The organism is Cerasicoccus sp. TK19100 (assembly GCF_027257155.1).
In the GTDB taxonomy this organism is placed as follows: Bacteria; Verrucomicrobiota; Verrucomicrobiia; order Opitutales; family Cerasicoccaceae; genus Cerasicoccus; species Cerasicoccus fimbriatus.
Genome location: NZ_JAPWDU010000007.1, coordinates 172,654 through 280,735, shown reverse-complemented (window position 1 = coordinate 280,735; position 108,082 = coordinate 172,654). Strand labels below are relative to the sequence as shown.

97 protein-coding genes and 1 tRNA gene are annotated in these 108,082 nt (G+C 54.4%); 30 read left to right on the top strand and 68 right to left on the bottom strand.

Annotation, left to right across the window (positions count from 1 at the left end; translation table 11 throughout):
• Positions 1-191: 191 nt before the first annotated feature.
• The 9 genes from O3S85_RS18635 to O3S85_RS18595 form a co-directional block, all read right to left on the bottom strand.
• Entirely contained in the window at positions 192-626 is a 435-nt protein-coding gene (locus tag O3S85_RS18635; RefSeq protein ID WP_269542380.1) for a hypothetical protein, read from the bottom strand.
• Positions 627-630: 4 nt separating this feature from the next.
• Positions 631-924: a hypothetical protein gene (locus tag O3S85_RS18630; protein ID WP_269542378.1), complete on the bottom strand. Its 294-nt coding sequence runs from the start codon at positions 922-924 to the stop codon at positions 631-633.
• A gap of 5 nt (positions 925-929) precedes the next feature.
• Positions 930-1,616: a sulfite exporter TauE/SafE family protein gene (locus O3S85_RS18625; RefSeq protein WP_269542376.1), complete on the bottom strand. Its 687-nt coding sequence runs from the start codon at positions 1,614-1,616 to the stop codon at positions 930-932.
• Between the two features lie 70 nt (positions 1,617-1,686).
• Positions 1,687-2,049: a hypothetical protein gene (locus O3S85_RS18620; protein WP_269542374.1), complete on the bottom strand. Its 363-nt coding sequence runs from the start codon at positions 2,047-2,049 to the stop codon at positions 1,687-1,689.
• A 152-nt stretch (positions 2,050-2,201) separates the two neighbouring features.
• Entirely contained in the window at positions 2,202-2,603 is a 402-nt protein-coding gene (locus O3S85_RS18615; protein ID WP_269542371.1) for a Fur family transcriptional regulator, read from the bottom strand.
• 31 nt (positions 2,604-2,634) lie between these two features.
• Entirely contained in the window at positions 2,635-3,480 is an 846-nt protein-coding gene (locus O3S85_RS18610) for an SMP-30/gluconolactonase/LRE family protein (RefSeq protein WP_269542369.1), read from the bottom strand.
• A gap of 154 nt (positions 3,481-3,634) precedes the next feature.
• Positions 3,635-5,545 carry a potassium transporter Kup gene (locus tag O3S85_RS18605; protein WP_269542368.1) on the bottom strand — a complete coding sequence of 637 codons (1,911 nt, stop codon included), beginning with the start codon at positions 5,543-5,545 and terminating at the stop codon, positions 3,635-3,637.
• Between the two features lie 358 nt (positions 5,546-5,903).
• Positions 5,904-6,542, bottom strand: coding sequence for a pyridoxamine 5'-phosphate oxidase (pdxH, locus tag O3S85_RS18600; protein ID WP_269542366.1), 639 nt, complete (start codon positions 6,540-6,542; stop codon positions 5,904-5,906).
• A 162-nt stretch (positions 6,543-6,704) separates the two neighbouring features.
• Positions 6,705-7,205, bottom strand: a complete 501-nt coding sequence (locus tag O3S85_RS18595; protein ID WP_269542365.1) for a cupin domain-containing protein — start codon at positions 7,203-7,205, stop codon at positions 6,705-6,707.
• Positions 7,206-7,328: 123 nt separating this feature from the next.
• Between O3S85_RS18595 and rpsP the strand changes: the two genes are divergently transcribed.
• The 6 genes from rpsP to O3S85_RS18565 all read left to right on the top strand — a co-directional run bounded on the left by rpsP (position 7,329) and on the right by O3S85_RS18565 (position 10,457).
• Positions 7,329-7,598 carry a 30S ribosomal protein S16 gene (rpsP, locus tag O3S85_RS18590; protein ID WP_269542363.1) on the top strand — a complete coding sequence of 90 codons (270 nt, stop codon included), beginning with the start codon at positions 7,329-7,331 and terminating at the stop codon, positions 7,596-7,598.
• A gap of 98 nt (positions 7,599-7,696) precedes the next feature.
• Positions 7,697-8,053: a DUF4926 domain-containing protein gene (locus tag O3S85_RS18585; protein WP_269542361.1), complete on the top strand. Its 357-nt coding sequence runs from the start codon at positions 7,697-7,699 to the stop codon at positions 8,051-8,053.
• A gap of 36 nt (positions 8,054-8,089) precedes the next feature.
• Positions 8,090-8,782: a tRNA (guanosine(37)-N1)-methyltransferase TrmD gene (gene trmD, locus O3S85_RS18580; protein WP_269542359.1), complete on the top strand. Its 693-nt coding sequence runs from the start codon at positions 8,090-8,092 to the stop codon at positions 8,780-8,782.
• 10 nt (positions 8,783-8,792) lie between these two features.
• A complete protein-coding gene (gene rplS / locus O3S85_RS18575) occupies positions 8,793-9,164 on the top strand; it encodes a 50S ribosomal protein L19 (protein WP_269542357.1) in 372 nt (123 codons plus the stop codon).
• A 21-nt stretch (positions 9,165-9,185) separates the two neighbouring features.
• Positions 9,186-9,692, top strand: coding sequence for a 50S ribosomal protein L9 (gene rplI, locus O3S85_RS18570; protein WP_269542355.1), 507 nt, complete (start codon positions 9,186-9,188; stop codon positions 9,690-9,692).
• A 153-nt stretch (positions 9,693-9,845) separates the two neighbouring features.
• On the top strand, positions 9,846-10,457 hold the full coding sequence (locus tag O3S85_RS18565; RefSeq protein WP_269542353.1) for a hypothetical protein: 612 nt from the start codon (positions 9,846-9,848) through the stop codon (positions 10,455-10,457).
• Positions 10,458-10,665: 208 nt separating this feature from the next.
• Here the strand turns inward: O3S85_RS18565 and O3S85_RS18560 are convergent, their stop codons facing one another.
• The 8 genes from O3S85_RS18560 to O3S85_RS18525 all read right to left on the bottom strand — a co-directional run bounded on the left by O3S85_RS18560 (position 10,666) and on the right by O3S85_RS18525 (position 19,987).
• Positions 10,666-12,876, bottom strand: coding sequence for a protein-disulfide reductase DsbD family protein (locus O3S85_RS18560; protein ID WP_269542350.1), 2,211 nt, complete (start codon positions 12,874-12,876; stop codon positions 10,666-10,668).
• A 114-nt stretch (positions 12,877-12,990) separates the two neighbouring features.
• Entirely contained in the window at positions 12,991-13,428 is a 438-nt protein-coding gene (locus O3S85_RS18555; protein ID WP_269542348.1) for a hypothetical protein, read from the bottom strand.
• Positions 13,429-13,437: 9 nt separating this feature from the next.
• Positions 13,438-13,707 (bottom strand): hypothetical protein, encoded by a 270-nt coding sequence (locus O3S85_RS18550; protein WP_269542345.1) that lies wholly within the window; start codon positions 13,705-13,707, stop codon positions 13,438-13,440.
• 121 nt (positions 13,708-13,828) lie between these two features.
• Entirely contained in the window at positions 13,829-14,767 is a 939-nt protein-coding gene (locus tag O3S85_RS18545; protein WP_269542343.1) for a UDP-glucuronic acid decarboxylase family protein, read from the bottom strand.
• Between the two features lie 29 nt (positions 14,768-14,796).
• Positions 14,797-15,786: a UDP-glucose 4-epimerase GalE gene (gene galE, locus O3S85_RS18540; protein WP_269542341.1), complete on the bottom strand. Its 990-nt coding sequence runs from the start codon at positions 15,784-15,786 to the stop codon at positions 14,797-14,799.
• Between the two features lie 89 nt (positions 15,787-15,875).
• Entirely contained in the window at positions 15,876-16,853 is a 978-nt protein-coding gene (locus O3S85_RS18535) for a sensor histidine kinase (protein WP_269542338.1), read from the bottom strand.
• Positions 16,854-16,907: 54 nt separating this feature from the next.
• Positions 16,908-18,806 (bottom strand): polysaccharide biosynthesis protein, encoded by a 1,899-nt coding sequence (locus O3S85_RS18530; RefSeq protein WP_269542335.1) that lies wholly within the window; start codon positions 18,804-18,806, stop codon positions 16,908-16,910.
• 59 nt (positions 18,807-18,865) lie between these two features.
• Positions 18,866-19,987 carry an aminotransferase class I/II-fold pyridoxal phosphate-dependent enzyme gene (locus O3S85_RS18525; RefSeq protein WP_269542333.1) on the bottom strand — a complete coding sequence of 374 codons (1,122 nt, stop codon included), beginning with the start codon at positions 19,985-19,987 and terminating at the stop codon, positions 18,866-18,868.
• A 103-nt stretch (positions 19,988-20,090) separates the two neighbouring features.
• Between O3S85_RS18525 and O3S85_RS18520 the strand changes: the two genes are divergently transcribed.
• Entirely contained in the window at positions 20,091-20,798 is a 708-nt protein-coding gene (locus O3S85_RS18520; RefSeq protein WP_269542331.1) for an exosortase-associated EpsI family protein, read from the top strand.
• A gap of 22 nt (positions 20,799-20,820) precedes the next feature.
• Complete coding sequence (locus O3S85_RS18515) at positions 20,821-21,381, top strand: DapH/DapD/GlmU-related protein (protein ID WP_269542329.1); 561 nt, start codon at positions 20,821-20,823, stop codon at positions 21,379-21,381.
• Here O3S85_RS18515 and O3S85_RS18510 read toward each other — a convergent pair.
• From O3S85_RS18510 to O3S85_RS18350, 33 genes are all read right to left on the bottom strand, one after another.
• Positions 21,378-23,867 carry a LuxE/PaaK family acyltransferase gene (locus tag O3S85_RS18510; RefSeq protein ID WP_269542328.1) on the bottom strand — a complete coding sequence of 830 codons (2,490 nt, stop codon included), beginning with the start codon at positions 23,865-23,867 and terminating at the stop codon, positions 21,378-21,380. The two genes, O3S85_RS18515 and O3S85_RS18510, sit on opposite strands and share 4 nt — an antisense overlap.
• Complete coding sequence (locus O3S85_RS18505) at positions 23,864-24,988, bottom strand: iron-containing alcohol dehydrogenase (RefSeq protein ID WP_269542327.1); 1,125 nt, start codon at positions 24,986-24,988, stop codon at positions 23,864-23,866. Before O3S85_RS18505 ends, O3S85_RS18510 begins: the two co-directional genes overlap by 4 nt.
• 31 nt (positions 24,989-25,019) lie before the next feature.
• The gene (locus O3S85_RS18500; protein WP_269542325.1) at positions 25,020-26,396 is read right to left on the bottom strand and encodes a class I adenylate-forming enzyme family protein; all 1,377 of its coding nucleotides are present in this window, start codon (positions 26,394-26,396) and stop codon (positions 25,020-25,022) included.
• 42 nt (positions 26,397-26,438) lie between these two features.
• A complete protein-coding gene (locus O3S85_RS18495) occupies positions 26,439-26,666 on the bottom strand; it encodes an acyl carrier protein (RefSeq protein ID WP_269542323.1) in 228 nt (75 codons plus the stop codon).
• Between the two features lie 52 nt (positions 26,667-26,718).
• Complete coding sequence (locus O3S85_RS18490; RefSeq protein ID WP_269542322.1) at positions 26,719-27,369, bottom strand: acetyltransferase; 651 nt, start codon at positions 27,367-27,369, stop codon at positions 26,719-26,721.
• A 30-nt stretch (positions 27,370-27,399) separates the two neighbouring features.
• Entirely contained in the window at positions 27,400-27,831 is a 432-nt protein-coding gene (locus O3S85_RS18485) for a VOC family protein (protein WP_269542321.1), read from the bottom strand.
• Entirely contained in the window at positions 27,821-28,423 is a 603-nt protein-coding gene (locus O3S85_RS18480) for a sugar transferase (RefSeq protein ID WP_269542320.1), read from the bottom strand. The genes O3S85_RS18485 and O3S85_RS18480 overlap by 11 nt, the downstream gene beginning before the upstream one ends.
• A gap of 33 nt (positions 28,424-28,456) precedes the next feature.
• The gene (locus O3S85_RS18475) at positions 28,457-29,764 is read right to left on the bottom strand and encodes a nucleotide sugar dehydrogenase (protein WP_269542319.1); all 1,308 of its coding nucleotides are present in this window, start codon (positions 29,762-29,764) and stop codon (positions 28,457-28,459) included.
• A 62-nt stretch (positions 29,765-29,826) separates the two neighbouring features.
• Positions 29,827-31,761 (bottom strand): hypothetical protein, encoded by a 1,935-nt coding sequence (locus O3S85_RS18470; RefSeq protein WP_269542318.1) that lies wholly within the window; start codon positions 31,759-31,761, stop codon positions 29,827-29,829.
• An 83-nt stretch (positions 31,762-31,844) separates the two neighbouring features.
• Positions 31,845-34,184 (bottom strand): DUF4838 domain-containing protein, encoded by a 2,340-nt coding sequence (locus O3S85_RS18465; RefSeq protein WP_269542317.1) that lies wholly within the window; start codon positions 34,182-34,184, stop codon positions 31,845-31,847.
• Positions 34,185-34,264: 80 nt separating this feature from the next.
• Entirely contained in the window at positions 34,265-35,479 is a 1,215-nt protein-coding gene (locus O3S85_RS18460; RefSeq protein ID WP_269542316.1) for a glycosyltransferase family 4 protein, read from the bottom strand.
• A gap of 122 nt (positions 35,480-35,601) precedes the next feature.
• Positions 35,602-36,588: a glycosyltransferase gene (locus O3S85_RS18455; protein WP_269542315.1), complete on the bottom strand. Its 987-nt coding sequence runs from the start codon at positions 36,586-36,588 to the stop codon at positions 35,602-35,604.
• 379 nt (positions 36,589-36,967) lie between these two features.
• Positions 36,968-38,179 carry a glycosyltransferase family 4 protein gene (locus O3S85_RS18450; protein WP_269542314.1) on the bottom strand — a complete coding sequence of 404 codons (1,212 nt, stop codon included), beginning with the start codon at positions 38,177-38,179 and terminating at the stop codon, positions 36,968-36,970.
• Positions 38,180-38,184: 5 nt separating this feature from the next.
• Entirely contained in the window at positions 38,185-39,018 is an 834-nt protein-coding gene (locus tag O3S85_RS18445; RefSeq protein ID WP_269542313.1) for a glycosyltransferase family 2 protein, read from the bottom strand.
• Positions 39,019-39,110: 92 nt separating this feature from the next.
• Positions 39,111-39,665, bottom strand: coding sequence for an LbetaH domain-containing protein (locus O3S85_RS18440; RefSeq protein WP_269542312.1), 555 nt, complete (start codon positions 39,663-39,665; stop codon positions 39,111-39,113).
• Positions 39,666-39,673: 8 nt separating this feature from the next.
• Entirely contained in the window at positions 39,674-40,924 is a 1,251-nt protein-coding gene (locus tag O3S85_RS18435; RefSeq protein ID WP_269542310.1) for a glycosyltransferase, read from the bottom strand.
• Entirely contained in the window at positions 40,917-42,074 is a 1,158-nt protein-coding gene (locus tag O3S85_RS18430) for a glycosyltransferase (protein WP_269542309.1), read from the bottom strand. The genes O3S85_RS18435 and O3S85_RS18430 overlap by 8 nt, the downstream gene beginning before the upstream one ends.
• Before the next feature lie 80 nt (positions 42,075-42,154).
• On the bottom strand, positions 42,155-42,847 hold the full coding sequence (locus O3S85_RS18425) for a hypothetical protein (protein WP_269542308.1): 693 nt from the start codon (positions 42,845-42,847) through the stop codon (positions 42,155-42,157).
• 42 nt (positions 42,848-42,889) lie between these two features.
• Positions 42,890-44,056, bottom strand: coding sequence for a glycosyltransferase family 4 protein (locus O3S85_RS18420; protein WP_269542307.1), 1,167 nt, complete (start codon positions 44,054-44,056; stop codon positions 42,890-42,892).
• Entirely contained in the window at positions 44,049-44,651 is a 603-nt protein-coding gene (locus O3S85_RS18415) for an acyltransferase (protein ID WP_269542306.1), read from the bottom strand. Before O3S85_RS18415 ends, O3S85_RS18420 begins: the two co-directional genes overlap by 8 nt.
• A gap of 38 nt (positions 44,652-44,689) precedes the next feature.
• Positions 44,690-45,964 carry a glycosyltransferase family 4 protein gene (locus O3S85_RS18410; RefSeq protein ID WP_269542304.1) on the bottom strand — a complete coding sequence of 425 codons (1,275 nt, stop codon included), beginning with the start codon at positions 45,962-45,964 and terminating at the stop codon, positions 44,690-44,692.
• Entirely contained in the window at positions 45,961-47,307 is a 1,347-nt protein-coding gene (locus tag O3S85_RS18405) for a hypothetical protein (RefSeq protein WP_269542303.1), read from the bottom strand. Before O3S85_RS18405 ends, O3S85_RS18410 begins: the two co-directional genes overlap by 4 nt.
• The gene (locus tag O3S85_RS18400) at positions 47,282-48,598 is read right to left on the bottom strand and encodes an oligosaccharide flippase family protein (protein ID WP_269542302.1); all 1,317 of its coding nucleotides are present in this window, start codon (positions 48,596-48,598) and stop codon (positions 47,282-47,284) included. Before O3S85_RS18400 ends, O3S85_RS18405 begins: the two co-directional genes overlap by 26 nt.
• Entirely contained in the window at positions 48,595-49,512 is a 918-nt protein-coding gene (locus O3S85_RS18395; RefSeq protein WP_269542301.1) for a glycosyltransferase family A protein, read from the bottom strand. Before O3S85_RS18395 ends, O3S85_RS18400 begins: the two co-directional genes overlap by 4 nt.
• Position 49,513: 1 nt before the next feature.
• A complete protein-coding gene (locus O3S85_RS18390) occupies positions 49,514-50,605 on the bottom strand; it encodes an acyltransferase family protein (RefSeq protein ID WP_269542300.1) in 1,092 nt (363 codons plus the stop codon).
• A 15-nt stretch (positions 50,606-50,620) separates the two neighbouring features.
• Positions 50,621-51,586 (bottom strand): sulfotransferase family protein, encoded by a 966-nt coding sequence (locus O3S85_RS18385; RefSeq protein WP_269542299.1) that lies wholly within the window; start codon positions 51,584-51,586, stop codon positions 50,621-50,623.
• 184 nt (positions 51,587-51,770) lie between these two features.
• Positions 51,771-53,273 (bottom strand): O-antigen ligase family protein, encoded by a 1,503-nt coding sequence (locus tag O3S85_RS18380; protein WP_269542298.1) that lies wholly within the window; start codon positions 53,271-53,273, stop codon positions 51,771-51,773.
• Between the two features lie 24 nt (positions 53,274-53,297).
• Positions 53,298-54,269, bottom strand: a complete 972-nt coding sequence (locus tag O3S85_RS18375; RefSeq protein WP_269542297.1) for a KpsF/GutQ family sugar-phosphate isomerase — start codon at positions 54,267-54,269, stop codon at positions 53,298-53,300.
• Between the two features lie 15 nt (positions 54,270-54,284).
• A complete protein-coding gene (gene kdsA / locus O3S85_RS18370) occupies positions 54,285-55,064 on the bottom strand; it encodes a 3-deoxy-8-phosphooctulonate synthase (protein ID WP_269542296.1) in 780 nt (259 codons plus the stop codon).
• A gap of 18 nt (positions 55,065-55,082) precedes the next feature.
• Complete coding sequence (locus O3S85_RS18365) at positions 55,083-56,060, bottom strand: SDR family NAD(P)-dependent oxidoreductase (protein WP_269542295.1); 978 nt, start codon at positions 56,058-56,060, stop codon at positions 55,083-55,085.
• An 11-nt stretch (positions 56,061-56,071) separates the two neighbouring features.
• Complete coding sequence (locus O3S85_RS18360) at positions 56,072-57,064, bottom strand: bifunctional heptose 7-phosphate kinase/heptose 1-phosphate adenyltransferase (protein WP_269542294.1); 993 nt, start codon at positions 57,062-57,064, stop codon at positions 56,072-56,074.
• Positions 57,064-57,630, bottom strand: a complete 567-nt coding sequence (gene gmhA, locus O3S85_RS18355; protein WP_269542293.1) for a D-sedoheptulose 7-phosphate isomerase — start codon at positions 57,628-57,630, stop codon at positions 57,064-57,066. The genes O3S85_RS18360 and gmhA overlap by 1 nt, the downstream gene beginning before the upstream one ends.
• 136 nt (positions 57,631-57,766) lie before the next feature.
• Positions 57,767-58,228 carry a GbsR/MarR family transcriptional regulator gene (locus O3S85_RS18350; RefSeq protein ID WP_269542292.1) on the bottom strand — a complete coding sequence of 154 codons (462 nt, stop codon included), beginning with the start codon at positions 58,226-58,228 and terminating at the stop codon, positions 57,767-57,769.
• A 4-nt stretch (positions 58,229-58,232) separates the two neighbouring features.
• On the opposite strand from O3S85_RS18350, the gene O3S85_RS18345 reads away from it, so the two are divergent.
• Positions 58,233-58,667 (top strand): hypothetical protein, encoded by a 435-nt coding sequence (locus O3S85_RS18345; protein WP_269542291.1) that lies wholly within the window; start codon positions 58,233-58,235, stop codon positions 58,665-58,667.
• Here O3S85_RS18345 and rfaD read toward each other — a convergent pair.
• The 5 genes from rfaD to polX form a co-directional block, all read right to left on the bottom strand.
• On the bottom strand, positions 58,664-59,647 hold the full coding sequence (rfaD, locus tag O3S85_RS18340; RefSeq protein ID WP_269542290.1) for an ADP-glyceromanno-heptose 6-epimerase: 984 nt from the start codon (positions 59,645-59,647) through the stop codon (positions 58,664-58,666). The genes O3S85_RS18345 and rfaD overlap by 4 nt on opposite strands.
• A 93-nt stretch (positions 59,648-59,740) precedes the next feature.
• The gene (gene glmS, locus O3S85_RS18335; protein ID WP_269542289.1) at positions 59,741-61,600 is read right to left on the bottom strand and encodes a glutamine--fructose-6-phosphate transaminase (isomerizing); all 1,860 of its coding nucleotides are present in this window, start codon (positions 61,598-61,600) and stop codon (positions 59,741-59,743) included.
• Positions 61,601-61,614: 14 nt separating this feature from the next.
• Entirely contained in the window at positions 61,615-62,991 is a 1,377-nt protein-coding gene (locus O3S85_RS18330) for a UDP-glucose 6-dehydrogenase (RefSeq protein WP_269542287.1), read from the bottom strand.
• A gap of 142 nt (positions 62,992-63,133) precedes the next feature.
• A complete protein-coding gene (locus O3S85_RS18325; protein WP_269542285.1) occupies positions 63,134-64,678 on the bottom strand; it encodes an MFS transporter in 1,545 nt (514 codons plus the stop codon).
• A gap of 141 nt (positions 64,679-64,819) precedes the next feature.
• A complete protein-coding gene (gene polX / locus O3S85_RS18320) occupies positions 64,820-66,562 on the bottom strand; it encodes a DNA polymerase/3'-5' exonuclease PolX (protein WP_269542283.1) in 1,743 nt (580 codons plus the stop codon).
• A gap of 152 nt (positions 66,563-66,714) precedes the next feature.
• On the opposite strand from polX, the gene gmd reads away from it, so the two are divergent.
• Positions 66,715-67,746: a GDP-mannose 4,6-dehydratase gene (gmd, locus tag O3S85_RS18315; RefSeq protein ID WP_269542282.1), complete on the top strand. Its 1,032-nt coding sequence runs from the start codon at positions 66,715-66,717 to the stop codon at positions 67,744-67,746.
• Between the two features lie 75 nt (positions 67,747-67,821).
• A complete protein-coding gene (locus O3S85_RS18310; protein WP_269542280.1) occupies positions 67,822-68,769 on the top strand; it encodes a GDP-L-fucose synthase family protein in 948 nt (315 codons plus the stop codon).
• Positions 68,770-68,956: 187 nt separating this feature from the next.
• Here O3S85_RS18310 and O3S85_RS18305 read toward each other — a convergent pair whose 3' ends face one another.
• The 3 genes from O3S85_RS18305 to O3S85_RS18295 all read right to left on the bottom strand — a co-directional run bounded on the left by O3S85_RS18305 (position 68,957) and on the right by O3S85_RS18295 (position 74,725).
• Entirely contained in the window at positions 68,957-70,291 is a 1,335-nt protein-coding gene (locus O3S85_RS18305; RefSeq protein ID WP_269542279.1) for an anaerobic sulfatase maturase, read from the bottom strand.
• Positions 70,291-73,419, bottom strand: coding sequence for an AsmA family protein (locus tag O3S85_RS18300; protein ID WP_269542278.1), 3,129 nt, complete (start codon positions 73,417-73,419; stop codon positions 70,291-70,293). The genes O3S85_RS18305 and O3S85_RS18300 overlap by 1 nt, the downstream gene beginning before the upstream one ends.
• A 79-nt stretch (positions 73,420-73,498) precedes the next feature.
• Positions 73,499-74,725: a DUF2851 family protein gene (locus tag O3S85_RS18295; protein ID WP_269542276.1), complete on the bottom strand. Its 1,227-nt coding sequence runs from the start codon at positions 74,723-74,725 to the stop codon at positions 73,499-73,501.
• 123 nt (positions 74,726-74,848) lie between these two features.
• On the opposite strand from O3S85_RS18295, the gene O3S85_RS18290 reads away from it, so the two are divergent.
• Positions 74,849-76,033, top strand: coding sequence for a mechanosensitive ion channel family protein (locus O3S85_RS18290; protein ID WP_269542274.1), 1,185 nt, complete (start codon positions 74,849-74,851; stop codon positions 76,031-76,033).
• On the opposite strand, the gene O3S85_RS18285 is transcribed toward O3S85_RS18290, so the two are convergent.
• Together O3S85_RS18285 and O3S85_RS18280 are read right to left on the bottom strand one after the other, a co-directional pair.
• Positions 76,025-76,546 carry a response regulator gene (locus O3S85_RS18285; protein WP_269542272.1) on the bottom strand — a complete coding sequence of 174 codons (522 nt, stop codon included), beginning with the start codon at positions 76,544-76,546 and terminating at the stop codon, positions 76,025-76,027. The two genes, O3S85_RS18290 and O3S85_RS18285, sit on opposite strands and share 9 nt — an antisense overlap.
• A 30-nt stretch (positions 76,547-76,576) precedes the next feature.
• Positions 76,577-77,731, bottom strand: coding sequence for a type II secretion system F family protein (locus tag O3S85_RS18280; protein ID WP_269542271.1), 1,155 nt, complete (start codon positions 77,729-77,731; stop codon positions 76,577-76,579).
• 124 nt (positions 77,732-77,855) lie between these two features.
• Here O3S85_RS18280 and O3S85_RS18275 point away from each other — a divergent pair.
• A tRNA-Gly gene (locus O3S85_RS18275) sits at positions 77,856-77,930 on the top strand.
• Between the two features lie 24 nt (positions 77,931-77,954).
• Here O3S85_RS18275 and O3S85_RS18270 read toward each other — a convergent pair.
• The gene (locus O3S85_RS18270) at positions 77,955-79,985 is read right to left on the bottom strand and encodes an aldo/keto reductase (protein WP_269542269.1); all 2,031 of its coding nucleotides are present in this window, start codon (positions 79,983-79,985) and stop codon (positions 77,955-77,957) included.
• Positions 79,986-80,057: 72 nt separating this feature from the next.
• On the opposite strand from O3S85_RS18270, the gene araC reads away from it, so the two are divergent.
• From araC to O3S85_RS18255, 3 genes are all read left to right on the top strand, one after another.
• Entirely contained in the window at positions 80,058-80,879 is an 822-nt protein-coding gene (araC, locus tag O3S85_RS18265; protein WP_269542267.1) for an arabinose operon transcriptional regulator AraC, read from the top strand.
• Between the two features lie 632 nt (positions 80,880-81,511).
• Positions 81,512-81,718 (top strand): zinc ribbon domain-containing protein, encoded by a 207-nt coding sequence (locus tag O3S85_RS18260; RefSeq protein WP_269542266.1) that lies wholly within the window; start codon positions 81,512-81,514, stop codon positions 81,716-81,718.
• 97 nt (positions 81,719-81,815) lie between these two features.
• On the top strand, positions 81,816-82,193 hold the full coding sequence (locus O3S85_RS18255; protein ID WP_269542265.1) for a hypothetical protein: 378 nt from the start codon (positions 81,816-81,818) through the stop codon (positions 82,191-82,193).
• A 157-nt stretch (positions 82,194-82,350) separates the two neighbouring features.
• Here the strand turns inward: O3S85_RS18255 and lpdA are convergent, their stop codons facing one another.
• The 3 genes from lpdA to O3S85_RS18240 all read right to left on the bottom strand — a co-directional run bounded on the left by lpdA (position 82,351) and on the right by O3S85_RS18240 (position 88,078).
• Positions 82,351-83,748 (bottom strand): dihydrolipoyl dehydrogenase, encoded by a 1,398-nt coding sequence (lpdA, locus tag O3S85_RS18250; RefSeq protein WP_269542264.1) that lies wholly within the window; start codon positions 83,746-83,748, stop codon positions 82,351-82,353.
• Positions 83,749-83,918: 170 nt separating this feature from the next.
• On the bottom strand, positions 83,919-85,160 hold the full coding sequence (gene odhB, locus O3S85_RS18245; protein WP_269542263.1) for a 2-oxoglutarate dehydrogenase complex dihydrolipoyllysine-residue succinyltransferase: 1,242 nt from the start codon (positions 85,158-85,160) through the stop codon (positions 83,919-83,921).
• A 134-nt stretch (positions 85,161-85,294) separates the two neighbouring features.
• Positions 85,295-88,078 carry a 2-oxoglutarate dehydrogenase E1 component gene (locus tag O3S85_RS18240; RefSeq protein ID WP_269542262.1) on the bottom strand — a complete coding sequence of 928 codons (2,784 nt, stop codon included), beginning with the start codon at positions 88,076-88,078 and terminating at the stop codon, positions 85,295-85,297.
• 169 nt (positions 88,079-88,247) lie between these two features.
• On the opposite strand from O3S85_RS18240, the gene O3S85_RS18235 reads away from it, so the two are divergent.
• The 13 genes from O3S85_RS18235 to O3S85_RS18175 all read left to right on the top strand — a co-directional run bounded on the left by O3S85_RS18235 (position 88,248) and on the right by O3S85_RS18175 (position 97,578).
• On the top strand, positions 88,248-88,472 hold the full coding sequence (locus O3S85_RS18235) for a hypothetical protein (protein WP_269542261.1): 225 nt from the start codon (positions 88,248-88,250) through the stop codon (positions 88,470-88,472).
• An 82-nt stretch (positions 88,473-88,554) separates the two neighbouring features.
• On the top strand, positions 88,555-89,265 hold the full coding sequence (locus O3S85_RS18230; protein WP_269542260.1) for a class I SAM-dependent DNA methyltransferase: 711 nt from the start codon (positions 88,555-88,557) through the stop codon (positions 89,263-89,265).
• Between the two features lie 174 nt (positions 89,266-89,439).
• Complete coding sequence (locus O3S85_RS18225) at positions 89,440-89,838, top strand: translation initiation factor (RefSeq protein WP_269542259.1); 399 nt, start codon at positions 89,440-89,442, stop codon at positions 89,836-89,838.
• Positions 89,839-89,908: 70 nt separating this feature from the next.
• Positions 89,909-90,724 (top strand): class I SAM-dependent methyltransferase, encoded by an 816-nt coding sequence (locus tag O3S85_RS18220; RefSeq protein WP_269542258.1) that lies wholly within the window; start codon positions 89,909-89,911, stop codon positions 90,722-90,724.
• Positions 90,725-90,844: 120 nt separating this feature from the next.
• Positions 90,845-91,606, top strand: coding sequence for a hypothetical protein (locus O3S85_RS18215; RefSeq protein ID WP_269542257.1), 762 nt, complete (start codon positions 90,845-90,847; stop codon positions 91,604-91,606).
• 12 nt (positions 91,607-91,618) lie between these two features.
• Positions 91,619-92,083 (top strand): nucleoside deaminase, encoded by a 465-nt coding sequence (locus O3S85_RS18210; RefSeq protein ID WP_269542256.1) that lies wholly within the window; start codon positions 91,619-91,621, stop codon positions 92,081-92,083.
• Positions 92,084-92,451: 368 nt separating this feature from the next.
• Positions 92,452-93,039, top strand: coding sequence for a nucleotide exchange factor GrpE (locus O3S85_RS18205; protein ID WP_269542255.1), 588 nt, complete (start codon positions 92,452-92,454; stop codon positions 93,037-93,039).
• Positions 93,040-93,042: 3 nt separating this feature from the next.
• Complete coding sequence (gene dnaJ, locus O3S85_RS18200; RefSeq protein WP_269542254.1) at positions 93,043-94,185, top strand: molecular chaperone DnaJ; 1,143 nt, start codon at positions 93,043-93,045, stop codon at positions 94,183-94,185.
• Positions 94,182-94,691, top strand: coding sequence for an adenylyltransferase/cytidyltransferase family protein (locus O3S85_RS18195; protein WP_269542253.1), 510 nt, complete (start codon positions 94,182-94,184; stop codon positions 94,689-94,691). Before dnaJ ends, O3S85_RS18195 begins: the two co-directional genes overlap by 4 nt.
• Before the next feature lie 5 nt (positions 94,692-94,696).
• Positions 94,697-95,293, top strand: coding sequence for a phosphoribosylglycinamide formyltransferase (purN, locus tag O3S85_RS18190; protein WP_269542252.1), 597 nt, complete (start codon positions 94,697-94,699; stop codon positions 95,291-95,293).
• Between the two features lie 36 nt (positions 95,294-95,329).
• The gene (locus O3S85_RS18185) at positions 95,330-96,211 is read left to right on the top strand and encodes a 50S ribosomal protein L11 methyltransferase (protein WP_269542251.1); all 882 of its coding nucleotides are present in this window, start codon (positions 95,330-95,332) and stop codon (positions 96,209-96,211) included.
• A gap of 71 nt (positions 96,212-96,282) precedes the next feature.
• Positions 96,283-97,101, top strand: a complete 819-nt coding sequence (locus tag O3S85_RS18180; protein ID WP_269542250.1) for a PPK2 family polyphosphate kinase — start codon at positions 96,283-96,285, stop codon at positions 97,099-97,101.
• 63 nt (positions 97,102-97,164) lie between these two features.
• Positions 97,165-97,578, top strand: a complete 414-nt coding sequence (locus O3S85_RS18175; RefSeq protein ID WP_269542249.1) for a hypothetical protein — start codon at positions 97,165-97,167, stop codon at positions 97,576-97,578.
• 33 nt (positions 97,579-97,611) lie between these two features.
• Here O3S85_RS18175 and O3S85_RS18170 read toward each other — a convergent pair whose 3' ends face one another.
• Positions 97,612-99,591: a cyclic nucleotide-binding domain-containing protein gene (locus O3S85_RS18170; RefSeq protein ID WP_269542248.1), complete on the bottom strand. Its 1,980-nt coding sequence runs from the start codon at positions 99,589-99,591 to the stop codon at positions 97,612-97,614.
• Between the two features lie 203 nt (positions 99,592-99,794).
• Between O3S85_RS18170 and O3S85_RS18165 the strand changes: the two genes are divergently transcribed.
• Positions 99,795-103,001: a tetratricopeptide repeat protein gene (locus O3S85_RS18165; protein WP_269542247.1), complete on the top strand. Its 3,207-nt coding sequence runs from the start codon at positions 99,795-99,797 to the stop codon at positions 102,999-103,001.
• A gap of 17 nt (positions 103,002-103,018) precedes the next feature.
• Here the strand turns inward: O3S85_RS18165 and O3S85_RS18160 are convergent, their stop codons facing one another.
• From O3S85_RS18160 to O3S85_RS18150, 3 genes are all read right to left on the bottom strand, one after another.
• Positions 103,019-103,792 carry a hypothetical protein gene (locus O3S85_RS18160; RefSeq protein WP_269542246.1) on the bottom strand — a complete coding sequence of 258 codons (774 nt, stop codon included), beginning with the start codon at positions 103,790-103,792 and terminating at the stop codon, positions 103,019-103,021.
• Between the two features lie 7 nt (positions 103,793-103,799).
• Positions 103,800-106,520 carry a hypothetical protein gene (locus O3S85_RS18155; protein ID WP_269542245.1) on the bottom strand — a complete coding sequence of 907 codons (2,721 nt, stop codon included), beginning with the start codon at positions 106,518-106,520 and terminating at the stop codon, positions 103,800-103,802.
• 123 nt (positions 106,521-106,643) lie between these two features.
• Positions 106,644-107,951, bottom strand: coding sequence for a DUF2254 domain-containing protein (locus O3S85_RS18150; protein WP_269542244.1), 1,308 nt, complete (start codon positions 107,949-107,951; stop codon positions 106,644-106,646).
• Positions 107,952-108,082: the final 131 nt, after the last annotated feature.

The window sequence follows — 108,082 nt, the reverse complement described above, 5'->3', positions numbered from 1 at the left end:
TTTTCCCATTCAACCAGTATGAATAAGGACAAAAATTGTACAAGCAATTTATGACGAAAACTTCGCTGACAATACACAAGGTGTTTCGTGCCACGAAACCTATGGGCAAACTGCTGCGAAGCCTATAGGCAAACTGACACGAAACCTCTACCTTTCGCGTCACGAAACCTACGGGCAAACTGGCACGAAACCTATGGGCAAACTGTCAAATACCCGGCCAGGCTCACCAACGGAACCAGCAGAAAAATAATCGCCGTCATGCATCCGGATTTCTTGGGTGCCTCTTCATCCAGCACTGCTTGAACGCCGGTCTGGCCAGCGAACATGGGCTCCCACGCGAACGTATCGAACCAACCTACATCGCCCTCGGCAAAAGCGAGAAATACCTCTTTGATGCGATCCAGCGGAATCTCGGAATCGTTCGTCTGGTAATGTTCCTCTTCGGAACCGTTGCGGTATTCCAGAACGAAGCCTTCCTGGGGGTTGCCCATTGTTTGCACGTAAACCTGATCCCTCAGCGCCAGTATCGCGAAGGAATTACTTTGGCCATCGATGGAGTCCAGGCCCGCGATGATCTGCTCACCCGTCGGGTTGTTCTGTTCGCTGACTTCGGTATTAAACTCCATTGTCCTAGCCCTGGAAGCCGTCGCAGAAGCCTTTAATCACCTCACCGCCGCGGTGGGCGCGGACCAGGAAGCGGCCTTCCTCGACGGGATTATCGGCGGAGTGTTGGTCGATGATCGTAAGCTTTTCGAAGCCCTGCACGATGTCGATAATCCGCTTGAGCGGAACGAAATTTTCCAGGGTAACCGTGAGGCTACCTTCGTCGTGCTTGAGCAGGAGCTCGCACTTGCCGGGCTTTACTGTAACTTCGGCGGGCGTGACGCCCTCCACTTCAAAAACGAGATTTTCTGGTGTACTCATGAGTGTTAATGACAGAATTGTTCGCCGAACAAGCCATCGCTGGCAATCATACGGTAGGTAATCAAACCAGCTGCCGCAAGCGCGAACACGCACTGCACCCAGCGCAAAACCGTGGGGGAAAACTTGCCCTTATAGCGGAAATAGCCCCCCTGGGCGAGCGCGAGCAGCGGAATCGTCCCCAGCGCAAAAGCCAGACCGATCTCCGCCCCGCGAACGGGGTCCCCGGAAAACAACGCCACGGTGAAAATCAGGTAAAGCGGGCCGCAGGGCAGCAGCGGAGTCATCGCGCCCAAACCTGCGCCGAGCAGCCAGCGGGGCAAGGCGCGGACCTTGCGGCTGATCTTTTGAAAAAGTCCGCTCCAAGCCCGAGGCTTGGGTAAATGCCGGTCGAGCCGGAATGCGACGGCCAGGAACATGGCGACCATCAGCCAGGGTAATATTTTCGCCGGAGCCGCGCCAAAGGCGTCCAGCGCCGAACCGCCAATCAGGCCCGCCAGCAGACAGATGATCATGTACGCCAGCGAGCGGCACAGGTGGTAGCTGGCTGTTGCCCAGGCCAGCGAACTTTCCGACTGGCCCAAGGGTAGCGTTGCGCAGCCGATCGGGCCACACATCCCCACACAGTGTGGGCTGGTGACCAAGCCCGCTATAAAAGCGGCGGACGCGCTGTCGATCAGGGCGGCGGATTGCATTGCCCTTTACCATCGGCAGATTTCCGCGGCGGTCAAGCAAGGGCAGCAGTGGTTAGCGGATCGGTTATCCCTAGGCGGCGCTCTTAGAGGCGGGTTTGGACTTTGGGCGGCGAGGCACGATCTTCGTGCGTAAAAGAATGCGGTTCATACAGCGCTGCAGGCGCAGGCTGATGCAGATGCCGGCAATGGTCTCATCGCGAATGTGGCCGAGGGTGTTGGAACACAGGGCCAACTCATGAACCATCCCCGTGTAAAGCCGCAGAAACTGCATGGTGTCCAGCCGACGCACGCGCCAGGAAGAGCGCTCGATCACCTCAGGGATTAAGCGGCAGTTCTTGCGGATAAAATCTTCGTTCTCATCAGACAGGATCAGGCGAATTTCCGTCTCCAGAACCTGCGAGTAGTTTAGGTTGTATTCTGGTTCGATGTTCATGGCGTTTACTTTATGCCATCATAAAGATTTTACACGGTTTTGACTATCGGTCAGGTAGTGTAAATCCTTCCGTTCAAGAACCGACCCAGCGTCAGGCCCAGACCCGACACACCTACCTATCCATGCGGCCTCAGCCGGAGAATGACCTCCGACTACTCCGGCGGACACTCCCGGCAGTAGCCGTAAATGATGACCTCCTCTCCCTCGGGTATGAATTCCGGGGGTATTTTACTCGCATAACCAGGTAAAATGTCGGGCGTCTCCTCGGGTAGCACGAAGACGTTATTACAGTTGCGGCAGATGAAATGTGGGCAGTGATTGCCCGTTGGCAGCACGTAGCGCGCGGGCTGGCCGGGCAGATAAACCCGCACCAGGCTGTGCTCGTCCAACATTTCGCGCACGTTGCGAAACACCGTCCGCTCACCGATCTTGGGGAAATGCATGCGCGCGCGCTCCAGCAGCTCCTCGAAATTCAAGGGGCGCTCGGCCTCGCTCAGCGCGTTGTAAATCGCCTCACGCTGGCGGGTGCGTCGGAAGGTGGGCGCATCGGACATGGCGTTATCGAAACGGAGTAATTACGCGCGGTCAATTCTCCAGCGTGATGCGGTAGATGGATTTCTGCGCCGTCACAAAGAGCGTCAGCGGGTCTTCGCCGAGCACGGTGACATTGGTCGGGCGCTCCGGTAGCTCAATACTTTGCTGTAGCTCGCCATCGGGCGAATAGACATCGACCGCCGTATGCGTCAGGTAAACATTGCCCGCTTCGTCCATCGCCATGCCGTCCGAAGGCTGATCGGCGAACAAGACTTTGTCCCGCAACGTTCCGTCGGGCTGGATGGCGTATTTCCACGTCTGCTTGCCACCGTGGTCGGTGATAATGAGGGTCTCCCCGTCGGGCGAACCGACGATACCATTGGGCCGCACCATATCGTCGACCACCTGGATCAAGCTCTGGCGGTCAGGGCTCAGGTAGTAAACGTGCTCACCGTCCTGCTCGAGGTTATCCCTATTGCCATAGCGCGGATCGGTAAAGTAGATGCCGCCCTTGGGGTCTATCCAAGTGTCGTTGGGGCTGTTGAGCAATTTGCCGTCAAACTTCGTTGCCAGGACGGTTGCCTCGCCGGTGGTGATATTGTCTTCGCGCACCTGGCGGTCACGCCCGGCGCAAATGATGAGCGTCTCATCGTCCGCAAAGAGCAGGCCATTGGCACCGCCAGTGTTCTCCCGGAAAAGCGTCACCTCGCCCGTCTCGGGGTCCCAGCGATGAATGCGGTTATTGGGGATGTCCGAGAAATACACCGCACCGTCCACAGGGCAAATCGCCGGCCCTTCGGTAAATTTAAAACCCGTCGCGAGCTGCTCGACTTGGGAGCCGGCGTGCAGCAGGCAGGTGAATATTGCGACGAATAAGATAAACAAATGACGGGGCATGACTAAAATCTGGTAAAGCCAACGCCCGAATGCGACTCAAATCGATCTCATTCCCTGCAGTCGTTTGCGGAACCATGGCGGATCGATTGCGGATGCTAAGCGGATCGCGATCCGCCAGCATCCGCGATCCGCTTAGCATCCGCAAAAATCTCCCCTACTTATCCACCTTCACCGTCTGAATCACCTCGACGAAGTCATCGGGCTTCCAGCGGAAGTATTCGTAGATGGGCCGGGCGTTGCGGAGCTGGAGCGAGAACAACCGCTGCATGATCATCGGCATCGCGTTGCGGCGGTCCGGCACAAAGCGTTCGCGGGAGGCGAAGTAAACCACCGGCTGCGGCGTGGCACCGTCGAACAAGCGACGCTCGGCCTCGGCAATAATCGCATCCAGATCGGGCGTGTCCTCGTAGCCGTAGGACGCCGTTACCCGCACAAAGCCGTGTGCCAGCGGAATCGTTTCCGTAATCATGTCGCCCTCGATACTGGGGACGGATTCCGCCGCCATGGTGAGGATCAAGTTGCGCTCACGCATGCTTTGGAAAAGCCGTAGTTGGTTCGCGAGCATGATCGGCATGACCAAGTTATTGCCCGTCAGGAAGACCGCTGTGCCGGGTAGGCGCTGGTAGTCATCGGGGTTCAGCTTGTCCAGAAAGCTGTTTAGCGGCTCGCGGCGCTCGGCGTGGTAGTTGTGAATCACCCGGCGACCGGCGCGGTAGGTGATCATGAGCAGGAACGCGAATCCCGCGATCGCCAGTGGATAGTAGCCGCCGGAAAACAACTTGAGCAAATTCGCGCCAAAGAAGGCGAAATCGATGGCAAAGAATAGCGCCAGCAAGACCAGACTGCCCGTCAGCCCCTTCTCCTGCCGCTTAATGCGCACGAAGAAATACGCGATACTGGTCACGATCATCGCCCCGGTGTCAGCCAGGCCATAGGCGGCGGCGAGGTTGTCCGACGAGCGAAACAGCAGCACCGTCAGGAGGCACATCACGCCGAGGCATTGGTTGACCAGTGGCAGGTAAATCTGCGACTCATGCTGCTCGCTGGTGTGGATGATTTGCAGCGGCGGCAGTATCCGCAACTGGATCGCCTGCCGGACCAGCGCAAACGAGCCGGAGATCAGCGCCTGCGAGGCAACGATCGTCGCCACCGTCGCCAAGACCATCAACGCCAGCGTGGGCCAGCCATCGGGCACGAGTGCGTAAAAGATATTTGCCGGTGCCTTGCCCGCCGCAAGCACCAGCGCCGCCTGCCCAAAGTAATTCAGCACCAGGCCCGGCAGCGCGATGAAATACCAGGCTAGCGTGATCGGCTTGCGCCCGAAGTGGCCCATATCCGCAAAAAGCGCCTCGGCCCCCGTTACGCAAAGGACGACCGCCCCAATCACCCAGATCGCCGTTTGCCAATGCGTCACCAGAAAATGTACGGCGTGGTAGGGATTTGCTGCGGCCAACACCGTCAGCCCGTGCTGCGCCAGTTGCCAGGCCCCCAGCGCACCCAGCGTGATGAACCACACCAGCATCACCGGGCCAAAGAGCACGCCAATCTTACCCGTGCCAAAGCGCTGCACCGCGAAGAGCGCGACGAGGATCACCATCGACAGCGGCACGACGTAATGCTCCAGCTTGGGCGAGAACGCCTCCAGTCCCTCCACTGCACTGAGCACCGAAATAGCGGGCGTGATCACGCCGTCTCCCAGTAGTAGCGCAGCGCCAAACATCATGATCAGCAGCACGATAGGCGTGCCTTTCTTGGAGTGAAAATACGGCCGCAGCTGGGCCATCAGCGCGAATACGCCGCCCTCCCCATGGTTGTCCGCCCGCATGACGAAGCCCAGGTATTTCACCGTGACCACCAGGATCAGCGACCAGAAAAACAGCGAGGTTATCCCCAGCACCGAGGCCTCCAAATGCCCGGCATCCAGGAACTGGCACGCTGCGGTAAAGGCATACAGCGGACTCGTCCCGATGTCACCAAACACCACGCCCAGCGCACCCACCATCAGCCCGACAGATCCGGCTTTCGTGGCCGTAGCAGCTTCCCCCCCTGGAGCGTTGTCACTCACGGATCGGGATCATGGCGGCAACGTCCCGTTGCATCGAGATATTTTCAGTGGAAATTGATGGGCGGATGAGAGCGCTCGCTAATTTCTCAACCAGGTGGCGGCCGATATCCTTATCGGCCACAATTTAGGCAGAGATTCAATGATTATCAGGGGACGTGTTTCGTGGATATCGACCAAGCGCGAACCAATTCAATCTGTCCTGATTCGCCTCTGGCCGATAAGGATATCGGCCGCCACCTTGCCACGCCTTCGTGGCGGACGCCTCGGCCATGCGTCCCTACCTCAGTCAGTTGGAATGGCTATTTGCCCATTGGGCAAATCCTGATGCAACGCATCCGACGGTCCAGCCGGAGGCTGGTTAAGGGGCGAGGCGCTCAATGCGCCAGGCCGAGCCGTCGGGCGTGTAGGCGAGGCGATCATGCAAGCGGCTCGGGCGGCCTTGCCAGAACTCAAACCAGGTCGGCTTCACGCAAAAGCCGCCCCAAAAATCGGGCAAGGGGATTTCGCCATCGCCGAATTTGCGCTTCATCTCGGCAAGCTTCATTTCGAGGATGCTGCGGGAGGTGATCACGCTGCTCTGATTCGACACCCACGCGCCAAGCTGGCTGCCACGCGGGCGGCTCAGAAAATACTTCAGCGACTCCTTGGCGGATATCTTTTCGGCGACACCGCGGATTTTTACCTGCCGCTCAAGTCCCAACCACGGGAACAGCAGCGCCACACGCGGATTATCTGCAATGTGAGCCGCCTTGGCACTGTGGTAATTCGTGAAAAACACAAAGCCGCGCTCATCGTAGGCCTTCAGCAGGACGGTGCGGGAGTCCGGCGCGCCCTCGCCATCGACGGTGGACAGCGTCATCGCATTGGGCTCGACGAGCTGCGCCGCCAGGGCTTGCTCAAACCACAGGCGGAACTGCGCAATTGGATCGGCCAAGGCGTTATCTTCGGAGAGCCCGGCCTGCGTGTATTCGCGGCGCATGTCAGCGGGATTGGTCATGCGGGCAATTTGGCGGATCCAGACGCGCGATGCAAGGCGAGTTGCGAAGGGAATATTCTAACAATCTGCTTAAGGTAGGGCGCAGTCTCCAGACAAGCCGCCACGTTAGATGGCTTCGTTGCCACTCCACTGGACGGCTTGTCTGGAGACTGCGCCCTACCTTTAACGCGAGAGCCGCAAGATTTCGTCTTTCCACGTGGGATATTCTTCGGCGAGGACCTCGGCATCGCCCAAAACGAAATCTTCCCACCAGAATTCTGGCGTCACCACGACCGACATGAAGGCATAGCCGTGGTAAGAAGTCTCGTCGGTCAGGCGGGCACCTTGCCAGCAGCCGCGCGGAATGATCGACATCGGCTGGTGGCCGCGCGAGAAATCGTTGCCCAGGGTAATTTTTTCGCCTTTGCCGTCCGGGTGGAGGATTAATTGCTCCATCGGGTCGCCCGCGTGCCAATGAAAAGTCTCATTGGAGCGGACCAGGCGATGCATCGCGGAGTAGCCCTCGACCGTAATCAGATAATAGATAATCGACGAAAGACCGCACGCCGGGCCCTTGACGCCGGCCGGAATTTGCTCATCGTCGGTGTAAATACGGCGAAACCAGCCACCCTCATGCGGCAAGGGCTCCAGCTCAAAATCATGAATAATCGATTCAGCGTCCATGGGAGAATAATACGCAGGTTTTCGAGTAAATGCGGCTTGACAGAGGTAGCCGCAACCTATTTTTTCCTCTGTTTTCCATTAATCCAGCACTCGTAACACACTTTTTTCAGTCTAGTTTACATCATGGCACTTAAAATCCGACTCCAGCGCCACGGCTCCACCCACAATCCGGTCTACCGCATCGTGGTAGCTGAAGCGAGCAACCGCCGCGACGGCCGTCACAACGAAGTTCTGGGCAACTACGCCCCGTGCGCACGCGGCAACGACGCCGAACTCAAGCTCAACCTTGAGCGCGTAGATTACTGGGTAGGCGTAGGCGCCAAGCCGACCGACACCGCTCGCACCCTCATCAACCGCGCCCGTCGCGCTGAGGCTGCCGCCGTCGAAGCCTAACGGCAAACAGGTCACCTTTTACCTGACCTCGAATTCTGGCCCCGGCTTCGCGCCGGGGTTTTTTGTTTCATAAGGAAATTATGAATTATGAAAGGTAGATGATGCCGTTTGGTAAATGTCCTGTGTGCGATTTGCACTACCATATTCGTCCAGATGACCCTTTGAATTGGCACAGAAATCATGGACTGGAAATTGGTGAACCGCTTATAAGCGAGTGTTACTTTTGCTGGAAAGAACTGAGCGAGTACGATGCTGTGAAAGTAATTTCCCTGCCAGAGGATTGCCCACAAGCCGTTGAAATTGGTGACACCGGCACCGTTTTGATTAGCCATAATTCAGATCCTGAGAATCTGGCTTTTGAAGTGGAGTGCGTGAATGAGAATGGATCAACCAAATGGCTGGCCACTTTGTATAGGTTCAATCTTCATTATGTGTTTCCACCAAAAGTTTCATAATTCATAATTCTGCATTCATAATTCTGACTTTCCCCCATGCGCTTCGACCTAATTACCCTTTTCCCTCGCATGGCCGAGGGCTACTTGCAGGAAAGCATGCTCGGGCAGGCCGCCAAGAAAGGCCTGCTGGAGATTGGCGTGCACGACCTGCGGGATTGGTCGCAAAATAAGCACAAGACCGCCGACGACCGCCCCTTTGGCGGGGGCGCGGGGATGCTGCTCTCGCCCGAGCCACTGTTTTTGTCGATTGAAGAGGTCGCCACGCCCGGCGCAGAGGTCATTTATTTGTGCCCCGACGGCGAGCCGCTGAACACGCCGCTAGTCCGGGAATTGGCGGCCAAAGAGCACCTGGTTTTGGTCAGCGGGCACTACGAGGGCATCGACCAACGTGTGCGCGATACGCTCATTACGCGGGAGGTTTCGATCGGCGATTACGTGCTGACCAACGGCACCCTGCCCGCCTGTGTGCTCATCGACTGCGTGGCCCGTTACGTGCCTGGCGTTTTAGGTGAAGAAAAATCCTTGACGCAGGACTCCTTTCACGGCACTTTCCTCGGTTTTCCTCAATTCACGCGTCCAGCAGAGTATCGCGGAATGAAAGTTCCGGACGTTTTGCTCAGTGGCGATCACGCGAAAATCGCGGCGTGGAGGCGGGAACAAAGCTATTTAAAAACCAAAGAACGCCGGCCCGACCTGTTGGAAAACACCGACACTGAGGGCCCCCAGTAATTCACCAGTCATGCAAGCCACACTTGAAGAAGTCACCTCGGACCAACTCGACGCCAGCCGCCTAAATTTCAAGGTAGGTGACGGCGTGCGCGTCCACACCCGCGTCCGTGAAGGCGACAAGGAACGTATCCAGATTTTCGCTGGCATCGTTATCGCCCGCAAGGGCTCCGGCATCCGTGAAACGTTCACGGTCCGCCGCATCAGCTTCGGCGAAGGCGTCGAGAAGGTATTCCCGATCCACAGCCCGAACATCGACCAGATCGAAGTCGACCGTGAATCCATCACCCGCAAGGCACGCCTCTACTACCTGCGCGAACGCATTGGCAAGAAGGCGACCGAGGTGAAGGAAAAGCGCCTCATCGAAGCCGGCCGCAAGAAGTAACCCTCGAGACGGAATTTACCAATGAACCAAGACGTTTTACTCCTCGAGCCCGTCGAGAATCTCGGCCACGAAGGCGACCAAGTTTCCGTCAAGGCTGGCTACGCCCGCAATTTCCTGCTTCCGCGCAAGCTGGCCCTGCCAGTCAACCGCGCCAACAAGAAGCACATCGAAGCCCTCCAGGCCCGCAAGGAAGCCCGCCTCGCCCAAGAGCGCGAGCACGCTGAGCAAGTCCTGGCCCGCCTCGAAACCGTTTCCATCGCTATCGCGGTGAAGACCGGTGAAGGCGGCAAGATGTTTGGCTCCGTTACTTCACAGGACCTCGTCGACCGCCTCAAGGAAGACGGCATCGAAGTCGAGCGCAAGCAGCTCAACCTGCACACTCCGGTCAAGACCCTTGGCAAGCACGTCACCAAGGTGAAGCTGCACCCGGAAATCACCTACTCGCTCGAGTGGGAAGTCGTTTCCGAAAACCCGATCGAAGAGACCACCGAGGAAGCTTCCGAAGAGGAAGAAAAGGCCGAAGCCTAATTCCGCTAATATTTTCAGAAACCGTCCGGAGTCATCCGGGCGGTTTTTTTGTGTCCAGTTGCCCGGAGTTAACCGTCGCTTAATGCGGCGTGTGGTATCATAGGCCCACTTTCTCAGGGCGCCGTGGCGTCAATCACCTCAATCAATCCGGCCATGAGCGACACCACTACTATCAGCAAACTCCGCCAGCGACTTGTCGCAAATTCTTTGCCCGACCAGTGGTGGATGGCCAGCAATGGCACCACCGAGCCCCAGCCGCTCAGCCTGCAAACCATCGAGCAAAGCTTTCGCGACAATCCGCAGGGCAATATCCAGGTCTGCCACGTGGAAGACGACGCCTCTGCCCCATCCTCCTGGCACAAGATCACCTACGCCTCGCCGGAGCGCCAAGTCGAAACCCGCGGCCACATGACAGTTTTTCGCAGCGGCGCGGTTAACGCCAGCCGCAAGCTTTCGCTCAAGCGGGAGTCCGCCGATTCCGCCACTCCATTTGAAGACGCATTGGCTGGCATCGTGAAGGCCAACCAGTTCATTTCCAGCCAGATACGCGATCTGCGCCAGCAGATTTACGGCCTGGAGATGCGGTTGGACGCGATCAAAGAAGCCAATGCACAGGCCAAGAAATTCGACGAGCGCGAACGCGCGATTCGCGAACTGGAGGAGGAAATTTACGACAAGGCCTCGGCGCTGGAGCAAGAACGCATCGAGCTAAATCAACTCCGCGAAGAGCTTGACCGACGCCATTTTCACCCGGAGTCCGCATAACGCGCAATCAACGTCTCCCGCCAGATCAAATCTGCAAAAAAATAGAGGCCCCCCTCTCCCAAGGGGGACCTCCCGCCATCTCTACTGTGTTATCATTCCGTCGGGCTTGCGCCCGAGAAAATATTCTCTGATGTAGTGTCTAATCGGAACAAGATTAGTTACCTTTAGCCCCGAATTAATTTTTTTCAAAAAACTTGGCAAAAAAGTTTTAGACACTTTCGTTGCCAATTTCTGCCAACGCCGCTCGGACATTCGAGTCGGTTAAAAGTTCCGGCAAAATCACCGGCTTTTCACGTCCGGGGATGTATAATATGTTGAATGGCACCGCACTACGATCAAACTCCGCCAGCGCCTTGGCGATCTCAGGGTTGTGGTCAGTCCAGTCTGCATTGAGCGTGGCGACATTATCTTTCTGAAACTCGCGCACGAGGTCCACGTCGTTGTAAACACGCTTATTAACCTGGCAGGTTGCGCACCAGCGGGCGGTGAAGTCGATATACACCGGACGCCCCTGCGCCAGGAGCGTTTGCACAGCCTCCGGCGACCACTTTTCCCAGACCAGGAAGTCCAACTGCGCACCACTTTCCTTGGCCTCGGCGATGAGGGCTTCGCGGCGCTCGTTTTCGCTGATTTTGGCGAAGGCAAACGCCATGGGGCCTATGATCAAGGCCAAGGCAACGATGGTCGCCGTCGTCCGCACGCCTTTGGACTTAAGCAGCGTTCCCCAACGGCCATAGACCCAGCAACCCATGGCCGCCAGCACGAGCCCGAAGAGCACCGTGAGCAGCGTGTAAGCCTCCACCTGATCGGCCAGCACCCAGACGAGCGCCGCAACCGTCGCGTAAAGCAGAAAAGCCATGCCTTGCTTGAAAGTCTCCATCCACGCACCGGGGCGGGGCAGCTTGCGCGTGAGCTGCGGGAAAAAGGAAAACAGCAGATACGGGAACGCCAGCCCCAGACCAATCACGGTGAGCAGGATTTCGCGCTGCAAGAAATTGGTCTTCACCAGCGCACCCAGCACGGGGGCCAGAAACGGCGCGGCGCATGGGGCACCAACGGCTACGGCAAAGAGACCGGAGAAAAAGGTGCCAACCAGTCCAGCTTTACTACTCCAGCTAGAACCCAGGCCAACGGCGGATACACCGATCTCAAACAGCCCGCTCAGGCTGAGGCTGAACACGAACACCAGGATGATTAGAAACGTCACAAATTTTGGCGTGAGCCACGAGGCCCAGCCGCCCTCGATCTCACCCGAGCTGACGAAGGTCTGGTGGATCGGCTCGAAAAGCAGCCCGATCGCCCAGAAGCTAACCAGCACGCCCAGCGTGTAGACGAGGCCGTGGACAATTACCTTGCGGTGAGATTCCCCTGCCTGGCTGACAAAGCCCATCACTTTGAGACCAATCACGGGGAACACGCAGGGCATCAGGTTCAAAATCATCCCGCCAATGAACGCCAGGGGGATCAGCGCCACCCAGGAACCGCCTTCGTCGGGGGTGTCGATAATGGGGTCGCTGGTGGTTGGTGCTCCGCTGGCCGCGCCAGAGGTCGCGGCGGTGTTGGTAGCGGTAGTCAGGGTTGGGTCAACCGACAGACCGATCACTTTGCCATCGGGAAGCCAGCCGTTGGCAGCGCGAACAACACCGGGCAAGGAGTCCGGCTCACCGCCATCATAAAATTCGTTTTTCGTCATCACGACCGTGAGTATCCCGTCATCACTGCGCGTAAGGATCTGCTCTGCCGCCGGTTCGATGTAGGAATTGACGGCGAAAAAAGTCAGCTCGCCGGGATTGTGCCCCTGAGCCGAGGCGAGCGGCGTGAGGGTCAGCGTAATCTGATCCCCACTCTGCGACGCCGAGGCAGCCCAGGCATCCGAGAGCGTTTGCGGCCAATTTTCTTCGCGCGTTTCCTTTAAGTCGTTGCTCCACTCAGAAGCCTCGGGCGACTCGGTGGACACCGGCAAATCCAGCGTCAAATCCACACCACCGGGCACACACATCTGGTCATCACATTCCAGCCAATCGGCGCGCGCCTTCAGCTTAAGCTCAGAAAGCGAAGCGCCCTCCTCCACCGTAGCCTGCATCATCAGGAATACCTCGTCTTCGTAGACGTAATTCATGATCCCAGCCTGGTCGAACACCTTGGGCGTCGGCCAATGGATGTCGCCGATGGTGACGCCCTCAGGCAAGTCCTGCCACTCGATGGTGGTCTTGATACCGGCATCGCCTGGGTTGACCCAATAAGTGTGCCAATGCGGGTCCATCTTCATGCGCAAGGCGACCCAGAACGGCTCACCGGGCTGAGCGGAGGTAACGTCGGCGACCAGCTCGGCCTCCACATGCTGGCTACGCTGGGGTGCGGCGGTCAGAGCCGCGACCGCAGTCAGCCAAAGGGCGAATATTCGCAAAAATCGTTTCATGAAATAGATACGTCGCAGGATACTACTCATCCTGACAGCTAAGATACCACATTGTTCGCCATCCGTCGAACGGAGGCCGGGAATTATAACGAGATCGGCCAATGCCTGCTTTGCCTACTCCAGGAACTGGATTGCCATGCCTCGGAATATCGACCGCGAGCGAATGGTGTCCTGGTAAAATAAGCCCCAGTCATAAACGTAGGTCGCCGTGGGATATGTCTCAATCGCGGTCTGGGTGTCCATGATGATCACACCATCCGCGCCAACCTCAGCCGCCTTTTGACGGAACAGCTGAAAGATTTCCTCCTGGTTGGGTAAGCTCTGGCCTGTCGGTATTGTGATGATGCCCAGCTCTCGGTAGCGCCTCTCCGGACGTTGGACCAGAAACAGCGTCACATCCGAAGCCTGCACGGGACCACGCGCGGCCACCCCATTGGCAATAGCAGCCTCGTCTGCTGACAGCGGATTATTAAGCGGCGAATACTGCACGTTATAGCCGCAGCCCGAGAGCAAGGCCGTTGATAAAATCAGGAAGAGCCAACGCATTTTCACACCAATACCCTAGCACGATTCTTCATCATGGCGACTGGAATCGGTGGAGCTACTCCGGGTAAAATAAAAGAGCAGTAAGCTCCATATCCCCGCCAAGGCAAACAGCCAAATCCACAGCACACTGGTGCAGAAGGCAAATACCTGAAACTTCCAGGTGTAAACGATTGCCTTGTCCGTATGTGGTCCAGAGAGGACCTGGTGCGCCGAGTAGAAGAAATGTCCGCAAAGCAAAACGAACCAAGTCAGGCCAGCGATGAAAAATGGACGAGTGGGAATCAATTTTTGCTGATGTGCGTGCACTATAGCTTACAACAATCAACCCGGCGGTTTGTTTCCAATTGAAACAAAAAGACCCGGCGGAATCCAGCCGGGTCTTTGGAAAGCGTGATATGTGTCGCCGCTAGCTGCCCTGCGAGAGCAGGCCGTCGAAGTATGGGATCGTTTTCTTGAGGCCGGCTTCGAGGTTGATGGTGGGCTCCCAATCGAGGAGTTCCTTGGCGAGGGTGATATCTGGGCGGCGCTGCTTCGGGTCATCCGATGGCAGCGGCTTGTAAACAATCTTGGAGCTGCCGCCGACGAGTTCGATGATCTTCTCCGCGAGCTGCTTGATCGTGAATTCGCCGGGGTTGCCGATGTTGACCGGGCCGGTGATGCCGTCCTTGTTCATCAGACGCATCATGCCCTCGATGTTGTCGTCCACATAGCAGAAGGAGCGCGTCTGCGAGCCGTCACCGTAGATGGTGATGTCCTCACCACGCAGGGCCTGGCAAATGAAGTTGGAGACCACACGGCCGTCCTCCGGGTCCATGCGCGGACCGTAGGTGTTGAAGATGCGCATCACGCGGATGTCGACTTTGTTCTGGCGGTGGTAGTCGAAGAAGAGCGTTTCGGCGCAGCGCTTGCCCTCGTCGTAGCAAGAGCGGATGCCGATCGGGTTGACGTTGCCCCAGTAGGACTCTGGCTGCGGGTGGACGTTGGGATCGCCGTAGATTTCCGAGGTCGAAGCCTGGAGGACGCGAGCATTTACGCGCTTGGCGAGGCCGAGGCAGTTGATAGCGCCCATGACGGAGGTCTTAATCGTCTTGATCGCGTTGTATTGGTAGTGCACCGGCGAGGCGGGGCAAGCGAGGTTGTAGATCTGGTCAACCTCGGCCTTAAAGGGGTCCACCACATCGTGGCGCATGAACTCGAAGCGATGGCTGTCGAGCAGGTGATCGATGTTCTTCTTTCGGCCAGTAAAGCAGTTATCCAAGCAGATAACGCTGTGACCTTGGTCAATTAATCTTTCACAGAGATGACTGCCGAGGAATCCGGCACCGCCAGTAACGAGAACTCGCATAGTAGTATATTATTTCAGTGTTTCAGCAATTAATCTTCGTAGCCGCGCGGGTGCGCGGAGTGCCAGCGCCAAGCTGTTTCGACGATCTTGTCGATGGTGTCAAATTCGACCGTCCAGCCTAGCTCGGTTTTCGCCTTGGAGGAGTCGGCAAACAGCGCAGGCGGATCGCCGGGGCGACGCACATCCTCGACAACAGGGACCGTCTTGCCCGTAACGCGCTCCACCGCCGTGATGACTTCGCGAACGGAGTTGGGCGTGCCGGTGCCGAGGTTGTAGAAAAAGGATTGGCCGGGCTCGCTGAGCTTGTCGAACACCGCAATGTGCGCACGGGACAGGTCGTCCACATGGACATAGTCGCGCAGGCAAGTGCCATCGGGCGTATCGTAGTCCGTGCCGAAAATTTTGATGTTCTCACGCTTGCCGACGGCTGCGTCGATGATCAGCGGGATCAGGTGGGTTTCCGGCTGGTGGTCTTCGCCAATGGAGCCATCTACCGAGGCACCCGCAGCATTGAAGTAGCGGAACGCGGCAAACGACAAACCGTAGGCATGGCTGAGCGCCTTCAGGATGTTTTCCACATCGAGCTTGGTCTGGCCGTAGGGGTTGATCGGTGCCTGCGGCAGGTCCTCGGTCATCGGGAGCTTCTCCGGCACGCCATAGGTGGCACATGTCGAGGAGAAGACGAACTTGTTAACGCCTGCCTCGTGCATGGCCTCCAACAGGCGCAGCGTGGCGACGACGTTATTCTCGTAGTATTTGAAAGGCTCAGTGACGGACTCGCCCACATAGCAGTAGGCCGCGAAGTGCATGACCAGCTCAATCGACTCCTGCTTGAGCAGTTGGCCAACGAATGCTTTGTCGCCCAGGTCACCTTGGAAAAAGGGAACCTCCGGCTGCAGAGCGCCCTTGTGCCCGTAAACAAGATTGTCCAGGACAACCGGTTCGTGGCCCGCCGCAATAAGCTGACGGACGCAGTGACTGCCGATGTATCCAGCGCCTCCAACGACCAAAACTTTCATAAGGGGCCAGTGAATGCCAAACCCTACCCCCGAAGGCAACCCCAAAGGCGCTACGCATATGCGCCATTGTCGTCACAATAGACGCGATGCTACACAGCGGCCTGCTCAGGCTTTGAAGCTTCTCTGGGGAAGTTTAAAACAAATTTCGCGCCACCCAGGCAGGACTCCTCACAACAAATATCGCCGCCGTGCATGCGCATCACCGCGCGCACGGAAGCCAAGCCCAGACCGGAACCTTCCGGGTGCTCCGAATAATACGGCGTGAAAATCATCTCCCGCTTTGGTGCCGGCACGCCGGGCCCATTGTCTTCCACCAACACGCAGACAGCTTGGTCGCAATCGAGGGTACTGATCCGAACAGTCGAATACTCGCCCGCATGGCGCGACACGTTGAGGAGCAAGTTGAGCAACACCTGAAAATAAAGGTGCCGGTTGATCGGCACCGACACATCCCCTTTGCTAATAAACTCAATCTTCAATCGCGAGATAGGGTGATCATTGTCGATGAATTGAATGACGCGCTCCGACTCATTTTTCAGGCAGCGCACTTTGAGCTCTCCCGGCTGATCGGCATGACCACCGCGCACCAGCCTGCGATTCAGCTCCATCAGTTCATTCAGCGCTTCCTCAACGGTATTCATCAAGGCAGACAACCGGTCGGGGTCCAACCCGCGCTTCATCAAGTCCACCGACATGCGGGCGGCAGTTAGCAAATTATTGGCGTCGTGGCCGATCGCGCTGGCCAGCAAGCCCACCGATGCGCGCTTATCCAAGGCCTCAATGGAGCGTCGCTGCTTCTCAATCTCCACACATTGGCGGGCGATCATTCCCATCAAATAACGGCTCCCCAAAAAAATCCCTACCCCCGTTACCAAAATAAACAACAAGCCTTTCGTTAGCTCAACCAGCAAAGCGCCTTCACTGGCGTCAAACGCATCCGATACCGCCAGCGTGGAAACAACAATGTAGAAGCCGGAGAGCAATATATAGCTTCCAGCCATGATAAGCGCCAAGACAGAAGGGCTGCTCTTGGCACTCCAGTTAAGAGATGGTTCGGCGATGCACACAAATATGCATCCTAATAATCCAATATCAACTGTATAAGGTCTTTTTCCTACAATTTACGCCTGGATCGCAGCGCTTACCTCAGAATCCTTATCCGTCTCTGGGGCAATGAATTCCGGCAATATGATTCTGACCGCTTCCCGAATCGCATTCGCGTCACGTAAATTGATGGCGTCCTGAATACTCGCCATTAACCGTGCGGCCTCTTCGGCAGTTAGCGGCGGAGCCGTGAGTCGGTAAACGCGCGGGTGCGTCGTGTGGTCGTGGATCTCGGCGTCGTAGCTGAGCTCTTCGAATAATTTTTCGCCGGGGCGCAGTCCGATAATCTTCACCGCGATATCTTTGTCTGGCTCCAGCCCGCGCATTTCGATCATCAGCCGGGCAATGTCCAGCACCTTGAGCGGCTCGCCCATATCGAGCATAAATATCTCGCCGCCACTGCCTTGTGTCGCGCTTTGCAGCACCAACCCGACCGCTTCGGGGATCGACATAAAATACCGCGTCACGTCAGCATGAGTCACGGTCACCGGCCCGCCCGCAGCAATTTGCTTTTCAAAAATAGGCACGACGCTGCCCGAAGAGCCGATCACGTTGCCAAAGCGCACCGCGAGGAATGCCGGACCTCCTTTGTCCCTGGGTCTGGCTTGGATCAATTGCTCAGCCAAACGCTTAGAGGCACCCATCAGGCTCGTCGGGTTAATTGCCTTATCCGTCGAAATAAACACCATGCGCTCGGCCCCAAATTTCTCCGCCAGCTCGGCCAACTGGTGGGTGCCCAACGTGTTGGTTTGCAGCCCTTCCCCGGGATACATTTCCATCATCGGCACATGCTTCAATGCGGCCGAGTGAAAGATCACCTCCGGCGTCTCGTTTTGAAAAACGGTATGCATGGCCGAGAGGTCCCGCACGTCCGCCAAAACCGCATTCACGCAGCTACCGTTATCCTCCTTGCGCAGGCGTTGCTCGATCTGGAAGAGCGAAGGCTCGGAGCTGTCCAGAAGCAACAGCTTGCTGGGCCCCATGGCGAGGATCTGGCGAGAAAGCTCGCTGCCGATGCTCCCCCCTGCCCCCGTCACGAGCACACGCTTGCCACTGAGTAAGCGATGGATGCGCGGCAGATCGATATCCAGCGAATTCCGCCCCAGGACGTCGTCCAGCCCGACAGGCCGTATCTCTTCCACCCGCAGCACGCCATTGGGCATCTCCTGGGTGCTCGGGACAATGAAAAGCGGCACGTGCAAGCGGCGACATTTCCACACCAGCTGTCGTACCTGCTCTGCCGGGAGCTCCGGATCGGTGATGATGATGCGGTCGGGATCAAACCGGCGGCAAACGCTCTCCAGTTGATCAATGCCTCCGCCCACGGGTGCCCCTTGCCAATGCTGGCCATCACGGAATCTACCCCGTGAGTCGACTACGCCAACCACCCGCATGCCCAGTCCACGGCGGCTGCGCGTCTGCTCGATTAATTGGTAAGCCAGAAATCCGGTTCCTACGGAAACAACCCGCGAGGCCCGCACCGGCAGCTCGGAGAGATTACCCGTCAGGATGTGCCGCAGATGCGCCGATAGCGCCATGATACTGCAAAGCGTGGTAAAGAGGAACAGCCCGTTGATAAAGATCACCGAGCGCGGGGCCGTCTTGTCCCCCGAGAATATAAACCACAAATACAGCAGAAAGCCCGACAGTAAGGCAACCGCAGTGCCGACCCGGCAAAAGTCCCACCAACTGAAGCGCGCTACCAGCGGCGAAAACAATCCCAGCGCATAAAACACGATGTATTCCAGCGGCAGGATCCACTTCATCGTGTGCCACATACGTGCTTCCCAATTCACCGGCTCCGTCGGTAAGTTAAACTCAAAGCGGATTTGGTAGGCTAGAAACAGCGAAAGCAGCGCAGCAACGACGATCAAAGCGCCGTGGATGATTCTGGTTCTGCGAATGCCGCTCTTCATGGGATGGGATTATGGAAGCAAGGGAAATTCTGTTGGTCAAAGAATGTCGTTTCCGCGGCTCACATTTGCAAGCATCGCTTCGCCACTGCAATGACCCGGCTCTGCTGCTCATCTGACATCACACTACCACTGGGCAAACACAAACCCGTTTCATAGAGCCGATCCGATACGCCATTCAGGATTCTTTCGTATTTTTCGCACACCGGCTGACGGTGCATTGGTCGCCATACGGGGCGAGCTTCAATGTTCTCTCGCTCCAGTGCTTCAATCAACTCTAGTGAGGTGCACCCAGCGTCTTGGAGGGTGAGACATGTCAGCCAGCGGTTGCATTGCCCCCAGCTTGCCTCTGGCATAAATGAGACACCCTCGGCCTGCAGCTCCCCGGCATACCGAGAAAAAATCTCCCGCCTGCGCTTAATCATTCCTTCAAGGCGTGAAAGCTGCCCCTGCCCCAGGCCGGCCAGCAAATTACTCATTCGGTAATTGTAGCCGGTGTCTTCGTGCAAATACTCACGCACCGGCTTGCGCGCCTGTGTCGATAAGTAGCGTGCGTGTTCGGCAATCGAGGCCTCATTGGTCAGCAAGGCACCACCACCGGAAGTAGTGATTAGCTTATTCCCGTTGAAGGAAAGCGCGGCGACCTTACCAATCGAGCCCGCCCCCCGCTGACCGTGCGTGGCCCCTAAGGCCTCGGAAGCATCTTCGATGATCGTGACGCCATATTCCAGGCACAACGCTTCAATTGCCGCGTAGTCCGCGCATTGCCCATACACGTCGACGACCTGAATTGCTTTGGGCAATTGGCCCGCAGCGGCATCTCGCTTCAGCAAGTCTGCCAGCAGATTCGGGCACATTTGCCAGCTACGGGCTTCACAATCAATCAGCACCGGCTCAGCACCGCAGTAGCGAATGGCGTTTACCGAAGCGACGAAGGTCAATGTGGAGCAATACACGCGGTCTCCCTCGCCAACGCCTGCTTCGAGTAGCGCCAGGTGCAGCGCCGCCGTCCCCGAGGATAGCGCCACCGCATGCGCAGCCCCCGTCACGGCGCATAAACCGTCCTCAAACGCTTTCAAATGCGGCCCCACCGGTGCCACCCAGCCAGAATCAAACGCCGCCATCAGTGAATCACGCTCGGCGGTGGACATATCAGGCGGGGAGAGGTAAATGCGGTCGCTCATGGAAGATCAAAGTTACGGTTGAAAGTTTGGAACACCTCGCCAATAATACCATCTCTATTTGCACAGCTTTTGGCTGTCATTTTCCATTCCAGCATCCAGCACCATGCGCAAGTTTTTACTCATTTTTGGTATCGTCATCGCCTTGGGCAGCCTGTCCGCCTTGGCCTATACGACCTTGTTCTACACACCCACCAAAACCATGCACGGTGACTTGAAGGAGCAGCTGGTGTCCGAATTTGACGGCTGGGAGATTGAAGAGCAGCCCCTGGCCGAGACCGAAGCCATGCAAGAAACCGTCGAAGGCATTTTGAACTTTTCGCAGGCGGTTTACCGCACCTACCAGCGCGGTGGCACCACGATCGGCGTCTATGTCGCCTACTGGGAGCCTAAAATGATGCCTGTGCGCCTGGTGCAATCTCACACGCCGGACGTCTGCTGGGTCCGCAGTGGCTGGGAAATGCATCCCGAGGAAAGTGGCTTTTCCGTGAACTGCCAACTGGAGGGCCAACCGCTCTTTCCGGCCGAAATGCGAACGCTCTCCAAAAGCAACCACACAGAATACGTTGCCTACTGGCATGTGCTGGGCGACCATATTTACGTAAATCGCTCGAAGGCCGGCCAGTGGGACCGCTGGGACCCGATCAAAACACTTTTTGTTTATGGCCTGCATCAGCAGCGTGAGCAATTCTTTGTCCGCATCAACAGCAACCGCCCCATTGACGAGATCTGGGACACCCCGATGATGCAGGAAATCCTCAAGGATTTGGCCGATCTCACCCTCACGCCGCCGGAAGCCCCGGAGCAAGCCTAGTCCAAACATAGAGCCCGCATGGATGAGCCAACTCGACATTCAAGGCAATCGCTCGGGACGCCATCATTCCAGCTCCTACATTTTTAAGCGGGCCCGCTGGGAAATCAGCCGTATCCTTTTCCGGCTAACACCCACCCCGCTTTTCGAATTGCGCTCCACGATTTTACGCATGAACGGCGCGCAGATTGGCAAGGATGTGCACATCCACCCCGGCGCAATCATATCCTACCCTTGGAACCTCCAAATCGGAGATGAGTCGAGTATCGGCGAACGCGCCTTTATCGATAATCACGGTGACGTGACCATTGGGCAGCGGGCGACGATTTCCCAATGCTCCCACCTTTGCTCGGGCACCCACGACTACACCGATCCGACGATGCCTTTGCTCATGCCACCGATTAATATTGGGGACGACGCTTGGGTCTGCGCCGGGTGCTTCATTGGTCCGGGAGTCAACATTGGCACTGGTGCCGTCATTGGAGCACGGTCCATCGTGGTGAAAAATGTTGCTCCATGGATGGTGGCGGTCGGTCATCCAGCTAAGGAGATTAAGCGACGAGAGCTCAAGGAGAAGACGACCTAAACCGGCCCACCCAGCGTATACCACTTGACCAAGCGCTCCAGCGGGAACAAGCCATCCCAAGGTGCCTCAAACAAGGTCATCCGTCCAATGTCCGGAAATCGCTCGGCACCGCGTCGCGAGGCGCATTGGACGAAGTGCAGGCGCGGCTCCCCTTCCAGCGCCAGACCAATGGTCTGGATGCCATCATGGACCAGCGGCAAAATTTCGTCGATACGATCAACTTCGCGTATCGTGATGACGCGCCCATAACAGGGCGAAGCCAACTCAGCACCAGCATCATCCAGAATGACGGTCCATGCCGTGCCTTTTGAGCGCCACACGCGACCGGTCAGCTCGCCTCGAATACGGCGGGCTTCCACGCGCGAAGCATCATCCGGTGAAATCGGTGGCGGGGGAAAACGGACCAGGGCTTTGTCCAGCTCCGCCGCCAAGAGAACGGCAAAGTCTTCGGCAGATAAATTTTCTCCGCGCTCGATAAATATCGTGTGAGGCGAGGCGCAACCAGTTTGCTCAAACACGCAAACATCCGTCGCCGCACGACGCGCCAGTCGCTTAATCTTGCGCTCCTTATCGAAGGCGGATTGCCCAATCACCATAAAGGAAAGCTTTGGCCCAAAGAGGATGTCCTCGGCGGTAACTTTGCGTGGCAAAGTAGCTACCGACTCGATGGCCTCGCGTCCGCCCCATGCCAGGCGCACATCCGCCGCGCTCGAAATTGCTTGTGCTGAAATCGAGTCCTCCCGGTCAAAATATACGACCGCAATCGAGGCCAAAATGTCGTCGCCCAAAAGCTCGCGCCCGCCCGGTGTGACAACCTTCAAGCCACGGAATGCATCCAACAACATCGGCAGCACGCGCGTGAAACGGCTGGCCGCCTTGATCAGGTTTGCGTTACGCGCTAAGATGGATTGCACCAGCGTCAGCATGCCGAGCACCGGCACATTCCCCGCGAGCCAGTGCACGACCAAGCCACGCTGACGGGCACCGAGATGCCGGACGCGTGATCCGGCAATGGGCAACGGACCATCCAGATAGCCACGCCGTCCGCGCAAGCTCTCGTCCGCTAGTCGCGCCAATCGCTCCGGCCGGCACCATGAGCTCAGAAACAGCAGCCCTTGCTGCCGCAATTCGCGCAACTCCGAATCCGGTTCCGCCCAACGGCGGGCAGCCGCGCTGATGATCGCAATCAGATCATCCACGGAATAATGGTCCAACCTCTTGCGACCTTTTTTCAAGCGCTCCACCAACTGTGTAACCGAGTCAACTTGCGGCAGCGATTCCATACTCAGCGGGGCATCCCAACGCCCCTGTGAGGCCGGAGCGTGATCGAACGAAAACAGCAAACGCATGTCTTGTTCTCGCGCGCTGCTACGCGCTTGGGCAGCGGCAACTTTGTCGCCCAGAATATCGCCACAGCCGCGGACTTCGGCATTTTTAGCGCGGCCAAGCACCCGAAAACGCGCACCATGCCAATCACCGGAGTCATCGCGACTGGTGATCACGCCGATGTCATCCGTGAGCACCGAAATGCCCGGGTAGCTGTAGGGCAAAGGTGTTAAAAACTGCAACAGCCCGACCTCGCCATCAGCGCATGGCTCTAGCGTTTTGGGATCACGCACAATGACTTCGGCAAACGCCGGCACCATTTTATCGCCGCTTGGCGCGTCTGGATAGGTGACGCCCATCTGCTCGGTGAAACCATAGAAGTCGACAACGTTCTCCGGCGAAATACCAAAGACGAGCTCTGCGCAACGGGCAAACTCCTCCTTCGAAACAGCGCGATCAGCCAGCTTTTTCCAGCCACCCAAATGCGCCAGCTTCGAACCGGCAGGCAAGGGCAACCTGATGCCTTCCTTCGCCAACGGCTCCAGCGCCATCGAATAAATCAAGTAAGTAAAGCCGAACAACAAAACCGGCTCACTGGATGAGCTCCAAGATTTTGACAAATCAGCCAATACTTTGCGTTGCAAAGTTAATACACCTTCTTGAGGCGACATCGCGTAGTGAACCTCGCGCGCAAGATTGAGGAAGCCCTGCACGGCTGCACTGCGGGCCCCCATTATCCCGCGGCCACTTCGCGGATCGGCATCAAACACAATCAGTGGCCGCCGCTTGGGCCCCAACGCGGCACCCAACACACCGGCCAAGGCACGAACCTGCCGTTTCGCCGTAACGCCGTCAATCGGCGTCGTGCTTGGCATGCCGCTGGTGGCGGAAGATTGTAGCTTCGTCTTAATCTGATCCTCTGGCACCGACCGCAACAGGTCCGCCGAATCCTTAAACGCCTGCACGGGCAGGTAGGGAAAATCCGCCAGCGACTTAAACTCCGAATCACGGTTCAACCCACGACCGGCACAGAAACGCGCATACGCCGCACAGTTATCAACGTGGTGGCGGTATGCCTCATGCATCGCCTCCAACAGCCGCTGAGCTTTTTCGGCAGAAGGCAAGCTATAGGGTGGCGTCTTGATCAAGTTCTCAATCATCGCGCACTTTCCAGCACGGCACGAACCGCATCTTCGTTGACTTCCAGAGGGTTAAACTTCGCACAAGGATCGTCGGCCGCACCTTTGGCAATCTCCGGAATCTTTGCGTAAACTTTGTCTGACAAAGTATCCAGCGACAGCTCATCCGCTAGCTGCTTGATGCCAGCAGCCAAGGCATCCGCGTCAGCAAATCCGCACTTTCCGGCCAAAGTATCATACTTCGCTCGAGCGGCTGAATCACGGCAGTTGAATTCCATAGCCGCCGCCAATAAGCGTCCGGTAGCCGCACCATGCGCCACGCCGAAATCACCCAACTGGTGCGCAATGGCATGGCCGATGCCCGGCACTTTCTGGTTTTGCACCCATCCGGCCAGCAGCGATGCATTGAGCATCGCCAGGCAGAGCGTTTCATTATCCGGACTTTGATAAAACTGTGGCAAGAGCTGCAGGATATCGCCCGCCGCTTTTTCCGCCAAAGCATCGGCCAGTGGATTATTCAGCCGTGAGGCGTAACTCTCCACCGCATGCGCCAGTGCATCCATGCCCGCATTAGCAATGACGCTCGGGGCACAGCCCAAGGCCAAGCGTGAGTCGAGAATTGCAATGTCCGGCAACAGTTCATGCGAAACGATCGCTTGCTTGGCACCACTTGCCTCATCAATAAGCAAAGCCGAGGAGCTGACTTCCGAACCGGTGCCAGCGGTGGTCGGCACCGCAACGAACTTTGCTTTGCCACGCAAAGTTGGCAGCCCGCCCATCAGGAAAAGTCGCTCTCGATCAACGGCCGGATGCTCGTAAAAAATCCAGGCAAGCTTCGCACCGTCGATCACCGAACCACCGCCGATGGCAATGATCCAGTCAGGCCAAAATGCTTCCACTTGCGCCAGCACCGGTTTGAGTGTCGCAAGCTTCGGTTCGCCTTTGGGCATTTCGACGAGGCGCACGACCTCCGCTCCAATCGATCGCTCAATAAGCGCCGCATGATTGGCCAATACCGAGCCCGATGCCAAGACCATTGCCCTCGAGGCGTCCAGCGCACGCAAGGCTCCCAGCGATCCCGAACCGCTAAAGATCTCGCCCGCCGAAACAAACCGGGGCAATGGCAATCGAATTTGAAGCATAGCGAGATTGAATACGGTTACCCGGTGAACGTCAAATGCCAGCTATGGGCAACTCTTTGCGTTTGAGCTTGCCGCTATCCGTCCGCGGCAGACGCTCCAGCCGCCGGAAGACTTGCGGCGTTTCAAATATCTGAAGCACTTCACGACAATGCCGGACCAAGGAGTCTTCATCCAAATCCTGATCGCTCACGTAGAAAGCCGTAATCACCTCAGCGCCGACCACGGCACATTCTTTGACCCCCGGATAACTTTCCAACCGGCGCTCCACATCCATCGGGTTCACTTTGTAGCCGCCGATGTTGATGGTATCGTCCAACCGCCCGGCGATGTAGAGATTCCCCTCGTTGTCAAATTCTCCGAGATCGCCGGTGTGCAGTTCCCCGTTAATTATTTTTTCCTTGGTCAGACTGGCGTCATCCCAATAGCCGGGAGTGAGCGTGGGGCCGCCAATCAAAACTTGGCCATCATCGTCCAATCGCATCTGCACGCCCGCCATTGGCTTGCCCACCGAACGATAGCGAGCCGGCCCCTCCTGCGACAAGGAAATGAAGCAGGAGCGCGACGCCTCAGTCAGCCCGTAGTAAACGAGGATGTTTAAATCGGGCAACGCTGCTTGCAACTGGGCCGCGCGCTCGGGCGGTAATGGTGCCGAATTAACCACCATGAAGCGCAAGTTTTTCGCACGCTCTTTGAAAACTTCCGCATATCGATCAAGCAGCAAAGACACCCCCATCGGCGTAGTCGGGAAGCCAGTCGCGCCAAATGATTCGATCGCCTTCAGCACCCGCCCAATGCGCTTCAAACCAGGCTCCAAATATACTGCGCCACCTGCCAACAAGTTACAATACACGTGGCCGAGCCCAAAGTTGTGCGTCAACGGCAGAGTGATGACTTCGCGATCAGTCGGCCGATAACCCACAAACTCGATGATGTTCGACAGCGCGGCCAGGATGTTGGCGTGCGTCAGCATCACCCCTTTGGGGCGGCCCGTTGTTCCCGTGGTAAACATCAAGGCCGCGAGGTCTTCCGGCTGTCGCTCAGCCGGATGCGCCATAGGTGAATTTTCAAAGATCGCCTCCCATGGCGAAGATTCACTCAGCACCACTCTCGCCCCCGTCCGCTCGATAATCGCGGAAATTTGTGCCTCGGGCAGCGCGGGATCCAAGGGCACCACTACCGCTCCGGCAAACTGCCCCCCGAACAATGCGACAACGAAGCGGGCACTGTTTGGCAGGCAGACCACCACGCGATCTCCGGCCGCGACACCTTGCTCCAGCAACCAAGTGCCAACGCTAGCAGAGGCGGTCGCCAAAGACACGTATGTGTAAGACTCACTCGCGTCAGCAACGGCAAGAGCATCAGGCCATTGCGAAGCACCGCGGCCAATGATATCAGCTAACTTTTGCAAGGCCGCCAGAGGTTATGGTTTCGGCAACTACGCCGAAAAAGACTAAGCCTGATATCGCCGAAGCGCATCTTGAAAATCGCCCACCGTTTCCAAGTCAACGGCATCGGCAACATCGAAAGTGATACGAAACTCTTTTTCCACAGCCATGATCAGATTCATGTGCGCCAGGGAATCCCACTCCGGAATATCGCCCGCGCCGAGTTCTTCCGAGTATTGGCCGGGCTCGATTTTTAACTGAGCGATGATGAGGTCTCGAAGCTTTTCTTCCATTTGCTCAATGCGTGTGGTTTTCCGTGGATAAGTCAAGGGCGGGCCGCTGCGATCATTTTCGCTTAAAAACAGGCCGCCCCGGCATCGTGGCCAGCGTCACCCCAGGCTCGACATCCATGGCGGCAAAGGTGTTTGCGGAAACGCGGGCCCAATCACCAATCTTTACACCAGGATGCAGCACGGCGTTACTCCCTAAAAATGCCCCCTGCCCCACCTGACATTGGCCGGTAACGACAACGCCCGGGCATAGCTGTGCAAAGTCCTGAACCTGCGCCTCATGTCCCACCACTGCCGAGACGTTGATGAGCGCATGGGCACCCACCACCGCCTCCGGCGCAATGGATACAAAGTGGCCGATAAAACTGCCCGCACCGATGGACGCATCGGTCGCGACTTCCGCCCGTGGGCTGACCAGTGTGGCTGGCACAAGGCCCGCGGCAGTCAATTGCTCCGCGATTCGCTGGCGCACCGCGTTGTCACCAATAGCGATATGAAAAGACGCGCCAGCCGGCACTTTGCTGACCGCTTCAAGGGGCGAACCAAGCACGGCATAGCCGCCCATGCGTTCACCAACGGCGACGCGATCGTCAGCCAAACCAGCGATCTCCCAATCCGCCGCGCCAGTTGCATTCATCGCATTGGCCAGCCAGATGACCTCCAATGAAAATCCTCCGGCACCGATGATGAGTAGTGGTGTTGCCATGTTAAAAGCGTCGTTGTTTGTCCGGGAAAATCAATCCAATTGGTAAGGCCCCTCACCCGGAGCAATCAATTCGACTAATCCCCGCAGCGGATCGTGGAACCACATTATCTCCCGCAGGAAAGCCGCGCCGATCGCTGGTTTTCCCAATGGTACACAACCGGATGCTCGTAATTGCTGAATCGCCGCACTGAAATCGCCCACCGCATAGGCAGTGTGATGCAGCGATACTTTGCGATCCAAAGCCCGTTGCAAATGGCTGGCTTCACTGTCGGAGCTGATCAGTTCTACCCAGTGTGCATCGTTCGCGTTTCTCAGCAAACATACGCGTGCCTGCTGTCCAGCGTCATGAATAATGTCACCGTCGGTTTCGTAGCCATAGGCGTTCACCCACTGCAAACGTGCACCCGCGATATCCGAGACCAAATAGCCAATGTGGTGGAGTCTAAATTCGTTATTCGTCACCTTGAGAAGTCCCTCGAAATTCAGGCATGGTGTCCGAGCCATCGGGCGAAATCCCCTCTCGCCGCAGCACTGTAGTGAAGGTCATTAACAGGATTTTAAAGTCCAGCCACAAACTTTGATGATCGACATACCACACATCCAATCGGAATTTTTCATCCCAGGAGATTGCATTGCGTCCATTGATCTGAGCCCAACCGGTGATGCCTGGGCGCACTTCATGACGCCGCGCCTGCTCCGGCGTGTAGCGCTCCAAATACCGCACCAGTAAAGGCCGGGGCCCCACAAAACTCATTTGCCCGCGCAGGATGTTTAGCAGTTCCGGCAATTCGTCCAGACTACTTGCCCGCAGCCATCGTCCAAACGGTGTTAATCGCTCACTATCGGGCAGCAGTTCTCCGGCGGCATTGGTCTGATCGGTCATCGAGCGAAACTTGATCAATGAAAAAACGTTCCCATGCAGGCCAGGCCGAGGTTGCCGAAAAAAGACCGGAGAACCGAGTTTGAGGCGCACCAAAAGCATCAGCACCAGAAACAATGGGGCTAAAGCTAATAACAATGCTAGGGCCAGAATGAAATCGAATATCCGCTTCATGGCCGTGATTTTATCGGCGAGGAATTTTCCGACTTACAGGCGCCAGTAGTCGAAACCGGCTTCAATGGACGCCTGTCGGTCGAAAAGTCCACGCACATCGACCAGACTGGGATTGTCGCCCGAGCACAAGGCCTTGAGAGCCGTCAAACTGAGATGCTCACAGAATTCCTTATGGCGCACCGCAGCAAGCACTGCATCGAACTGACCGTCTTTCGGCATCTCTTTGATGATATCGACACCGTACTCGTGGCGCACTTCTTCTGGGTCGGCCATCGGATCGCAAACGACCGCCTCTACGCCGAATTCGATGAGGTGCTGATAGACGTCGACAATGCGGGTATTTCGCGTATCGGGCACATTCTCTTTAAACGTCCAACCGAGGATCAGAACCTTGGCCCCCTTCACCATACTGCCTGAGCGGATCAGACCATGAATCACTTGTTGGCCGATGTAGGCACCCATACGGTCATTGATCCGGCGCCCAGCGAGAATCAAATCGGGATGGTGCCCCACCTCCTGCGCTTTGTGCGTGAGGTAATATGGGTCCACTCCGATGCAATGCCCACCGACCAAGCCCGGCTGAAATTTAAGAAAATTCCACTTGGTGCCAGCCGCTTCGAGCACGGCGTTAGTGTTGATATCCAGTCGATCAAAGAGCACCGCCAATTCATTCATCAGCGCAATGTTAAGGTCGCGCTGGGTGTTCTCGATAACCTTGGCGGCCTCGGCGACTTTGATGCTCTCCGCCCGGTGAATACCGGCCGTGATGACGGCACCATACAGCTCGCTCAGGTAGTCCAGCGTCTCGGGGGTATCACCGGCCACCACCTTCACAATTTTCTCAACGGTATGCTCGCGGTCTCCTGGATTAATACGCTCTGGCGAATAGCCAACAAAGAAGCCCTCTTTCCACTTATAGCCGCTGCTTGCCTCCAAGATCGGAACGCAAATTTCCTCAGTAAGCCCCGGGTAAACGGTCGATTCATAAACCACAATCGCGCCTTGCTTCATGTGCTTACCGACCATCTCGCTAGCCCCACAGACCGCCTTCAAATCCGGGCGCATGTGCTTATCAATAGGCGTCGGCACCGTGACGATAAACACGTCAACATCGAGCAGTTGCGAGGCGTCATTGGTGAACTGAAGCTTCGTCTCAGCAAGATCCCCACTAGAGGCCTCGCCCGTAATATCGAGGCCCGAACTCAGTTGATCAATTCGAGTCTGGCTAATGTCAAAGCCACATACGTTGAAGCGCCGTGCCAGGCAAAGCGCCAGCGGCAAACCAACGTAACCTAACCCCACGATAGCAATGCGTGTGTTTTCCAATGGGCTAAATTTCATAGAGTAATCGTAGTTGTAAAGTTAGTAGTCATAACAGGCAGCAGCGGCGGGCCAACAGAATTTTACACGGTCGTCGGAAAGGTCGGCTGAGCGCCAGATTCGCTGAGTAAGTCTTCAACCGATGTGCTCCAAGCGGAGAGCATGATTCCCTTCCGCGAAGCAATTTCCTTGAGCGCTTCGAGATTCGATTCAAGCAACTCAGCTGTAACAACGACCTCGTCGATATCTTCATCAACGATAATGCTCTCCAGCTCATCGACACCACCGAGCACACGCACCCCGTGAACGTATCGGCGACGCAAATTGATGTCATCATCCATAAAGCCGATGATTTTCTTGGTCGCCATTTCATCAGGGTGAATCAATCGGAGCTCCCGCAAGTAGAGCGAGCCTCGATTTCCCGCGCCATAGAGCAGAATATGACGTACCACATATCGATTGCTCGTGCGCTCCTCAAGTGCCGTCACCAGCATCCACTCACGGAGAGTCTGCAAGATCACTCGGGGTGCAAAAATCCCGACCATCGCAATAAAGGTGAACACAATGCAGATTCTTAGATCGCTCATGCGTAAATCAGCCTCTGCAGCAGAAAGGAAAGCGAACGTTAGCAGCACACCGATCGACAACGAAAAGAACAGCAACAGGTAGTCGCGAAAATTACTGCGGGACCAAACACGCGAATAGGTATTGCCCAGCACGAGCATCAAAAAAACTGGAGAAATCCACACCGGCAGTAAGCGCGCCCAGTCTCCAATCGGCAGCTTCTGCATCTGAGGAATCTCTAACAACATGGCCACTACGAGACTGATGGAGAGCCACAATAAATCCCAAACCGGATACACGATCATACCGTAGAGCGCACGTCCTGGACGCTTGATTCCCTGCACCAGTAAGCGGCCAGTGTCCCAAATTTCAACATGCACCACGTGGCGAACAACCACATAAACGCCTGCAATGAAAACGATCAGGAAAAGCCCAACTAAGGCCTTACTCATAAAGATCGAAAACAACCCAATCGTAACCAGCAGGAAATTCCCAACATACATTAGGATCGCGACTTTGCGCTGGGAGAAGCCTGCTTCCAGCAAGCGATGATGCAAATGATCTTTGTCGGCACCCATGATTTTCGGGCCTGATGTTTCACCAGACAACTTAGCCGACAAGCGACGAGCTGAGCGCCGCCAGATGGCCAAAACAGTATCCATGATAGGAATTCCTGCGGCAAGAAACGGAACGCCGATGCTAACGAGTACGGTCGATTTCCCTGCGCTTTCCAAAGCCAATGAAGCTAGAGTAAAACCAAGAAACATTGAACCAGTATCGCCGAGAAAAATCTTTGCCGGATGAAAATTATAGCGCAGAAAACCCATCACCGCTCCAATCAATGCCAAGGCAACAAGCGAATCCGCCGCTTCCCCTCTCAATAAAAATGCTGCGCCAATTCCAAGGCAGGATATAACCGCCAAGCCTCCGCAGAGTCCATCCAATCCGTCGATCAAATTAAAGGCGTTGATAAGCGCGACACACCAGATGATAGTGAGCGCTAGATTGAGATACCAAGGGAGATCAACCCCCAGCATATGGTTAAATCCTTTGTCCGAAAGCAAAAATAACAGACAACTAGCTGCGACCTGGCCCCCAAGTTTGTAGAGCGGGCTGATCCCCTTGATATCATCCCAAATACCGACTGCACAAAGCAAACCTGACGCAACGATAAAGCCCTGCCACCATGACATATCCAACTTGCCATTAAACAACACGGATGTCTCATAAGAGATCGGCCAGACGTATGCGTAAAGGAGCAGTAATGTGAAATTGAAAGCGATGAAAACGGCGACCCCACCAGCCCGCGGAATGGGCTTAGTGTGAATTCGGCGCTCGTCTGGCATATCAATCATGCCAATAGCTGGGCCCACTCGTATCATGATTCGAGTGAGAATTAGCGATACGACAAAACCGATGCCAAAAACAGCAAAGTATTTAGTCAGATCGTTCATTTCAAGTTACACGAGGATGCCATAGTGATAAACCGGAATCCCTAACGCCTAGAGCAAGTGATGGGCAAGCCGAAAGAAAATTGCTAGCTTGATGGAGTCGATGAATCAGCTTTACGGAATTGTAAATCAATTGATTCGATTTCCAACCAGTCATCAGTGTACTGATTAGAAACTCGGACTCCGGTGTAAACACGCACCGAGCCTAAAGGGATTTCGCATTCAGTCGCGGTAACGATCCATTCAGGAAAATATCCGGGCTTTAGTCGGTCTCTATGAATTACCTCTGAAGTTTTTCCTTCGGCATCCATGAAATACAAAACCAGCTCCATTTGCGAGCCAGGACTGATGTGCCCCCGCACACGCCCCTCAAGCTTGAAGTCTCCCACGACGCCGTCGCTGATATCAAGCCAGCGAAAAATGCTACAATAGTCGGCTCCCTCAATACGTAACCTAGCGAAAGGCTCTAGAATACGCTTAACCCTTAACCCCTCTGCATGTGAGACCATCGTCGCCCATCCCCGCCGAAAATCGCTGGGGGATACGCTTTCAGGGCCACCGCCGTCCAAATCACCTTCGAAGATTACATTGGTAAAATCTTCTTCAGCCACGGACTGCCACCCATTACTCCAGCGGCTCAATGGATCAAGACCATCAACTAACTTCAGCATCGTAGAACTTCTCGGAAATGCATCCCGATCAACTGACAGCCAGCGTCGTTGTTTATCACGAAAATTGTCAATTTGCTGCACTGTCGGCTTCGAATCCATGCCAGGATAACCGATCTGCATCCATGCGTCGTAAAGCTCCGCACCGGCGAGCGTAACTGCCCATGCCGATTCAGTCTCGGCTATCAGATCAAGCACAGCGGCTTGCTCTTTTTCGCTGTCAATAGTTAGTGCCAAGTGACGCGCCTCATCCAAGCATTCGCTCATCAACGCACGTCGCTCGGCGGGATACAATGCAAACTGATCTGCGTTATTCCAGTATTTCAACCACATGCCCTCGCCAGGTTGAGACATCCAAGCTTCCTCAGCATAAGCAAAGAACCGAGTCATCGCCTCGGCAGCTGGGCCATACATCCGCTTAAAGTATCCCTCGAGCGCCTTGCTTTGATTGATATCGACGTCCCAGGCCAATTGTCCTGCTAACCAATACTTCGGCGCATCAAACCCCCAAACCGGATTCCCGGAATAAAAGATACCTCGTGCCCCCTGATCATAGAGATAGCGCACGCTGGCCGATTCGATCTGTGGGAAATAGCGTGGTATTATATATGGTTGCCCTTGATAATATTCCCAAGCACCGAACATCTTCACCCCCGACTTGCCCCAAGCATCGATTAGTGCTTCGTCCTCTGCTCGATAATGAGAGTCATACCATTGGCTTTGGTCCGTGCAAATATATGGCATAAGGTTTGCCGCCACAGGGAAAGATGGTGGTAATTCTGTCCACATGTACGCCAATTGTGTGATGACTGGCGGATGCTCCATCTGGGATGCACTTTCTGCAACCGCATTGCTAAAGCCAAAAACCAGATCAGAGTAGTTTGGCTTACCGCGAAAGTAGGAAAATGGGAGCAAGAAATCACGTGTTCGCGGAGAATCATCATAGCGAATTGAGTCATTCGTCCCGATGGACACCGTCAATAAATCGGGACTAGCTTCAGCCCGGTTTTTAACAAACTGGCTGACATATTCGACCAATTCCGGTTCTAATAAATCGGGTTGCGAGCCATTGCCTTTCACATCGGATAACGATGTCCGCTTGCCAAATCTCCATGCTCTCCACTCCGGATGCTTCGCCAACACATCTCGCGTTATGATTCTGTGGAGTTCGTGGTTGAAGTTAAAGTGTTGGCTAGCGCCATTTCTTAGCGCCCATAAGCCAGTCTCACTGTCCGTCTTTAATCGACCGCCAAGCAAAAACTTACGATCAAGGTAATCGGGCTGTATATCTCTTGTCCCCACTCGCAGCGCAAAACGCTCACTGCTAGGGATACGCTCTCCGAGCACCCCTGGGAAGCCCCATTGGCATTCCATGACCTCTTGGAGGAAACGATAAACACCCGAGCGTGTCGCCTCAGGCGTGCTCCCATTGATAACCAAACGTCGTGGATGAGTTAATACCGTGGTGCGTTCCCAAGAAGCTGTATGTAGTAACTCACGACGACTGTCTCCAGTCAGTTGCCGTCCGTCCCAACTACCATAGACACGATCGATACGCGCCCGAATCGTACTACCAATAAATATACCATCAGCAATGACAACTCCCTGTGGCTCTGGCCCCACTGACCAGTCATTCCCAGAAGCCACTTCCAAGATTCGCGCTAAATCTTCAGCAACTTGGCGCTCGGGCGAATCCCCTTCGGCATTCGCCGGGTAGTAAATCGCTCCCAATACTGAATCACCATCCCACAAAGTCATCGTTTTAGTAACCGCAGTTCGCCGCGTTTCAGCGACAACCTGAAGACAACTTAAAACTAAAATACATGCCAATAACCGCATCATGAGTCCAACACCTCCGCAAACTGGTTAATCAGCACGGACTTACCAAGATGCGATTCAACCAACTCACGGCCATTCCGTCCCTTTAATTCTATAGCCGAGGAGTCCATTTTAACCAAGGTGCGAAACAAAGTCTCAGCCGCATCCACGTCGCCATGGTTAACACGCCAACCGCAATCATGCTCTCTCAGCACATCGCCTACATGGCATTCACTGGGCCCCAGTAAGAGGATCGGCTTTGCTAGCGACAGTGCATTATAAAATTTACAAGGGTGAACCACACCTACCATTTTTTCACCCATGCTCACCAAGTGCACGTCTGCTGCCGACAGCGAGTAACGGATCTGGTCCAGCGGTTGGTATGGCAGTGAGAGCATGTTCTTGGGCTGATGCTGCTCTATCGCAGCATCCACGTCTTCTTTCCCCAAGCCACCACCGATAAAAACGAACATAACCTTATCGCAATCCTGCATCTGAAGTGCCGCTTGGATTACTGTGCCGAGAGGATGCACAACCGAATGGTTTCCGCTATACATCACCACCAATTTGTCATCTAAACCATGTTTCGTGCGAAAGGAATTCTGGGCATGTTCAATGCGCTCCAAATGATTCTCCATTGGCCACGGGGGAATCTCATGATGCTGACAAGGAGCAGTCGGTAGTTTTCGCTTCATGGTCGCCAGCATAAACCGATCCAAAGAAATAACGTCTGCTGATGCCGCCAATGCCCGCCGGTTAAGCCACTCAAAGGCCTTAACCATCGGATGACTTTCTGGCAAAATTTTCTGCACAACGACCTGGTCCGGATTGATATCCATTACCCAGAATTTTACCTTCACTCGACGCAACCAGCGCAGTGCAACGGCGACTCCACTTCCCATCGGCGGCGATGTCGTAACCAACACCGCATCAGGCTTCCGCATGAACAGACCATGCAAAAATGCCTGAAGACAAAACAGCAACTGCCCAGCCAAGCGCTGCTTGATACTTCCCTTGCCCAACGAAGAAAATGGCAACCGCCGAATCCTTACGCCATTTAACACCTCTTGCCTCGGGAATTGCTCTTCCGGATTGTCATAACCTCGGTCGGCCGTCAGCACTGTGACCTCCCACCCCCGCGCCGCCATCTCCTCAGCCGCGTCCGCCATATATTGACCAACTGCCGCCGGATCGGGCACGTAAACCTGAGAAATTAACAATAAACGCTTAGCCATTAGTGAGAAGGATTAATATCGAGAGGCATAGTAATTGCCTACTGACATTATCGTCGCTTGATATCCTAGAATGCTGATAATGAAATATGCCCGGCAAAGAGCATAACGCCGCGAACCATTACCTATGATTTGACCAACCGCGTGTAGAGTGAAGCATAACGGTGTGCAATAGCCTCAGCCGAATAACGCTGAGCATTGGCACGACCATTTTCAATGAGCGAGGCGCGCCAAGTGGGGTCTTTGATCAAGCGCTCAACTCCACCGCGTATAGAAGCCACATCAAAAGGATCGACTAGACATGCCCCCTTACCCGCCGTGTCCGTCATTGGCGCGATATTAGAAGTAATCACCGGCCGCCCGATTGCTTGCCCCTCAATAATAGGAAGCCCAAAGCCTTCAAAAGTTGAAACTAGCCCGACGATGTCCGCGCACATGTATTCCTGAACAATTTCCTCGGTTGTTAAATTACATGCTGTCGTAAACTTGACGCCGTTTATTTCCAATACTTTTAACTGCTGCTGATTTGGCTCACCAATCAATCGCAGCTCGATGTCTAATCCAGAGAGAGCCATCGCCAAGCGCTCCAAATTTTTATTAACCTTTGTCCCAAGGCATAAAATTCGTGGTGTACTAATGGGAAATGGCTTAGGTGAAAATTTAAAAGCGGGTGATACGGGATCAGGAATAACTTCCGCATGCGAAATTTTCCGCCCAATCATCCTCTCAACCGCTTGACGGGTGGCATCCGATATAAAAGTCACCGCGCTGGCTCGCTTGATCGGCCCAGAATACCACAAATATTCGAAGAGTCGCTTCTTCCAGCCCGTAAATGCATTGGTGTCTCCAGTGTCATGAATCGTCAAAACCAATCCCCGACGAGGTAAAGTTAGCGCCAAATAATGCACCTCCCCAGTAATGTGGTTAATATCGCCCCGATGCTTTTTGGCTCTCTGGCAATTCTCCCACATCGCGCGTGGCGACGCAACACGATGACGACAAAAATACGCATTCTGCTCGATCTCAGACGGCAGCGCCACCCGCACATCTGAAAACACCTGTTCGATGCTGAACGCACACCCTTGTTTTCTATAGTAAAAGGTGACTTTCATTCTATTTTCCGGAGATGCTGTGCTGTGCACGCAAACTCACTACAGGCCAGATCAGTCATTCCCAATGACTTGCATCAAGCGCATCTTTTTGTGACTAATATGAATAGCCACTGGCCATGCCCAACAAAGTCGAATTTCCCTAAATCGCAAACAGGTAAGATGGGATAAATAGACATTCTTAGTATAAAATGAATCGACTAATTTAAAAAAACAACGCAACCGATAAACACGTTCCTAAGAATAGTTGAACATAGTCATAATAATAATAATAATATCGCCCAAGAAATATTTGATTTTAACTGAGAATAATAGTTCGACTGTTGCACATCTCCCAGAGCTCTAGAACTAGTAACAGCTTCGTGATTACTAATACCAGTATTCACATCACTCCTTCAAGCCATTCAGCCCATCGCTTATAGGTTACGGAACGATTAAAATGCGTCTCGAATAATCGAAGTCCATTACGGCCTTCCCCCTTCATACGGCTACGATCATTGCAATAGCAGCGCAAGACAGAGACAAGGCCACACACATCTCCGCAGGTGTAGTGACTGCCACATTGATATTCATCAATCAAAGCTGCCATTTCACCAGGCAAGCTATTAATTACCGCCAATCCCGCCGCTAGGTACTCGCCTGCTTTGTAGGGAACTGCAACCAAAGATTCTGGACGCATCGGAATGATGCCAATATCAGCGCGCTCCAGCAATTTGCTCAAGCCTTCCCCTTCGAGATATCCATGAAATCGGATTTGACTTTCGAGCTTAAGAGATCTCACAAGTGCCCTGAGGTCTGCTTCCTGCTCCCCTTGACCAGCTAGGTCCAATTCAACGGGAATACCATCCTTGTGGTAAAGTCGCTCCACGGCCATAACCAGAGTTTTGAGGTCATACACCCGCCCCATCGCCCCTAAATACAACAAGCGCGGAGGCGAATTATCAGCTGACTTACGAGGCTGAACACGCAGCGATGAGGCACCAAGATAGCAAACATGCGGCTGCCCCTTCGCCCCCTTTAGCTTAGCCCATTCAGCGAATGCCAAAGACTGGGCCGATATCGCATCTACGGAAGCGTAGACCTTACGCGTTTTGGCATAATATGTATTTAAGGCAAGACGGAGCGCAGAGCGGGCTCCCGGGATTCGTGGAGCCAGCAACATGAAATTATCAGGCCAAGCATCCATCACATCAATGACTACTCTACAGCCATATCTCTTTTTCCAAGTTAAAGCAACCCGCCCCGTGTCCATTGGCGGCCAGCTAAATAGGACTACATCCGGCGCATCCCTTTCGAACAAGGCATTCCCTTGGTGCTCAAGGTTCCGTGCAAAAATTCGATGATTTCGTGATCGCGCTAAGCCTACGTTCTGAAAGTAGGCAGGTACATCCACTAATCGAAGTTCAAAATTCCCAGCTTGCCTTAAAGCACATTTGTCTACCGTGCGCTTAGCCTTCCGGCGGTGGCTCCAAACCGAACTCCACCAAGTCACATCATGCTCCCGTAATGAAAGGGTTTCACTGAGAGTCCAATAGCGTTGTTTAGCCCCTTCACCTGGAATGTTATCGTAAGGGTTAATGATCCAGATTCGCATCAACTTCAAATCGGTAGATTATCCCGTTTACGCCTAAGCTCTTTAATTTTCAAAGTGATTAAAAAATCGTAAAACATTATCATCATACAATAATTAAATCCAACAACGCCATCTAGAAAACCCATACGCAACACATACAAGTAGAGAAACTTACAGAGCCAGCGAAAAGGAAGAACGACGTGCAGGCGCTTCTGAGCTCGGCGACGAATTAAAGGATTAGCACTAAAAATTTCTTTCCATTTGAAAGGCTGCCGAGCGAGCGAAATAGAAAGCTCTGCCTCTTCACTTGCATAATGAATGTGCTTCTCCAACCACGCGTTAATCCCTTTGGAAAAATTGTAATGATCATATGGAGTATCTATGCTACCAATGCCACGCAAAACTTGATCTTCCTTCTGGCCATGACCAGCTTTGGCAAAGCGAACCTCACCAATTTTTATAAGACGCACCTGTGGGTAGGGGTATTGCGTGCAACGCGGTATCCATTTACCAAGAAAGATGATTCGATTCGGGACCCAGTAAGCACTGTGCAAATTCAATGCAATCTTGGTTTCACACTCGCGCTTCAACATATCATTAAATCTCTCATCCGCGTCGAGGTGGAAAAGCCAGTCATATTTAAAGTCAATAAAATCCAATGCGAAATTGCGCTGTTGCCCAAAATCTTCAAATTTGTTTTGATACACCCTAGCCCCACATTCTTTAGCAATATCTACCGTGCGATCAGTGCTGCAAGAATCTAGGACTACGATGTCATCACACCAAGGAACGGACTCAATGCACGCCCTTATGTTAATTTCCTCGTTTAGCGTGAGTATGACAATTGAAAAGCCGCACATAGTAAACTAATAAAAACCGGATCGACCCCAGACAGTCCAAAGGGGTATAATAAATCAACGCACAGATACGTAGCTTAGATTATATTTTGAGATCACTCACTGAATAAATTACGATCTTTTATGATTCTAGCCGGATTGCCTATTACGACCTTCCAGGGAGGCACATCTTTAACCACAACCGATCGCGCTCCAACCACTGCGCCATTTCCTATAATAACAGACGGACCAATAAAAGTTTCTGCGCAAAGCCATGCGTCATCGCCTACAGAGATAGGTGGACACAGCAACGGCATGGTGGGATCAGTAAAATCATGAGTACCTGCGCAAAGGTGCGCAAATTGGGAAACGGTAGAACGCCGCCCAATATTAATAAAACCCAGATTGTAAATGTATGCACTATCACCGATAGATGAATAATCGCCTATAGCTAAATTCCAAGGAAATTGAATGACGGCTGTTGGATGGATCCGCACATCTTGACCTACTTTTGCTCCGAAAAGCCGCAGAAGAGAGTTACGAAACCCGTAAGCAACACGTGGTGAACAACGAAAAAAACAACGACATAAACCCCAACAAAGCCTAGCAGCCAGTATACGCTTGCTATATTTAACCGCCTTGCGGTTTGCCTTAATATTGAGCTGCGTCATAATTCATTTCATCGGTCACAAATGAGTTTCATTGCCCGAAGTGCCCTCAGTTCGCGAACTAAGGCAAGATAGCGATCAACAACAGCATCCCAATTAAACTGCTCACCCACAAGGGCACGAGCATTATTCCGGGTGGCTTCAGCAAAATGCGGTTTGCTCAATATATGAGAATAAGCATTTTTAAATGATTCAGCCGAGCAGTCAACAACTAAACCCGCATGGTGCAGCTCCAACTCGGGAAAATTCGCTTCGGGCGTCGTAACCACGAACGAGCCAGCTGCCATCGCCTCCAATAGGCCCATCGAGAACCCTTCACCCGAGGTCGGCAGCGCATAAATTGATGAGGCATGCAACACAGCGCGCAGGTCAGCGCCCTCTAGGCCAGATCGCGCAATGAGAAAATCACCTAGACCAAGAGTATGAATACGCGCTTGGATCTGCGGTAACATGCCAGTCGCGTCCGGACCGGCCATTAGGCCATTAACTAATATTCCCTCCTGCCGCGCGCGGTGAATCGAATCAATAAATATGTCTGGTCCCTTACGGCTATCGTAGCGATTCAACCAAACAACCATTGGACCAGCAGCAAGACGTTGCAAGTCTTGCTTTAGCGATCCACTGGGTTCTGCGGGAACTCGCCAAGCCTCAACGTCTACCCCATTTGGAATATGGGCAATTCGAGCGTTAGGCCTTAACGAACGATAAACATCGGCCTCTCTTTGCGAAAGCGCTATTAGAGCATCAGCACGCTTTAGAATCTTTTGCTCACACAATGTAATGAACAATTTCTTCAACCATGCACGACGTCCAAAACGCCGAGGATCAAGGTTACCGCGCTGATGATAAAAATAAAGGGAACTAGAAGATTTGGCTACAAGTGAAGCTTGAGGATTACTTGCCAGGAAACCAAGCTGACTGTTAATGACGTCAAACTCTCCGCCACATTGCCAGATCCACTGATGCCAATTATCTGTCATTCTAAATACAGATGCTTTCTGCAAAGCGTTCAGCGGCAACCCCTGCCACCAACAGCGCGCAGTATCGAAATATAAAACATCTACGCCATCGCGCCGAACAGGCCGTGCGATCGGCACATCCAAGACCTCGTCGCCATCACAATTAATGGCGGCAACAGTGACGCGACACCCACGTTGCACGAGTTTTTTCGCCAAAGCAGAGACACTCTTGATTGGCCCCCCGCCGCAACGGGCCGGTGGATAAGCACCAGTATTAAACAATATGTGTAATTCATCAGCCATGAACACAGCTAGGCCTTGTTCCACCTAACAACCATTGATAAACAGAAGCCATTCGTTCACCTTGTCGATCCCATGTAAAATTCTGAGCAACAAGCCGCTTCGCGGAATTGCTCATTTGCGCACGTCCCATCGAGGGCATGTTATGGATAACGAGCAGCGCCTGAGCAATACTATCAACTTCAGGCCTTATTTCCAATGCGGCACCTGCTTCAAATCCCTCAGGGAGATTACATTCGCGAGTGATCAAGGTCGGAGCGCCATAAGACCACGCCTCCAATACCGCCATTGGAAGACCTTCACTGAAGGATGGCAGTACAAACCACTCAGTTTCCATTAAAAGCCTTTCCTTCGCGTCACCGTACACTGAACCAAGAACCTTCACTGATTCAGAAATGTTCAAGTCGTGAATAAGCTGCTGGCATCGCTTCAAGTAACCACCATCATCAAAACCTGCAATTTTCAGTACCCAAGAGGAAGCAAAATCAGGAACCTCTCGGCAAGTTTTACTCCAGGCATTGACGAGATGTTCAATCCCTTTTTTGGGGTGAATGCGCCCCAGAAAAACAACAGATCTCCGACCATCGGCTGCCCTATTTTCAGCCTGCTTAACAAAAGGTAGATCAACTCCATTTGGTATTATAGCAATCGGCCCCTGATAGCCATAGTCACGGAAAGATTCCGCCTCGTTCAGATTTAATGCATGCATGCAGGGTGCTTCGAGAATCAGCCTATTTTCATAAAGCACACGAGGTATAATTTTTTTATAATACGAATTTTGCAAGGCCCATTTGTCCAACATACCATGCGCACTCAACAAGTATCTCTTTCTGCGTCGGCGACCACATTTTTCTGTTACGTAAGAATTATAAAGCCATACGCCATGATTATGCAGAAGGTCGGGATCAAACGCTTCAACTTGGCGAACCATTTGCGGTGAGAAGGAGTATGGTCGCGGCCCTAAGATTTGAGACTGGTAAACGGATATTGGCGACCATCGGTCACAATCTTCTTTAGAGTAATCATTACCATTAACAAAAAGCGCAGCCCTAGCGCCTGAGGCATTCACCGTTGCCCTAGCAAAAGCCGGGACACTATAGTAAAAGCCGCCCGAACGCTTAGAAATAGAAGCAACTAAAACAGCAAACTTCATGACCGATAAGTCGATAATTCAAAGTGCAAAAATAAAATATCAGCTAACGTTTTCATTGTTCATATACACTGCGCAACCCCCTAGTTATTACTTGAGGAATCGACTTCCTCCATCAAGACGGAGTATACCCTTTGGGCACGTTCAAATAGAGGATGCGACTCCACCAACTTTACATATTCTTTTTTCAAACGCTCCTTATCAGCATTAGGCAATTGACTTACGTGGGCTTCACGATTATCTTCAGCAATGTCCATGACTTTGTAAACTTTCGCCATACGTCTATCGAAATTCGTTTCATCAAAATCAAGTCGCACCGTCTCGGCCACCAAACGAACAAGCTTTTTGGGCTCTGATACAAGCTCATAAAATGAGAAAATTGTAAATGAATCCAAATGAGATTCAACATATTCATTATAGTCAACATAATCCCGAATGAACGTCGACACATACGATGCATCTCCGTTTGCTCGCATAACAACTAGCGAAGTAATAGTACTAACTGGATCTCTGACCAGAACGACAGTTGGTATATTATACTTAAGCGCGAGCTTAAGTGAAGCGATTGTGTGTATGTGTGTGGATATTGCTAGCGCAGGGAAAAATTCATGGAGCATACGCATAGCAAGTGTATTTGCAGAACGAGGAAAACCAGTCAGATGCAATTGTGTCGAACGGTCCGGCATGCGCCCCCTAACTGGTGGCCTAACTATTGATAAATAGAGAGAGAACGCAAAAGGACTATTGCGAATTAACTTACGCAGAAACAGTTTCATTTTATAATAATAAAAATCAAAACAAACTAACACTGCCCAAAATCACAGCACAATTTCATCCAAGACACGCTGGGCGCAACTCCGTGCACTGAAATGCAACTTACCAGTTTGCCACCCTGCTTTGCCCAAGTCAGCAAGCTTGTCTGGATATTCAAAAAAGCGCTTCAACATCGCGGCATCATCATCAAGGGATTTCATCCCTAAAATTATAGAATCTTTTCCGTGGGTAAGATAAGAATTAACATCGGGCACAGGCGAAGTAATCACAGCAATGCCTAACTCAAGCATCTCAACCAAACGCGTAGGAAACGAAGTACGCTCAGACTCATGATCACGACGAAGCACAAATCCGGCGATGGCTTTTCTCTTAATATTCAACAACTCACACTCAGAAACACGACCATAAAAATACACATTATCACGCAGATCGGGATAGTTAGTAAAAGCCTCCTCAACGCATTTAGACTCATAGGCATTTCCAGTTTCACTTCCCACGCAATGCAGCTTAAATAACACGCCACTACGCTTTAGGTACCCCAACAGAGCAAACATCCAATCTGGACGATCTCGGTCAAAAAAACGACCCATATATAGAAGCTGTATTGGATCATTGGCATCGTGATGGTTGCATAACGAAGCAAAATTGCCAATACTAGGATAGACTACGCTATTAAGCCCACAGCGAGTAAAATAATCACAGATAGAATGCGTAATCCCAGCAATTAGATCAAATTTTCGCGCAACCCAATGATAAGAGAACCAGAAATTCCAGTAATTGGGGCTTAATTTCCCCCCCCTCCCCGTAAAGCTTGAGGGCGACTCGTTAATGTCAGCCAAAACAAAAGCACCGAGTGACTTAAAAGCTAAGAATATGGGAAAATTTACGGTAGCCACTCCATTGTAGATCATCACGGCAATATTCTTTTGACCAAGATAACGCCGTTTAATTTTTCTAGCCAGTAGGAATGGGACCCAATAATAACTCAACTGACTCGCTAATCTTCCGCCATTAGCAGGAAAAAGCGACACGTACCGAACACCGTCTATTTCATAATTTTCCTGCGACCCAGAGGCACCATAAGTCATCACCTCAACATCCCATCCACTTTCCCTAACCGCGTGAGCAAAATTGCATACGCGCACACTGGCAGCTTCTCCTCTCGGAAAAGGGAAACAGCCAATAATCACTAGCAATCTCTTATCACTCATCGATTTTACGAATATACTTAGCGGGAACCCCACCCCAAACCTCTCTCGCAGGAACATTATTAGTCACTAAAGAGCCCGCTGCGATGATGGATTCACGTCCAATTTCAACGCCCTTCAAAATAATGGCATGCGCGCCGATAAAGCAATACTCTCTTAGAATTATTGGAGCAGAGTCAATCACTTCATCGACCTGAGAAACACGCCTCTGGGCGTTAAGATCATGAAAATTAGTGTCATAAATATGACAGCCACCTCCAATGAACACATTGGATTCAATTGTTATTTCTCGAAAACATACAATCGTTGAGTTACTTATCCCAACGCAATCCCCAATGGACAGAAACCCACCTGGTAGCACTTGAATGCATGCTCGGTTTTCAGCTCCTACGACATTTGCCGAATAGCTCGACAGTATACGAACGTTGGACCCAATCATCAACTGACCACGGCGATGGACATGCCAATAGATCCTACCAACACTCTTAAAATTTTTTCCACAAATAATTCGGGACAGCCTGAAAAATAAAATATCTCTGGCAGTCCAAAAAAGGCCAAGCAACCCTCTTTTGGCAGTTCGCCAAGCATCAAAAAACATTCTCATTATTCTTTTTTTTTTGAAATTCGCTTACAACCTCAGAGGCCAGTGAGCTCAGAATAAGCAAACCTCAATCCCGACACCACACCACTTGATTCATGGCGAGCATGAGCGACTTTCCGTCCACACATAGAGAGACGAGTTGCAAGTTGCTCATCATTCATAAGTGTGCGTATTTTCTCTGCAAGCACGGCAGAATCACCGCAATTGAATAACAAACCAGTTTCACCTTCCTCAATCATAGACGGAACACCGCCACAATAGGACGATACACAAGGCACCCCCATAGCCTGCGCTTCAGCTAAACTATTTGGGCTGTTTTCAATGAAGGATGGCAAAACATACACCTGACACTCCTGAAGGTTCTCCACAATTTGCGAGGTATCAACGTAGCCCAAGAATTCAACGCAATCCGACAAACCACGACTTGCTGCGAGCCGTCTCATACGCCTACTCCATCCATGCTTACCTATAGGGCCACCTATTCTTAGATGAATATTAGGCATAGTCATACGCAAAATTGCTATAGCCTCAATAAGGATATGAATCCCCTTATATGTCCGCGGCGTGGTGGTGGTGTATATTCGTCCCTTGACGGCGTTACTGGATCTCCACCTGCTCCCAATAAAATCTTCTCGTAGCATTTCTCCAATATTAAAGTAGCAAGCTTGGGAGTTCATACGCAGCACATGTGCACGATCCCAAAATGTCCGACCCCCAAAATTCTGGTTGCAGCGAAAGATTTCGCGCTCGATGACCGAATACCTCTGCATGCCCAAATAGTCAGCCATAAGTTGCGGATATTTAAGGCGCTCCCTCCAAGGCAAATCCGCCCAATAATACTGACGATAAACGTCCAAAATCCCCTGGATCGTCACTAGGAACGGAACGTCGGGACATAGTTGCTTTGCCAAGGCATAAGGCTTCTCAGTCCCATGGACATGAACCAAATCAGGTTCATAACGCCGAATAATATCCACATAATTATTGCGCCCCTTGAGACATGCTGCGGCAGTAAAAGCAGCGCCAATCAAGAGCAAACGTGCCACAATAATACTAACCCCATTCTGATTGGCAGCCAAACGGCGAAAAATATTCTGCTCGGGAATCCCTACGTAGGTAACGTTGTCATGCACTTCCTCGCAGTATTGATTAAAAATACCGCTTTCACAAACAACAATGAATTGGAAATGGCGATACCTCATCAACTCTTTGAGCAAGGAAACCATCCACCATCCCGTAGTCTCCATTCGGCGCCCGACCATAGCCATATGGCCAGGCATTGGAGCATTCACGAACCATAAAACCCTCATGACATCGGGGGCCTCCCCCCACCATAACCGCCACTGAAAGGCCTAAACAGAATTAGGTATAAAACAGGTATTACAATAAAACCTTTACCAATCAAGGAAAGCGCTCCGTTATTCAACACTACCAAAAATTGCATTAAAAAGAAAATAACAACTGGCTCGTAGGGGTATCGTTTCAATTTTCTTGCAAAAACAATATCCCAGAAAACAAAGCACCCGAAAAAAAGCATTGTTTCTATAAAAATACCAGCATATCCATTTTGCGCCCACGCCGTCCCTAAAATGCTAGTATTCAAGTTGAACATACTACCCATATATAGATATGAACTAACAAGCGGCGGTGTGGCCAAGCCCAGAGACAGGTCGGGAGTTTGTCCAAAACCCAATACTAAGTTAAACAAACGAGAACCGCCATAATACAAAAAACCATTATGCGTAGGAAAAGTCCAAAAATGTGCATAAGAAGTTAAAGTCGACGAAAGAAATAGCCGGTTGTGCAGTTCGCCAACAATGTTCCCCGAAAAACCGAGAACAACATAAACAGCAACCACAGCAATTAAGAAAACTCCAGTTAGCAGAATGGGTTTGATAAAACGAAACCCACGGCGGATTGAAAACTGTCGTCCGAAAAAATATGCCAAACAGATCAATAGCATTAACTGAAGAATTGGCGATTTCTGAAAGCGTATGAGCGTCGTTAGCAGCGCAAAAGCTAGTAAAAGATGATAATAAGGGAAAAACTTTCTATATTTGAAACCTATATAATACAAAACCCCAACGAGAAACATCAACAAATTACCAACAATCAGCGAGTCAAGATTGTTTAAGATGGGATTGCTCTGAGCATGATCAAAAATATTTTGCACACGAACCTCGTAATACCACATATAATCGCCAGAACGGATAATCGTTAGCAGTTCACCAATTGCACTGCGCTTTCTAATTAGGAAGAATAGCGTGTAGACGATTGTTACAAAGAAACCCAACTGGTATAATTGAGGACGAGGGGCAATTTCCCTAGACGTCATAAGAAATCGAAGATCCTTCGGCATCAATAGCTTTTTAAGTAACATTAGGCCAATCAACAGACAAAGTATTAACGCAAGGGCCCACCCCATCTGAACATAAATTTCCCAATCGAAACGATACTCATTAATTGGCATCTTAGCAGCACGAGGATATATGAGATATCCGTAAATGTGGACAGATGCAAAAAGAGCAATCATTGGCCCAGCAATTGTACGCAATTGGTAACGTATAATATCGCGAATGCACATTCCTATGCAAATGGTGCCGAGAACAACCAAAACCGCAATAACCTTATAAAAACTCAGAGGTTCTTCCATAAATAAGCCGTTGATGATCCGATGATCGGCATGTATAGTAATTCACACCGATATAAACACTATACATGATGACATCGATAACCACTGTCCCCCATAGAAATCCCTCAATTCCATAACTGCAGGCCAGATATACAACACCGATCATGCTGATTAAAAAGTATGCGTATTGCCACACTGATTGTGTTCCAATTCTTCGATTAACAAGAAAAAGACATCCAAGACAGGAACCTGTCATTTTAAAAGGAATAGCGATAGCCAAGATTGCAGAAAATCCACCTGCAACACGCCAATCCTCTCCCAAGAAAAACGCAAAAACCGCGGGACCACATAAAGCAACAAATAATGATACAGGCACCATCATAGCCCCCAGAGCAAGCATAACTCTCATAAATAGTGGGCGGACTGGCAACCTCTCTCTTGAGCGGTTTGCTGCTGATTGATACAAGACCTGTTTAAGACTATCGCCCAGCATTTGCACGGGCACGAGAAGCACACGACTAGCCATATAATACCAACCAAGCTCCATAGCACCATAGAAGGTGGCTATCACTAGCACCGGCAATGATGCAGCGAGCGTGTTAAGCACAATCGGCAACAGTCCCTTGGTCGGAAAATCGCGATATCGCCTTAGCAATACTCGCATTCGCATAAAATAATGGCGAGGACTATACTGAACCAATACTTTGCGTCCATATCTAAAAAGTAGAGCAAGCGCAAACACCGGTCCAGCCATTCTTCCATACAGCAAGGTGATAAATCCACCCCCCACTAGCCCGCCAGCTACACCAACAGTACCCGTCATCAGCGCTCCAAAAAATTTACTCATGCCGCAACCAAAGTAGTGATCATTTCGTAACGCCCAAATTTGATAAACAGCCGCACTACCACCAGTCAACATCATGAGAGGAACAAATAACAACCAGATCTTCAAACTCGGAGTGCCTGTCAATTCGCAGATACTCTCCCCAAAAATCGAGACAACAAAGAGAACCAGAACACTAGATGTAAAATTCAACCATAGACACACGTCCACCATTCGTCGCGCATGCGCAGCTACAACCGGCAATGGCACTGTCATTTGATAGCGAAAATTTGACAGTATTGTCAAAACCGCCAATGGCGCGGAGAGCATGGCAAGAAGACCGAAATCACTAGGTGAATAGAGTCTAGCCAACAAAGGCGACAACAACAGCGGCAGAGTTTGTGAAGCAATCGTGCCCGTAGAATAGGCAAACAGCCTTTTCGATCTCCGACCAAGAGCTTTAATCGACTCAACCTGTCGCCTTATCACGACGATGTAATATATTTAATAAATCTATTGGCCAGTCGCTTAAAGAGACTTGGCTTAAGGGTTCTATAAGCTTCCTTAAGCGCATCTAACATAACTACATCCTCAACAATGCTCGTCGGAAAGGTCACCGGGGCCTTCATGGCATAATTAACCTCAAACTGGCTAGAACAATGCGAATTTGTCCCACTGCCATCAACACCGATATTTTTGCAAAGCGAGTCCCTAACATGCAATGACAATCCATTGTTCTCAACAATACTAGCATACCAAAAAATTGCCCACGTTCTTGATAAATTTCGATGATTATTAACTAATTGATTCCAAAAGGGAAATGCGCCATCAAGGTTCAAATAGCGAATATCATCATCATTAAAGCGATCTATAAAATAGTCCGAATCAAGACGGAATTTACTCCATGCACGTTGCCAAGTCGACCACCCCCAACATGACATAAACCTTAAAAGCGCTGTATCCGGAAGTTTATCTTTATGCATTAGGCTAGGCATATAAGCTGAAACATGCATAACAGATTCACATTCAGAATAGTGAGCTAAAGCGCGGTTATGGTAGACCAGAAACTCTGGCGATGTTACTATATCATCCTCTACAACAATTATTTTTCCATAGTCATTAACTAATTCAGTAACCCCCTTAACAATATTATCCCGCAAACCATAATTTTTTTCGCATAGCATTACGTTCACACAATTAAACCCACGTGCTGCTTGAGCAATCTCACGCACTTGGCGAACGGCCTCGCGATCCCCCTCACCCTTGCTACCATCGCAAAAGATATGCAAATCCGATTCAGAAGCACCTACATTTTTCGACAATGCCTCAAGCGTTTCTTCAAAATGAATAGGTCGATTATAACCAAACAAGGCAATCGGAGCCATTGATTGAGAAAATTCCATATTATTGAGGACGTGAATAGATACGAATTTTGGCTAACGGCTTTTCAATAACCACGTACGAAAGCGTACTAACCGCAAGAGTCATAGTGATAAAGATAAAAAGCTTAACCGAATTTACAGTATTCAATTTAGCAACGAACTCCAGAATGAACCAATGCCACAAGTAACAGCTAAAACTGATAAAACCCAATAATCGAATAAACCAAAGATTCAAGAAACGCCTCATAAAACCTTGACACATCATTGAAGTCCAAATAACAGACCCGCCCCATAAGCCCCAGAAGTTGAGCATTGGCTCACTAAGAATGGGGATATGCGGTAAACCAAAATAGCCACTAATTACATTTAAAACACCCGGCATCAACAGAAAACAAGAGATAATTAATAGCAAAGCGATCAAGTCCATGAAAGGACCAAGAACTTCAAAGACTCGCCCCAAAACATTTCCCTCATAACAAACACCAACCAACGCGCCATAATAAAAAACCATAATATTGCGAATCAGCGAGTAGCGCGGAGAATCATCAAATACAAACAGGTTTAAGACTAATACAATTTGAAGAAAGAGAACGGAAAACAAAATAAACAGGACCGTTTTTCTTTTAAATAAAAACACAAACAAGCATACAAACACAGGGATGATGAAGTAAAATCTAACTTCAGCGACAATAGTCCAGAAATGACCTATCCCCCCCCCCAACATCAGATGCTCGCCGAAGTCACCTAAACCAAAACAGTAAAACAACTTCCAATCCATCAGAGTGGAAAAGCATACAAACAACAACACCACGACATACAAAGGGTATATCCGAAGCAATCTTCGAAAGAAATACTCCAACCAAATTTTCCTATTCTTTAAATCTTGATTATTTTTCCTCAACAGTGAGCGAACCAGCAAAAATGAACTAAGTGTAAAAAACAAATAGACTCCATATTGACCTGAGCCCCCCCCAAATAACTCATTTACCGGCCCCCACAAAATGCCCTTGTTAGCCGCATGACTCATTAACACAATCAAGACTGCCAATCCTCGTACTCCATCCAAAACATCTTCTTGGAAACCAGCGCGATACGATGAATCAATAATCTTCATGGGATGAGAGCAAGATCAGATATAATTCAGCAGTTTCAGAGCCTTTGAGCCCGCCTCTGTAAGCTCATCAAAATCTTTATTCTCAAGTCGTTTTTCTTGCTTACGCCGAAGGCCCCTATCAAGAATCCACGGTCCGACACGTGTCCACAATTCACTTTTTGAGAGCTGAAGAAAGGCACCAATACGAGTTAACTCACGACTTGAGTCCATTTGCAAATCCTCGTAACGCACCCGTAAATAATTCTCTTTGGGAATTAGCGCTGCCTGCTCTTCAATCCTTAAGACCACATGCTGCCAGAATCCAATACATTGCGACAAAGTAAGAGGCTCAGTTGGATACTTGGATTGTTGGTTGTCATAAGCATACTCCATCGTCTTTTCAGGATAGCCTCCATTGATCATCTTAATAAACCCTCCATGCTTCTGAATCGAAGTAGCGCAATAACGGCCATCGCGCACCAAATGGAGGAACTTCGCTTTAGGCAATATGCGATGAATATCGGCCATATGCATACCATACTGCGGTGTCTTATCGCCAATAAAACTCCAGTGCTTTCCATAGCAGTAAATGTAGAAAGCATAGATACACTCACCTACGCTCAGAAAATCGTTTTTAAAACAAAAGCGTTCAAAATCACTTCGAAACTTTTTCGGCTGCCTACCCGCTCTTAACACATGATGCTCAAACCAGCGATAAGAGCCATCCGAATCCCAGTGATTCATTAGAACATCAATAAATCTGCCTAACTCAAATTCGTTAGATGTTTGAGTTGCAATCAATTTTGGAATAAAATGAGTTTCAGTGCCTATACAAATATCTGGCCTGACATCCAGCAAAGCCTTGCATAGGTTAGTCCCAGATCGCCCTGTACCAACGATAAACAACAGCTGCGGCTCATTCAACTCCTCCTTGCGTAACGAGCACGACAGAATTCCTCTTGCTGCATAAAACTTGAGCTTCGGCGCGAGAGAACTAATCATATCCAATATTCATCTCCCTATAATTACTCAGACTATCTACTTAAGTAGAAACTATGTAAACTATCGGAAATCTTTGTGATTAAAGACTGAATTAACATATCAACGACTAGCTATTGAGATCAAGTATATGCTTCAAAGGCTTATAGTAACGTATTAGTAGTTGAAATAACGCCTGCTAACAAGGCTAACTCTCCACAGAAGTAAAGTGGCCTCGTCGCGCGAACGCAAGGCTCAGCAGGATCAAAATCAAGAATGACATCTGAAGGATAGAATTCTGAAGCAAAAAATCACCTAAGTTGTGCAAAATAAATAATACACATACGCATAAAGCTAAAACCCATTCAGGGGAAAAAGATTTGTATAAAACATAAACAATGAAATAGCCAAGATTCAGCAACATAAATGAGCATCCAACGATGCCATACTCGGCCAAAAACTGAAAAACATCATTATGAGACTGCTTATAATCGCTAATGTAGCGAGGATTACCATAGTAGCTTTTCAATGGATCACCGATGAAATACAAATCCGGATAAGCCAATCCATAATATCGATATCTATAAGAAAAGCTCCCTGCTCCCCAGCCAACCCAAGGCCGGTCCTCATGCATGTCCAAGGTAAGCTTGCTAAGCATAAAACGGGCTTCAAGCGAAACTTCATCGCCAGACCTGAGAGACTTCCACTTACTGCCGATTTGGCTAAAATCCATAGCTCGCGCCACCCATATACTACCACAAACCATAGCAATAGCGATTACGACGATACCAACTAGTGATCCCACAGATAAATCATTCTCAAATCTAAATGAAAATGGCAGCAGAACTATAAATAGTACAAACACGCCCGATGCACCCAGCCACCCTCCCCGCGAGGGACACAACGCAACGCCCAGCAAGCATATCAACGAGAAAGCTATAGCGAGCATAGGTAGGCCTGAACGAAATTTGCCAGAGCGAAGCAGATACAAGAATAGTACAAAGCCAAGTCCCATAGACAAATAAAGATACGCCGCTGCTTGATTCCGGTATACAAACGGACCGAAAGCGCCTTCATTTCGCTTAAACTGCTCCAGCCAAAACAAGTGCTCATTACTGGACAGGTGATGCGCGATGCTAGCCAGGCTTAGGACAGCACCGGTGCCCAAGGCCATCCAACCGAGAGCTAGCCACGCTTTTCGATTATTAAGCCCCATCCAGAGGCCGCAAACGAACGCCCATGCTCCAGCCCAGAAAATGACCATGCGCCAGGCGTTCATGGTGTAAAAATTGGTTAGTATGCTCTGCGGTAGCCAATCTATGTAGTACTCAGGCTTAAGGTCTGCAATATAGTAGCGCGTTTCATCCACATAAACCTGCTTCATGCTCGGATTCAGTGCCTGTATCAGCACGTAGATGACAAACAATCCACCCAGCCAGAACGGTGGCAACTTGACCAGCTTCAGCAATCGTTGACGCCATGCCGCGATGCCAGAAAAAGGGGTGAGTGCAACCAAGAAGATTAGCGCCTGCATACATGCGATAGACACCTGACTCCACCAGACCATACCTCCGAGTAAGAACGGTGAGATAATCACAGCTGGAGCCGCGACACCCAAAATCACCCATTCATCACGACTAACGCGCGAGCGTGATGAACGGCGGAGGTGCCCGCCTTTGCGAAATTCTTCTACTGTAAGTGCGCCTGCCATTTTTGACTACAGAACAGTCTGAATCTATCGGACCCCTTGGTTTGAATCCGCAAAAATATCGTGCATACGCAGAAGCCCCAACAACTTACGCTCGGGGCCATCGACAACCGGCAATACGTAAATCTTACGCGCTTCCATAATCTCAAGCGCGTCATTGATCGAGGCATCCACTTGGATTGCAACCGGGTCACGCGTCATAATTTCGTCCGCGCGGAACTCCAAGAACGATTCCTTGAGTAATGAGCGACGCACGTCACCATCAGTCACGATCCCCAATAAGATGCCGTTGTCATCGACTACGCAAGCGGCACCCAGATTCGGCCGTGTAGACTCGGCGATCACCTCACGAAAGCCCGCATTTGGCGCAATGGTAGGCAGCTCCCTTCCGGTGTGCATGAGGTCACGAACTTTGAGTAGCAAACGAACGCCCAGTACTCCACCAGGGTGACGCAGGGCAAAATCATCCGGCTGAAACTGACGCGCCTTCATTAAGGCGGCGGCCAACGCATCTCCAATCACTAGCGCGCAAGTAGTGCTACTCATTGGCGCTAAATTGAGTGGGCAGGCCTCTTTTTCGACTGTCGCATTTAAAACGGTATGACAGCGACGCGCGAGTGGTGTATCCAACCTGCCAAAAATCCCAATGATCGGTGTTTTCAGTCGCTCAAGGGTTGGAAGCATCTTAACCAGTTCTACCGTGCTTCCACTGTTAGACAGCATGAGCACTGCATCCCCCTCGGAGACATACCCCAAGTCTCCATGCAACGCTTCGGCGGCATTCATGAAGATCGCAGGCGTACCAGTGCTCGCCAGCGTCGCGGCAATTTTCCCGCCCACTAGACCAGATTTTCCCAAGCCGGTGACAACAACTTTGCCGCGCAAGGTAAGGAGCAGTTCAATGACACGATCAAAATCTCCGGCAAGCTGACCTAGCACCGCATTAAGCGATGCAATCTCATCGCCAAAGACTTGTTGGGCTGTCGCGTAATAGCTCACGAATTCGCTTACTCTCTAATGCAAAGCTTCCCAAAGCTGCACGAGCTTGGGCAATTCTTTGACCATCACATCTAGTGGCATTTGGCTGGCGGCATCCGAGATAGCCGCATCCGGATTCGGATGCGTTTCCATAAACAAGCCACCCGCGCCTGCCGCCAAGGCGGCTCTTGCTAGTGGTAAAACAAACTCACGTTGGCCGCCACTTTTGCCTCCAGCGCCACCTGGGATTTGAACACTGTGGGTGGCGTCAAAAATAGTCGGATGCCCCCATTGCGCCATGATATTGAAATTCCGCATGTCAGCTACCAGGTTTTGATAGCCGAAGGTCGAACCACGCTCAGTTAGCCAAATCTCTTTTGCTTTCGCGCCTTCCAGCTTGTTAACAACAAACTCCATCTCAAACGGTGAAAGAAACTGACCTTTCTTTACGTTAACAATTCGCCCGGTTTCGGCAGCAGCGACGAGTAGATCCGTTTGACGACAGAGGAATGCAGGCACCTGCAAGACGTCACAAACTTCACCGACCATAGCTGCCTGGGAAGGTAGGTGAAAATCGGTCAAAACCGGCAAGCCAAACTCTCGTTTTACACGGGCCAACATCGCCAACCCCTCCTCAATGCCAGGGCCCCGGTTACTATCCAATGAGGTGCGGTTTGCTTTATCAAAGGAACCTTTGAAGAAAACGTTCAGCACCGGGAACTGCTCTTTCCAGCGCTTCACTTGTTCAGCAACAGGGGCACAAATATCCCAGCTCTCAAGCGCACAAGGACCAGCGATAAAAATCATGTTTTCCATAAATAACCGTTTAGCGATCTACAGCCGGATATCCTTCAACCAAGACTTGTTTTCCTGATACCATTCAACGCATACATTAAGCCCTTCGCGAACATCCGTCTTAGGCTTCCAGCCCAGAAGTCTTTCTGCCTTGGAAATGTCTGCCCACGTTTCTGTGATGTCAGCACTGTGAAAAGGCTTATAGTCAAATGTCGCCGTTTTGCCCAATGCTTCCTCAATCCAAGCAATGAGGGTGTTCAACGTGATTGGATTACGACCACCACCGATGTTAAAAATCTCATACCCTACCTGCTTTGATGCAGCTATAGTACCAGCAGCAACATCCTCTACGTAAGTAAAATCACGGCTCTGCGAGCCATCGCCAAAAAGCTCAATTGGTGCGCCTTCGTCGATCCATTTAATAAAACGGAAAATGCTCATATCAGGGCGTCCACATGGGCCAAACACCGTAAAATAACGAACGACGGACACATCAATGCCATAGAGATGATGATAGCTGTAAGCCATTACTTCAGCTGCTTTCTTAGACGCCGCATAGGGAGAAAGCGGTGTATTCACAGGAAGATCTTCTGTAAACGGCATCTTCTGTCTGGCGTAGAGCGAGGACGTCGATGCGAGCACCACCTTCTTCACATCGTTAGTGCGCATGCCTTCGAGAAGGTTCAGGGTGCCCACCGCATTTGTGCTTAGATATACGTGCGGATTTTCCATGCTGTAGCGAACCCCAGCGCGAGCTGCCATATTGAATACTACCTCAAAGTCGAATTCACTGAAAAGCGCATTCACCGAAGAAGCGTCCTCAATATCCAATTGACGGAAAATGTAGTTTTCAGAATCGATCAACTGGTCGCGCCGGTATTCCTTGATGCGGACGTCATAATAATCATTCAGATTATCGACACCGATTACCCTGTCACCCCGAGCCAATAGCTGAGCTGCAACTCGCTGGCCGATGAACCCAGCCGCTCCAGTGACTAAATAAGTTTTATTAGACATTTATAGCGAGTTTAAACGGTAAGGAGCGGGATGCCTTGATCCAGCTTTGCCGCCGTACGTAGCTCATCAGGCGAAACCGTCGCGGCTCCGAATTTCCCGACGACAACGCCGGCTGCCGAATTTGCCAAATGAGCCGCCTCAACCAAGCTTGCTCCAGTCGCCAAGCTTGCAGTGAGAACTGCAATAACGGTGTCACCCGCGCCAGAGACATCAAAAACTTCCTGCGCGCGCGTGGGCAACCTCCCCAAGATTTTGCCTTCCTCAACCAAAATCATGCCATCAGCACCCAATGTAACCACTAAGCGGTGCGGTTGATACCGCTCATAGATTGCCTGGCAAACAGCCTCAGTGGGGAATGTGTCGTGCAAGCCAACGGAGATTTCTGCTAATTCCAAAGCTTCGCTGCGATTGGGCGTCATGAGGGCCGCACCTTGATAATTCAGGCGGCGACGTGGCTTTGGATCTACTGATAAAGCAGCCCCGGAGTCCTTGCAAATCGCCACGACCTCATCCAGCAGCTCATCCGTGACCACGCCCTTGGCGTAGTCTGACAGAATTACTGCGTGTGCACCGGAAAAAGCCTGCTTGAGCTTTTCGCCACCTGGAAATGCATACTCGGCTGGGGCCGATTCACGATCAATACGGCAGATTTGCTGCTTTTGCACCACAACCCGGGTTTTGCGAATGGTTGGAGCACTGGCAGTTAAATGCATGGACGAGAAATCAACACCGGCCTGTGTAAAAATCGTTCTCAACTGATCGCCGGCCTCGTCTTCAGCATAAACGCCAGCCAGTGACGCAGACGCTTTCAGAGAGGTCAAATTCATGGCGACATTCGCAGCACCTCCCGCTGACCAGGAATCATTAAAAACATTTACTACCGGCACAGGTGCCTCTGGGGATATACGAGTCGCGTCGCCCCAAATGTAGTGATCCAGCATGACGTCGCCGACCACCAATACCTTGACCGTGGCGAGCTTATCGATAATTGCGTCCAGGTCCATTAATTCCAAGTTTCTGCCTCAACCATCTCAAGCCAGCAGTGCAAGATTAGCGTGTGAATTTCCTGAATGCGTGCAGTCGTATTACTCGGAGCAATCAGTTCAAAATCACACTGACCGAGTGCCTTACCACCATCTTTGCCACTAAGCAGGATCGTCTTCATCCCCTTAGCACGTGCGGCAGAAAATGCAGCGAGTATATTTGCCGAGTTCCCACTGGTGGAAATTCCCACCAAGATATCGCCCGGCTGCCCAAGCCCTTCGACTGCCCGTGAGAATACCGCGTCAAACCCATAATCATTAGCAATACAGGTGAGCACTGAGACATCGGCGCTCAGGCAAATGGCGGGTAGAGATATTCGATCTCCCTTATACCGCCCCACAAATTCTTCAGCCAAGTGCAACGCATCCGTGGCACTACCACCGTTACCGCAAGTCAGGATTTTTTTGCCGCTTCTAAGCGCATTGATCAAACAAGCTCCGGAATCGTTGATAAGCGGCGTAAGCTCTCGGGTGGCGATGACCACATCGACGAGTTCGTTAATTTGGGCTAATGTCCGATCACTCATGCAAAATTCGTTACGCTGCCGCCCTTGGCCGGATCCGGGACAGGAAAGCCAATTGAGAACGGGATTTGATAATAAGGCCCATCAGGGCGGTTGTTTAATGACACCGGACCAACGGAATGCCCGGCGAATGAAAGTGCTAAAGCAGCTTGCGAACGATTGGCAAGATAGTGGTCATCTTATTATGCCAGGAACGCAGCGACTGGATTCTGTTTTCTGCAAAAGAACGGCGATCTTCCGGAATTTCCCTCAATAGAGAGTCCATGTGATTCAAGCGTTCTACGCCACTATCCAGATGAGGCTGCACTTGGTCACTAATAAAACCAGAGACCAATTTACGCAACCGTAGTTCCGGCGTGTAATAATCGCGGCGGTCACCAATCATGAAAACCGTCTTCACTGCCCCAATTTGGCGTAAGGTCTTTAGCCCCATACTGGCTGACCCCTTACTAATGCCAAGCAATGCCATGATGCTATCCATCGTAAGCGGCTCTTCACGGCAGTAGAGCACACCGTAAATCTGGCCCACCGATTTAGGGACTCCTATGAGCTGAGCGGCATGAACAAACGTCTCAATCACGGATAGCTCCCATTCATCCATAGTTATGCCCAGCAATGACTCATCATTACCAGCATCAGGATTACCAGAGGGTGAAGGGGTTTTCGCCACAAGATTCAAGACACATCAAAAACAAAAATGTTCAAGCAAAATTGAACATACTAAGCACTTTAAATTGGAAAACATTCAGAATCAGATTCAGGCTATCCAGTCTCAAATTCACATCATAAACCAACAGCGCCGCACGCCAGCCAACCAGCATGGCGCGAATATCGGGGCTCCAATCAACATGGGCCGCGTTGTGAACCCCCAAGGAACGCAGGATCGCCTCCAAATAGAAAGCTATCAAACCCAGCTGAAGCAGCTTCGCCAACAATACAATGCCCTAAACAAAGAGCTCACCCAAGCCGTCAACACCGCATGGAAGGGCAAGCCCAAGGCGGGCCTGGTCATCATCGACCACGCCGATCTGGATGCCTAATCGCCGAGGCGCTTGTCTGGGGCCAGGTAGTTGGCGACGTAGTCTTTAACCGCTTCGGGCAGGCTAAACTGACAGCCTCCAAAGCCACTGCCCTGCAGCTTCGCGGTGTCCGCTTGCGTAAAGTATTGGTATTTGCCGCGCAGTTGCTCGGGCATTTCGATGAACTCGATATTCACTGGCAGATTGAGCGCCTCGAAAATCGGCGTCACTAATGACACCCAGGTATTGGCCTGGCCGCTACCGAGGTTGAAAAGGCCGCCCACGGCCTTCGTCTCGGCCAAATGAAGCGTCATCGTCACAGCATCCTTCACGTAAAGGAAGTCGCGCATTTGCCCGCCATCTTCGTAATCCGGGTGATAGCTTTTGAACAGCTTCACTCCACCGGTTTCCGATATTTGCCCAAAAGCCTTGTGGACCACGCTACGCATATCGCCCTTGTGATCCTCGTTCGGGCCAAAGACGTTAAAATACTTCAGGCCGACAATCTGATCGAGAAAGCCCTCCCGCTGCGCAAAGCAATCAAACATGTGCTTGGAATAGCCATACATGTTGAGCGGCCGCAGGCTGTGTAAATTCTCCAACTGGTCGTCCATCCCGTGTGCGCCATCCCCGTAGGTGGCCGCTGAAGAGGCATAGACAAAGCGCGCATCATTGGCCAAAGACCAAAGTGCGAGTTCCTTCGTATATTCGAAGTTATTGTGGATCAGGTAGCGGGCATCGCGCTCCGTGGTGGCCGAGCAGGCCCCCAAATGCAGCACGGTCTCGATTTCAGACAGGTAATCATCCTCCAGCAGTTCCAGCAGATCATCCGCCTCCAGGTAGTCGGCGAACTTCAGTGGCACGAGGTTCTTCCACTTTTCATCCTGGCCGAGGTAATCCACCACCAGCACGTCGTCGCGCCCGCGTTCGTTGAGCGCCCAGACCAGCGCACTGCCAATAAAACCAGCGCCGCCGGTAACGAGAATTTTCGGTTTAGCCATTTTTCAAAAATGCGTTGAAGTGCTGAAGGGTCGAAGGGTGGACGTTTCGAGAACCTAACCTCTACACACCTCCACCACCAGACTTCCACACTTTTATTCCACGGTAACGCTCTTGGCGAGGTTGCGGGGCTTATCCACATCGCAACCGCGGTTGACGGCGATATAGTATGCCAAGAGCTGCATCGGAATCGTCGCCAAAATCGGCATAATGCAGTCGTGGGCCTGTGGAATGTGGATCACTTCGTCTGCACCATCCTGCGGGAAATCCTTACCAGCGCTGGTGATCGCGATGACCTTGCCCTTCCGCGCACGGGTTTCCTGAATGTTGGAAAGCACCTTGGAGAATGTGTCACCGTGCGGTGAAAGAACTACACTCGGGCAATCTTCGCTGATTAACGCAATCGGACCATGCTTCATTTCCGCCGCCGGGTAACCCTCGGCGTGAATATAGGAAATTTCCTTGAGCTTGAGCGCGCCTTCCAGCGCGATGGGGAACATCGACTGGCGGCCCAGGAAGAGGAAGTCGTCGTAATTCGTATACTGAGCGGCGATTTCTTTGATCTTCTCGGCCTGGCCCAATACCTGGCTCACCAGGCCGGGAACACTGCGGAAGGCTTTGACCATCTCGCGGCCATCACTGAAGGACAAGTCACGCATGCGGCCCAGATGCAGGGCGAGCATGCCCGCGATCAACACCTGTGAGGTAAATGCCTTAGTCGAGGCAACGCCGATTTCCGGCCCCGAGTGCTGGTAAACACCGCCATCGGTCTCGCGGGCAATCGTCGAGCCGACGCCATTGGTGATCCCGAGCACCCGGTATCCTTTGCGCTTGGCCTCGCGCAGCGCCTCCAGGGTGTCGAGTGTTTCCCCGGACTGGCTAATCACGAAGACCAGCGTGTTCTTGTCCAACGGCGCATTGCGGTAGCGAAACTCACTGGCGTATTCGACCTCCACTGGAATACGGGCGTATTTCTCAATGAGATACTCCGCCACCAGGCAGGCGTGCCAAGCGGTGCCGCAGGCCAGGAAGACAATGCGATCCACATGGCGGAATTCGCGGGCGTCGATATTCAGGCCACCAAATTTGGACGTCGATTCATCATCGGAGAAGCGGCCGCGCATGGCGTTTTCCAGAGCAGTCGGCTGCTCGAAAATTTCCTTCTCCATGTAGTGGCTGAAGGCACCGAGTTCCGCTTGCTCAATCTTCCAGTCAATCTGGTTGATGACGGGGTCAATCGCCTCTTCGTTCTCGCTAATCGTCGTGATGGAAAACTCGTCGGCGGTCAGGTGGCAGATCTGGCCATCATCGAGATAGACCACATTTTGCGTGCGTCCGACAAAGGCGGAAACGTCACTGGCGAGCAGATTCTCACCGTTGCCAATGCCCAGGCAGAGCGGGCTACCTTTGCGCGCGCCCACGATGTCTCCCGGCAAATCCGGGGAAAGAACGGCGATGCCGTAGGTGCCCTCGACGAGACGAAGGCTATGGCGCACTGCGGCAATCAGGCGGGCTATGCCCTCACCCTCCAGCGTCTCGCGGGAGTAATGGTAGGCGATCAGATTGACGAGCACTTCGGTGTCGGTCTCACTGGAGAAAGTCATACCTTCCTGCTTCAGGAAGCGACGCAGGGCCTCGTGATTTTCAATCACGCCGTTGTGAACGATCGAGATGCGTCCATCACACGACAAGTGCGGGTGCGCATTGGCGTCTGTTACGCCACCGTGGGTTGCCCAGCGAGTGTGGCTGATCCCGATGTTAGAGCTGGAGTTGCGCTTGTTGACGAGAGCAGCGACGTTTTCGACGCGACCGGTTTTCTTCATCACCTCGATTCCATCGCCGTTGATAACAGCGACACCGGCCGAGTCGTAACCCCGGTATTCCAAACGCTTTAACCCTTCAATCAGAATGGCACTAGCCTTCTGCTTACCGATGTAACCAACAATTCCGCACATAAATAAAAGACTTCTTATACCCGACCAATGCCGGAAACCTCAAACCCGATTTTTCGCAAAGCGTCGACATCGAGAACGTTACGCCCGTCGAACACAAAAGCCGGCTTGAGCATGTTATCGTAAATGCGCTGCCAATCGAGCTCCTTAAACTGATCCCACTCGGTGAGAATGGCCACCGCGTGAGCGCTTTGACAAGCGGCGTAGGCGTCTTCCTCGACAACCACATCGGTATTGTCCGAGCCATCGGAATGCGTCTGCGCCTGGGCCAGATCGGCGAAAATCTGAGTCGCCTTCACCTTCGGGTCGTAGATGTGGACATTCGCCTGCTCTTCCAGGAGATCGCGGCAAACGTAGATCGCCGGCGATTCGCGGGTGTCGTTGGTGTCCTTTTTGAAGGCAAAGCCGAGAATCGCGATCTTCTTGTCCGAAACCGTGTTAAAAAGCGTGCGCACCAGGCGACGGACGAAGCGGCTTTTCTGGTAATCGTTCATCACGATGACCTGCTCCCAATAGTTCGCGACTTCCGGCAGGCCGAAATGCTGGCACAGGTAAACGAGGTTCAGGATATCCTTCTGGAAACAGGAGCCGCCGAAGCCAACCGAGCTCTTCAGGAACTTCGGGCCAATGCGGCTATCGGTGCCAATCGCGCGGGCCACTTCATCCACATTTGCCTCGGTCGCCTCGCAGAGTGCGCTGATCGCGTTGATCGACGAAACGCGCTGCGCCAGAAAGGCATTCGCGGTCAGCTTGGAAAGCTCTGAAGACCAGACATTGGTCGTCAGAATTCGCTCGCGAGGCACCCAATGGGCGTAAACATCGACCAGCGTCTGCGCGGCTTGCTCACCCTCCGGCGTCTGCTCGCCGCCAATGAGCACACGGTCGGGCTCATTGAGGTCTTTCATCGCGGTGCCTTCGGCGAGAAACTCGGGATTGGATAAAACCTGGAAAGTGAAGTCGCCGCCACAGCCTTCCAGAATGCGGCGAATCGATTCGGCAGTGCGCACCGGCAGGGTGGATTTTTCCACCACGATGATGTTGCCCTTGGCCACGTCGGCAATCTGACGCGCGCACTTTTCGATGAACTTCAAGTCCGCCGCTTTGCCAGCGCCCACGCCGTAAGTTTTCGTCGGCGTGTTGACGGAAATGAAAATCATGTCCGCATCGGCGATCGCCTCATTGACGCTAGTCGAGAAAAACAGGTTACGCCCGCGCGCTTCACGCACAACATCATCCAGCCCCGGCTCGTAAACGGGCAACTCATCGGAGTTCCAGGCAGCGATGCGCTTCTCATTAATGTCGACCACGGTCACACGGTGCTCCGGGCACTTCAGTGCGATCATGGCCATCGTGGGTCCGCCCACATAACCGGCTCCAATACAGCAGATGTTCATAGTTCGGGTTTTAGGAATAGATGTAGCAGCGCGGTTGCGCTTTTTTTTAAAGCATGCTGACCTAGTTAATCAGGCCAGCTCTGGCGAACAAAAAAGCGGGACAGGCCATGATGCACCTTGTTCCCGCTTCATGCTCAGCGATTTAAACGAGATCCGCATCGGCTTCCCGTTCGCGGTCGATCTCCTCGTCGGTTTGCTTTTGCCCAATGCTTTCCAGGCTGAGCCCCTTCGTTTCAATGGCAAAAACAAAGGTGACCACGGCACCAATGAGCGATGTCACCACCAGTGCATAAAGCAGCATGGTCGTACCGATATGGGCCAATAAAATCGGGAATAAGAACGCCGTGAGCACCGCACCAATCTTGGCAAACGACGCCGCAAAGCCCGCCCCCATGCCGCGCACGTGCGTTGGGAACACCTCCCCGGCCAGCAGGTAGGTCATCGCATTCGGCCCAAGATTCGTCATGAAGAAGAACAGCATGAAGCCCACGAAGAGCAGCAGCATATTATTACTGCCGTCTGGATTCATTGACAACGCCGCCAACAGCAAACCAACCGCGCAGCCCACAAAGCCCACGATTTGCAGTTTTATCCGGCCAACCTTGTCCACCAGCAAGATGGCAAAGATAATGCCGAACACGAACAGCAAGTCCATGATCGCTGAGCCCTTCGAAGCCAGCATGTCGTTGTGGATGATGTCCTTGATCGTGTTTTCCTGCGTCCTGGCACCGATCATCGCGGCCAGGATCGTCGGTGTAAAAATGCCAATGCCGTAGGTGCCCAAATCCTGCAAAAACCAAGGCAATGAGGCCAGGATAGTCGCCTTGCGGTTATCCTTGTTAAAGAGCGAAAAGTAGTTCGATTTCGGCTTGGGTTTGCTGTCGTCATGAGGGCTTTTGAGCCGGACATGCTTCGGGTATTGCGGATGGCGCTTGAGCAGACGATGCGTCTCATACTCCGCGTCTTCCATCCGGCCCTTGGACACCAGCCAGTGGATGCTGTCCGTCACATAAAAACGCCCGATGATCACCAGTATCGCCGGAAAAATCGCAGTGGCATACATCCAGCGCCAGGCACCGACATCCGGGTCCTTCATCAGGAGTACCAGCCCAATCAGCGTCCCTGCCAACGCGCCCACCGCCTGAAATGCAAATGCACTCAACACCAGCCGACCGCGCATGACCGTGGGGATACTTTCCGAAATAACCAAGTGGGCCGTCGGGTAGTCGCACCCGAGCGCAATGCCAACGCCGAACAGGCAAATCACTAGCACAATAAAATTGGGTGCAAAGCAAAGCGCCGTCAGGAACACCGTAAAGATAATCATCTCCAGGATGAACATTCGCTTGCGCCCCCACAGGTCAGATAAGCCACCGAGCGCCGAGGCTCCCACCAAAATACCGGCCAGCGTCGCCGCCGTCACAAAGCCTGTGTCCGAGGCATTCAAGGCGAATTCCTCGGTGACCAGCGGCAGCGCCACGCCCGTCATAAAAACGACCATGCCCTCGAAGAATTTCCCCGCCGTGGCCAACATCCAGATACGCCACTGCATCACCGTCATCGGCGTTGTGGGCGTGGTCGTGCCGTCGGCCCAGATTGGGCGTTCGTCAATATACTCCTGAACGGTGCGCTCAGGTTGCGGCGACCCCGGATCGGGCTGCAAAGGTGGTGTGTTGCTCTTTGACACGGCTACTAAATGAGTTGAGCAGGTAGGCGGCATCAAAACAGGGCTAAGCACCTAGCCTGACAAGGCTCAACAGCTCCCGTAACACAAACCTTACATTCAACGCATTCAGCACAACCATACAGGCTGCCTTGACGGCAAAAACTACTCTACCCCGAAGTATTGCTTCACCTCAGCCAGCGGACGCGTGTTCAAGATATGCTTCGGCTCCAGCCAGCCTTTACGCGCCACGTTAATCCCCGCTACAAACAACGCCAGGCCATCCGTATCGTGCGCGTCGGGGTTGATCGCGCACAGCAGCCCCTTGTCCACGGCGTTTTTCCAATGACGCCAGTCCATATCCAAGCGCCAGGGATTCGCGTTCAGCTCGATAATGGTATCATTGGCAATGGCCGCATCGATCACTTTGCCCACGTTAACCGCATAAGGCTCACGGCGCAGCAGCAGACGCCCGGTCAAATGTCCCAACATGGTGACGTGCTCATTTTCAATCGCCTTGATGATACGCTTCGTCATCTCGTCCTCGGTCAATGTCAGCGCATTGTGCACCGAGGCGACCACGTAATCCAAGGTCGCCAGCACATCGTCGTCGAAGTCGAGTGAACCATCCTTCAGGATATCCACCTCGCTCCCGGCAAAGACGTGGCACTTGAACTTGCCGCTCGCGTTCAGCGCACGAATTTTCTCTACCTGCGCGGCCAGGCGGTCCTCATCCAGCCCGCTGGCCTGAAAGCTCGCCTTGGAGTGGTCGGCAATACCCAGGTATTCTAGGCCCAGCTCCTCGGCCGCCACCGTCATTTCCTCCAGGGTGTTATGGCCATCGCTGGCGGTCGTGTGGTTGTGAAACACGCCACGAATATCTTCTACCTCAATGAGTTGCGGAAAATCACCCGTCTCGCCGGCTTCGATTTCCCCGCGGTCCTCGCGGAGCTCGGGCGGAACCCATTTCATGTCGAGCTTGGCGTAAATTTGCTCTTCGGTTTCGGCGGCGATGACGGATTTCCGGTCCGGGTCTTCCGGCTTCGAATCCTTGTCGAACAAGCCCCACTCCGAGAGCGACCACCCCCGCTCCAAGGCCCGCTGCCGCATCCGGACATTATGATCCTTACTTCCGGTAAAGTGCAGCAGGGCAAACGCAAACTGCTCGGGCGGCACCACACGTAAATCAGCCTGCAAACCGTCCTGAAAACGCACGCTGGACTTCGTATGTCCATGGGCAGTGACTTCCGATACCGTATCCAAACCGACAAACCAGTCCATGACCGGCTTGGGCTTGGTTGAAGCCACGATAAAGTCCAAATCGCCGACGGTCTCACGCATGCGACGCAAGCTACCGGCCGACTCAGCCCGCTCCACCTCCGGCAGCTCCCGCAAGCCCTCCACGATTGGCTCGGCAACGCTGGCCGCCTTCCACCAATGGTGCCGCGCCTGATAGGCCTCACGGTTCGCAATGCCCGACAGCAGCTTTTGCTCGGTTTTCGCGCCAAATCCGGAAATTTCTGCGACCTTGCCCGCTTCGCAGGCGGCCTTGAGCGATTCCACACTGTCGATGCCCAGCTCGTCATGGAGTTTTTTAATCTTCTTGGGGCCGAGGTTGGGAATCGTCAGCAGTTCGATCATGCTCTCGGGCACCGACGCCTTCAGCTTGTCATAATACTCCAACTCGCCAGTCTCGTGCAGTGTGGTAATTTTCTCCACCAGCGCCTTGCCGATGCCCTTGATCTTGCCCAGGCGATCCTCCTCGATCACTGCCCCGAGATCCTCCTCCAGCGTCTCCAGCGCGCGCGCGCCACTTTGGTAGGCGCGGACCTTAAACGGGTTTTCGCCCTTGAGCTCCAGCAGCTCCGCAATTTCCTCCAAAACGCCGACAATCTCGCTTTTTTCCATACTTCAACCAGTATGAACAAACGACGTGCTGCCAATCAAACTCGCTAACTTTCTTCAGCACCATCAGAGTGGAACAAATCCTACAGCCGAAGTTCAAAGAAAATTGAATAAAATGAGCTAGCCAAAACGCTCAAGATAACTATACCAGCATCATGCCTAAGAAAGCCCTGATAACAGGAATCACCGGTCAGGACGGTTCCTACCTCGCCGAATTGCTCTTGGAAAAAGGTTACGAAGTCCACGGCATCATTCGCCGCGCATCGACCTTTAATACCGACCGCATCGACCACCTTTACCGCGATCCGCACGTCAACGGCTCGAAATTGCACCTGCACTACGGTGACCTCGCCGACGGCAGCCGCATCACCAAACTCCTTTACGAACTCAAGCCCGACGAAATTTACAACCTCGGTGCCCAGAGCCACGTGCGCGTCTCCTTCGACAGCCCGGAATACACTGGCGACGTCACCGGCCTCTCCACCGTCCGCCTGCTCGAAGCCATTCGCGAAGCCGGCTTGACGCAGGACGTCCGTTACTACCAGGCCAGCTCCTCCGAGATGTTTGGCAAGGTGCAACACGTGCCGCAAACCGAGGAAACGCCCTTCTGGCCGCGCTCGCCGTACGGCTGCGCCAAGGTCTTTGCGTTCTGGCTCACCGTCAACTACCGCGAAGCCTACAACCTGCACGCCAGCAACGGCATTCTCTTTAACCACGAGTCCCCGCGCCGCGGCGAGACCTTCGTCACCCGCAAGATTACCCGTGCCGCGACCCGCATCAAGATGGGCCTGCAGGACAAGCTTTACCTCGGCAACCTCGACGCCCAGCGCGACTGGGGCTACGCCAAGGAATACGTCGAAGTCATGTGGCTCATGCTCCAACAGGATAAGCCTGATGACTACGTTTGCGCGACCAACGAGACCCACAGCGTCCGCGACTTCGTAATCGAGACCTTCAACCTGCTCGACCTCGACTGGGAAAAGTATGTCGACTACGACAAGCGCTACGAGCGCCCCTCCGAGGTCGACCTGCTCATCGGCGACCCCGCCAAGCTCAAGAAGCAAATCGGCTGGGAGCCCAAGGTGAAGTTCAAGGAGCTCGTCAAAATCATGACCGAAGCCGACCTCGAACTCGCCAAACAAGAGCACGCCTACAAGGAAGCAACCGGCGTCAACAAGAGCTTCTAGCCCTTACGGATTTCAGGATGCGGATTGCGGAATTTCCGTAATCCGCTTCTTTTTATCGTAAACGTTTCTCATCCCATGAACTCCGATTCCAAGATTTACGTTGCCGGGCACCGCGGCATGGTCGGCGCAGGCGTCGTCCGCGCCCTGCAAGCCAAAGGCTACCAGAACATCATTACGCGCACCCGCAGCGAGCTCGACTTGACGAATCAAGTCGCCGTCAACGAGTTCCTCGCCACCGAAAAGCCGGATGTGATCGTGATCGCTGCAGCGAAGGTCGGCGGCATTCACGCCAACAACACCTACCCGGCCGAGTTCATTTACGAAAACCTAGCGCTGGAGCAAAACCTGATCCACGGTGCCTATCAGCATGGCGTCGGGCGTGTGCTTTTCCTGGGCAGCTCTTGCATTTACCCAAAACTCGCCGAGCAGCCGATGCGCGAAGACGCCCTGCTCACCGGCCCGCTGGAGCCCACCAACGAAGCCTACGCCATCGCCAAGATCGCTGGCCTCAAGCTTTGCGAATACTACCGACGTCAATATGGGGTGACATACCACTCCGCCATGCCGACCAATCTCTATGGCCAGCGTGACAACTACCATGGGGAAAATTCCCATGTGTTGCCCGCCCTGCTCCGCCGCTTCCACGAAGCCAAGGAGTCCGGTGCCAAGGAAATCACCCTTTGGGGAACGGGCTCGCCGATGCGCGAGTTTCTCCACGTCGACGATCTCTCCGCCGCCCTCGTCTACCTGCTGGAGCTCGAAGAGCCGCCGGACTTGGTCAATGTCGGCTACGGCAGCGATGTCACCATCAAGGAACTTTCAGAAATCGTCTGCGACACCGTGGGCTTCGAAGGCGAGATGGTCTGGGACACCAACCGCCCCGACGGCACTCCGCGCAAGCTGATGGACTCCTCCATCATGCGCAGCCTCGGCTGGGAGCCCAAGATAGACCTCCGTACCGGCGTCAAGCAAACCTACCAGTCCTTCCTCGACGAAATGGCCGACGGCTCCCTCCGCGCCTGAAGCGTCCCGCTTCACAGTCGGATGCGAATGCATTCGGATTTGCCCATTGGGCAAATGGCTATCTAGCTGAACAAGGTAGGGCGCAGTCTCCAGACAAGCCGCCAGCTCCTGCTGGACAGATTAATTTGCCCTTTGACAAATGGGCTTGCGGCGCGAGGACGCGCCTGCGCTGCCCTCATTAGGTATCTTAGCGACGGCTGGCCGCACGTTGCTTATCCAACAACTTCGGGTCCTTCTTCAGCATCGGCATAATCTCCGCCGGGGCGCGGCGATTACGATAAAGCTGAGCCATGATCTGCATCGCCGGATCGATGTGGCGGAAGAATTTCAGGTAGCTCGGGCACAGGTAATTCAGCCCGAACTCGCCATCCTTCGTCCAGGTAAAGCGATGCTTCGGGCACTCACCATGGCAGGCAAAGCGGACATCGCACTTCACGCACTGCTGCGGCAGGCCAAGCTTTTTGTCCTGCCCAAATTGCTTCATTGCATCGCTTTCCACGATGGCACCAAGTGACTGGTTCAGCACGTTGCCGACCTTGTAGCGCGGGTAAACGTAGTGGTCACAGGCGAAGACGTCGCCATCGTGCTCAATGGCCATCGCCTTGCCGCATGTTTCGCTAAATACGCAGAGTCCGCCGGGAATATTGAGCCACTTGCCGAGCGCCATGTCGATAATCTGCACGTAGGTCTTGCCAACATCGCGCGTTACCCAACGGTCGAAAATTTTGCAAAGAAACTCGCCATATTTGTGCGGGTCCACCGCCCAATGCGCCATGACTGGCGGGCGTTTTTCAATGGGCGGATTGCGGAAGTCCGGCGGATGCGCGAGCTGTAGACCGATGTCGCGCGAATCCTTGTCGGGCAGACGCTCGACGATCGGGATAAATTGCAGGTAGCCGCTGCCGATGTTTTTCAGGAATTTATAAACGTCCAGCGCCTTGTCGACATTGCCCGCGTGAACGCAGGTCAGGGTGTTGAACTCCACTTTGAACTTCTTGGCGAGCTCGATGCCGCGTATCACTTTGGCGTAGGACGGACCCTTTTTCTTATCGACGCGGTAGTGGTTGTGCAGCTCCTCCGGGCCGTCGATACTGATGCCGACGAGGAAATTTTCGTCGTGAAGAAAGCGCGCCCAATCCTCATCGAGTAAGGTGCCATTGGTCTGCAGGGCATTCTCAATCGTGCGCCCGTTGGCATACTTTTTCTGATACTCAACGACTTTTTGGAAAAACTTAACCCCCATCAGTGTCGGCTCCCCACCCTGCCAGGCAAAGGTCACCGTGTGCTCGGGCTGCGACTCGATGTAATTGCGAACGTAGGCCTCAAGCGTCTCCTCAGACATCTTGAAGCGCTCGTTCGAGCCGTAGAGATTCTCCTTTTCGAGGTAGAAGCAATACTCGCAATCCAGATTGCAAAGCGGCCCAATGGGCTTGGTCATCACGTGAAACGGCGCGGACGCCATGTCATGCTTGGGACCTTGAGTCAGTTTTTCATCAATCTGGATTACCGGGCTTTGGGGCATTATTGAGAGCTGTCGTCTTTCTTTTTCTGCTGATTCAGGATGCCTTGCAATAAGCCGCCAACAGCGCGCGCAGTATCCTGATTCTTCTGATCTTTAGTTTGATTCTGAGACTGGTCGTCCGTCACGCCAAGCGTATTCGTGGCAGAATTCGCAGCCCCTCCCACCAGGCTGGTGACGATGTTCGGCAGGTTGCCCAAGACCGTGCTTGCTAAACTGCTGTAATAATCCGGCTGGCTCAATGTGCCCGTGATATCAAATTTTGGCCCACTCACAAACCCCTCGCTGTCCTGCTGCTGACCGGCAAGCTTAAGATCCGTGATGAGCTTCAACTGGTTGCCACGCGTCCACAACTGAGCCGAAATTTTCATTGGTTGCTGCGTCAGAGGCACGTCCTTTTGGTAGGTGATCTGGCCGTTCCCCTTGAACATCATGTTGTTAACGTTACTCAGCAGCACGAACTCGCTCAGGTTGACGTTTAAGTTCTCCTTGCGATTGGCAGTCAGTGAAATCTGGTCGTATTCGATCTTTTGGCTAATCGCTTTGAGCATGCCGTTAACCTGTTGCACCGCAGGATTTTCCTTAACTGCGCTAACGCCAAACTGGCTCGTAATTTCGCTGACCAGCCCCAGCCCTGCGCCGATGCCCGAGACCGCATCGCCCACCGCGCTGCCCTGAGTGCGCACAACCCCCGGGCCGCCCTTCAGATCCAAATTGAAGAGCACCAGATCGGCCAACTGCCCCAGCGTCGGAGCATCACCCTTGGCCTCGCCCTTGAAGGAAAACGGGCCGGTGACGCCGGCATTTTGCGGGTTGCCATCTTTGGCGGTCAAGGTGCCAACCTCCAGCCCCTCCAGGTCGATATCCGCATCCAGCGTGTAGGGCTTGGCTTTACCTGCCGTGAAATCGATGATCGCCTTTGCGTTGACCGGCGCGTTGTTGAGCACTGCCTTGAGCGGCGTGATGCGCAAGGTCTTATCGTTGATCAGCAGCTTGCCCTCAAAGTCCTGAAAAGTGCTTTTGCCCATTATGACCCGGCCGAAATTGATGTCCAACGTGCCATCGTTACCCGTCCAGGCCGCGACCTTGTCCGGACCGGTTTGCGCGTTGGCGGTAGGCGTCGGCTGAGGCATATCCTGCGCGGGCGCAGCGGTTGGGGCGACATACTGGGGATTTTTAAATGCCTTACCCAGCATCTGCAGCTGGTCGATGCTCAGCGATTGGCCGCTTAGATCTACGTCAAAATTGTTCACACCGCCGGAGCGATCCACCTTGGCGACTAAATTCGCGTCACTAACAAGTGACGAACCCTTAATATTCAATGGTCCCTGTAGGTCGATCTTCTCCGCGCCATCAACGGTGCCCTTCAGCGAGAGCGTTGCCCTGGCAAGACGGTCGTAGCTTTCCTTAAGCGTCAGGTCGGTCAATGCCAGGGAGGCATCCACCGCCACGCCACCAGAAGCCGGCGTGACTTTTCCATTCAGCGAATACTGCCCGCCAGCCAAGCCTGCGTATTTCTCTAACACCGGTTGAGCCAGCAGGTTAGCCAAGTCGCCGCTCAGGTTGAGACTCACATTAGCGGTATCCGCCGCGTTCTCCATGTTCGCAGAGTAATCGACGCTGCCACTCAGCAGATTCTTACCGCCACTAGTCAGGCTCAGAGCGTCGAGCTTCAGTTGAAGGTCCTTCTCGTCGATGACAATGTTTGGCGTCAGCGCGATGTTGACCGACTTCAGCACTGGCTGGCCATCCTTAGCGAGGGAAAGCGAAGTGACGCTCCATGGCTTCGTGCTTGTGACCGTGAAATTGGAGTCACTCTGGGCGGTAATGGAAGCGCCACCAGTCATTTCGTCACCATCAAGAGACATCCCTTTCAGAAATGGATTGAGCCACTCGATGGGCAGGCTTTGTAAATCGATGGTTAGGAGCTCACCCGACTGGCCGTCAAGCTGCGGCTTGCCATCGACAATCTTTACGGTGAACTTCCGCTTCAGCTCTAGCGCGAGCAATTTGCGACCACTGGTAGTGACGAAATTCGCGTCCAGTGTCTCCAGCAATACCTGCTTGGATTGGAGCGTGGACTGAAGATTCGCGGTCAGCGTGCCACCGCCCACGTTGGCCAGCTCAGGCTTCCATTGGGCCAAGTTCCGCAGATCAAGTTGCAGCTTCCCCCCCACGACGAACTGCTCCGCCTTGCCATCAAGGGTGAACTTCTCGTTCATGGTAAGCGCAAAGTCCGGCAGGTCGGCACCCATCAGAAAGGGCTCCAGCGTCGCGCGATCTACATCTGCCGTCATGCCTCCCACCAGCGACTCGGTTGCCGGCGTGTAGGTAGAATCCAGTTGCGCCAGCTGCTTATTGTCGCGGCTCAGCGTCAAAATATACTCCTCGGTCTCGCTCTTATCCTCGGCGGAAGCCGCGATGGTGAGCGTTGCGGGCTTACTGAGCGCACCGCCACTCGCAGAAATGTCACCAACGAAGGATACGCGATCCAACTTCTGTTCGCTGGTTTGATTCAGCTTCAACTCCCCGTTGACCGCCAGCTTGCCAGCGGCTGCACCCGGGGTCTGGTCGATCAGGTCGCCTTTGAGGGTTAGCTTGCCCTCCTTACCCGGGGCAATGTCTCCGCCCGTGACGAAGAAGGTCAGTTGGCGCTTGGGCATCACGACTTGGCCGTTGATGTCGGCCTTACCCAGATAAATTTTCAGCGGAATCTCCGCGTTATCAAAAATTCCCTCAAACTTTGGCGCTCCCCCCTCAACGGAAGGTTCATCGTCATCCGATTTGTCACCACTTGGTTTCATTTTTGTGGTATCGACGTAAAGTTTGTCGATTACCAACTCGTCAATGCGCAGCTCTTTACCGAAAACGAAGTCCCACAGCGAGTATTGCAGTTGCAAGTCGCCGAGCTTGATCAGGGCACCGTTTTTCTCGATCTCCAGGTCTTGCACGTCAACTTTCGACATGCCCGCCGAGAGCGTTTCGACCTGAACCTTGTCAACTTTGCCCTCCATGGAGCTTAGGAAAATCGACTTCTGGAAGCCTGGCCGCGTGACAACCACCGCCGCAATCACGACCACCAGGATCAGCAATACGGCAAGGATCAGAATAACTTTGAGGAATTTCTTCATAGGTAGCCTTTAATTAAATAGAACGTAATCAGGATGATGCGGGTCACAAGTTTTTGACGCAAAAATTCACAGGCCCTCATCAAAGCCCCTGCGTAAAAAATCGCTGGAGCGCGCCTTGCAGCAAGCCGTTGCAGCGCGGCTGACGCGGGCCGCAAACACCCGCCTCACGAAGGAACTGGTTCAGCGCACCAGGCGCATCGCCAACCATCCAGTGATGCCAGAGGCCGAACAAGTCGCGCCCGGTCTCAACGGACAACATCGGCAGGAGCGCATCGACCACTAGCGTATCCAGCCGCGGGCCGGATAAAGCGCTGCAAAGCACCTCCCCCGCCAGCTCGTCGCGCAAGGCGGAAAAGCGTGCCGTGCGGCGGACCAAGGTGGTGCGCTCGTCCGGGTCGGCCTCGGCGGTCAAGGCAGTCCATTTCAGGAGTGACTGCGGCCAGTCGGGCTTTCCGTTGAGCAGGGTCAGGTATTGCTCGAAGCGCCGGCGCGGATGGTTGGCCGGACGCAGCCCGGCGAGCTTCCAACGCCCTTGGGCAAACTCAAACAGCGAATCCGGCGTCATCGTGGCCATCACATCGGGCGGGAAACGCTCGGCCAGCGCGATCATCGGCGCGCGATTGCGGCGGAAGCCCAGCGCCTCCAGCACCGCCTGATGCAGCGCCAACCGCCAGCCCAGCCGCTCGATCCGCATCTGCGCGTAGCGGCGCTTCTGCCGCCAGCGGTCAAAGGCGAGGTCGCGCAAATCGGCCAAGCGCGCCGTGACGGACAGGCTCAAATAATACTGGACGAGGTCCAGGTGGTCTCGGCGCTCCATGGCCAGCAGGGCGTCTTCCATCGCATGCGACTCCAGGTCACGGTCCAGCAGCGGCAGGAGCGCCAGCGTCTCCGGCTGCGCGCCGAGGGCGGTGTAGGCCGGGCGGCTGCCGTCGTCAAACACCACCACGTGCAGGACGACGCGGTCGAAGTTGGCATCACTCTCGTGGCCGTGGTCGAACCAGTCCCCCGGGTAGAAATGGATTTCCACATCGCCGTCCACGCGTTCGCCGTCGATCTCCAACAGCGCGTCGCGGAAATCCGGGCCCTCCTGGAGATTCCACTGCCCGGGGCGGCGAATGACCAGACGACGTCCCGACTGTGTTTTTAAATCCTCGCGATGAAAGTCCTGCCTCAGCCAAATGCGCTGCACGACCCGCTCGGATAGGCTAACGGGCCCGAACTCACCGGGCAGCTCGGCAACTTCCATTGCCAGTGTGCCGGCAACTTCCATTGCCAGTGTGCCATCCACGTTCGGAAAAGCAGTCATGGTAGAGGACAACATAATGCATTCCCTCAATCCGCCAAGCGCAAACCAATCACCGGTTACGAATGTGCCGCATTTGGAATGTAATTTGCATTAAGAATAAACCTGACTTTCATAATGACCAGCATGACTACTGACTTTCTGACCCAGGATTTTCTCGGCAATCCCGTCTGGCACTACGGCTTTGCCCTCGCCTGTGTGGCGATTGGCTACGTGATCGCCAAGCTCGGGCATTTTGCGGTGACGAAGGCCGGTAACCGTTTCGCTGAGGACCAAAACAGCGTGATGAAGGTCTTCTACGCGTCGGTGGGCAAGTCCCTCGGCGCGATTGGCATGTCAATCGGTCTGCGTATCGGCGTGGGGCTGATCGTCTTTCCGGGGAAACTGGAGGGCATCGCCGATCTGGCGGCGTCCATTCTCATCATTCTTTCCTTCGGCATGCTCGTGCTGCATCTCGTCGCCGTGCCCGAATACCTGATGACCAAGCATGCCGAAAAGGACGACACCCGCATGGACGCCATGCTTGTGCCGCTGATCAGCAAAACGCTTCGCGTCGTCGTGATCGGCGTCATCATCTTGCAGATTTTTCAGATCATCAGCGGTAAGGAAATCACCACAATTCTCGCCGGTTTGGGCATTGCCTCGCTGGCGTTTGGCCTCGCCGCCCAAGAGAGCATTGGCAACCTGTTTGGCTCGGTGTTCCTCTTTATGAACAAGCCGTTCGAAATCGGCGAACGCTGCAACATCGACGGCCACGATGGCGTAATCAGCGAGATGGGCCTGACCTGCACCCGCATGGAGCGCCTCGACGGACACCTGGTCACCATCCCCAACGGCCAGCTTTACAAAAAGACGATTCACAACATCGGCAAGCGGCCCTTCATCCGCCGCATTATGAACGTGACCATCACCTACGACACGCCGCCGGAAAAAATCGAAGAAGCGGTCAAAATTCTGCGCGACCTGATGGCCTACAAGGAGGGTGATGAGTCCACCAAAATGAACGAAGCCATCAACCAAGGGGACTTACTGCCCCGCGTTTACTTCAACGAATTCAACGCCGATTCGCTCAACATCATTTGCATTTACTGGTACCAGCCCCCGGCGTATTGGGACTTCCTGGAGCACAGCCAGTGGCTCAACATCCGCATTTTCAAGGCCTTTGGTGAGGCCGGCATCGACTTCGCCTTCCCCTCACAAACCATCTACTTGGCTGGAGACGACAACCGCCCGCTCAACATCCCGGGCATGGACTCGATTCGCAGCCTAGAAAGCCAGGCAACCAAGGGCGCGCCGGAAAAATCAGCCTAGGTCCACACCCAGGATTTTCGAGGCCTTGGCCTTGTCGCCATTACACAGATCCAGGACGAAGCCCGCATAATTCTCTTCCGCCAGTTGCAGGTGTTCGGCAAGCGTGGGCAGATTCTCGATCTCAGACTCTCGGAGGCGCGGCCGACGCACCTTGGACTCCTCATACGCCCGCTCCACGGCCACCATGAGCGAGTCGACTTGAATCGGCTTTTCAATAACCAGATAAATCCCCGCACCAATTGCGTCCTGCGTCAGCTCTTCACTGGTAAAGCCCGACATGAGAATAATGATGACATTCGGGTCAGCTTCAATCAATCGCCGGGCCAGCTCCAAGCCATCCATCGGCTCCATCGCATAGTCGATCAGGACCACATCGAACCGGCTTTGCCGATAGCGCATCAAGGCCTCTTCCCCGGAAGAAGCTCCAGCGCAGAGATAACCCGTAGCACCCATGAGACCGGTTAACATCTCATGAATGGCAGGCAGGTCGTCGACGATCAGCAAACTAGGCATATGTGAGGGGGTAGATTCAGGGATTAAAGATTAGCCGCCAACCACACTGGAGAGCTGGAAGATCGGCAAGAACATAGCCATCACGATACCACCGATGACCACACCCAATACGCAGATCAGAATTGGCTCCATCAGCGATGTCAGCGATTCGACAATGTTATTCACTTCCACGTCGTAGAAATCGGCAATCTTATTCATCATCCCGTCGACATTACCGGTTTGCTCACCGGCCTTGGCCATGTGTTTAACCATCGATGGGAAATACGGCGTCTCGGCGATAACTTCCGATAGCTGGCCGCCCTGACTGATGTGGCGGCTAAAGTTCACGCATGCCTCTTCAATGAAGGTGTTGTTCGACGCACTGGAGCAAATCTCCAGCGTGCGCAGGATCGGCACACCGCTTCGCAGCAGAATTGCGTAGGTGCGGCAGAAGCGGGAGATATTCACCTTCTGCGAGAGGTTGCCGATAATGGGCAACTTACTGAAAAAGACATCCTTGGCGCGCCGGCCACGTGGCGTAGCGACGATCTTCTTTAACGACCACCAGAGGGCGACGCCTCCGAGGATCAGCCAGTGAATGTTATACTTCAGGAAGTCGGAAATATCGATAAGCATCTGCGTCGGCTTCGGCAGCTCAGCACCGAAGTCAGCAAACATTTCCGCGAAAACCGGGATCACGAAAATAAGCAGCACATTCACCAGGATCACCGCCAAGCCGATAACGGCAATTGGGTAGGTCATGGCGCTCTTCACCTTTTTGATGAGGGCCAGGGAGTCCTCGAAGTAAAGAGCCACCTTGCTCATAATGTCCGCCAAGGCACCAGAGGCCTCACCGGCTTCCACCATGGAAACAAAAAGGTTCGGGAAGGCCTTGGGGAACTTGCGCACCGCGTCGGAGAACGAGGTGCCGCCCGCGATGTCGTTGCGCACGTCGCGGATGATGATCTTGAAAACCGGATTTTCCGTCTGATCCTGCAAGGCTTCCAGCGCGCTCACAAGGGGCAAACCCGCCTCAAGCATAGACGAAATTTGCTGCGTGAAGACCGCCAACTCATCGAGCTTGATCTTCTTGCGGTGGGCTTGCTTTTCGTAGGCCTTTTGCTTGGCCAGTCGCTGTGACTCGGCAAATGACGGCTTCTTCTTACCGCCAGCCGGAGTCGCGCTGGCCGCGCTTTGACTTAACATTGCCATAGTGTTGCAGAATCAGAAGGTTGGTGCGCGCAGTAGGAGAGTTCACTAGCAGAAGCGCTAATTGAGGAAATATACTTGACCTAAATGGTGAACGAGGTCAAGCCTTCCCCTTTTACAGGCGGGTGTAGTACAACGGCTAGTATACGAGTCTTCCACACTTGGGATGAGGGTTCGATTCCCTCCACCCGCACCAATCTGATTCCCCAACACTCAGGCGCTAAGCCTGAATGGAGTCGCTCTTAAGGTTCAGCCAATCCATCTCCTGGGGGGTTAGGCTTACTTCAAGGCCGGTTAACGAGGTACGCAGCTCCGTAATCGTCCGCGGACCGATCAACGGGAAAGTCGGGAACGACTGCCCAATGACCCATGCCATGGCGATATTTATCGGCATCACGTTTTTTGCTTCGGCCAGTTTTTTCGCGCGTTTTTTACGTTCGAAGTTGGCCTCGCTGTAGTAACCGTGGACGAGCAATTTGTTCTCTTTGCGATCCGGAGCGCTCTGATCGGTGAAGAATCCAGCCGCTTGGCTCGACCACGGGATCAGCGGTAAATTTCGCTCGGCGAGCCATGCCTGGAACTCCGAATTGGAGCACGATTCGGTGCCCGGCCAGACGGGGTTCACCATCTCGGCGAGGCTCAGCTGGTTCGACAAGCAGACCGGCGCGGGTATGCCATTGGCCTTGGCGTAAGCCGCCGCCTCGTCGAAGCGCACCGCCGTCCAATTCGAGAAACCATAGGCACGGATCTTGCCCGACTTGATCAATTGGCCAAGCACGTCTACAAACTCGCCCACCGGCACATCGAGGTTGTCGCGGTGCATCATGTAAAGGTCGATGTAGCCGCAGAAATTGGTCTTTATCAGGCGGTCGACTTCGTCGGTCATGTAGTCCGGAGTGCAGTTGGGCGCATGTGCGCCTTTGTCGATCATCACACACTGCTCACGAACGCCACGCATCGACATCCAGCGGCCGGCAAAGCTCGGCTTGGCACCCCAGCCACGGTAGATCGAGGCGTCGTCAAACACGTTACCCCCGAGCTCGAAAAAGGCGTCGTAAAGCGGAACCACGTCGGTAAACGATCGCTGCATGCCGGGGTGGCCCATGCAAAGGCGCGACACCGGCTTGGCGACGCCGGGGATTTCCCCCTTGGGAATCGCACTGCCCGCGCCGGTCAGCTTGCCATACACGCAGGGAAATTCCGGGCCGGGCTTCTCCATTTCATATTGCAGACCGATCTCGGCGCGCCAGCGGTCCAGCGTCTGCATGTTGCCCAAGGTATCTTCAATGCTCATCGCACAGTTGAGCAAGCCGCCGCCATGGGCCAGCTGATGCACGGCCTCCACTTCAAAAGTATACAGGTGCCGCTCAGAGCTGGCGTCGATCACCTCGGGCTCCTTGCCCTTGCGCTGCAGGACTATTTTGCCACCGGCAAACCAAGGCTGCTCTACGCGAATCGTTCCTTCGGTTCCGTAAACGGTGACGTCGTTTTCCGCACCAGCGCGCACACCGCAAAAGCACTCGCCGATGATGTCGCCCTCAAATTTCAAGACCGCACTCGTCCAGGTGTCCACGCCGGTCTTTTCGTCGAGGTGGCCAATGGCCTTCAGCTCAATCGGATTATCGAACGCCTTACCCTGCACGGCCCCCGCCAACAAGCGGCACATCGAGATCGGGTAACAACCGACATCCAGGATGCCGCCGCCGCCCAGTGCATTCGCTTGGAGACGACCCTCATGGTTCTCGCCGCTATCAAAGCCAAACGACGCACGGATACGCTGCAGTTGCCCGATGGCACCTTCCTTAACCAGTTCATAGAGCTTCGCCGTCGCCGGGTGGCAGCGATACATGAATGCTTCCAGGAAGACCACATCACTCTCCAGAGCGGCATCGACCACTGCCAGCGCTTCCCCGTAGTTTAACGTAGCGGGCTTTTCGCAAAGCACATGCTTACCGGCGCGCGCGGCCTTGATCGCCCACTCGGCGTGCATCGGATGTGGCGTGGCAATGTACACCGCATCGAGCTGCGAATCGTCCAGCATCGCCTGGTAATCACCAAATGCCTGACCGCCACCAAACTCGTCGAGAAACGCCTGCGCACGGGCTGCGTCGCGACTGGCCGCGGCATAGAGCTTGCCCGTGTCGGAACCCGCCAAACCGGCGGCAAACTTGCGGGCAATGCGACCGGGGCCGATGACGCCCCAGTTGAGAATTTTAGCGGAAGCGTCGGAGACGGGGGAAGTTTCAATCATGTCGTTAGTCTATCGCATTGCCGACTTGAAAACAAGGGCCAGTCTGGTCATAAACTAGCAAAATCTTGCTACATGGCAAAAATCATCAGCAGCCCCCGAATGATCTATGCCGGCCTCGGTCGGCACGACCGCGACGCGCCCAACCGCATTCGCCGGCCGCAGGGCTTCTCCTACTGGCTGCTTGAATACACCGCCGGTGGTGTTGCCAACATGCACCTGGCCAATGGAACCGTCGAAGCCGCCGCCCACAGCATTTTCCTCTTTGAACCCGGTGCGCCACAAACCTACGAGAATGATGAATCCCGGGGCCCCTGGCTGCATTACTGGGTATGCTTTCAACCGCGATCCGAGTGGATTGATTGGCTGAATTGGCCGCGCTTGGATCAGGGCTTTGGCATGCTGAAACGGCTGGATGAAACCGTTTCCAATCGTGTAAAATCCTGCTTCGACGACATGGTGAAAACCCTCCATGGCCCCCTGCCCCAACGCGAGGCGCTGGCCATGAGCCTGCTGGAGCAGCTCATCCTGTGGTGCGACTCCGCCAACCCCAACAAGACCGCCCAGCGGCTTGATTCCCGGGTGCGCCGCGCCATGGCCTACATCTGCGACCACTACCGCGAACCGCTGACCCTGGACGACATTGCCCGCGCCTCCGGCATCTCCCCCTCCCGCCTCGCGCACCTGTTTCCGCAGGAGGTCGGCATCACCCCGATGCGTTACCTGGAGCAGCACCGCATCGAGATCGCCCGCCAGCGATTGGCCGCCACCAGCGACTCCATTTCCGCCATCGCCGAGCGCGTCGGCTACGGCAGCGCGAGCTACTTCTCCAAAGTCTTCCGCAGCGTCCGCGGCTGCACCCCACGCGAGGCCCGCCAATCGGCAACCGGTGCGTAGGACGAACGGACATTCAACTTTCAGAGAATTTGCCCCAACGGGGCTACGCAACTATAGCCCAGGGTTGGCTTGAGGCCGCAGAGCGGCTGAACGCCTACCCTGGGAATACGAATACGTATATTGCCTATCCCAACGGGATTGCGCAAAACGACATCTTGCGCAGCCCCGTTGGGGCTGGGAGATAAGCGAGCATCCGGTTTCCCAGGGTAGCGCTTCCCGCAAGCGGTTCGCTTTAACCCTGGGCTATTGATGCGCAGCCCCGTTGGGGCAGTGTTTGCAGCAATCAAGATACAAAATCCGTGTTCGTTGACCCTAGCAATAGCCGGAAGTTACCGCGCAACCTCCTAAATAATGGGCGGCGGCCTCACTCCTGAAACCGCCGCCCAACTGAACCTGCTATTCTGACTGTATGCTGCTAATTACGAAGATAAGAGCAGCCGCCGATGGAATTATTCCGAAAAAATCGCACCAATAGAAATTTTTTTTCGATAACGACCTCCAAGCACCCCCAAAGCACTAACTTTAGGTCGACATTTTTTACCGACTGAGAAGCCCTCGCGATTTTCGCGCAAAGTACCGCCCGCAATCGGAATCGTGGCGCTGCTGATTGCCCTCGACTAGCCAATCCTTCAATGAACAATACGCCAACCATGCACGCCGACTATTGCCAAGTCACCTGCCCCACTTGCTTCGAACCGTTTTCCATCCCCGGCCCGGCGGCAACCGAAGTCCCCACCGAATGGGACTACGACTGCGAAGTCTGCTGCCGCCCCATGCTCATCCGCTTCTACCTGAACGGCGAGGAAGTCATTGCCGAGGCGGAGGCAATCGGCGATTAAGCTTGAGCAACAAATTGCTACAATTAAGATTCAACGAATTATGCTACACGGGTTCTCCACGACTTTTTGCAAAATTATTCGTCGGCTAGGAACGGTAATGTGGGTCACCGGCTTGACCATTTTTTTAGTGAGTAAGGGAATTCTCGGAGGCGAGCCTACTTCGGATTATTTATTTCTGGCGCTAATGTTGACGATTCTAGGGATAAACCTGCTATCGTTGCGCTCAAGTGACGAAAAGAAAGTTATCCTCGAAAAGAGACGGAAAAAATACCAAGTGAAAGTTCAACGTCTTGGAAAAAAGGGGATCCGCAAAGCATACCGTATGAGTATAAAAATCTCACTTACTTGCTTCGCCATCGCCCTAATCATCATGTTCGCCGGGTATATGTTTATGGTCTGGCCATTAAGCATAATCGCGGTTGGAGCTCTACTTTACGCCGGTAATCTAGAGGAACCACCGACCTCAATCGCCTAAACAATAGGCGGAGGCGGTGTAAAAAGGAACGCGAACCTCTGTGTTCGCATTCCTATCCATCACTTTTCATTCAGATCGAGCAGCAGCGAACACAGAGGTTCGTGTTCCTTCCTTCGTTCGCGCAATGCGCGAATCTATCGGTCCAGCGGGACGCTGGTTACATCGAGTGAATCGCGCTCTTGCTGACGGCGAGGCCGGCTTCTTTCATCGCTTCCGACATGGTCGGGTGGGCGTGGATGGTGCGACCGAGGTCTTCGGCGCTGCCACCGTATTCCATATGAGTCACGATGGCGGCGACGAGCTCACTGGCACCGTGGCCGATGATCTGCGCACCGAGAATGCGGTCCGTCTTCTTGTCGGCGATGATCTTCACAAAGCCGTCGGTAGCATCGACCGCGATAGCGCGACCATTGGCGGCAAATGGGAACTTACCGACGTTGACCTCGAGCTTGTCTTCCTTGGCCTTGTCCTCGCCGATGCCCACGCAGGCAATTTCCGGTTCGGTGTAAATGACATTCGGGATGACGTCGTAATTGCAATGGCCGCCCTTACCCGCGATCAGCTCAACGCAGGCCACGGCTTCTTCCTCAGCCTTATGGGCGAGCATCGGGCCAGCAACCACGTCGCCGATCGCGTAAATGCCCTTGGCGCTGGTGCGGAAATGATCGTCGATCTTCACGCGGCCACGGTCGTCCAGCTCGACGCCGGCCTTGTCCGGAGTCAGCCCGGCGGTGGTCGCCTTACGGCCTACGGCCACGAGGATCTTGTCGGCTTCAAACTTCAGCTCCTTGTCGCCCTTTTCGGCGGTGAGGAAGGTCTTCTTGCCCTCCTTGGCGACGCCGGTGACCTTGGCACCGAGCTCGAAGGCCATGCCTTGCTTCTTAAAGAAACGCTCGGCCATTTTGGCGACATCCTTATCGACCGCGCCCGCAATCTGCGGCAGCAGCTCGACGACGGTCACCTCACTGCCCAGGCGCGCCCAAACGCTGCCCAGCTCCAGGCCAATGGCACCTGCGCCAACGACGACGAGCTTACCCGGAATCTTGTCAAAAGCGATGGCTTCCGTGCTGGAAACGATAGTCTTGCCGTCAAACTTCATGAAGGGCAGCTCGACAGGCACGGAGCCAGTCGCGATGATGATGTGGTCGGCACTGACCGTCTTTTCGCCATCGTCGCCCTTGACCTTTACCTTGCCCTCGCCTTCGAGCGAGCCGAGCCCTTGCAGGACCTCTACCTTGCGAGCCTTGGCGAGCTGCGCCACGCCGCCGTTGAGCTGCTTGACGACCTCGTCCTTGCGCTTCATCAGCGCGGGAATGTCCGAGCTAAGCTTGCCCGTCTTGATGCCGTGCGCTTCGCCGCGCTCCTTGACGATGTGGAAAATCTCGGTCGAGTGCAGCAGCGCCTTCGACGGGATGCAGCCGACATTCAGGCACGTGCCGCCGAGAGTGGCGTCCTTTTCAACAAGTGCGGTTTTCATGCCCAGCTGCGCGGCGCGAAACGCGGCCACGTAGCCGCCAGGGCCGGAGCCAATAACAAGGAGGTCGTAATCTGCCATGATCTTAAATGGGTGGGAGTTTTTTAACTACGGATGGCGCGAATGAGCGCAGATGCCTGCGAGGCGAATATTATTTCTCACAAAGGCACGGAGGCACAAAGATTTTTTGATCAAAAATCAGATGCTTGGCCTTTGGTCTCTGTGAGATGAAATACGTTGGAGTTGAACGACTAGACGCCGAAGAGGAGCTTGGTCGGGTCTTCGATGGCTTCTTTGATCTTCACCAGGAACGTGACTGCGCCCTTGCCATCGACGACGCGGTGGTCGTAGCTCAGCGCGAGATACATCATCGGGCGGGCCACGATTTCGCCATTAATGACGACTGCGCGCTCGGTGATGTTGTGCAGGCCGAGGATGCCGGTTTGCGGCATGTTGAGCAGCGGCGTGGAAAGCATGCTGCCGTAAATACCGCCGTTGGAGATCGTGAAGACGCCGCCGTTGAGGTCTTCCAGCTTAATTTTGCCGGAGCGCGCCGCTTTGGCGTAAGCAATGATATCCTGCTCAATCGTGGCGAAGTTTTTGGAATCGCAATCGCGCACCACCGGAACCATCAGCCCCTTGTCCGAACCAACGGCCACACCGATATCGTAGAAATGATTTTGGATAACGTGGTCGCCATCGAGCTGAGTATTCAGATCCGGCACTTCTTGCAGCGCGTTAACAACGGCCTTCACGAAGAACGACATGAAGCCGAGCTTGACGCCGTATTTTTCCACAAACTTGTCCTGATGCTGTTTGCGCAGCTTCATCACCGCGCTCATGTCCACCTCATTGAAAGTGGTTAGCAAGGCCGCTTCGTTCGTCGCGGCAACGAGGCGCTCGGCGATCTTGCGACGCAGCGGAGTCATCTTCTTGCGCGTCGTGCGGCCGGCCTCGGGCTGATCTGCGCGGACCACGGTATCGGAAGGCTTGGTGGGAGACTCTGCCGGGGCGGCCTTAAAGTCGCGATCCTGCGCGGCAAGCATGTCCCCCTTGGTCACGCGGCCACCCTTGCCGGAGCCGTCGACCGACTTCGGGTCGATGCCGGTCTCGGCAGCGATGCGGCGAACGGCGGGCGAGTTGGCATCGTCCGGGGCCGGCTTTTCGTCCTTCTTCGGAGCGGGTGCTTCACTGGCGGCTTCGCCCTCGGAGTCGTCCGAGTCAGTGCTCTCCGAGCTGCCACCGCCGGGCTTGGCGGCGGAGTCATCGATCACGGCGACGATCTGGCCGATCTCGACCTCGTCGCCCTCGTCGGCCTTCAGGCTGATGACACCACTGGCCTCAGCGAGCCCTTCCGAGGTGATCTTGTCAGTCTCGAGTTCGAAGATTACTTGGTCTTTCTCGACGTAGTCGCCCTCGGCGACATGCCAGGCGGCGATGATGCCCGAGGTGATCGACTCACCGAGGGCCGGGATTTTCATTTCAACAGCCATGATAAAAATGCAAAATTATAAATGCAGAATGCAAAAAGGGTTAACGAAGGCGGGATTTACTTGGTTCTGGTAAGTTCTTTTATTGATGCAGAATTCTGAGACGTTTTTGAATTCTGCATTTTGAATACAAGGAGTTACTTGGCCGAAGTCTTCTCGAACGCTTCCTCCACGAGGGTTTGCTGCTCGATTTTGTGAACGGCGAGCGAGCCCGGCGCGGGGCTGGCGGCGGCGTGGCGACCGGCAAAGATTGGCTCCTTGCCCGAGACCTGCTTGATGTAGTGGTAAATGAAGCTCCACGCACCCATGTTCTGCGGCTCTTCCTGACACCAGACGAGGTGCTCGTAGCCTGGGTACTTCGCGAGGATATCGGTGAGCAGTTTTTCGTTGAACGGATAGAGCTGCTCAACGCGCACGATGGCGGCGTCCTTGATCTTGTTTTCTTCGCGGTAGGCGAGCAGATCGTAGTAAACCTTGCCCGAGCAAAGAATGACGCGCTTGGCCTTCTTGGGCGGCGTTTCGTCGTTGAGAATTTCGTGGAATTGCCCTTTTTGCAGCTCCTCAACCGTGGACACGCACTGCTTGTGGCGCAGCAGGCTCTTGGGGGCCATGATGACGAGCGGCTTCTGGAAATCGCGCTTCTTCTGGCGGCGCAGGATGTGGAAGTATTGCGCCGGGGTGGTCATCATCGCGACTTGGATGTTGTCCTCGGCGCAGGCCTGCAGGTAACGCTCAAGGCGGGCACTGGAGTGCTCCGGCCCCTGCCCTTCGTAGCCGTGCGGCAGCAGCATGACGAGCCCGCTCACGCGGCCCCACTTGGATTCGCTGCTGGCGATAAACTGGTCGAAGTGGACCTGCGCGCCGTTAGCGAAGTCGCCAAACTGCGCTTCCCAGAGTGCAAGCATGTCCGGGTAGTCGATCGAGTAACCGTAGTCGAAGCCCAGAATCGCCGCCTCGGAGAGGGACGAGTTGTGCACGCAGAAGGTGGCCTGATTCGCGTCGAGATTGGTCAACGGCACGTAGCGGGTGCGCGTCTCGGAGTCATACCACGCGGTGTGGCGCTGGCTGAAGGTGCCGCGCTCGGAGTCCTGCCCGGACAAGCGAACCGGTGTGCCGTCGAGCAGCAGCGTGCCGAACGCGAGCGACTCGGCAAAGGCCCAGTCGATTCCCTCGCCGGCCTCGAAGTTTTTCCACTTTTGCTTGAGCTGGCGCGCGATCTTGCTGTTCACGCTGAAGTTGCCGGGCACCTCGGTGAGGCGACGGGCCACGTGGCGCAGCTCCTCGGCTTTGACGCTGGTCTTCGTGGTGGTAAATTTAAACGGCGGCTGCGTGATACCGGCTGAGCCCTTCAGCTTGTCTTCCTTGGCCTGGGCCTGAGACTTCTTGCTGTTCTGCTTTTCCTCTTCCTTCTTCACGTCGAGGAAGGCGTCGTTGAGCGTATTTTGGTAGTCGTCGGTCAGCTTCTGAGCCTCCTCTTCGGAGATGTCGCCCGTCTTGAGCAACTGCGACTTAAGCGACTCGCTGATCGCCGGGTGCTTGGAAAGGCGCTGGTAAAGATCGGGCTGGGTGAAGCCGGGTTCGTCGGACTCGTTGTGGCCGTGGCGACGGTAGCAATACATGTCGATCACGACGTCGTCAGCAAACTCTTGACGATACTTCGCGGCCAGGCGCATAACAGCGCAAACAGCCAACGGATCATCTCCGTTAACGTGGAAAATCGGCACATCGATCATCTTGGCGATGTCGGTGCAGTAGCGGCTGGAACGCGAGTCGCGCGGGTCCGTGGTAAAGCCGATTTGGTTATTGATCACCACGTGAATCGTGCCGCCGGTGCGGTAGCCCTTCAGCTTGGCCAGATTGAGCGTTTCCGCGACCACGCCTTGGCCGGCAAAAGCGGCGTCACCATGGATGAGCAGCGGCAGCACACGCTTGCGCTCGAGGTCGCCACGAATGCGCTGGCGGGCACGGGCCTTACCCTCGACGACGGGGTCAACCGCCTCCAGGTGGCTCGGGTTCGCGGCCAGGCGGAGCTCAATGTCCTGCCCGGAAACGGTTTTCAGCACCGCTTCGTAGCCGAGGTGGTATTTAACGTCACCGTCGCCATGGATGGACTCCGGAATGTAGTTTTCCGAGAACTCGCGGAAAAGGAACTGGTAGGACTTGCCGAGGATGTTTGCCAGCACGTTGAGTCGGCCGCGGTGGGCCATGCCCATCACGATTTCTTCGACGCCGTTGGCCGGGCAATCCTGAATCAGCAAGTCCAGTGCGGCAATCAGCGTTTCGCCGCCTTCCAGCGAGAAGCGCTTCTGGCCGACGTAGCGGGTGTGCAGAAAACGCTCAAAGATTTCGCCCTGCATGACCTTGTCCAGCATGCGGAGCTTTTCTTCGCGGCTGAAGTCAGCCTTGAAATTGGTCGGCTCGATCGCGGCCTGAATCCAGCGGCGCTTGGGCGTCTCCTGAATGTGGATATACTCGCAGCCAACGTGGGCGCAGTAGGTTTCCGAAAGACGCTCCAGCAACTGAGGCACCGTCATGAAAACGCCGCCCAGGTAATTGCCGGTGTGGTATTCCTTCTCCGTATCGACCTTGTCCAGGCCCAGGCGATCCAGCGACAGGCGCGGATTCGGCACGGGCTCAACCGTCAGCGGGTTGAAGCGCGCCTGCGTGTGGCCGATCGAGCGGTAGGCGTAAATCGCGCCAATCACGCGGGACTGCGTAATTGCGTCGAGGCCCTCAATTTCCGCCGCCGTAGCGCTGGTGACACCCGTTTCGCCCGCGCTGGCCAATTGCTGGGCCAGCTCAAAGCCTTCAAAAAACGCCCGCCAGTGCTCGTCGAGCGTGTCGGGATTGTCGAGCCACTGCTCGTAGTTCTGGTCGATCAGGTCCGCATTCCAGCGGTTGGCGATACCGAGATTCTTCATGGCGTAAGGGGCTAAGAGGGGAAATTATCCGCGTTGGCAAAAAATGTATAGGCGTCCATATGCTGAACGCCTGGCGTTGAAATTCTGTCTAATTAAAGGGTTTTTCGACGTAAAGAAGAGGTAGAGATAGACTTCTGCCTGATATTCCGCAAGCTATTAGGCCAAAAACATGAGCGATTTTGATACCCTCGTTAAGCATCTGGAATCACTGGAAACCCGTGATCGGCCGGTGGCGGACACCATCCGCGACCTCGACGCCTACCACCGCGCACACGCCGCCGAGCTGCCCCCGCGCCTGGCCCACTTCTTGGAGCGTCGCAGCTACGGCAAGGCCCTGGCCTTCCTGAAAGACGAACCCGAGAACATGCCCCCCGGCGGTTGCTCGGGGAAGTAGCATGAAAAGAGCCCCAAAAGAAATCCAACCGCGCTAATATTGCCGCTAGATATATCCAAAAAATTAGTTAGCGAAAAATCGAATGAAACCAATTTCCCTAGACGCCTATGAAAAGATTGCGGCATCCTATGACGCACGGGCAAAAACAAAGCCTCACAACGCTTACTATGACCGACCAGCAGTGCTATCGCTTCTTCCAAAATTAGAAGGGAAACGTGTTTTGGATGCTGGATGTGGTCCAGGCATCTACCTGGAAGAAATTTTGGCACTAGGTGCAATTGATCCAGTTGGCATTGATGTAAGCCCTACAATGCTGGATTATGCGAAGACTCGGCTGGGTAGCAAAGCGGTGCTCCATGAGTTAAACTTGGAGAACGGAATTCCCATCTTTGAGGACGGCATCTTTGACGTCATCATATGCGCTCTCGTCTTGGACCATATTCGAAACTGGGAAGCGATCTTCAGAGAGTTCTTTAGAGTCTTAGCAAAAGGCGGTATCCTGGTTTTCTCGGTCGAACACCCGTCATCCGACTACCGCATTAGATCAGGTGAAAACTATTTCTCCGTTAAAAAAACAGAGCTAGAATGGAGAGGATTTGATGAACCGGTGGTTGTAACCTCATATCGAAGGCCACTTCAGGAGATGATCAACCCCCTAATAAGGGCAGGTTTTGATCTCGATGAAGTTTTGGAGCCAACACCAACGGATGAGTTCAGAAAACATGATGAAGCTGAGTACAATCATCTATCAAATTCACCAGGATTTCTATGCTTCAGAGCAATAAAGAGATGAGGCATGACACATTAACAGCAGGGAACGCCCGCTATTGCTGTCACCCCCTGCGCTTAGCGTTCGCATGTATGCAAACTAACTGACCTCAAGCAACACCTTCAACCTGTCCTCCAACTCACCAGCTTCAGGACACAAAACTTCACAACCCACAACTCCCGAACTCCCCTTTTCCCAATGTCCAAGAAACAACGTATTTCCACCGACGGCGGCAACGGCCTGGACGCCAACCCATTTGGCGCACTGAGCGGTGAAGGCCTGCCCGATGCCCCGAAGAAACCAGCCCCCGCGCCCAAGCCCACCCCCGCTCCGGCCAAAGTCAAGAAACGTGGCCGCGTGGACCTGCAACGCCAGAAAGGCGGGCGTGGCGGAAAAGTGGTTACCATTATTTCCGGCGAAGGCATGAACACCACCGGCCCGCAGGAGCTCGATGCGATGCTTAAACACTTTAAGACGCGCCTGGGCTGCGGCGGCAAAGTCCAGGGCAAGACCGTGGAGCTACAGGGCGACGTCCGCGATGCCGTCGAGCCCGAGCTCGCCCAGCGCGGCTATCGCGTCGTCCGCGTCGGCGGCTGAGGCAACGTGCCGTTGCATCCTTGATTGCCACGTCGTGGCAATGGCGGAGACGCAATTTTACAGGCGGCAAATGCGTAAGCTTTACACCGTGCGCGGTTTGCGCATTGGTAGAAAGCTTATGGCGGATACTCCGATTGAAATGAACAGCCTCGCGGGCAAAAAGGCCCTCAGCCTCGTGCGCGAAGCAGACTATGCTCACGCCGGCGATTCAGAAGCCATCGACATGGTCTTCAAAAAGCTGCCCCGCGACCCATCGGCCAAAGTGCTCGACGTTGGCAGCGGCCTCGGCGCGACGGCCGACTACATCCGCCAGCAGGGCTGGGGCGAGGTGACCGGCATCGACCGCAGCCACCCATCCGTCATCTATGCCAACGAGCATTACAAGCGCTGCAATTTCATCCACACGGACGTTGTCGACTCCTCCCTCGTCCTCAAGGAGCGCTTCGACCTGCTCGTCAGCTTCAACGCGTTTTACGCCTTCGACGACCAGGCAGCGGCGCTGCAAACGCTGTCCCACGTGGCCTCGCACGAGTCCAAGTTTGCCATTTTCGACTACGTGGACCGCGGCGGCTACGCCAGTAACCCCATCATGGAAAACGGCAAACCGTTCCTCCCCAATCCCTTAAGACTCGACAAGATCGAGCGCCTTTTGGCCGAGAACGGCTGGCGCTTGTTCACCATCGAGCCGCTGCACCCACACTTTGCCGACTGGTATGGCAAGCTAGTCGAACGCACCAAAGACGCCGAGGAGGCCATCAAGGAATCGACCCCGGAAGGCTTTTACGAGCACATGCTTTCGCTCTACACGCAGCTCCACGACGCCATCGCCGACAACCGACTCGGCGGGGCCATCGTCCGCGCAGTCCACGGTAAGGCGCAGCTTTAGAGCCGGCAAAAGTGCCTGATGGGCGCGCCGTTGCAATCTTGCTAGGAAATTGTAATCGATTTCCATTGAACTTTCATCTATTATGATGGTCGAATCATTGACCATTAATACGTGTTAGCTATGAACAAAACACTCACCACCTTACTGCTCGTGCTCGGCACCATCTCCCTTTGCCGCGCCGACACCCGCACCCTCACCAATCAGGACGGGGCCTCGATCGAGGTCGAGCTGCTGGAAGTCACCGACTACCGCGGCCAGGAGAGCATCCACGTCAAGCGTGAGGTCGACCAGCGGAAGTTTTACATCCCGATCAACAACCTTAGCTTCAAGGATCAGCGCGAGGTCCGCGACTGGTGGAAAGAGCAGCAAAAGGAGAAAGAAATTCTCAAACCCGATGTGGATCTGGAGTTCAGCTTTAAGTCCAACCGCAAAAAGGAATCGCAATACAACAGCTCTTACAGCGACGACGACGACTACTTTTTCGAACCGGTGATCGAGATCGTCAATGACGACCTTTATCAGAGCTACACTGACTGCAAGGTGCGCCTCGTTTGCTTCGCCCGGCATACCAAATACAAGAACAGCCTGGAGGTCACTTCCGTCACCGAAAAGACGGTCAACCTTCCCCGCAAACAAACCACCTACGTCCAGGGCTCGCCCTACAAGTTTAACAATTACAAGTCCGAGCTCTCGGACTACGAATTTGGCTGGGAGGACGCCGGTTACATCGTCGTGATTAAAAACTCCAAGGGCGAGGTGACGCACATCGACACCAACAACACCCGCTACGAGCGCGCGCTGGATGTCGTCATGAAGATGAAGGAAGACGAATATTACTCAACCGATCTGCGGGTAAAGCTCGACTCCTACAGCAACTACTAGCCTCCGCCCACCATGTCCGACATCGACTATCAGCCCTTTCTCGACGCCGCCATTGCGGAAGCCCGCCGAGGCTTGGCCGAGGGCGGCATTCCCATTGGCTCGGTGCTCGTCAGGTTGACCGACCAAGGTCCGGAGATCGTTGGGCGCGGCCACAACCAGCGCATCCAAAAGGGCAGCTCCGTGCTCCATGGCGAGATGGACGCACTGGAAAACGCCGGTCGCCTCAGCGCCAAGGACTACCAAAACAGCTTCATCGTCACCACCCTCTCCCCCTGCCCCATGTGCACGGGCGCGATTCTGCTCTACAAGATCCCGCTCGTCATCATCGGCGAGAACGAAACCTTTATGGGAGCCGAGGACACCCTCCGCCAAAACGGCGTGCAGCTCATCCACCTCGAAAGCGAGGAATGCAAGCAGATGATGCGCGACTTCATCGCCGCCAAGCCCGAGCTCTGGAACGAAGATATTGGGGTGTAGGCAGGTTAGACTTTTGCAATAACCCGGCTTACAATCGCTTCGCGAGACAAGTTTGGAGTGCGCCAGCCCTCTGGCGCTTTAGGATTTTCAGGGCAGTCTAAATGTATACATCGAGCAAAATAATGCTCTGGTTTCAGTTTTTCAGCGTCACCCAAAATGCGAAAGCGCCAGAGGGCTGGCGCACTCCAAACTCACTAAACGCGTTTTTAGGCACCCAAAATCGGCGCTTCACGTGACTTCGCGGGCCAAAAAATGCCTCTCACGCCCAGCTTCAGCCCCAAACGACCTCCTTTTTTCCATGGGAACAAAAAAACCCTTTGAATTACGGTGTTTTCGGTTAAATTAGGCGGTTTTCCAATTTTCCAGCCATGAGCAGCGACACCGAAAAACCAGTCAACGAAGAACAACCCGAGAATCCGGAAGTCGAGAACACCGACACCACCGAAGTTGCGGACGACGACGGCGTGGGCGCACTGCTTGCGCAGATTGAGCAGCTTCAGGCCGATTTGCAGGCCCAGAAGGACAAGACGCTGCGCGCCGTGGCCGACCTCGACAACTACCGCCGCCGCGTCGCCCGTGAAAAGGACGACCTGCGCAAGGCTGTCGAGTCCGGCGTGATCGAAGACCTTCTGCCGGCCATCGACAACTTCCAGATCGGCCTCGAACATGCGGCCAAGGCCCAGAGCGGTGCCGACGTCGCCAAGGGCTTCGAGTTCATCGTCACCCAGATCAACCAGATCTTGGAACAGCGCGGCCTCACCCAGGTGGCCCCGGCCCCGGGCGACGAGTTCGACCACCACCAGCACGAAGCCGTAGGCCACGAAGCCAGCGACGAGATTGCCGACCACCACATTATCAAGGTCATGCGCGTGGGCTACCAGCTCAACGACCGCCTGTTGCGCCCGGCCTCCGTGGTCGTGTCCTCCGGCCCGGCCGAAACCAACGAAGACGCCTAAGCAATGCCCGAAGATTATTACGAGCTCCTCGGCGTTAGCCGGGACGCCGACGCTGCGGAGATCAAAAAGGCCTACCGCAAGATGGCCGTGAAGTATCACCCGGACAAAAATCCGGACAATCCCGAGGCTGAGGAAAAATTTAAGCAGGTCTCCGAGGCCTACGAGGCCCTCAAAGATCCCGACAAGCGCGCCGCCTACGATCGCTACGGTCACGCTGCCTTTCAGGGCGCGGGTGCCGGTGCCGGTGGCGCGGGTGGATTCCACGACCCGTTCGACGTCTTCCGCGAATTCTTCGGCCAGCAGGGCGGCGGTGGCGGAGGCGGCATTTTCGAGGAATTCTTCGGTGGTGGCGGTGGCCAGCGCGGCGGCCCCACGCAAGGTGAGAACCTCGGCGAAGATCTGGAAATTTCCCTCGAAGAAGCGGCCGAAGGCTGCACCAAAGAAATTTCCTACCGACGCCATGAGCACTGCGGCTCGTGCGGCGGCACCGGCGCAGCATCCGGCAGCGCCCGCACCAAGTGCACGACTTGCAACGGCCACGGCCAGGTAATTAGCTCCCGCGGCTTTTTTCAAGTGCGCCAGGCCTGCCCGACCTGCCAGGGTCAGGGCACCGTCATTGAAAACCCCTGCGACGACTGCCGTGGCCACGGCGTGCAGGTCAAAACGCACAAGGTAAAGCTCAACATCCCGCCCGGCGTGGACACCGGCTCGCGCCTGCGTTCGCGCGGCAACGGCAATGCCGGTGGCCAGGGCGGCCCATACGGCGATCTTTACGTGACGCTTCACATTGCGCAACACGACATTTTCGAGCGCCATGAGGACGACCTCTATTGCGTGATCCCGATCAAGTTCACGCTCGCGGCGCTGGGCGGCTCCATCGAGGTGCCGACGCTTTCCGGCCGCGCCTCGCTCAAGATTCCGTCCGGCACCCAGGGCGGCACCAAGTTCCGCCTGCGCGGCAAGGGCATGCCCTCCCTGCGCGGCAACCACGTGGGCGACCAGATTGTCCGCGTCGAGATCGAGGTGCCCAAGAAGCTCGCGGGCGATGAAAAAGCGGCACTGGAGCACTTTGCCGAAGTCTGCGGTGATGCCGACGAACCGGTGGAAAAGTCCTTCTTCGACAAAGCCAAGAAGTGGTTTGAATGAACGTCCAAGACTTGCCCAATCCCCGCCTGCTCAGCCTGAGCGACGCCATTGAGCGCCGCGAAACGCTGCGCGCCGAGGGCAAACGGGTCGTGCTGACCAACGGCTGTTTCGACCTGCTGCACACCGGGCACGTTTACTTCCTGAGCGAGGCCGCCAAACTGGGCGATGCACTGTTCATCGCGATCAATTCCGATGTCAGTGTCAAGGCGCTCAAGGGCGAAACCCGCCCCGTGCAGAGCGAGTTGGAGCGCGCGTATTTGCTCGGGCGGCTGAACTTTGTCGACACGCTCGTCACCTTCGGCACACCGCGGCTGACGGCCGAGATCGCGGCGCTCCAGCCCGACGTTTACGCCAAAGCTGGCGACTACACGCTGGAAACGCTCAACCCCGAGGAACGCGGCGCGCTGGAGGCCTGCGGTGCCGTCATCCAGTTCATGCCATTTTTGCAGGGCTACAGCACCACGTCTTTGATTGCCAAGATCAGCGCCGCCGCTACAACCTTTTAAGATCTATGTTTCGCGTTGCCATTTTAGGTTCCGGTCGCGGCAGTAACGCCGAGGCAATCCTCCGCGCCCAGGAAGAGGGACGCCTGGGCCCTAGCCAAGTGCTCGGCATCTTCTCCGACCAGCCGCATGCACGCATCCTGAAGCTTGGGCCGCAGTTCGACACGCCCAGCATCTACCTCGATCCGGGCCCGTATAAGACCAAATTTACGCCCGAAGCCGAGGAGCATTGGGCGCACGCGATTGACAGCATTTCGCCGGACCTCGTTGTCCTGGCTGGCTTCATGCGCGTGCTCAAAACGCCGCTGCTCAAAGCCTTCGAAGGCCGCATTATCAACCTGCACCCCAGCCTGCTGCCCAAGCACCCGGGCCTGCACTCCATCCGCAAGGCCTTCGAGGCGGGCGACAAGGAGACTGGCTGCACCGTGCATTGGGTGAACGACGAAGTCGACGGCGGCGAGATCATCAAACGCGCCTCGGTGCCGATCTACCCGGAAGACACACTGGAGGCAGTCGAAGAGCGCGTCCACCAGGCTGAGCATGCGCTGCTGCCCGCCGTGATCCGCAAACTCGCCGAAGAGGCCGCCTTCCAGGGCCGTATTTAACTTTGCCCCGCAAAGTAACTTTCTTTCGCAAAGCTTATGCACGAAGTTTCCTGCACCGTCACACCTGATTTAGCCGAAGAGCTTGAGGCCTACATGTGCGAATACGTTCGCTCCAACTGGTCGCTGCTCCAGATCAAGGATAACGACCCGATCAAGCTCCAGGGCTTCTTTGAGGACCGCGCGCAGGCCGAGCAGGAATACGCTGAGATGCGTGCCGAGTTCCCCGTGCTCCCCGCCGAGCCCGACTGGCGCGAGTTCGACGACCAGGAGTGGCAGGACGCCTACAAGGCGTTCATCGACCCATGGTCGTATGGCGATCTCCACTGGGTGCCCGTCTGGATGCGCGAGGAATACCACGTGCCCGCCGGCGAGACCGCGATTTACCTCGATGCCGGCATGGCCTTCGGCACCGGCAGCCACGAGACCACGCGCCTCATGGCCAAGCGCCTGCTTGACTACCGTGACGCGCATGCCGACTTCGCGGGCAAGCGCCTGATCGACGCCGGTTGCGGCAGCGGCATCCTCGCGATGTCCGGCGCCAAGCTCGGCTTTAAAGACGTCTATGCCTTCGACCGCGACCCCGAGGCGATCCGCGTCTCCATCGAGAACCGCGCGTTCAACGAGCTGGCGGAATCGAGCGTGGAGTTCGTCGACGCGGGGCTCGAAGACGGCCTTGCCGGTCGCCAGGCTGACATCATTCTGGCCAACATCCAGGCCGACGTCCTCAAAATTTACGCCGAGCAACTCATCAACGCCACGGCCCCCGGCGGCGTGCTCGCCCTGAGCGGCATCCTCGCAATCGAAGTTGACGACGTCCGCGCCAAGTTTGCCCCACTGGCCGAAGCCAAATTCGGCCAAGTGACGATCGACTCCCGCGTCGACGACGAATGGTGCGATTTGACGATCTTTACCACGTAATTGAGTGCGATTAAGTCCTTGTCCCCGGGGCAACTTATCGTGACAATCCCACGACACGATTCGGGCATGCTATGGAACTGAAAGACTTTAAGCACTACTTGATCAAGAAGGGCCAAAACGACAACCTCTCGAAGGTGTCGCCGGACCCTTGGGATGACATTCCGGAGGACAAGGATGAGGGCAAAGATGAGCTCGCCGAGCTCAACGCGCGCCTCGCCGACCTCCAGCAGCGGTTCTTCGTCGATAAGTCCAAGAAGCTGCTCTTCGTGCTGCAGGGCATGGACACCAGCGGCAAGAACGGCACGATCCGCAACGTTTTCCGCGGCGTCAATCCGCAGGGCGTCGATGTGGCCAGCTTTGACAAGCCGAGCACGAAGGAACTTTCCCACGACTATTTGTGGCGTGTGCATCGCAGTACGCCGGCCAATGGCGAGATCGTCATCTTTGACCGCAGCCACTACGAGGACGTGCTCGCGGTGCGCGTGAACGACCTCAAGCCCAAAGAAGTCTGGAGCAAGCGCTTCCGCCACATCAACGACTTCGAGCAGCTACTCGTCGACGAGGGCTGCATCATCATCAAATTCTTCCTCCACATCGACCGCGCAGCGCAAAAAGAGCGCCTGCAAGCACGCCTCGACCGGCCGGAGAAAAATTGGAAATTTGACCCGTCGGACTTGGTTGCCCGCAGCCGCTGGGAGCAATACGAAAAGGCCTACGAGGAAGTGTTTGAAAAGACCAGCCACGCCCATGCCCCCTGGTATCTCATCCCGGCCAACAAGAAATGGGCGCGCAATCTCCTTGTCGCCCGTATCGTCGTGGCCTGCCTGGAAGACCTCCACCTGAGCTACCCGAAGGTCAATTACGACCCGGCGAAGATCGAGATCGATTAGACTGCCAATTGCAGCAATCAGCAGATTCAAATCTGTCTTATTTTTAATATCTGCTGAACATTCATGAACGAAGAGCTACCGTTCCCAGTCTATTTATTTCCAATATTTTTCCCAATACTTTGGTGCAGCATTCTCTATATGCTTTCGCAGATGAGTGGTTGGCATCGAGTTGCGAAAACGTTCGCATACGATGAGAAAATTGCAGGTGAATACCTGAGATTTCAGTCAGCGCAAATAAATGGCGTAAACTTCAATTCCGCGCTGGAAATCGGCATCAACGACGTCGGACTGACCATGGCACCATTCTTTCTATTTCGTTTGTTCCATAAGAGAATTCTACTGCCGTGGAACTACCTTAGGGCCGAAGAATATAAAAAGTGGCTTTTCTCTGGCTACAAACTGACCCTCATCGAAGATAAGCGCTTCACGATAGTGATCAGCAAAAAGCTTTTTAAAAAGATGCAGAGGTTTCTTTGAGTGCTGCGGACATTCCGGTTTAGCCAATAAATTTTACCGATCCGGGAAGTCGTCGTAGGCGACGCCGGTTAGCGGGAAGATCGGGTGCTTGAGGCGCTTCGAGCTGATGTCCTCAAACTGGAGGCCCACCAGAAAGTCTTTGCCGATGAATTGCAGGAAGTCACGCCGCTGAACCACGAGGCAATGGCTGTCCGTAATCGCCACGATATCGGCCGTGGCAGTGCTGTTTTGCAGCAGGCTGATCTCACCGAAGAACTCGCCCGTGGCAAGCTTGGCCACGCGTTTGCTATCGGCCACGACTTCGAGCAGCCCGTCGTAAATCAGGTAGAAAAACTGGTTGCGCATGCCCTTGCGGATGACGGTGTCTCCCGCCTTGAACTCCGCGATATTGGCCAATCGCGAAAAGCTGGTCAGCGCCTGCGGATGCCAGTTGCGGCAGAGATCGATGCGGTGCAGGAAGGACTGCTTGCGGATAATTTCCTCCACATCACGCGCGCCCAAACTGCGCACGATGAGCTGCTGAAAATCATCACGGGAAATCGCGAGTAGCAGGCTCTTGCGGGCGGCACGAATCGAGCGGGTACGCGGCACATTGTAGAGGAGCGCGATCTCGCCAAAGACATCGCCCACACCGAGCTCGGTGATCTTGAGCGGTCGGCCGGACTTTAGCTCCATGAGCACCTCCACGCCGCCATCGTAAACGAAATACAAATGCTCGCCGACCTCACCCTCTTTGCAGACGTATTGCTTGGGGTCCACGACGACGCCTTCTACCCGCTGCGCCAGCTCGTCCAGGATTTGGGCGTTAACCCCCTTCAGGAGGAGTGTCTCACTGAAGTATTGGGTCACGGCCTCGGTCGAGATCTCGTGGTTGCGCATGGGGCCGGGCTTCTGCTTGCGCGCCTGTAATTGCTCAATGACATGCAGCACGTTTTTCGCCGCGATCCAGGAAATCATCGCCAGGCTACCCAGCACCGTGGCCGCCATTTGTATGAGCACGATGATCACCGTCAACGCCGCACCGCCATCCTGCACGTAGCGATCGGTGAGGTAGCGTAAGTTTAAGTCGAACGCAGACAGATTCGCGAGGAAAACCGTGAAAAGCCATACGAAGGTGAACGCGCCAAAGATCAGCAGGTAGCTCTTATCGGTGAATTTTATGCGGGCATTAATCAGCGTCCACAGCAGACGATTTTGCACAAAGATAAAGTCGTGCGTGGTCGAGAGTGGGTAGCGACGATAAAGGCTCCGCAGCAGGAGGCTCGCCGGGCTCCGGCCTGTGGGGGCCGTGATGAAAAACACACCGAGCAGCAGCACATAAACCAAATGGGGATACCAGATCGCGGCGATGCCGGTGATGAAAAACATCGGTGCCATCTGCATTAGCGCGACGCTCATCTCGCACAAGCGTCCGCCCATGCGTCCGTCTTCCACGTTGCAACAGAAATGCGGAAAGGCGTGCTTCCAGCGGAACCGGGTATCGTACACTTCGCGGTCAAAGCCGACCAGCAAACACGCCGAGAGAAAGTACCCTACCGTGAGGCAGCCGCAGATGAGGAGCCAGCCGATCAGGATTTCCAGGAGATTCGTCGGCGTGCCCAGCGGGCGGAAGAGCACCGTAAGCGTCCCAAACAAAATCGCTGCCACACCAAAATAATGCGCCATGCCGAAGCGCAAGCCATGGTCCCACTCCACTGCGCGGTTTTGCTTCGGCGCGCTGGCCAGGCATTGGTCATCCACTTCGAGCACCCCCGTCACCACGGCCTTCATCACCAGCTCATACAGACTGCGCAGCGGCGGGCATTTGCGGTCGGTGATCAGCTTGGGCAACAGCTCTTGCAACGGCACTCCTTCCCTAAATTTACGCAACAGCCACCACTGGTCCTCCTCGACGACGAGGTATGTTTTCAGTGGAACATTTTTGAGGATAAGTATCCCGTGCTCGGGCTTACTCGCCTCAATATCGTAGGCCAGCTTGAGCCGCGCTTTGGTGAGGATATATGCCTGATCCATGCAGTGAGTAATAGTAAAACTCCATACTAACCTAAACCAAACAGGGGTCAATGCCCTAACGCGCCTGCCCGCGACAAGAAACATCTCATGCTAAAACAGATAAGTTTTAACAATTCTCGTGATATATGTAACCAAAACAAGCGGAACAAAGACGCTTCTTCCTCGTCATAGCGGTAAACTTCCCAATCAATACCTGAGCCATCATGCAACTATTCAAAACGATAAGCCTCATCCTCTCACTCCCCGTTCTCAGCCACGCGGCTGATGTCAACGAATGGCTCACCCTGAAGGAACGCTTCCTCGACCAGGATCAGCGCGAGGCGTATCACTACGAGTCACCCGCCAACGACACAGAAATTATCGAGATGGTGGACTTGCTCAATGCCATGCCGCCCGCCGAGCAATGGGACGCACTCATTGCCACCTATCAGCAATCGCTGGAAGAGGTCGACTCCAAGTCGGTTCGCGATTTCGAAAACATGCTCCTCCTCGCCATGCTGCAATACATGGCAGCCCCGGACGGCAGTGATGCGTTCATTACATCGCTCAAAGCCTCTCAAAAGCAATGGAAGGAGCTGGCCAAATCCGCTGGCGAAGATCAGCGCCAGTCGTATGTGTATCAAAATATCGACCGCCAACTTCGGCAACTGATCAATCGACTGGAAGGCACAGACTCGCGCGGCTCCGACATTGAAGAGCAGATAAAGCGCCTTGAGGCGCAGATGGCGCGCATGCAGCCCGTGGATGAAACGGATCTGATCGCCATTGCCGGCAGCGAGGAAAACCTGGCAACGATACGCAACCTCATGCTCGCACAACAAGCCTTCCAAGAACAAATGATGGAAAAATATGAGGGCGTCACGGAAGTCACTGCGGAAATGCGCGAAGATTACACCGCCGCTCAAGCTGCGTTTCTCGAAGAGCAAAAAGACGCCATGGAGTTGTTTAAAACCATCCAGCAAAAGCCCGGTTGGCCGACTCTGATGACGAACCTCATGCAAAGCGAAAGCAACCCGTATCGCAGAGAGCAATTGCCCACATTGTATTTTCCCCAGGAGCTCGTCAGCAGCGCTGGTCAAGAACGCTCGGCAGCGCTGATTCGGCAGGCACTAAAGCTGCCCGCCCTGATCGTCATCCACAGCTACGACCAACGCGAAACGCAGGAACTCGCCGCAGAAATCGCACTCGAAATGATAGACGAGTTGGCCGTAGCACAATGGGCACTTGTTAGCTCTCCCGAAGACATGGAGCTGTTCGCGCAAATGCAGGAGCGCTTCCCTGCCCCCGAAAAGCCGAAAGAAGATCATCATGATCCGCAGTACAATGCCTACATGAATGCCAAATACATTCAGGCATTGTCACTCATCAAAGCTGGGCAAGCCCTTGAAGCGACCGAGCTACTTGCCACGGTCGAATCTGATCCCAATTATTACATTGATGAGTCCAAGGAATTCACCACGCCCGAGCAGCAGCAGGCCGCATGGCAGGCATTCTACGGTGCGATCTCGCGTAACCCTGACTCGCCACTCTGGAGCGATCTCTTCGAGCTTTCTGAAGTTTATGAGAAAGAGGCCGAAATCTATGCATTGGTTACCAGCTTGATCGCCAGCCAGCCCGTGCAAGTGGATCAGCTCGATCAGGCTGCCTCTTCACTGGCCTACCATTACTCCGCGCAGGGAGACATCGAATCCACGCTGCGTATCTATCGCGAGACCAGCGAAATTCTTCAAGATAGCGCCAACAAGAACCTGATCTACGAAAGCGCGTCCGACACCGACTCCATCGCCCGACATGCCCTTTCACTCGGCATCATCACCGACAATCAGGAACTCACGGACCTCAGTATTCAAATCGCTGCAAACACCCTCGCCATCGTGCGTGCGCAGCCCATTGGCGAGGACGATTACTTCAACTTTTACGACCTGCGCAGCCCACTTCTCCAAACTTATCTGGAGCTAAAGAACTACACCGCGCTGGAAGAAACCGCCTTGGCCGAGATAGACTATTTAAAGCAACTTTCCGCCAATGCCACGGGTGAGGATTACCAAATCGAGCAACGCCGCGAAGCCATTCAGCAAGCCTTACCCGACGTGATGGCCTACTACCTCCTGGCACTGTACGGACAGCAGCGATTTGGCGACATGGTCGATACCCTGGCGACATCCAAAGACTTCAATAAACCTTTTCTCAGCGACTACCTCAATGAGCAAAACAAGGACGACCTGCCCGCAAAAGTCGCCTACGCGCTGCACGTTGCGGGACAGTCTGAAACTGCCACAGCGCTCTTGGAGGCCCAGCTCCTCAAACGCGACGACGATGACCAACTTTACGAAGTGTTGGTCGAGATCCAGGGCGTCGATGCGATTCCCTATCTCGACTACTTGTCGCAGATAAATCAATTTGAAGAACGCCCGCTAATCTGGAAAGGACAAGCACTGCTCGACGCCGGTAAGCTACAGCAAGCCGAAGCCGTCATCAAACAGGCCATGACCATGGACCCCTCCGATGGTGACCAGGGTAAGGAGGACCGCATGCGTGTTTACGCGGTAATGGGAGCTATTCGCGAAGCTCAGGGCAATACCGAGGAAGCTGAATTCTTCGACAAAGTGCTTCGCTCCATTCGCATTTCAGAGAACGCTGACGATTATTATTACGCAGGGCTTAGAGATGAAGCCATTGCCATGTATGAAGAAGCGCTGACCTACTTTGTCGACGCTTACTGCATTCAGTCCCGCCTCGCCGTGAAGCTGATGGATGCAGGCCAGGAAGAGGAAGCCGCCAAGCATTATGCCAAAGCATTCGAGCTGATGCCCGACAGTTTTGGCCGCATCGAAAGCCACTGCTTCGGCTGCGAAGGTGCCTTCCGCGGCGAGACGGCGCAGCTCATTGCCGACCGTGTTTTTGGCGACTACATCAAGCGCAATCCGCAGGACCCGCAGGGCTACTACCTCCTCGCCTACCTGCGCATGGAGCAGGAGCGCTATGACGAAGCATTGGACAATCTCGTGATCGCCGTCGATCTGGACCCCCAATACCTGAACGCCTGGAAGAAGCTAATCTCCATCTCGCGCAACGTGAAGCTGGACCAGGAACAAATCGACGACATTGCCCTCAATCTGCTCTACCTGGATCCACTCGGACGCAATTCCCATGTAAATTTCAGCGACTTCAATAACTTCCGCAAGCTTTGGCCGGCCATGGAACAAGCCGCCGAACTCCGCAAAAACGCAAACCAGCCACGCGAGATTTACCCGCTGCAAACAGACAACACGGAAGAGTCGGACGATAGCAGAATCTCACGATACCACGGTGACCAATCCGTCGGCCAGATGGCTCTGGACAACCGCAATATCAGCGCCGTGAAGAGCCTGCTCTCCAGCACACCCCGCGCTAGCGAGACGCTTGAATAAACAGCGAGCTGCGCGCGCTACTCTGCCTCCACCTCCGGCTCCGGCTCAAACGGAACAAATCTCATACGCACAAAGAACGGCGCGGCCGATTCGCTGAAGACTTCCGTGACCATATCCGCCAAGGGTCCCGGGCGTGTCTCCGTCGTCGCCAGTGGCGTAACTTCGCCGGTGTCCAGATTGACGCGCTCAATGATGGCTTGGAAACCGAGGTTGCCCTGCATGCGGTTAAAGGCGATCTCGTAACCACCGGTGCCATTCGGTTGGATGCTCAGTGCGTCCAGTACCGTCTCACGCACCAGCGGATCAAAGCCCAGGAGATACTCCGCGAAATTCGGGAAGACATCGCCTTCGATATTGGCATCAATCGCCTGCTCGGCCGGTAAACGCTGCGGCAGTTTCTCCTCTCGCCAAACGAGGAAGGGATTCGTTGGCGCACTCGACGCAGCCGGGTTAATGACCGTAGAGCCGTCACCGTCGGTAGCCGTCAGCGTGCCAAGGGACACACTGTTGCCCACCACGTCGAAGCTAAGCTCGACCGTCGAAGTGTCATTGAAGGGCCCCCACTTCACGGCCGTGTTTTCCGGATCGAAGACGCCACCCTCTGAAATGTTTTTAGCCACCTGCCCGCTGGACAAACTTTGCGATACAAAGTAAGGCGGCTCCACCCCGGCACCAGGCGTGTACGAATACACCACACGTTCGCCGGACAACGGACCAGTTTGCGCGATGGCACTGCCAGCCGCCAATGCGCTGATGGAAAGAATCGAGATTTTGCTGAGTAACTTTTCCATGCGATAATTAGTTCTGTGGGACGACATTCACGGCGTAGCTCGCAAAGGTGTTCGTGCCAGCCAAGTAAGGGTCCAGCGCGTAGCTGTCCGACAGCCCGACGATCGAGACCACGGTGTTCTCCGGGTTCAGTTCTTCCAGACAGGTTACGCCAGGAATACTCGCCGGACCGGCGCAAGTGCCTTCCTGATAGTCGAACGATATGTTAATGGACAACGCGCCATTGATGATCGGCGTGGGCATGCTGCCGGCGGTATTCACGCCGACAAACCCCACTGGCGGCGGCTCGTCCTCCGGGTCGCCAAGGGCAATAATCAGATTGCGACTTTGCGTGGCGTTAAAGCTCGCCACCAAACGCCCGCCGGAAACGCTGAACGAACCGAGCAAATTGTATTGATTGACCCCATCCGGGCTGAAACCAACCGACCACACATTCTCGCCGACTTGGCCGAACAACATCTGCATGGGCTCGTCGCAAGCGCCAAAGGCAAACGCGCCAAACTGGAGCTGCGCACTCTCGCCATTGGGCGTGGCCGTGAATCCGATTTCGCCGATATCAAAGGCGCTGACAACGGCCGTGTTCGCTCCGGTCTTCTGCACCGAGCCAATGTGGAACCCGCTCTCCTGCGTAAACTCCACATTCGGCGGCGTGCCGGGATTGTTCACGTCCACCAGTGTCAGGGTGACGTCTTCACCCACTTCGTAGCAGCCTTTTTCCGGGGTGACTTGCAGTTCGAAAGCCGTTCCACTGGTCACACAAAAGCCCTCCGGGTCCGCCCCGCCAACCGGTGCGCAAATGGGCGCACGCGCCGTGGCAGTGATTGTCACGAGGCCATGCGGCGCGGGGTCTGGCGCGGTCCAGACCGCCTGCGAAACGCCGTCGGCCACTCTGGTAATGTTCGACAGCGTGCCCTCCGTCGCCTCCCACACGTAGGACACATCGCCCAGTTCGGCGAGGTCATGCGCGGTGGCAGTGATCGTGTAAGCCTCGCCCGGCGTGTAGTTGTTCGGCGGACACCCGGCCATGGTCACGTAAGCCGGGCGCACCACGACTTGCTCCACGTCCGAGCTGGCCAAGCGCCCGGGCGGAAACGCCTCAGAACCGCTCGCCTGCGCCTGGATGTATACATTGACCGCGCCGACGTCTTTCGGCTGGTAATAATTGTTCGTGATCGTGAGCACCGGCTGGCCGACCTGCACCATCTCCGCGTAAGAATACGCAATCGGCACGTTCCACGTTTCGGAGGGAATCTCTTTGGATGCCTCCTTGTTCTGGTAATTTTTAATCGCTTCGTCGCGCACGAAGTCACGGCCCGTCTGATAAGTTTCGACGCTCTTGTTGATCATCGCGGTGCGTACGCCAGTGTCGTAGGTTTTCTTAACCACGTCCGCCGATTTAAACGCCTTGATGCCATCGGCCGCCGCGCCACCCGCGCCAATCGCGGTCAGCACGACATCGGTTGCCACGCCGTCGATGCTCCATCCCTTGCTGGACACCACCGCATAGGCGGTCCAATTGCCCTGCTTCGCGCATTCATCCTGGAAGAATTCCTTGTAAGGGAAAGTCGCCTCGATCTTGCCGTTGGCCGGATAGGTGTTAGCGATCTTCTCGTATTCCACACGCAGGCCGGTGATCGTAACCGAGACTGGTGCCGCGGCGACTTTTCCCGGGGCACCGGCGAGGCCAACTACCGCCAGCTTCGCGCCGGTTTCCGGGCTGAAAATTTCCTCATTGAGCATTTGCTCCGCCACGTATTGCTCGCGCATCAGCTTACTCAGCTCGGCATCGCTATTGGGGCTCGGGTCGTATTCGCGCGCATTTTTCATCTTGGCGGTTTTGTTGGAGCGAGCCGCCGCGGCACCACCATCGGCATCCAACTGTGCAAGGAAATCATCAATATGCGCCTCGACTCCGCTTTGCGCGATCAGGGCATCCACCTGCGCGCGGAGGCTGACAATTGCGGGGTCGTCACCAGCGAGGATTTCGGCGTCCAGCTCGGCCAGGCCACCGGGGAAATTCGGATCGAGCAAGTAGCGCATGGCGGCAATCTGGACTTTCTCCGCCTCGCTGCTGAAGGGGCCAAACTCTTTCGGGCCGCCCGTAAAATACTCCGAGTAGTCGATGTCGTTGCGCGTTTCCAGACGTGTCGCCAGCGTGCTGGCTTTGGAGCGCAAAGCGGTGAGACCGAAGGAGCCCGACGACAGCCCCTGGACGATCACCTGGCCGGTCAACGCGATGTTTGCGGGTGTAGGGGTGCTGCCCGCCGGATAAATCGTGTAGTTAACGGGGCCGCCCTCGGTCGGCTTGATCGGGTGCGGTGCAATCGCCAGCGCGTAACCGGTACCCGTGGTAATGACGCTCGCGGGCATCACCACCTCGTCGATGCCGGGTATCTGGTAATAGGCCGTGTAGCCGCCAGGCTCCGGCGCAAGGCCATAGATTTCCACCGAGGTCGCCGGGGCCGGGCGCAGCGTTTCCAGCGCGACAAAGCCCGGGCCGCTTAATGGGTCGGGCACGAAAAACGACGCCGCGTCAGCGGTGATCTCACGGTAACGCTCGCCGTATTTCCAGATGTTGACCGCCTGTAGGTAGGCCTCGTCAATGGTGCCTTGCGCGTCAACATAGGCCGCCACTTCCCCGGCGTTAATGGAGTTATCGAAGTTCGTGTCTGCCGGATGCGCAGCAAGGGCCACGCTGGCGAACGCAAGATAAGCTATCAATATTCGCATAGAGTAGTCGTGTATATCCGTAGAGGTTGTAAGATGAGTACGTTAGAGAAATTATTCCCTAATGTCGAACCTCCATTGTGTCACCGCCGGGCCTTACAAATTTTTCACACAGCCAGCGCAGGCCTATTCCACGAGCACCGGCATCTGCTCGCGGTGTGAAGCTAGCGGCAGCGAGTCGCCTCCTGCCTGCGCCAGCTCGCGGGCAAACTCCGTCACTGTTTTGCGGCGATCACTGCCGGGCTCACAAGTCTCGGCGATGTCATTGAGCGCGATGAGCACCTTGCGAACGATAGTGATGTCCTCGCGCCCGTAGAAAAAAGTCTGCTGAAATGCGCCGCGCAGCAGCTTCTCGAATGACCAAGTACGCGTGATCAACCGCGGCTGACCATCCTGCCCGACGCGCAGGGTGTCCGGCCAGGGGCGTGTCGCCAAAACGCGAAATGCGCACGCCAGGTAGTCGATGCATTCCTCGGCCGTGTGCGGGTCGTTTATGCCGGGCGAGAGCGCGCGAATCGCGATTTCCTCCATTTGCCGAATTGGGAACATGACGTCCTGCTCGTGCGTCGGAAACGTGCCAATAACAAACGTGGCCAGCAGTTTTTCACGTGCCTCGTCATGCAGAGAACGGCGACAGCGCACACGCGCCAGTGCCTGCCCCTTCACCATGAATTCGCCCGGCAGACAGCACAGCTCCAGCAGGAGATCATGCTGCTCCACGAGCCGCAGAATCTCAGAATCGCGGATAAACTGGAGGTAGCCCGCACGTAAGCAAGAGAGCTCAATGAGCCCTTCCGCCGGGCCGTCTTCCAGTTGCGCACGGACGTCGTCAACGGAAATTTCCTCCGTCGAGGGCCGGGCAACTTCTTCCGGAAACAGCTCATCGACGGCTTCGTTTAAGTCCGAGTAAACCCGCCGCATGATCGACTGAACCTGGATCGACGAGGCTACATGCTGCACAAAATAAATCATCAGCCCGATGCACATCAGCGAAAACAGCACCGCAAACAGCACGGAGATATTTGGCACGAAGCTGGTATCGCCCGAGCTGACATTTTTCAGCGTGATGATGTTGTAAATGAAGCACCCGCAAAAAGTGCCAATCACGAACTGGCTTGGGCGATCTTCGATAAAGTTTTGTACCAGTCGCGGCCCGTACTGCTGCGAAGCCAGCGTCAGCACCACCACCATCGTGGAGAGCAGCACGCCCGTCACCGTGATGATCGAGCCCGAAATCGTCGAAAGAATCGTCCGCGCCCCCTCGGGCGTTTGCATGAACCAGGCAAGCTTGCTGCTGGTGTTAAACCCGATGGCGTGATCGAGCGCATTCATGCCAACGGCCGCCACAATCGCCGCTCCCGCCAAGAGTGCCGGGATAAACCAAAACGATTGCAGAATGCGTAGCCAGAGTGCCGGTAGTGAGAAGTTCATCATGGAGATTATACTGACAGACTATCCAAAAAATGAGTATTGTCTAGGCAGGCTCACAAAACCCGCCGCCACAATGAATATCGCACAGATAAGCGCTACTCCGACCTAGTATGATCCCAGCCTATTAAAGAACT

Excerpts from the sequence above, each read along its gene's own strand:
- O3S85_RS18635 (WP_269542380.1), bottom strand. The coding sequence starts at position 626 with ATGGAGTTTAATACCGAAGTCAGCGAACAGAACAACCCGACGGGTGAG.
- O3S85_RS18630 (WP_269542378.1), bottom strand. The coding sequence starts at position 924 with ATGAGTACACCAGAAAATCTCGTTTTTGAAGTGGAGGGCGTCACGCCC.
- O3S85_RS18625 (WP_269542376.1), bottom strand. The coding sequence starts at position 1,616 with ATGCAATCCGCCGCCCTGATCGACAGCGCGTCCGCCGCTTTTATAGCG.
- O3S85_RS18620 (WP_269542374.1), bottom strand. The coding sequence starts at position 2,049 with ATGAACATCGAACCAGAATACAACCTAAACTACTCGCAGGTTCTGGAG.
- O3S85_RS18615 (WP_269542371.1), bottom strand. The coding sequence starts at position 2,603 with ATGTCCGATGCGCCCACCTTCCGACGCACCCGCCAGCGTGAGGCGATT.
- O3S85_RS18610 (WP_269542369.1), bottom strand. The coding sequence starts at position 3,480 with ATGCCCCGTCATTTGTTTATCTTATTCGTCGCAATATTCACCTGCCTG.
- pdxH (WP_269542366.1), bottom strand. The coding sequence starts at position 6,542 with ATGACCAATCCCGCTGACATGCGCCGCGAATACACGCAGGCCGGGCTC.
- O3S85_RS18595 (WP_269542365.1), bottom strand. The coding sequence starts at position 7,205 with ATGGACGCTGAATCGATTATTCATGATTTTGAGCTGGAGCCCTTGCCG.
- rpsP (WP_269542363.1), top strand. The coding sequence starts at position 7,329 with ATGGCACTTAAAATCCGACTCCAGCGCCACGGCTCCACCCACAATCCG.
- O3S85_RS18585 (WP_269542361.1), top strand. The coding sequence starts at position 7,697 with ATGATGCCGTTTGGTAAATGTCCTGTGTGCGATTTGCACTACCATATT.
- trmD (WP_269542359.1), top strand. The coding sequence starts at position 8,090 with ATGCGCTTCGACCTAATTACCCTTTTCCCTCGCATGGCCGAGGGCTAC.
- rplS (WP_269542357.1), top strand. The coding sequence starts at position 8,793 with ATGCAAGCCACACTTGAAGAAGTCACCTCGGACCAACTCGACGCCAGC.
- rplI (WP_269542355.1), top strand. The coding sequence starts at position 9,186 with ATGAACCAAGACGTTTTACTCCTCGAGCCCGTCGAGAATCTCGGCCAC.
- O3S85_RS18565 (WP_269542353.1), top strand. The coding sequence starts at position 9,846 with ATGAGCGACACCACTACTATCAGCAAACTCCGCCAGCGACTTGTCGCA.
- O3S85_RS18560 (WP_269542350.1), bottom strand. The coding sequence starts at position 12,876 with ATGAAACGATTTTTGCGAATATTCGCCCTTTGGCTGACTGCGGTCGCG.
- O3S85_RS18545 (WP_269542343.1), bottom strand. The coding sequence starts at position 14,767 with ATGCGAGTTCTCGTTACTGGCGGTGCCGGATTCCTCGGCAGTCATCTC.
- galE (WP_269542341.1), bottom strand. The coding sequence starts at position 15,786 with ATGAAAGTTTTGGTCGTTGGAGGCGCTGGATACATCGGCAGTCACTGC.
- O3S85_RS18530 (WP_269542335.1), bottom strand. The coding sequence starts at position 18,806 with ATGAAGAGCGGCATTCGCAGAACCAGAATCATCCACGGCGCTTTGATC.
- O3S85_RS18525 (WP_269542333.1), bottom strand. The coding sequence starts at position 19,987 with ATGAGCGACCGCATTTACCTCTCCCCGCCTGATATGTCCACCGCCGAG.
- O3S85_RS18520 (WP_269542331.1), top strand. The coding sequence starts at position 20,091 with ATGCGCAAGTTTTTACTCATTTTTGGTATCGTCATCGCCTTGGGCAGC.
- O3S85_RS18515 (WP_269542329.1), top strand. The coding sequence starts at position 20,821 with ATGAGCCAACTCGACATTCAAGGCAATCGCTCGGGACGCCATCATTCC.
- O3S85_RS18510 (WP_269542328.1), bottom strand. The coding sequence starts at position 23,867 with ATGATTGAGAACTTGATCAAGACGCCACCCTATAGCTTGCCTTCTGCC.
- O3S85_RS18505 (WP_269542327.1), bottom strand. The coding sequence starts at position 24,988 with ATGCTTCAAATTCGATTGCCATTGCCCCGGTTTGTTTCGGCGGGCGAG.
- O3S85_RS18495 (WP_269542323.1), bottom strand. The coding sequence starts at position 26,666 with ATGGAAGAAAAGCTTCGAGACCTCATCATCGCTCAGTTAAAAATCGAG.
- O3S85_RS18490 (WP_269542322.1), bottom strand. The coding sequence starts at position 27,369 with ATGGCAACACCACTACTCATCATCGGTGCCGGAGGATTTTCATTGGAG.
- O3S85_RS18480 (WP_269542320.1), bottom strand. The coding sequence starts at position 28,423 with ATGAAGCGGATATTCGATTTCATTCTGGCCCTAGCATTGTTATTAGCT.
- O3S85_RS18475 (WP_269542319.1), bottom strand. The coding sequence starts at position 29,764 with ATGAAATTTAGCCCATTGGAAAACACACGCATTGCTATCGTGGGGTTA.
- O3S85_RS18470 (WP_269542318.1), bottom strand. The coding sequence starts at position 31,761 with ATGAACGATCTGACTAAATACTTTGCTGTTTTTGGCATCGGTTTTGTC.
- O3S85_RS18465 (WP_269542317.1), bottom strand. The coding sequence starts at position 34,184 with ATGACTTTGTGGGATGGTGATTCAGTATTGGGAGCGATTTACTACCCG.
- O3S85_RS18460 (WP_269542316.1), bottom strand. The coding sequence starts at position 35,479 with ATGGCTAAGCGTTTATTGTTAATTTCTCAGGTTTACGTGCCCGATCCG.
- O3S85_RS18455 (WP_269542315.1), bottom strand. The coding sequence starts at position 36,588 with ATGAAAGTCACCTTTTACTATAGAAAACAAGGGTGTGCGTTCAGCATC.
- O3S85_RS18450 (WP_269542314.1), bottom strand. The coding sequence starts at position 38,179 with ATGCGAATCTGGATCATTAACCCTTACGATAACATTCCAGGTGAAGGG.
- O3S85_RS18445 (WP_269542313.1), bottom strand. The coding sequence starts at position 39,018 with ATGTGCGGCTTTTCAATTGTCATACTCACGCTAAACGAGGAAATTAAC.
- O3S85_RS18440 (WP_269542312.1), bottom strand. The coding sequence starts at position 39,665 with ATGACGCAGCTCAATATTAAGGCAAACCGCAAGGCGGTTAAATATAGC.
- O3S85_RS18435 (WP_269542310.1), bottom strand. The coding sequence starts at position 40,924 with ATGGCTGATGAATTACACATATTGTTTAATACTGGTGCTTATCCACCG.
- O3S85_RS18430 (WP_269542309.1), bottom strand. The coding sequence starts at position 42,074 with ATGAAGTTTGCTGTTTTAGTTGCTTCTATTTCTAAGCGTTCGGGCGGC.
- O3S85_RS18425 (WP_269542308.1), bottom strand. The coding sequence starts at position 42,847 with ATGAAACTGTTTCTGCGTAAGTTAATTCGCAATAGTCCTTTTGCGTTC.
- O3S85_RS18420 (WP_269542307.1), bottom strand. The coding sequence starts at position 44,056 with ATGAGTGATAAGAGATTGCTAGTGATTATTGGCTGTTTCCCTTTTCCG.
- O3S85_RS18415 (WP_269542306.1), bottom strand. The coding sequence starts at position 44,651 with ATGTTTTTTGATGCTTGGCGAACTGCCAAAAGAGGGTTGCTTGGCCTT.
- O3S85_RS18410 (WP_269542304.1), bottom strand. The coding sequence starts at position 45,964 with ATGAGGGTTTTATGGTTCGTGAATGCTCCAATGCCTGGCCATATGGCT.
- O3S85_RS18405 (WP_269542303.1), bottom strand. The coding sequence starts at position 47,307 with ATGGAAGAACCTCTGAGTTTTTATAAGGTTATTGCGGTTTTGGTTGTT.
- O3S85_RS18395 (WP_269542301.1), bottom strand. The coding sequence starts at position 49,512 with ATGGAATTTTCTCAATCAATGGCTCCGATTGCCTTGTTTGGTTATAAT.
- O3S85_RS18390 (WP_269542300.1), bottom strand. The coding sequence starts at position 50,605 with ATGAAGATTATTGATTCATCGTATCGCGCTGGTTTCCAAGAAGATGTT.
- O3S85_RS18385 (WP_269542299.1), bottom strand. The coding sequence starts at position 51,586 with ATGATTAGTTCTCTCGCGCCGAAGCTCAAGTTTTATGCAGCAAGAGGA.
- O3S85_RS18380 (WP_269542298.1), bottom strand. The coding sequence starts at position 53,273 with ATGGCAGGCGCACTTACAGTAGAAGAATTTCGCAAAGGCGGGCACCTC.
- kdsA (WP_269542296.1), bottom strand. The coding sequence starts at position 55,064 with ATGGAAAACATGATTTTTATCGCTGGTCCTTGTGCGCTTGAGAGCTGG.
- O3S85_RS18365 (WP_269542295.1), bottom strand. The coding sequence starts at position 56,060 with ATGTCTAATAAAACTTATTTAGTCACTGGAGCGGCTGGGTTCATCGGC.
- O3S85_RS18360 (WP_269542294.1), bottom strand. The coding sequence starts at position 57,064 with ATGGACCTGGACGCAATTATCGATAAGCTCGCCACGGTCAAGGTATTG.
- gmhA (WP_269542293.1), bottom strand. The coding sequence starts at position 57,630 with ATGAGTGATCGGACATTAGCCCAAATTAACGAACTCGTCGATGTGGTC.
- O3S85_RS18350 (WP_269542292.1), bottom strand. The coding sequence starts at position 58,228 with ATGGATGAATGGGAGCTATCCGTGATTGAGACGTTTGTTCATGCCGCT.
- O3S85_RS18345 (WP_269542291.1), top strand. The coding sequence starts at position 58,233 with ATGCCCAGCAATGACTCATCATTACCAGCATCAGGATTACCAGAGGGT.
- rfaD (WP_269542290.1), bottom strand. The coding sequence starts at position 59,647 with ATGGCTAAACCGAAAATTCTCGTTACCGGCGGCGCTGGTTTTATTGGC.
- glmS (WP_269542289.1), bottom strand. The coding sequence starts at position 61,600 with ATGTGCGGAATTGTTGGTTACATCGGTAAGCAGAAGGCTAGTGCCATT.
- O3S85_RS18330 (WP_269542287.1), bottom strand. The coding sequence starts at position 62,991 with ATGAACATCTGCTGTATTGGAGCCGGTTATGTGGGCGGACCCACGATG.
- polX (WP_269542283.1), bottom strand. The coding sequence starts at position 66,562 with ATGGAAAAAAGCGAGATTGTCGGCGTTTTGGAGGAAATTGCGGAGCTG.
- gmd (WP_269542282.1), top strand. The coding sequence starts at position 66,715 with ATGCCTAAGAAAGCCCTGATAACAGGAATCACCGGTCAGGACGGTTCC.
- O3S85_RS18310 (WP_269542280.1), top strand. The coding sequence starts at position 67,822 with ATGAACTCCGATTCCAAGATTTACGTTGCCGGGCACCGCGGCATGGTC.
- O3S85_RS18305 (WP_269542279.1), bottom strand. The coding sequence starts at position 70,291 with ATGCCCCAAAGCCCGGTAATCCAGATTGATGAAAAACTGACTCAAGGT.
- O3S85_RS18300 (WP_269542278.1), bottom strand. The coding sequence starts at position 73,419 with ATGAAGAAATTCCTCAAAGTTATTCTGATCCTTGCCGTATTGCTGATC.
- O3S85_RS18295 (WP_269542276.1), bottom strand. The coding sequence starts at position 74,725 with ATGACTGCTTTTCCGAACGTGGATGGCACACTGGCAATGGAAGTTGCC.
- O3S85_RS18290 (WP_269542274.1), top strand. The coding sequence starts at position 74,849 with ATGACTACTGACTTTCTGACCCAGGATTTTCTCGGCAATCCCGTCTGG.
- O3S85_RS18285 (WP_269542272.1), bottom strand. The coding sequence starts at position 76,546 with ATGCCTAGTTTGCTGATCGTCGACGACCTGCCTGCCATTCATGAGATG.
- O3S85_RS18280 (WP_269542271.1), bottom strand. The coding sequence starts at position 77,731 with ATGTTAAGTCAAAGCGCGGCCAGCGCGACTCCGGCTGGCGGTAAGAAG.
- O3S85_RS18270 (WP_269542269.1), bottom strand. The coding sequence starts at position 79,985 with ATGATTGAAACTTCCCCCGTCTCCGACGCTTCCGCTAAAATTCTCAAC.
- araC (WP_269542267.1), top strand. The coding sequence starts at position 80,058 with ATGGCAAAAATCATCAGCAGCCCCCGAATGATCTATGCCGGCCTCGGT.
- O3S85_RS18260 (WP_269542266.1), top strand. The coding sequence starts at position 81,512 with ATGAACAATACGCCAACCATGCACGCCGACTATTGCCAAGTCACCTGC.
- O3S85_RS18255 (WP_269542265.1), top strand. The coding sequence starts at position 81,816 with ATGTGGGTCACCGGCTTGACCATTTTTTTAGTGAGTAAGGGAATTCTC.
- lpdA (WP_269542264.1), bottom strand. The coding sequence starts at position 83,748 with ATGGCAGATTACGACCTCCTTGTTATTGGCTCCGGCCCTGGCGGCTAC.
- odhB (WP_269542263.1), bottom strand. The coding sequence starts at position 85,160 with ATGGCTGTTGAAATGAAAATCCCGGCCCTCGGTGAGTCGATCACCTCG.
- O3S85_RS18240 (WP_269542262.1), bottom strand. The coding sequence starts at position 88,078 with ATGAAGAATCTCGGTATCGCCAACCGCTGGAATGCGGACCTGATCGAC.
- O3S85_RS18235 (WP_269542261.1), top strand. The coding sequence starts at position 88,248 with ATGAGCGATTTTGATACCCTCGTTAAGCATCTGGAATCACTGGAAACC.
- O3S85_RS18230 (WP_269542260.1), top strand. The coding sequence starts at position 88,555 with ATGAAACCAATTTCCCTAGACGCCTATGAAAAGATTGCGGCATCCTAT.
- O3S85_RS18225 (WP_269542259.1), top strand. The coding sequence starts at position 89,440 with ATGTCCAAGAAACAACGTATTTCCACCGACGGCGGCAACGGCCTGGAC.
- O3S85_RS18220 (WP_269542258.1), top strand. The coding sequence starts at position 89,909 with ATGCGTAAGCTTTACACCGTGCGCGGTTTGCGCATTGGTAGAAAGCTT.
- O3S85_RS18215 (WP_269542257.1), top strand. The coding sequence starts at position 90,845 with ATGAACAAAACACTCACCACCTTACTGCTCGTGCTCGGCACCATCTCC.
- O3S85_RS18210 (WP_269542256.1), top strand. The coding sequence starts at position 91,619 with ATGTCCGACATCGACTATCAGCCCTTTCTCGACGCCGCCATTGCGGAA.
- O3S85_RS18205 (WP_269542255.1), top strand. The coding sequence starts at position 92,452 with ATGAGCAGCGACACCGAAAAACCAGTCAACGAAGAACAACCCGAGAAT.
- dnaJ (WP_269542254.1), top strand. The coding sequence starts at position 93,043 with ATGCCCGAAGATTATTACGAGCTCCTCGGCGTTAGCCGGGACGCCGAC.
- O3S85_RS18195 (WP_269542253.1), top strand. The coding sequence starts at position 94,182 with ATGAACGTCCAAGACTTGCCCAATCCCCGCCTGCTCAGCCTGAGCGAC.
- purN (WP_269542252.1), top strand. The coding sequence starts at position 94,697 with ATGTTTCGCGTTGCCATTTTAGGTTCCGGTCGCGGCAGTAACGCCGAG.
- O3S85_RS18185 (WP_269542251.1), top strand. The coding sequence starts at position 95,330 with ATGCACGAAGTTTCCTGCACCGTCACACCTGATTTAGCCGAAGAGCTT.
- O3S85_RS18180 (WP_269542250.1), top strand. The coding sequence starts at position 96,283 with ATGGAACTGAAAGACTTTAAGCACTACTTGATCAAGAAGGGCCAAAAC.
- O3S85_RS18175 (WP_269542249.1), top strand. The coding sequence starts at position 97,165 with ATGAACGAAGAGCTACCGTTCCCAGTCTATTTATTTCCAATATTTTTC.
- O3S85_RS18170 (WP_269542248.1), bottom strand. The coding sequence starts at position 99,591 with ATGGATCAGGCATATATCCTCACCAAAGCGCGGCTCAAGCTGGCCTAC.
- O3S85_RS18165 (WP_269542247.1), top strand. The coding sequence starts at position 99,795 with ATGCAACTATTCAAAACGATAAGCCTCATCCTCTCACTCCCCGTTCTC.
- O3S85_RS18160 (WP_269542246.1), bottom strand. The coding sequence starts at position 103,792 with ATGGAAAAGTTACTCAGCAAAATCTCGATTCTTTCCATCAGCGCATTG.
- O3S85_RS18155 (WP_269542245.1), bottom strand. The coding sequence starts at position 106,520 with ATGCGAATATTGATAGCTTATCTTGCGTTCGCCAGCGTGGCCCTTGCT.
- O3S85_RS18150 (WP_269542244.1), bottom strand. The coding sequence starts at position 107,951 with ATGATGAACTTCTCACTACCGGCACTCTGGCTACGCATTCTGCAATCG.